The organism is Flavobacterium sp. S87F.05.LMB.W.Kidney.N, from assembly GCF_004366435.1.
Classification (GTDB): domain Bacteria; phylum Bacteroidota; class Bacteroidia; order Flavobacteriales; family Flavobacteriaceae; genus Flavobacterium.
Genome location: NZ_SODX01000004.1, coordinates 1 through 115343, shown reverse-complemented (window position 1 = coordinate 115343; position 115343 = coordinate 1). Strand labels below are relative to the sequence as shown.

The 115343-nt window shown below is 31.8% G+C and carries 106 protein-coding genes and 2 tRNA genes (1 of these 108 running past the window's edge); 56 read left to right on the top strand and 52 right to left on the bottom strand.

Annotation, left to right across the window (positions count from 1 at the left end; all coding sequences use genetic code 11):
* Positions 1–1211: the 3' portion of a hypothetical protein gene (locus EDB96_RS13060; RefSeq protein WP_134141262.1), read on the top strand. It extends 1 nt beyond the left edge of the window; only the last 1211 of its 1212 coding nucleotides appear in the window; only part of the start codon is in view: it crosses the left edge, with 2 bases visible at positions 1–2; it ends in the stop codon at positions 1209–1211.
* Positions 1212–1228: 17 nt separating this feature from the next.
* Here the strand turns inward: EDB96_RS13060 and EDB96_RS13055 are convergent, their stop codons facing one another.
* The 8 genes from EDB96_RS13055 to EDB96_RS13025 form a co-directional block, all read right to left on the bottom strand.
* The gene (locus EDB96_RS13055; RefSeq protein WP_134141260.1) at positions 1229–1624 is read right to left on the bottom strand and encodes a VOC family protein; all 396 of its coding nucleotides are present in this window, start codon (positions 1622–1624) and stop codon (positions 1229–1231) included.
* A gap of 202 nt (positions 1625–1826) precedes the next feature.
* Positions 1827–2225, bottom strand: a complete 399-nt coding sequence (locus EDB96_RS13050; RefSeq protein WP_208326195.1) for a bifunctional (p)ppGpp synthetase/guanosine-3',5'-bis(diphosphate) 3'-pyrophosphohydrolase — start codon at positions 2223–2225, stop codon at positions 1827–1829.
* Positions 2226–2248: 23 nt separating this feature from the next.
* Positions 2249–2398, bottom strand: coding sequence for a hypothetical protein (locus tag EDB96_RS21150; protein WP_208326194.1), 150 nt, complete (start codon positions 2396–2398; stop codon positions 2249–2251).
* A 108-nt stretch (positions 2399–2506) separates the two neighbouring features.
* Positions 2507–3706 carry a PQQ-binding-like beta-propeller repeat protein gene (locus EDB96_RS13045; protein ID WP_134141259.1) on the bottom strand — a complete coding sequence of 400 codons (1200 nt, stop codon included), beginning with the start codon at positions 3704–3706 and terminating at the stop codon, positions 2507–2509.
* Between the two features lie 191 nt (positions 3707–3897).
* Positions 3898–4359 carry a MarR family winged helix-turn-helix transcriptional regulator gene (locus tag EDB96_RS13040; protein WP_134141258.1) on the bottom strand — a complete coding sequence of 154 codons (462 nt, stop codon included), beginning with the start codon at positions 4357–4359 and terminating at the stop codon, positions 3898–3900.
* Positions 4360–4467: 108 nt separating this feature from the next.
* Positions 4468–4827, bottom strand: a complete 360-nt coding sequence (locus EDB96_RS13035) for a VOC family protein (protein ID WP_134141256.1) — start codon at positions 4825–4827, stop codon at positions 4468–4470.
* Positions 4828–5191: 364 nt separating this feature from the next.
* Positions 5192–5746 (bottom strand): hypothetical protein, encoded by a 555-nt coding sequence (locus EDB96_RS13030; RefSeq protein ID WP_134141254.1) that lies wholly within the window; start codon positions 5744–5746, stop codon positions 5192–5194.
* A 182-nt stretch (positions 5747–5928) separates the two neighbouring features.
* Positions 5929–6003 (bottom strand) — tRNA-Val (locus EDB96_RS13025).
* A 266-nt stretch (positions 6004–6269) separates the two neighbouring features.
* Between EDB96_RS13025 and EDB96_RS13020 the strand changes: the two genes are divergently transcribed.
* Positions 6270–8054 (top strand): ABC transporter ATP-binding protein, encoded by a 1785-nt coding sequence (locus EDB96_RS13020; RefSeq protein WP_134141253.1) that lies wholly within the window; start codon positions 6270–6272, stop codon positions 8052–8054.
* A 213-nt stretch (positions 8055–8267) separates the two neighbouring features.
* Here the strand turns inward: EDB96_RS13020 and EDB96_RS13015 are convergent, their stop codons facing one another.
* On the bottom strand, positions 8268–9437 hold the full coding sequence (locus EDB96_RS13015) for a proline dehydrogenase family protein (protein ID WP_134141252.1): 1170 nt from the start codon (positions 9435–9437) through the stop codon (positions 8268–8270).
* A 268-nt stretch (positions 9438–9705) separates the two neighbouring features.
* On the opposite strand from EDB96_RS13015, the gene aroB reads away from it, so the two are divergent.
* The 5 genes from aroB to recQ all read left to right on the top strand — a co-directional run bounded on the left by aroB (position 9706) and on the right by recQ (position 16233).
* Entirely contained in the window at positions 9706–10773 is a 1068-nt protein-coding gene (aroB, locus tag EDB96_RS13010; RefSeq protein WP_134141250.1) for a 3-dehydroquinate synthase, read from the top strand.
* A 307-nt stretch (positions 10774–11080) separates the two neighbouring features.
* A complete protein-coding gene (locus tag EDB96_RS13005; RefSeq protein WP_057117937.1) occupies positions 11081–12484 on the top strand; it encodes an arginine decarboxylase in 1404 nt (467 codons plus the stop codon).
* A gap of 99 nt (positions 12485–12583) precedes the next feature.
* Positions 12584–13552, top strand: coding sequence for a deoxyhypusine synthase family protein (locus EDB96_RS13000; protein WP_134141249.1), 969 nt, complete (start codon positions 12584–12586; stop codon positions 13550–13552).
* Between the two features lie 8 nt (positions 13553–13560).
* Entirely contained in the window at positions 13561–13971 is a 411-nt protein-coding gene (locus EDB96_RS12995) for a DNA primase (protein WP_134141247.1), read from the top strand.
* A gap of 147 nt (positions 13972–14118) precedes the next feature.
* Complete coding sequence (gene recQ, locus EDB96_RS12990) at positions 14119–16233, top strand: DNA helicase RecQ (RefSeq protein ID WP_134141246.1); 2115 nt, start codon at positions 14119–14121, stop codon at positions 16231–16233.
* Positions 16234–16281: 48 nt separating this feature from the next.
* On the opposite strand, the gene EDB96_RS12985 is transcribed toward recQ, so the two are convergent.
* The 4 genes from EDB96_RS12985 to EDB96_RS12970 all read right to left on the bottom strand — a co-directional run bounded on the left by EDB96_RS12985 (position 16282) and on the right by EDB96_RS12970 (position 21215).
* Positions 16282–16797: a DinB family protein gene (locus tag EDB96_RS12985; RefSeq protein ID WP_134141245.1), complete on the bottom strand. Its 516-nt coding sequence runs from the start codon at positions 16795–16797 to the stop codon at positions 16282–16284.
* Positions 16798–16825: 28 nt separating this feature from the next.
* Complete coding sequence (locus EDB96_RS12980; protein ID WP_134141243.1) at positions 16826–19411, bottom strand: phosphoenolpyruvate carboxylase; 2586 nt, start codon at positions 19409–19411, stop codon at positions 16826–16828.
* Positions 19412–19503: 92 nt separating this feature from the next.
* Positions 19504–19983, bottom strand: coding sequence for an Lrp/AsnC family transcriptional regulator (locus tag EDB96_RS12975; RefSeq protein ID WP_008468989.1), 480 nt, complete (start codon positions 19981–19983; stop codon positions 19504–19506).
* A gap of 77 nt (positions 19984–20060) precedes the next feature.
* On the bottom strand, positions 20061–21215 hold the full coding sequence (locus EDB96_RS12970; protein WP_134141241.1) for a M14 metallopeptidase family protein: 1155 nt from the start codon (positions 21213–21215) through the stop codon (positions 20061–20063).
* A 312-nt stretch (positions 21216–21527) separates the two neighbouring features.
* Here EDB96_RS12970 and EDB96_RS12965 point away from each other — a divergent pair, with 312 nt between their 5' ends.
* A complete protein-coding gene (locus EDB96_RS12965) occupies positions 21528–21974 on the top strand; it encodes a helix-turn-helix domain-containing protein (protein WP_134141240.1) in 447 nt (148 codons plus the stop codon).
* Positions 21975–22058: 84 nt separating this feature from the next.
* On the opposite strand, the gene EDB96_RS12960 is transcribed toward EDB96_RS12965, so the two are convergent.
* Positions 22059–22610 carry a 1-acyl-sn-glycerol-3-phosphate acyltransferase gene (locus tag EDB96_RS12960; protein ID WP_134141238.1) on the bottom strand — a complete coding sequence of 184 codons (552 nt, stop codon included), beginning with the start codon at positions 22608–22610 and terminating at the stop codon, positions 22059–22061.
* Positions 22611–22674: 64 nt separating this feature from the next.
* Between EDB96_RS12960 and EDB96_RS12955 the strand changes: the two genes are divergently transcribed.
* The 6 genes from EDB96_RS12955 to EDB96_RS12930 all read left to right on the top strand — a co-directional run bounded on the left by EDB96_RS12955 (position 22675) and on the right by EDB96_RS12930 (position 27404).
* Entirely contained in the window at positions 22675–23340 is a 666-nt protein-coding gene (locus EDB96_RS12955; protein ID WP_134141236.1) for a spermidine synthase, read from the top strand.
* Between the two features lie 4 nt (positions 23341–23344).
* Positions 23345–24022 (top strand): peptidoglycan DD-metalloendopeptidase family protein, encoded by a 678-nt coding sequence (locus EDB96_RS12950; RefSeq protein ID WP_134141233.1) that lies wholly within the window; start codon positions 23345–23347, stop codon positions 24020–24022.
* Between the two features lie 6 nt (positions 24023–24028).
* Positions 24029–24511: a hypothetical protein gene (locus tag EDB96_RS12945; RefSeq protein ID WP_134141231.1), complete on the top strand. Its 483-nt coding sequence runs from the start codon at positions 24029–24031 to the stop codon at positions 24509–24511.
* An 11-nt stretch (positions 24512–24522) separates the two neighbouring features.
* Positions 24523–25047, top strand: coding sequence for a hypothetical protein (locus tag EDB96_RS12940; protein ID WP_134141229.1), 525 nt, complete (start codon positions 24523–24525; stop codon positions 25045–25047).
* 48 nt (positions 25048–25095) lie between these two features.
* On the top strand, positions 25096–25566 hold the full coding sequence (locus EDB96_RS12935; RefSeq protein WP_134141227.1) for a nuclear transport factor 2 family protein: 471 nt from the start codon (positions 25096–25098) through the stop codon (positions 25564–25566).
* 95 nt (positions 25567–25661) lie between these two features.
* Positions 25662–27404 (top strand): APC family permease, encoded by a 1743-nt coding sequence (locus EDB96_RS12930; protein ID WP_057117923.1) that lies wholly within the window; start codon positions 25662–25664, stop codon positions 27402–27404.
* Positions 27405–27617: 213 nt separating this feature from the next.
* Here the strand turns inward: EDB96_RS12930 and EDB96_RS12925 are convergent, their stop codons facing one another.
* Positions 27618–29105: an aminotransferase class V-fold PLP-dependent enzyme gene (locus tag EDB96_RS12925; protein WP_134141225.1), complete on the bottom strand. Its 1488-nt coding sequence runs from the start codon at positions 29103–29105 to the stop codon at positions 27618–27620.
* Positions 29106–29287: 182 nt separating this feature from the next.
* On the opposite strand from EDB96_RS12925, the gene msrA reads away from it, so the two are divergent.
* Together msrA and EDB96_RS12915 are read left to right on the top strand one after the other, a co-directional pair.
* Positions 29288–29821 (top strand): peptide-methionine (S)-S-oxide reductase MsrA, encoded by a 534-nt coding sequence (msrA, locus tag EDB96_RS12920; RefSeq protein WP_134141224.1) that lies wholly within the window; start codon positions 29288–29290, stop codon positions 29819–29821.
* 97 nt (positions 29822–29918) lie between these two features.
* Entirely contained in the window at positions 29919–31487 is a 1569-nt protein-coding gene (locus EDB96_RS12915; RefSeq protein ID WP_134141222.1) for a protein adenylyltransferase SelO, read from the top strand.
* A 157-nt stretch (positions 31488–31644) separates the two neighbouring features.
* Here the strand turns inward: EDB96_RS12915 and EDB96_RS12910 are convergent, their stop codons facing one another.
* Positions 31645–32616, bottom strand: a complete 972-nt coding sequence (locus tag EDB96_RS12910; RefSeq protein WP_134141220.1) for a YpdA family putative bacillithiol disulfide reductase — start codon at positions 32614–32616, stop codon at positions 31645–31647.
* A 1-nt stretch (position 32617) separates the two neighbouring features.
* A complete protein-coding gene (locus EDB96_RS12905; protein WP_134141219.1) occupies positions 32618–33091 on the bottom strand; it encodes a CYTH domain-containing protein in 474 nt (157 codons plus the stop codon).
* Positions 33092–33276: 185 nt separating this feature from the next.
* Between EDB96_RS12905 and EDB96_RS12900 the strand changes: the two genes are divergently transcribed.
* On the top strand, positions 33277–34194 hold the full coding sequence (locus EDB96_RS12900; protein WP_134141217.1) for an OmpA family protein: 918 nt from the start codon (positions 33277–33279) through the stop codon (positions 34192–34194).
* A 19-nt stretch (positions 34195–34213) separates the two neighbouring features.
* Positions 34214–34759 carry a hypothetical protein gene (locus tag EDB96_RS12895; protein ID WP_134141216.1) on the top strand — a complete coding sequence of 182 codons (546 nt, stop codon included), beginning with the start codon at positions 34214–34216 and terminating at the stop codon, positions 34757–34759.
* Positions 34760–34922: 163 nt separating this feature from the next.
* Here the strand turns inward: EDB96_RS12895 and EDB96_RS12890 are convergent, their stop codons facing one another.
* The 8 genes from EDB96_RS12890 to menD form a co-directional block, all read right to left on the bottom strand.
* On the bottom strand, positions 34923–35969 hold the full coding sequence (locus tag EDB96_RS12890) for an o-succinylbenzoate synthase (protein WP_134141214.1): 1047 nt from the start codon (positions 35967–35969) through the stop codon (positions 34923–34925).
* A 17-nt stretch (positions 35970–35986) separates the two neighbouring features.
* On the bottom strand, positions 35987–37225 hold the full coding sequence (locus tag EDB96_RS12885) for a tetratricopeptide repeat protein (RefSeq protein WP_134141212.1): 1239 nt from the start codon (positions 37223–37225) through the stop codon (positions 35987–35989).
* A gap of 158 nt (positions 37226–37383) precedes the next feature.
* Positions 37384–38061, bottom strand: coding sequence for a metal-dependent hydrolase (locus tag EDB96_RS12880; RefSeq protein ID WP_057117913.1), 678 nt, complete (start codon positions 38059–38061; stop codon positions 37384–37386).
* A gap of 29 nt (positions 38062–38090) precedes the next feature.
* A complete protein-coding gene (gene menA / locus EDB96_RS12875; RefSeq protein ID WP_134141211.1) occupies positions 38091–39053 on the bottom strand; it encodes a 1,4-dihydroxy-2-naphthoate octaprenyltransferase in 963 nt (320 codons plus the stop codon).
* An 89-nt stretch (positions 39054–39142) separates the two neighbouring features.
* The gene (locus tag EDB96_RS12870) at positions 39143–39976 is read right to left on the bottom strand and encodes a 1,4-dihydroxy-2-naphthoyl-CoA synthase (RefSeq protein ID WP_053473251.1); all 834 of its coding nucleotides are present in this window, start codon (positions 39974–39976) and stop codon (positions 39143–39145) included.
* An 806-nt stretch (positions 39977–40782) separates the two neighbouring features.
* Entirely contained in the window at positions 40783–41634 is an 852-nt protein-coding gene (locus tag EDB96_RS12865; protein WP_134141210.1) for a S1 RNA-binding domain-containing protein, read from the bottom strand.
* Between the two features lie 146 nt (positions 41635–41780).
* Positions 41781–42122: a DUF2853 family protein gene (locus EDB96_RS12860; protein WP_057117909.1), complete on the bottom strand. Its 342-nt coding sequence runs from the start codon at positions 42120–42122 to the stop codon at positions 41781–41783.
* Between the two features lie 92 nt (positions 42123–42214).
* Positions 42215–43876 carry a 2-succinyl-5-enolpyruvyl-6-hydroxy-3-cyclohexene-1-carboxylic-acid synthase gene (menD, locus tag EDB96_RS12855; protein WP_134141208.1) on the bottom strand — a complete coding sequence of 554 codons (1662 nt, stop codon included), beginning with the start codon at positions 43874–43876 and terminating at the stop codon, positions 42215–42217.
* A gap of 176 nt (positions 43877–44052) precedes the next feature.
* Here menD and EDB96_RS12850 point away from each other — a divergent pair, with 176 nt between their 5' ends.
* Positions 44053–45228, top strand: a complete 1176-nt coding sequence (locus tag EDB96_RS12850) for a thioredoxin family protein (RefSeq protein WP_134141207.1) — start codon at positions 44053–44055, stop codon at positions 45226–45228.
* A 15-nt stretch (positions 45229–45243) separates the two neighbouring features.
* Positions 45244–45741, top strand: a complete 498-nt coding sequence (locus tag EDB96_RS12845) for a GNAT family N-acetyltransferase (RefSeq protein WP_057117906.1) — start codon at positions 45244–45246, stop codon at positions 45739–45741.
* A gap of 149 nt (positions 45742–45890) precedes the next feature.
* On the opposite strand, the gene EDB96_RS12840 is transcribed toward EDB96_RS12845, so the two are convergent.
* Positions 45891–46469, bottom strand: a complete 579-nt coding sequence (locus EDB96_RS12840; RefSeq protein ID WP_134141206.1) for a glutathione peroxidase — start codon at positions 46467–46469, stop codon at positions 45891–45893.
* A gap of 791 nt (positions 46470–47260) precedes the next feature.
* On the opposite strand from EDB96_RS12840, the gene EDB96_RS12835 reads away from it, so the two are divergent.
* The 4 genes from EDB96_RS12835 (at position 47261) to EDB96_RS12820 (ending at position 49791) form a co-directional block, all read left to right on the top strand.
* Complete coding sequence (locus tag EDB96_RS12835; protein ID WP_057117904.1) at positions 47261–47791, top strand: RNA polymerase sigma factor; 531 nt, start codon at positions 47261–47263, stop codon at positions 47789–47791.
* Positions 47791–48579 (top strand): anti-sigma factor domain-containing protein, encoded by a 789-nt coding sequence (locus EDB96_RS12830; protein WP_134141204.1) that lies wholly within the window; start codon positions 47791–47793, stop codon positions 48577–48579. The genes EDB96_RS12835 and EDB96_RS12830 overlap by 1 nt, the downstream gene beginning before the upstream one ends.
* Before the next feature lie 91 nt (positions 48580–48670).
* Positions 48671–49057, top strand: coding sequence for a DoxX family protein (locus tag EDB96_RS12825; protein WP_057117902.1), 387 nt, complete (start codon positions 48671–48673; stop codon positions 49055–49057).
* 2 nt (positions 49058–49059) lie between these two features.
* Positions 49060–49791, top strand: coding sequence for a DUF3667 domain-containing protein (locus EDB96_RS12820; protein ID WP_057117901.1), 732 nt, complete (start codon positions 49060–49062; stop codon positions 49789–49791).
* 62 nt (positions 49792–49853) lie between these two features.
* Here EDB96_RS12820 and ccsA read toward each other — a convergent pair whose 3' ends face one another.
* Entirely contained in the window at positions 49854–53069 is a 3216-nt protein-coding gene (gene ccsA, locus EDB96_RS12815) for a cytochrome c biogenesis protein CcsA (protein ID WP_134141203.1), read from the bottom strand.
* Positions 53070–53393: 324 nt separating this feature from the next.
* Between ccsA and EDB96_RS12810 the strand changes: the two genes are divergently transcribed.
* The 14 genes from EDB96_RS12810 (at position 53394) to EDB96_RS12745 (ending at position 68947) form a co-directional block, all read left to right on the top strand.
* Positions 53394–54155 carry a Rossmann-like and DUF2520 domain-containing protein gene (locus EDB96_RS12810; protein ID WP_134141202.1) on the top strand — a complete coding sequence of 254 codons (762 nt, stop codon included), beginning with the start codon at positions 53394–53396 and terminating at the stop codon, positions 54153–54155.
* Positions 54139–54666 (top strand): KdsC family phosphatase, encoded by a 528-nt coding sequence (locus EDB96_RS12805; protein WP_134141200.1) that lies wholly within the window; start codon positions 54139–54141, stop codon positions 54664–54666. Before EDB96_RS12810 ends, EDB96_RS12805 begins: the two co-directional genes overlap by 17 nt.
* Positions 54667–54780: 114 nt before the next feature.
* Entirely contained in the window at positions 54781–55707 is a 927-nt protein-coding gene (locus tag EDB96_RS12800; protein WP_082586818.1) for a geranylgeranylglycerol-phosphate geranylgeranyltransferase, read from the top strand.
* Positions 55700–56284 (top strand): Maf-like protein, encoded by a 585-nt coding sequence (locus EDB96_RS12795; RefSeq protein WP_134141199.1) that lies wholly within the window; start codon positions 55700–55702, stop codon positions 56282–56284. Before EDB96_RS12800 ends, EDB96_RS12795 begins: the two co-directional genes overlap by 8 nt.
* A gap of 10 nt (positions 56285–56294) precedes the next feature.
* A complete protein-coding gene (locus tag EDB96_RS12790) occupies positions 56295–56825 on the top strand; it encodes a mechanosensitive ion channel domain-containing protein (RefSeq protein WP_057117896.1) in 531 nt (176 codons plus the stop codon).
* A gap of 102 nt (positions 56826–56927) precedes the next feature.
* The gene (locus EDB96_RS12785) at positions 56928–58028 is read left to right on the top strand and encodes an AI-2E family transporter (RefSeq protein ID WP_057117895.1); all 1101 of its coding nucleotides are present in this window, start codon (positions 56928–56930) and stop codon (positions 58026–58028) included.
* A gap of 293 nt (positions 58029–58321) precedes the next feature.
* Entirely contained in the window at positions 58322–59935 is a 1614-nt protein-coding gene (locus tag EDB96_RS12780) for a hypothetical protein (RefSeq protein WP_317126470.1), read from the top strand.
* Positions 59936–60120: 185 nt separating this feature from the next.
* Complete coding sequence (locus EDB96_RS12775; protein WP_057117893.1) at positions 60121–60639, top strand: hypothetical protein; 519 nt, start codon at positions 60121–60123, stop codon at positions 60637–60639.
* A 298-nt stretch (positions 60640–60937) separates the two neighbouring features.
* A complete protein-coding gene (locus EDB96_RS12770) occupies positions 60938–62464 on the top strand; it encodes a hypothetical protein (RefSeq protein ID WP_243839341.1) in 1527 nt (508 codons plus the stop codon).
* A 182-nt stretch (positions 62465–62646) separates the two neighbouring features.
* The gene (locus tag EDB96_RS12765; RefSeq protein ID WP_134141198.1) at positions 62647–65178 is read left to right on the top strand and encodes a PIG-L family deacetylase; all 2532 of its coding nucleotides are present in this window, start codon (positions 62647–62649) and stop codon (positions 65176–65178) included.
* A 113-nt stretch (positions 65179–65291) separates the two neighbouring features.
* Complete coding sequence (locus tag EDB96_RS12760) at positions 65292–67010, top strand: sodium:solute symporter (RefSeq protein WP_134141197.1); 1719 nt, start codon at positions 65292–65294, stop codon at positions 67008–67010.
* Positions 67011–67027: 17 nt separating this feature from the next.
* Complete coding sequence (locus tag EDB96_RS12755; protein ID WP_134141195.1) at positions 67028–67456, top strand: hypothetical protein; 429 nt, start codon at positions 67028–67030, stop codon at positions 67454–67456.
* A gap of 221 nt (positions 67457–67677) precedes the next feature.
* Entirely contained in the window at positions 67678–68280 is a 603-nt protein-coding gene (locus EDB96_RS12750; RefSeq protein WP_134141194.1) for a hypothetical protein, read from the top strand.
* A gap of 40 nt (positions 68281–68320) precedes the next feature.
* A complete protein-coding gene (locus tag EDB96_RS12745; protein ID WP_057117888.1) occupies positions 68321–68947 on the top strand; it encodes an MCP four helix bundle domain-containing protein in 627 nt (208 codons plus the stop codon).
* Between the two features lie 266 nt (positions 68948–69213).
* On the opposite strand, the gene EDB96_RS12740 is transcribed toward EDB96_RS12745, so the two are convergent.
* From EDB96_RS12740 to EDB96_RS12720, 5 genes are all read right to left on the bottom strand, one after another.
* A complete protein-coding gene (locus EDB96_RS12740; RefSeq protein WP_134141193.1) occupies positions 69214–70056 on the bottom strand; it encodes a DUF2911 domain-containing protein in 843 nt (280 codons plus the stop codon).
* 70 nt (positions 70057–70126) lie between these two features.
* Positions 70127–70789 (bottom strand): HAD family hydrolase, encoded by a 663-nt coding sequence (locus tag EDB96_RS12735; RefSeq protein WP_134141192.1) that lies wholly within the window; start codon positions 70787–70789, stop codon positions 70127–70129.
* A gap of 74 nt (positions 70790–70863) precedes the next feature.
* On the bottom strand, positions 70864–71577 hold the full coding sequence (locus EDB96_RS12730) for a ThiF family adenylyltransferase (RefSeq protein ID WP_057117885.1): 714 nt from the start codon (positions 71575–71577) through the stop codon (positions 70864–70866).
* Positions 71578–71770: 193 nt separating this feature from the next.
* Complete coding sequence (locus EDB96_RS12725; protein ID WP_134141190.1) at positions 71771–72415, bottom strand: TatD family hydrolase; 645 nt, start codon at positions 72413–72415, stop codon at positions 71771–71773.
* On the bottom strand, positions 72415–73014 hold the full coding sequence (locus tag EDB96_RS12720; RefSeq protein WP_134141189.1) for a DUF1684 domain-containing protein: 600 nt from the start codon (positions 73012–73014) through the stop codon (positions 72415–72417). Before EDB96_RS12720 ends, EDB96_RS12725 begins: the two co-directional genes overlap by 1 nt.
* A gap of 99 nt (positions 73015–73113) precedes the next feature.
* Here EDB96_RS12720 and EDB96_RS12715 point away from each other — a divergent pair, with 99 nt between their 5' ends.
* From EDB96_RS12715 to EDB96_RS12675, 9 genes are all read left to right on the top strand, one after another.
* Positions 73114–74334, top strand: a complete 1221-nt coding sequence (locus EDB96_RS12715) for an MDR family MFS transporter (protein WP_057117882.1) — start codon at positions 73114–73116, stop codon at positions 74332–74334.
* Positions 74335–74496: 162 nt separating this feature from the next.
* A complete protein-coding gene (locus tag EDB96_RS12710) occupies positions 74497–74865 on the top strand; it encodes a BlaI/MecI/CopY family transcriptional regulator (protein ID WP_057119772.1) in 369 nt (122 codons plus the stop codon).
* A gap of 8 nt (positions 74866–74873) precedes the next feature.
* Entirely contained in the window at positions 74874–76535 is a 1662-nt protein-coding gene (locus tag EDB96_RS12705; RefSeq protein WP_134141187.1) for a M56 family metallopeptidase, read from the top strand.
* Positions 76536–76556: 21 nt separating this feature from the next.
* The gene (locus tag EDB96_RS12700) at positions 76557–76925 is read left to right on the top strand and encodes a BlaI/MecI/CopY family transcriptional regulator (protein ID WP_057117880.1); all 369 of its coding nucleotides are present in this window, start codon (positions 76557–76559) and stop codon (positions 76923–76925) included.
* A 10-nt stretch (positions 76926–76935) separates the two neighbouring features.
* Entirely contained in the window at positions 76936–78777 is a 1842-nt protein-coding gene (locus EDB96_RS12695; RefSeq protein WP_134141186.1) for a M56 family metallopeptidase, read from the top strand.
* 73 nt (positions 78778–78850) lie between these two features.
* The gene (locus EDB96_RS21265; RefSeq protein WP_134141185.1) at positions 78851–79294 is read left to right on the top strand and encodes a serine hydrolase domain-containing protein; all 444 of its coding nucleotides are present in this window, start codon (positions 78851–78853) and stop codon (positions 79292–79294) included.
* 26 nt (positions 79295–79320) lie between these two features.
* Complete coding sequence (locus EDB96_RS12685; RefSeq protein WP_134141183.1) at positions 79321–80283, top strand: serine hydrolase; 963 nt, start codon at positions 79321–79323, stop codon at positions 80281–80283.
* Between the two features lie 79 nt (positions 80284–80362).
* A complete protein-coding gene (locus tag EDB96_RS12680) occupies positions 80363–80506 on the top strand; it encodes a hypothetical protein (protein WP_057117877.1) in 144 nt (47 codons plus the stop codon).
* Between the two features lie 54 nt (positions 80507–80560).
* Positions 80561–81406, top strand: a complete 846-nt coding sequence (locus EDB96_RS12675; RefSeq protein WP_134141182.1) for an EamA family transporter — start codon at positions 80561–80563, stop codon at positions 81404–81406.
* 86 nt (positions 81407–81492) lie between these two features.
* Here the strand turns inward: EDB96_RS12675 and EDB96_RS12670 are convergent, their stop codons facing one another.
* Positions 81493–82047, bottom strand: coding sequence for a fasciclin domain-containing protein (locus EDB96_RS12670; protein ID WP_134141181.1), 555 nt, complete (start codon positions 82045–82047; stop codon positions 81493–81495).
* A gap of 209 nt (positions 82048–82256) precedes the next feature.
* On the opposite strand from EDB96_RS12670, the gene EDB96_RS12665 reads away from it, so the two are divergent.
* The gene (locus EDB96_RS12665) at positions 82257–82784 is read left to right on the top strand and encodes an ExbD/TolR family protein (RefSeq protein WP_057117874.1); all 528 of its coding nucleotides are present in this window, start codon (positions 82257–82259) and stop codon (positions 82782–82784) included.
* Positions 82785–82826: 42 nt separating this feature from the next.
* Here the strand turns inward: EDB96_RS12665 and EDB96_RS12660 are convergent, their stop codons facing one another.
* From EDB96_RS12660 to EDB96_RS12645, 4 genes are all read right to left on the bottom strand, one after another.
* Entirely contained in the window at positions 82827–83951 is a 1125-nt protein-coding gene (locus EDB96_RS12660) for a gliding motility-associated C-terminal domain-containing protein (RefSeq protein ID WP_166669307.1), read from the bottom strand.
* 113 nt (positions 83952–84064) lie between these two features.
* A complete protein-coding gene (locus tag EDB96_RS12655) occupies positions 84065–87475 on the bottom strand; it encodes a tail fiber domain-containing protein (protein ID WP_134141178.1) in 3411 nt (1136 codons plus the stop codon).
* A gap of 723 nt (positions 87476–88198) precedes the next feature.
* A complete protein-coding gene (gene rpsA, locus EDB96_RS12650) occupies positions 88199–89977 on the bottom strand; it encodes a 30S ribosomal protein S1 (protein ID WP_057117869.1) in 1779 nt (592 codons plus the stop codon).
* Positions 89978–90394: 417 nt separating this feature from the next.
* Positions 90395–90940: an NAD(P)H-dependent oxidoreductase gene (locus EDB96_RS12645; RefSeq protein WP_134141177.1), complete on the bottom strand. Its 546-nt coding sequence runs from the start codon at positions 90938–90940 to the stop codon at positions 90395–90397.
* A gap of 97 nt (positions 90941–91037) precedes the next feature.
* Between EDB96_RS12645 and EDB96_RS12640 the strand changes: the two genes are divergently transcribed.
* Positions 91038–91412 (top strand): winged helix-turn-helix transcriptional regulator, encoded by a 375-nt coding sequence (locus EDB96_RS12640; protein WP_057117865.1) that lies wholly within the window; start codon positions 91038–91040, stop codon positions 91410–91412.
* Between the two features lie 59 nt (positions 91413–91471).
* Positions 91472–91981: a hypothetical protein gene (locus EDB96_RS12635; RefSeq protein ID WP_134141175.1), complete on the top strand. Its 510-nt coding sequence runs from the start codon at positions 91472–91474 to the stop codon at positions 91979–91981.
* A 24-nt stretch (positions 91982–92005) separates the two neighbouring features.
* Here the strand turns inward: EDB96_RS12635 and EDB96_RS12630 are convergent, their stop codons facing one another.
* The 7 genes from EDB96_RS12630 to lon form a co-directional block, all read right to left on the bottom strand.
* Positions 92006–92731, bottom strand: coding sequence for a hypothetical protein (locus tag EDB96_RS12630; RefSeq protein ID WP_134141174.1), 726 nt, complete (start codon positions 92729–92731; stop codon positions 92006–92008).
* Between the two features lie 97 nt (positions 92732–92828).
* Positions 92829–94205, bottom strand: coding sequence for a nucleoside permease (locus EDB96_RS12625; RefSeq protein WP_134141173.1), 1377 nt, complete (start codon positions 94203–94205; stop codon positions 92829–92831).
* Between the two features lie 68 nt (positions 94206–94273).
* Positions 94274–94966, bottom strand: a complete 693-nt coding sequence (gene cmk / locus EDB96_RS12620; RefSeq protein WP_057117861.1) for a (d)CMP kinase — start codon at positions 94964–94966, stop codon at positions 94274–94276.
* 38 nt (positions 94967–95004) lie between these two features.
* Positions 95005–95610: a murein L,D-transpeptidase catalytic domain-containing protein gene (locus tag EDB96_RS12615; RefSeq protein ID WP_134141171.1), complete on the bottom strand. Its 606-nt coding sequence runs from the start codon at positions 95608–95610 to the stop codon at positions 95005–95007.
* A gap of 91 nt (positions 95611–95701) precedes the next feature.
* Positions 95702–96304 (bottom strand): murein L,D-transpeptidase catalytic domain-containing protein, encoded by a 603-nt coding sequence (locus EDB96_RS12610; protein WP_134141170.1) that lies wholly within the window; start codon positions 96302–96304, stop codon positions 95702–95704.
* 4 nt (positions 96305–96308) lie between these two features.
* The gene (gene porQ, locus EDB96_RS12605) at positions 96309–97328 is read right to left on the bottom strand and encodes a type IX secretion system protein PorQ (protein WP_134141168.1); all 1020 of its coding nucleotides are present in this window, start codon (positions 97326–97328) and stop codon (positions 96309–96311) included.
* Positions 97329–97605: 277 nt separating this feature from the next.
* On the bottom strand, positions 97606–100059 hold the full coding sequence (gene lon, locus EDB96_RS12600) for an endopeptidase La (RefSeq protein WP_134141167.1): 2454 nt from the start codon (positions 100057–100059) through the stop codon (positions 97606–97608).
* A gap of 264 nt (positions 100060–100323) precedes the next feature.
* Here lon and EDB96_RS12595 point away from each other — a divergent pair, with 264 nt between their 5' ends.
* The 4 genes from EDB96_RS12595 to EDB96_RS12580 are packed head-to-tail and all read left to right on the top strand — an operon-like array spanning position 100324 to position 103218.
* Positions 100324–100878 carry an RNA polymerase sigma factor gene (locus tag EDB96_RS12595; protein WP_134141166.1) on the top strand — a complete coding sequence of 185 codons (555 nt, stop codon included), beginning with the start codon at positions 100324–100326 and terminating at the stop codon, positions 100876–100878.
* Positions 100879–100891: 13 nt separating this feature from the next.
* Entirely contained in the window at positions 100892–101425 is a 534-nt protein-coding gene (locus EDB96_RS12590; RefSeq protein WP_134141165.1) for an anti-sigma factor, read from the top strand.
* A complete protein-coding gene (locus EDB96_RS12585; protein ID WP_134141163.1) occupies positions 101409–102467 on the top strand; it encodes a hypothetical protein in 1059 nt (352 codons plus the stop codon). The genes EDB96_RS12590 and EDB96_RS12585 overlap by 17 nt, the downstream gene beginning before the upstream one ends.
* Before the next feature lie 19 nt (positions 102468–102486).
* Positions 102487–103218, top strand: a complete 732-nt coding sequence (locus tag EDB96_RS12580) for a head GIN domain-containing protein (RefSeq protein ID WP_134141162.1) — start codon at positions 102487–102489, stop codon at positions 103216–103218.
* Positions 103219–103304: 86 nt separating this feature from the next.
* Here the strand turns inward: EDB96_RS12580 and EDB96_RS12575 are convergent, their stop codons facing one another.
* The 6 genes from EDB96_RS12575 to EDB96_RS12550 all read right to left on the bottom strand — a co-directional run bounded on the left by EDB96_RS12575 (position 103305) and on the right by EDB96_RS12550 (position 112956).
* On the bottom strand, positions 103305–104630 hold the full coding sequence (locus tag EDB96_RS12575; protein WP_134141161.1) for an MFS transporter: 1326 nt from the start codon (positions 104628–104630) through the stop codon (positions 103305–103307).
* Positions 104631–104791: 161 nt separating this feature from the next.
* Complete coding sequence (locus EDB96_RS12570) at positions 104792–105601, bottom strand: M48 family metallopeptidase (protein WP_134141160.1); 810 nt, start codon at positions 105599–105601, stop codon at positions 104792–104794.
* Between the two features lie 84 nt (positions 105602–105685).
* On the bottom strand, positions 105686–108085 hold the full coding sequence (locus tag EDB96_RS12565; RefSeq protein ID WP_134141158.1) for a glycoside hydrolase family 31 protein: 2400 nt from the start codon (positions 108083–108085) through the stop codon (positions 105686–105688).
* A 205-nt stretch (positions 108086–108290) separates the two neighbouring features.
* A complete protein-coding gene (gene glgB, locus EDB96_RS12560; RefSeq protein WP_134141157.1) occupies positions 108291–110195 on the bottom strand; it encodes a 1,4-alpha-glucan branching protein GlgB in 1905 nt (634 codons plus the stop codon).
* Between the two features lie 63 nt (positions 110196–110258).
* Positions 110259–111539, bottom strand: coding sequence for a glucose-1-phosphate adenylyltransferase (locus EDB96_RS12555; protein WP_134141156.1), 1281 nt, complete (start codon positions 111537–111539; stop codon positions 110259–110261).
* On the bottom strand, positions 111529–112956 hold the full coding sequence (locus tag EDB96_RS12550) for a glycogen synthase (RefSeq protein ID WP_134141155.1): 1428 nt from the start codon (positions 112954–112956) through the stop codon (positions 111529–111531). Before EDB96_RS12550 ends, EDB96_RS12555 begins: the two co-directional genes overlap by 11 nt.
* A 114-nt stretch (positions 112957–113070) precedes the next feature.
* On the opposite strand from EDB96_RS12550, the gene EDB96_RS12545 reads away from it, so the two are divergent.
* Together EDB96_RS12545 and EDB96_RS12540 are read left to right on the top strand one after the other, a co-directional pair.
* A complete protein-coding gene (locus EDB96_RS12545) occupies positions 113071–113937 on the top strand; it encodes an alpha/beta hydrolase (RefSeq protein WP_134141153.1) in 867 nt (288 codons plus the stop codon).
* Between the two features lie 48 nt (positions 113938–113985).
* Positions 113986–114636, top strand: coding sequence for an endonuclease III domain-containing protein (locus EDB96_RS12540; protein ID WP_134141152.1), 651 nt, complete (start codon positions 113986–113988; stop codon positions 114634–114636).
* Here EDB96_RS12540 and EDB96_RS12535 read toward each other — a convergent pair whose 3' ends face one another.
* Together EDB96_RS12535 and EDB96_RS12530 are read right to left on the bottom strand one after the other, a co-directional pair.
* The gene (locus tag EDB96_RS12535) at positions 114637–115071 is read right to left on the bottom strand and encodes a nuclear transport factor 2 family protein (RefSeq protein ID WP_134141151.1); all 435 of its coding nucleotides are present in this window, start codon (positions 115069–115071) and stop codon (positions 114637–114639) included. It lies immediately after the preceding gene.
* A gap of 182 nt (positions 115072–115253) precedes the next feature.
* Positions 115254–115339 (bottom strand) — tRNA-Leu (locus tag EDB96_RS12530).
* Positions 115340–115343: the final 4 nt, after the last annotated feature.

Here is a 115343-nt window from a genome sequence, read left to right as displayed (position 1 = left end):
TGAAAATAATAAAAAGCAGTTTTTTCAGTCCAAGGAAATGTGAGTATGGTAATTTTGAAATAATACCTGATGCCGGTTGGGAATTTTCGCAGACATTCATTGATTATGAATCTAAACTCTTAATAGTATCTCTAAGCATTAAAGACGAAACCAAATGGGAAAATCATGGTTATAATGGTACTATTATTCCAACTAAGCAGTATAAAGTCGACTTAGAAACCTTGCATATTTTAGAATTTGAAGATTGGAAGCATTATTTCAATTACAATAAAATTGAAATAATAAGTGAAGATGGAAAATACAAATTGATCACGCAAAGAGTTTTTAAACCTGAAAACAATAATGATTCAATCATTGAAGAGTTATATGACAATATTTCTGGCAATCTAATAAGTTCAAGCCGTTCGATCGCTTTTAATGAAGATAAAAATGAAAATTTATTAGAAAGTAAATACCGTTCTGAGAGAGAATTAGAAGATCGAATAAGAATATATAATGCTAAACCAAATTTAGCTGAATTCTATAAGATTCAGATTAATCAGTTAAAAGATCAGGATGTTATAATTTACTACTATGATGCTTTTGACACATTCAAACTTACTTTTGTAAATGATGAATTTGTTTTGTCTAAAGGAGACATATTTCCTTCAAAACAAGAAGATTGGCAGTCATTACAATATGATGAAATCGCTGTTTATTATAATATAGATGAATTTTGGAACGATTTTATTAAAGAGGAAAAATGGTATTTAAAATATAATATACATTACGGTTTTGACCATAAAATATTGGTTTTGGCAAAACATATAACAGAGTATTTGAATGAATTACGCAGGGAACAAAAATCTTCATTTAAAGAATATGAAAAAATTAATGAGTGGCAGGGAAGCGTTTGGAGTGATGAGTATAAAAAGAAAGAAGTAAAACAATGGTGTGCCAATTGTTCTGAGCCAGTGAGTTATTATGGACGTTATCCAAAATATATTTGTCAAGAATGTGCTTCTAAAGACGCACACGACAAAGACGGAAATATACTTGAGTTTTCTAACCTCGGAATCTCAGGCGGTTTTAAAGCAACTACAAAAAATAAGGATGGAAAAGTTATCAAAGAAAATGATACCGAACAATTTTGTGATTGTATAATTGATGGTAAATTGTTTTTTGCACAAGAAGCAAGATTTGGAGGAATTGTAATCCAGATCAAAGAGTAGCTATAGTTTCTAAAAAACTACATTCCAGGCCAATACAGAAAATTAAATTTATGTCCGTCAGGATCAGCAAAACCGAAAGTATAGCCAGCTTCAAAATTTTCTGGTTCAGAAAAAATAGTTCCGCCAATTTCTTTCACTTTTGCGTACCAAAGGTCTACTTCTTCCCTGCTTGCTGCAGATAAAGAAAATATAATTTCATTATCGTTTTTTGTATTGGTAAGTTTTCCTTTTACAGCATTTTCAAGCCTTTTTTCAATAAAAAAGTTGATTATAAAATTATTGTCGCCGAAAGCAAAACTAACTAATTCGTCAGTTTCTTTTCCGTTTTGTTTGAACCCTAAATCGGTATAAAATTGAATTGTTTTTTGCAAATCATACGAAACTAGGTTTGCCCAGATCATTTTCGTTTTCATAATTAATTTTCATTAGATTGAATTATACAATTATACTAAGTTAATCAATTTCTAATTAGTTTTTTATCTTAACTCATATAGATATTATTAGACTTTATCATTTATAGAAGTAGAACAAAATTATAGAGACCGTTTTGAAATAATTTATAAAAAACAACCTCCAAAGGGAATTCTTTGGAGGTTGTTTTTTGTTGACTGAAAATTAATTGGAGGTACTCAGAAAACGATAATACTCTTTAATTTTAATTTTTAATCGTCTTGCTAAATATTCATTTCCATCTTTCAGTTCATTATGAATAATTTCAGCTTCTTCAATATATTTTAGCTTTTTTTCGTCATTCCAATAATATGGAGGCTCATACAAATTTGATATTCTGTCGGCCATTTTAACCGCCCAAACTTCTATAGGCTGCTGTTTAATTCGGTTAAGACTATCCAACATTTTTTCCAATGAATCAGTTATTTGATCATTTTTGGTTAAAGCCAGAACTCCAGATGCAACTTGGCTTCCAAATAAATCATTAACTTTTTCATAATCAAACGTCGTATCTTCTATTGTGTCATGGAGCATTGCACATTTAACAGCCAAATCAGAATTCATATTTTCTGTCGATCGAATGGCGTTTAAAACTTCAAAAACAACACTTCCAATATGGTTAACTCGACTCTTTCGCCCTCGCTTACACCACCATATTTTTGTCCGTCATGTAGTTTTGAAACCAATTGCCAAACATTCTGAATTTCGTCTATTGACCAGTCTTTTTGTTGTCCCATATTCTATAATGAATTTTTAGATTTTATGTAATTTATTGCTTTTTTTGAATATCTGCAACAATTTTACTTTAAGCTTTTTCACTTTATAGAATTTAAGACAGCTTTTTATTATCGAATGATTTTGAGATATGCGGTGTAGATATTATCCAGAAGAGAAGTTCTCATATAATATACATTTTCGTCTTTTTCTCTCAAATCAAATTGAATTAAACCAGCATCACAATAATAATACAACAGGTTGTCATCATTTGGAAATTCAATGTTTGAAACAGGCAGAGTAGTTAATTTAGTTTCGAATGCTATTTCACCATTTGTTAAGTCTAATTCGAAAAGTTTTGCTTTTTTGGTGTAACCCCAAATATTCTCATTTTCTTTGATAATGTATTCAATATTATCATCTTTAAAATCAGTTTTCCATAGCTGAGTTCCAGTTTTTGAATCAACAGCATAAAGAGAAGAAGCATTGGTTCCTTGTGCTCCAAAATAAAGTGTATTGTTATTGCAAAGTATGCGTTCCTTAATATTGTATTGATTTTCAGCTAATTTAAACTGCCAAACAACATCTAATTTGTCAGGACTTAGAGCGAAAAGAACATCTTTATCATTTGCAATAAATATATTTTGACCATCTGTTACAGGCTTTCCGCTCATAGTTCCCTCAAAGTTTTTCTGGCTGAGAACTTTTCCTGTATTTGCATCAAAACTATAAACATTTGAACCGCTTTGGGTAAAAATTTTGTTATCAAAAAAAAGTACTGGAATTTCGTTGGTTGCAGAATCCAGCTTATAGTTCCATACTAAACTCCCGTCTTTTATATCAAGAGCATATAAATTACTGCCTTGATTTTGGTTTTGGGCGGTTATATAAAGTTTTCCGTTATGTATAACTGGAGTCTGGTCTTTTAAAACAATCTGATCTGTAATATTACCTAATCTTGATTTCCAAAAAATAGCGCCTGTTTCGTTATCTATTGCGAAAATTTCACCATTAATAAACGGAACATAAACAACTCCATCAGCTATTGTTACTTTATTGGCACACATTTCTGCGTGCGAATCCGCAGCTTTTACAGTCCAGCCAATTGTTTCAGTTTCTAAGTCATATGAAAAAAGAGAACCATCGTAATCGTAAATTAAGATTGATGCTTCGTCTAATGCAACTTTTTTAAGTGGTTTCATGGCTTTATTCGTCACAATTTCACTTTCGCTTAAACCTTTATTAGAATAATTAGTTTTGTTGGCAGGAGCTTGCCCAAATATATTTATCGCAGTAAAGACAAATAAAAGAGTTATTAATTTTTTTTTCATTTTAAGATTTGGGTTTGATGAATCGATTTCTTTTTAGCAATAAAGCTGCTAAACAAAACAATCTCTGCCAAATGTAATAAAAAAAATATTATAGGATTTTGATGATGTAGCTTCCATATCTCAATAATAAAAAGAAAAAATCAAAGCATAAAAAAAACTCCAAAATCTAATGACTTTGGAGAATTAATATTTTATTCATTCTTATTTTTATCAATAAGTTTTGCCATATTAGAATTGAATGTTGATAGATTTTCGTCTAACGAAGCAAAGAAATCAAGGTCGGCATTTTCCACTTCAACAAGTCCCTTTTGTAAGACGGTCTCTCCTATTTCCGTTAGTCGAATTGTTTTTGCTCTTGTATCAGTTTCATGTTCTTGCCTTGTAATAAAACCTTTTTCTTCCAACGTTCGCAATACTTTTGATACCATCATTCTATCAGCATTACTTTGGTTCGCAATGTCTACTTGTGTTACAGAATTGCTTTTTTTTGAAAGCCAGCCTAAAGCCGCCAACAAAACAAATTGTGTCTGAGTTAAGTCTAATGGATCTAAAACTTTTTTTAGTTTCCTCTGCCAGAGCATGGTTAATTGTCCCAGCAAATAACCAGGGCTATCTTTTGGACTTTTAAAATGAAAATTAATTTCTTTAGCCATAATGATATTGAAGCGTTTTTGTCGATATTAAATCGTCTTTATTAATTCCAAAGATAATCATAAGCTTGGATAATGAAAATTGGTTCTAAAAAAGTAAATAACTTACTTTTATTTTGTTTCCAAGAAAGTAAGTTTATAACCATCGAGATCTTTGACGTGAAAAGCTCTTCCAAAAGGTGTATCTATAATTGGGCCACAGTTTGTAACTCCATTTTCTATGAATTGCTCTTTCAATTCATCTACATTTTTGTCAACGGCAAACCAAAGAGCGACTCCAATTCCTAATTCTCTATCTTCAAGAGGTTCAAGAGGCGTACGAATTGCAAAACTTGCCTGCCCTTCATTATACTTAAAAATACAGGCTTGGGGATTGGTGTTTCCAATTTCAAATCCTAATTTTTTCTCATAGAAGTCTTTTGATGCTTCTAGATTTTTTACTTGTAGCGATGCAAATGTTAGTTCTCTCATATTTCTTAAAATTAAATTGTTGTCGCAAATATAATATACATGACAACAATACGCAAATATTTTTAGCTATTTCTTTTTAATAGCGAAAAATTATAGATTATTGTTTTCTAGAATTCTATCTCATTTATTAATAAATAATGCTTAATTTAATCTGTAGTTCAAGGTTGGATCTTAGGCTATGATTGAAATATGATAGGATTTCTACCTGTTTAGGACTTGTATTTTTCTTTTAAAAATATAGGCATAAAAAAAAACTCCTTAATTTCTTATGGAGTTTTTTTTTGTGGGCTGTCAGGGTTTGCAATCGAACACTTAATCCCTATTTTAACTTTTTTTGAAAATATAAAATGAAGCGTTCATTCGCTTATGAGTGGCTGTTAGTGGCTGATTTTAGTGTTCTTTTTTTTCTATAGTATTTATTTTTTGAGAAGTATAAAGTATAAATTGACTCTTTAGAAATGGCATCTTTCATTAGTGAATTTACTGAAACTGAATTTTTCAAACATGCTCCGTTTGATGTTGAAATGACTTCAGTATCATTTTTATGAGATTCATATATTTGATTAATCTTGGGATAATTTCTTTCCATTAAACCAATAAACGCAAAATATCTAACAACTGGATTTTCATCATTCGTTAAGTAAATCAAATCATCATTTGAAGCAACAGTCATCAAATTAAGGTAACTTGGTGTTTGAAAAACGAAATCAGCCAAAATACAAGTTTCGTATTTACTAATATATGAAACTTCTTTTTCAACTTCTGAATCGAGTTTATGACCACAGGATATTAAAATAAATAGTGTAAAGAATATTAAATATTTTTTCATCGCTTGTTTTTTTATCTGTAAATAGTATGGAATTACTACTAAATTTATATATGCCCAAACTTTATATCGCGTATTTGCTTCATTCTGCATGTGTATCCGCTATGTAATTAAGCACAAGTTTTTACAATAGTACAACAAAATCATAATACTGCGATTGGTTTTTAATAAATTGAGATTTATTTTGAGACAATAAAAAATTAAAATAAGTAATTTGAGAAGTGTATTAAAAAAAGCAACGCCATTGGAATTCAATGGCGTTGTTTGTCTTTGTGTGGGCGATGAGGGGTTCGAACCCCCGACCCCCTCGGTGTAAACGAGGTGCTCTGAACCAGCTGAGCTAATCGCCCTATTTTACTAGGCTGCTATCGTTTGTGATTGCGAGTGCAAATATACAGCTAGATTTTGTATTTGCAAGCATAATTAGAAAAAAAATGAAATTATTTCTCATCTTTTTCTTTAGCAATCTATTTTTCAGCTCCTTAAAAAACAAAGAAATTTTTCTATTTTCTTATAATTAAGTTAAAAAACGAAATCTGGATCTGTAATTCTTAATATTGCTTTGTATTCATTTGCTATAGTCATACATTTGCATACCTAAAAATAGTATATTCTAATGGCACGATTTAAAGAAAATGATTTACCTAAATCAAAAATAACTGCTACTTCACTTACCAAAGCAAAAACAATATTTACATACGCAGGAAATCACAAATGGAAATTTTTCATCGGATTGATTTTTCTGCTTTTAACAGGAGCTACTGCCCTAGCCTTTCCTAAATTAATGGGAATGCTGGTAGACTGCGTAAAAAATAAGGACAATGACGAAGCAAACAATATTGCTTTAGGCTTAATTGCAATCTTGTTTTTACAATCATTTTTCTCATTCTTTAGATTATCATTATTTGTCAATTTTACTGAAAATACATTAGCAAACCTGCGTTTGGCTTTATATACAAATTTGGTAAAACTGCCCATGACTTTCTTTTCTCAAAAAAGAGTTGGAGAATTAAACAGCCGTATCAGCGCCGATATTACTCAGATTCAAGATACTTTAACTACGACTATAGCAGAATTTTTACGTCAGTTTATATTGATTATTGGAGGTGTAATTTTACTGGCAACCGAAAGTTTAAAATTAACCTTATTAATGCTGTCAGTTGTTCCATTAGTTGCAATTGCTGCAGTAGTTTTTGGAAGGTTTATTAGAAAATATTCTAAAAAAGTACAAGATCAGGTTGCTGAAAGTCAGGTAATTGTTGAAGAAACAATGCAGGGAATCAGCATTGTGAAGGCTTTTGCAAACGAATGGTATGAAATTGCACGATATAAAGGTAAAATCAGTGATGTTATAAAATTGGCCATTAAAGGTGGTAAATACCGCGGTTATTTTGCTTCATTTATAATATTTTGCTTATTTGGTGCTATCGTAGCTGTAGTTTGGTTTGGCGTTCGTTTGAGTATAGCGGGAGAAATGAGCGTAGGACAATTAATATCATTTGTTTTATATTCTACTTTTGTGGGAGCTTCATTTGGTGGAATCGCTGAATTATATGCACAGATTCAAAAAGCAATTGGCGCAACGGAAAGAGTTTTCGAATTATTAGACGAAAATCCAGAAAAAATCAATTCTGATTCTAACAAAAACAAAGAAAAAATAAAGGGAGATGTAACATTCAACAACGTAGCTTTTAGTTACCCGACACGTCAGGAAATCCAAGTGTTGAAAAATGTAAATTTTAAAGCTGAATTTGGTCAGAAAATTGCAATTGTAGGGCCAAGCGGTGCTGGGAAATCGACTATTTCTTCGCTTCTTTTACGATTTTATGATATTACTTCTGGGGAAATTACTGTTGATGGAAAAAACATCTATGATTATGATTTGGAAGATCTTCGTGGTAATATGAGTATTGTTCCGCAAGATGTTATTCTTTTTGGAGGAACAATTAGAGAGAATATTGCTTACGGAAAACCAGACGCTACAGATGAAGAAATTATTCAAGCTGCGAAACAAGCAAATGCATTCAATTTTGTAGAAGGTTTCCCAGAAAAATTTGAAACATTAGTTGGAGAACGCGGTGTTAAATTATCCGGCGGACAACGTCAGCGTATTGCAATTGCGAGAGCACTGCTTAAAAACCCGAGTATTTTAATATTAGACGAAGCTACGTCATCTCTAGACAGCGAAAGCGAAAAACTAGTTCAGGAAGCTTTAGAAGTTTTAATGGAAGGAAGAACAAGTATTATTATTGCACATCGCCTTTCGACTATTAGAAACGCAGATAAAATTCTAGTTTTAGATAACGGAAAAATTTCCGAAGAAGGAACTCACCAAGAATTGATAAACTTAGAAAACGGAATATATAAGAACTTAAGTAATTTACAGTTTAGTAATTCTTAAGTAAAATTTCAATTTTTTAAAATTCCAAATTCCAATACAAAAAAGTCCATTGCAAAGCAAATGGACTTTTTTGTTAAAATCTAAAATCATACATCTCCAGCAAACCCGACAGGTTTTTAAAACCTGTCGGGTTTAATACGAATTAAAAAGGTTCCAATTTTAGTTGGAACCTTTTTAATATGTAAACTGTAAACCGAGACTGAAAACTGAAAATTATTTCCCTTTTCTACGTTTACGTTCTGCTTTAATCATAGATAATTCACGGCTCGTTTGCCCAGCAACAGAAGTATTTTCTTCTGCACGACGAATTAAGTATGGCATAACATCTTTCACGGGACCAAAAGGCAGATATTTTGCTACATTATAACCGTTTTCAGCTAAGTTGTAGCTAATGTTATCGCTCATTCCGTATAATTGTCCAAACCAGATTCTATTATCATTTTTTGCAATTCCTTTTTGAGCCATCATTTCCATTAACTTGTATGAACTCAATTCATTATGTGTTCCTGCAAAAATAGCCATAGTATCCAGATGATCTAACATGTAATTTACAGCAGCATCATAATTATCATCTGTAGCTTGTTTAGAAACGCAAATTGGCGAAACATACCCTTTTTCTTCAGCACGTTTGTTTTCTTTTTCCATGTAAGCGCCGCGAACTAATTTCATTCCAATATAGAAACCTTCAACCTTAGCAATATCATGAAGTTTTTTCAAGTAATCCAAACGATCCCAACGGTACATTTGTAAAGTGTTAAATACAATAGCTTTTTCTTTATTGTATTTACGCATCATATCTGTAACTAAATCATCTGCAGCATCCTGCATCCAGCTTTCTTCGCCATCAATCAATAGCGCGACATCTTTTTTATGAGCTTCACTGCAAACTTGGTCAAAACGAGAAACTACTCTGTTCCACTCCTCTTGTTCTGTTGGAGTTAAAGTTTGTTTTTCGCCTAATTTCTCATACAATTCAAAACGTCCTAAACCAGTTGGTTTAAATACTGCAAACGGAATCGCTAAACGTTCTTTTGCAAATTCAATAGTTTTTAAGGTCATTTCCAAAGCTGCATCAAACTGCTCTTCTTCTTCTTTTCCTTCAACTGAATAATCTAGTACAGAAGAAACACCTTTGGTAAACATTTTATCAACTACAGTTAAGCAGTCATTTTCGTTTACACCACCACAAAAATGATCAAAAACAGTTGCACGAATCAGTCCTTCAACAGGAAGATGTGCTTTGATTGCAAAATTGGTAACAGCTGTTCCTATACGTACCAAAGGCTCGCTGTCAATCATTTTAAAAAGAAAATAAGCCCTATCAAGTTCGGTATCACTTTTAAGTGAAAAAGCAACTTGAGTGTTATCGAATATTTTTTCCATTAAGTTTAGTTTTTGTGCAAAGATATAGAGTGTTTTGAATATTATTTACTAAATGCAATCATATTTTTTCAAATTGTTAATGAGATCATTATAATAGGATGAAATAGAAAGTAAAATTTTAATGTGGCGTGCTGCTTTCTATCAAAAAGAAAATATATGTCTCTCTCCATTAATTAGAATGATTCGTTTTAAAACAAATTAGCAGTAAAGTTTGAATATTATTTCCTTAAAAATGCCTTATTTTGCGGTTTCAATTAACTAAAGAATTATGCAATCTATTCAAGCCAATAATTATTTCGTGCATTTTAACCAAAATGCGTACGAAGCTTTAAATAAACATTTACGAGAAAATAAATACTCTAATATATTTATAATTGTTGATGATCAAACCAATGAACATTGTCTGCATAAATTTATTCCACTTCTTGAAACAGATTTAACAATCGAAATAATCGAATTTGAAGCGGGTGAAGCCAATAAAAATATAGAAACTTGTATTGAAATCTGGAATATTTTAACCGAACTTGGAGGTGATAGAAAATCACTTGTAATTAATCTAGGAGGTGGTGTTGTAACAGATTTAGGCGGCTTTGTTGCGTCTACTTTCAAAAGAGGTTTAGATTTTATAAATATCCCTACTACTTTATTATCTATGGTTGATGCTTCTGTTGGAGGAAAAACAGGTGTTGACTTAGGAAATCTTAAAAACCAAATCGGTGTAATTAATGTACCGCAGATGGTTTTAATAGATACACAATATCTTGAAACTTTACCGCAAAGTGAAATGCGTTCTGGTTTGGCTGAAATGCTTAAACACGGCTTGATTTTCGATGCACCTTATTGGAGACAGTTCTCAGACTTAAAATCTATTATTTTTGATGATTTGGACGAATTAATTTATCGTTCAGTAGAAATCAAAAATGAAATCGTAATTCAGGATCCGACAGAGAAAAACATTCGTAAAGCCTTAAATTTTGGACATACTTTAGGACACGCAATAGAAAGCTATTTTCTAGAAAGTGATACTAAAACTACTTTACTTCATGGAGAAGCTATAGCTGTTGGAATGATCTTGGAAAGTTATATCTCACTGCATAAAAATTTAATTTCAAAAGAAGAATACAGAGAAATCAAAACGGTAATTAAAGGCATTTATGATGATGTAATTTTTGAAGAAAATGACATTGATCCGATCTTAGAATTACTGATTCATGACAAAAAAAATGAATACGGCGCAATTCAATTTGCATTGATTGAAGGAATAGGAAAAATAAAAATTAACCAATCCGTTGAAAATAAATTAATTCTAGACGCGTTTCAAGATTATAAATCTTAAACTTTTTTTAATCAAAAGCATTGCGTTAGGTATATATTATTTTTTACATTTGCCACGATGAAAACAAACAGTAAACAAAGACAATTCAGTTCTTATAGAAACCGTCTCAACAGTTCTTTACTTAGAATGTTGAACCGTTTTTATAATAGTAAAAGCCCGCTTTGTTTTGATGTTTTCCAATGTTCAAAAGCCGAGCACGAAAAACTGCCTATTATATTTGCCAATATTAGAGTTTGAATTTAAGATTTAGTTCTAAAAACATCTAAATTAAAAACAAAATTTCACTCTCTAAAATATTGACATATAAATGAATACAAAATATTCTGATCTAATAAATCAAACATACTATTTTCCACAAGAGGAATTTAAACTAAACAAAGACAACCTTTTATTTCACAATATCGATTTGATGAAATTGGTTGAACAATACGGCACGCCATTAAAGTTTACTTACCTGCCTCAGATTTCTGAAAACATCAATAAGGCAAAAGCCTGGTTCAGAAAATCAATGGAAAAAAATAAGTACGAAGCAAAATATTACTATTGTTATTGCACGAAAAGCTCTCATTTTGAATATATTATGAATGAAGCTTTTAAGAATAACATTCACATTGAAACATCATCAGCATTTGATGTTAATATTGTTGAAAATTTATTAGAAAACGGAAAAATCAACAAAAGTACTTATGTAATTTGTAATGGTTTTAAGAGAGACGAATATATTTCTAACATTGCTAGATTAATTAATAACGGACATAAAAATACTATTCCGATTATTGATAATTATGAGGAATTAGATTTGCTTCAGGCAGAAATTAAAGGGAAATTCAAAATTGGAATTCGTATTGCTGCTGAGGAAGAACCTAAGTTCGAGTTTTATACTTCAAGACTAGGAATTGGTTACAAAAACATAGTTTCTTTTTATAAAAAACAAATTCAGGAGAATGATAAATTAGAGCTTAAAATGCTTCACTTTTTTATCAATACTGGAATTAACGATACATCATATTATTGGAATGAGCTTGTAAAATGTATTAAAGTATACATTGCTCTTAAAAAGGAATGCCCTACTCTAGATGGATTAAACATCGGCGGTGGTTTCCCAATTAAGAATTCGCTTGCTTTTGAATATGATTATCAATATATGATTGATGAAATTATCAATCAAATTAAAATTGCTTGTGATGAAGCTGAAGTTGATGTTCCAAATATTTTTACGGAATTTGGATCATTTACTGTAGGCGAAAGCGGTGGTGCAATCTATCAGATTTTGTATCAAAAACAACAAAATGATAGAGAAAAATGGAATATGATCGACTCATCTTTCATTACCACTTTACCAGATACTTGGGCTATAAACAAACGTTTTATCATGCTGGCGGTAAATCGCTGGAATGATACTTACGAGCGGGTTCTGTTAGGGGGTCTGACTTGTGATAGTGACGACTATTACAATTCTGAGCAAAACATGAACGCAATTTATCTTCCTAAGTACAATAAAGAAAAACCATTATATATTGGTTTCTTTAATACTGGCGCTTATCAAGAAACAATTGGAGGATATGGTGGTCTTCACCACTGTTTGATTCCGCAGCCGAAACATATTTTGATAGATCGTGATGAAAACGGTATTCTGGCAACAGAAGTTTTTTCAGAACAACAGACTTCAGACGATGTATTGAAGATTTTAGGCTACAAAAAAAAGTTATAAAAAACGTCAAATTAAGTAAGATTAGTATTTAGAAAATTCTTAATTTGCATTAACATCCAAAAAGGTTAAACTTTTTAATTCAAAAAAAAACAAAAAAAAATGAAAGGACCAATCAGTCAGTTTATTGAAAAACATTATTTGCATTTTAATTCTGCTTCATTAGTAGATGCTGCAAAAGCATACGAGCAGCAATTAGCAGATGGTGCAAAGATGCTTGTGAGTATGGCTGGCGCAATGAGTACAGCAGAAATTGGTAAAATTTTTGCAGAAGTAATCAGACAAGACAAAGTACATATCATTTCATGTACCGGTGCAAATCTAGAAGAAGATATCATGAATTTAGTTGCTCATTCTCATTATGAAAGAGTACCAAATTACCGTGATCTTACACCAGAAGACGAATGGGCTTTGCTAGAAAGAGGATTAAATCGTGTTACAGACACTTGTATTCCTGAGCATGAAGCTTTCCGTCGTTTACAAAAACACATTTACAAAATTTGGAAAGATGCAGATGATAAAGGAGAACGTTATTTTCCGCATGAATTCATGTATAAAATGTTGTTATCTGGCGTTTTAGAAGAATATTACGAAATTGATTTAAAAGATAGCTGGATGTATGCAGCTGCAGAGAAAAACTTACCTATTATCGTACCAGGATGGGAAGATAGTACTATGGGTAACATCTTTGCTTCATACGTAATTAAAGGAGATTTGAAAGCATCTACCATAAAATCTGGAATCGAATACATGACTTTCTTAGCAGATTGGTATTCTAAAAACAGCTCTAACGGAATCGGATTCTTCCAAATTGGTGGTGGTATTGCTGGTGACTTTCCTATCTGTGTGGTGCCAATGCTTTACCAAGATATGGAAATGCATGATGTTCCATTCTGGAGCTATTTCTGCCAGATTTCAGATTCAACAACTAGTTATGGTTCTTATTCTGGAGCGGTTCCAAATGAAAAAATCACTTGGGGTAAGTTAGATATCAAAACCCCTAAATTTATTATTGAATCGGATGCTACAATTGTTGCTCCGTTAATTTTCGCATATTTATTAGATTTATAAAATAATTTATGAAAAGAGTTATAGTAGACTACGCTAAACTTACCAATGAAATTTTAAACCTTTTGGTTGAGAAATTTCCTGATGGTTATGATGATTCGGATGTAATCCGTTTTAGAAATGCTAAAAACGAATTGGTTGAAGCTGTAGAAGTTCGTACAGAAGATACCATTTATTTAGTAAAAATTAGTACTAAACTTGCTGATAGAATTGAAAACTACGATGAAGATGATGATATTGATGTTGATGTAGATACAATCGTTCCAGTTAAAGGAATGGATCTTGATGATGATATTGACGATGACGATGAAGATGATAATCAAGACAAACCTGATGTAGACGGCGGGGACGACGACGATGAAGATGATGATGACAAAGCAGATACTGATTATGACGAAGAGGATGAAGAAGATGAAGATTAATTCATTTCTTTAAAATAAATAAGAGGAACTCTATATGAGTTCCTTTTTTTTATAAGTACAATTAACACGATTAGACGAAATTTATATTTTTGATTTTTGTAAGATTATTTTTATTTTTAATCTTTTATTTAAAAGATTATACGCCCTATGACTTCAGAAATATTACATACTGCATTAAAAGAGAATTTTGGTTTTGAAAAATTCAGACCCAATCAAGAAACTATTATAAATACCATTTTATCTGGACAAGATGCTTTGGCCATTATGCCTACAGGAGGTGGTAAATCAATATGTTTTCAGCTTCCTGCCTTAATTTTACCAGGAATTACAATTGTAATTTCTCCTCTAATTGCATTGATGAAAGATCAGGTTGATAGTTTGAAAACAAACGGAATTTCAGCTTGTTACATAAACAGTTCACAATCTGCACAAGAACAGCAATATTACATAGACAATTTAAAATCGAATACTTTTAAGTTAGTTTATATAGCTCCCGAAAGTCTCTCCTATTTAGAGGTTGCTTTCAATGAACTCACTATTAGCTTAATAGCTATAGATGAAGCACATTGTATTTCGTCTTGGGGGCATGATTTTAGACCAGCTTATACAAATTTAGGATATTTAAAAAGCCGCTTCCCTTCTACTCCAGTTTTAGCACTGACTGCTACAGCAGATAAAGCAACTCGTACGGATATTACAAAGCAGTTAAATTTAGTAAAACCAAAAACTTTTATAGCTTCTTTTGATCGTAAAAATTTGAGTTTAGAGGTTCGTCCAGCATTAGATCGTGTGAAACAAATTATCGATTTCATTGAAAATAAACCCAACGAATCTGGAATTATCTATTGCTTAAGCCGCAAGACCACCGAAGAATTAGCAGAAAAATTAAAGAAAAGCGGTATTACGGCAAAAGCATATCATGCTGGTTTGGATAATGAAACAAGAGCCAAAACACAAGATCAGTTTATAAACGACGATTGTCAAGTAGTGTGTGCGACTATTGCATTCGGGATGGGAATTGATAAATCAAATGTTCGATGGGTAATTCATTATAATCTTCCAAAAAATATTGAAGGTTATTATCAGGAAATTGGGCGTGCGGGCCGTGATGGTCTTCCGGCAGAAACTGTTTTATTCGAAAGTTATGCAGATGTAATTCAACTTCAAAAATTTGCTTCAGACGGACTTAACGCTGATATTCAGTTGGCTAAATTAGATCGTATGAAACAATATGCTGATGCTGTAAGCTGTCGCAGAAAAATTCTCCTTTCTTATTTTGGTGAATTGGTAACTGAAAATTGTGGCAATTGTGATATCTGTAAAAATCCGCCAACTTTCTTTGATGGAACCGTTTTAGCGCAAAAAGCTTTATCTGCAATTACCCGTTTAAAGGAATCTGAGCCTTTGGCAGTGATTGTAGATTTTTTACGAGGCTCGAGAAACGCGTATATCTACGAAAAAAATTATCAAACGCTAAAAACGTACGGAATTGGCGATGACATTTCTTGGTACGACTGGAATCAGTATTTAATTCAGCTTATTAATTTAGGATATTGCGAAATTGCTTTTCATCAGCACAATAAAATACTCCTTACTCCTTTTGCAAAGAAAGTTTTGTTTGAAGGCGAAAAAGTAAAATTGACAACTGTTGTTAAAAAAGTTATCGATAAATCTGAAATTAAAGAAACAAAAACGAAGGTTGCTAAAAATTCTCTTTTTGAAACACTTCGAAAATTACGCTATGAAATTGCAAAGGAAGAAGAAGTTCCTGCATATGTAATTTTTAGTGATGCTTCTTTAAGACAAATGGAAATTTTAAGACCAATGACAGACGAAGATTTTCTTGCTGTTGAAGGCGTCGGTAAAGCTAAACTTGAAAAGTATGGTTCAGAATTTATTAAGGCAATCATTGAGTTTTACAAGAATAAATCTGTTGTCAAAAAAGATAAAAAAGAAAGCACTTATGCCAAAACATTAGAACTATTTCAAAAAGGACTTTCTGTAGAAGAAATTGCCGGGCAACGAAATTTAGGTGAAACTACGATAATTTCGCATTTAGCTAAATTATATGTTGATGGAAATGATTTAGATTTGAGTCAATTCGTTTCAGAAGACGAAATCTTAAAAATTGAAAAAGCTCAGATTGAATTAGAAAAGCCTGAGGCATTGAGACCTTACTACGAATATTTTGAAGAAAAAATGTCTTATGATAAAATTCGTTTTGGATTGGCTTTTTTAGAAAGGAAGAATCAAATCGTATAAATAAAAAATCCTGTGAAATATTTCACAGGATTTTTTATTTTGGAAGGTTTACAAATATCTTTCTTCAAAAACTTTTTGATGATGTTTTTGATGTCCAATCATTACAAAACCTAAAGCACGAACTGAAATTTGATTGTCAGAAGCTATCCCAATTCTTTTAAGCTGTTCTTCAGATAAGCTTTTGTAAAACAATAAAGTTGAATGCCTTAGGGCTGAAAATTCTGTTAACAAATCTTGTATGCTTCGACTATTTGAATTGGTGTTATTTGCATAATCATCTTCTTCAAAACTAGGAAGAGGTGTTTTATCATTTCTTGAAAATCGCAATGCACGATAAGCAAAAATACGCTCAGTATCCATAACATGCTGAATAATATCTTTAATAGTCCATTTGCCTGGAGCATAACGATAATCAAATTTATCCATCGGAATATTTTGAACAAACCTGATAAATTCGTGAAGAGAAATTTCTAACTCTTCTATCAATATTCCATCGCCGGCTTGTTTAATATAAGTACCAAAATGTCCTGCATACTCATTTTCTAATATATCGCTTACTTTCATTTTTTAAAATTATATTAGAAACTCAGTTTTAAGCTGAGTTTCTACTTGCATTAGTGTTCCCGAAAAGAGATCTAGTTACAACTTTTTCGTAAACTTTAATCAACTCTTCATTTGGCGACTCTTCTTTATTTAACTCATTGATTCTAAGCAAAGCATACTGTTGGATTGTTAATAATGGCAATACAATACGCTCTCTTATTTGAATCGAAGCTATACCGTCAGGATAATTTTCCATTAACGTTTTATGATCAGCAATTTTCAATAAAAGTCTTTTTGTTTCTGAGAATTCATCATAGATAATCTGCCAGAATTCACCAAACTCAGGATCTTTTCTCATATAGGCTGTTAATGGTAAAAATGATTTTGCCAATGACATCATACTGTTTTCAAGTAAAGTTTTGAAAAATAATGAATTATGATACAAATCACTCACTTTATCCCACTGCCCACTCTCTTCAAAATGTTTTAAAGCTGAACCTACTCCAAAAAATCCAGGAACGTTTTGTTTCAATTGACTCCAAGATCCAACAAATGGAATTGCTCTTAGATCAGCAAAATCTAACGATTCTGATTTACTTCTTTTAGATGGGCGGCTTCCAATATTAGTTTTAGAATAGTATTTCAACGTACTCATTTTTTCCAAATAAGGAATAAACTTTGGATGATTCTTAAAACTTAAATATTTATCATAACCTAAATTAGCTAACTGGGTCAAAATTTCAGTTTCATCTGCTGTAAGTTCATTTTTTCCTTTACTGAAAACCTGATTCGTAACGCCGGCACTTAATAAATTCTCAATATTATAACGGCAAGAATCAAGAGTTCCGAAATTAGAGCTAATTGTCTGACCTTGAACTGTAATTTGAATTTCGTTATTTTCAATTTTTGGTCCTAAAGAAGCGTAAAACTTATGTGTCTTTCCACCACCACGCGCTGGAGGTCCGCCACGTCCATCAAAGAAAATAGCTTTAATACCGTATTTTCTAGAAATTTCAGTCAAGGCAATTTTAGCTTGATAAATACTCCAGTTTGCCATTAAATAGCCGCCATCTTTCGTTCCGTCAGAGAAACCAAGCATTATGGTTTGTTTATTTCCTCTAGATTTTAAATGTTTAGAGTATTCAGCATTTGTATATAACTGCTCCATTATTGAATGTGCGTTTTGCAAATCATCAACAGATTCAAAAAGCGGAATAATATCAACCGTAGGATTTTCCCAATTGTTCAAACGAATCATTGCGAAAGTTTCCATCACATTCAATGCGCTTTCATTATTACTAATAATGTAACGATTAGCACCTTCTTCACCATTATTAGCTTGAATAGTTTTAATGGCCTGAACAGATTCTAAAGTAGATCTTGTAATTTCATCTTCAAAATCACTTGGATTTAAATTTCCTTTGATCTTAGATAAAACATCAATTTTTTGCTCTTCTGTTAATTCAAAATAATTATTTGGAAAAATAGTAGAACCAGAATTCAAGTAATAATTCACAACATCTTTAAATACTGCGTTATGAATTTTACTATTTTGACGAATATCTAAAGTTGCAAAATGGAAGCCAAACAAATTGATTTTAACTAAAAACGCTTCTAATTCATCTAAATATAATGACTGATGTTTTTCAATAATTATAGTTCTAATAGTATTTAACTGCGTCAATAATTCTTCTAAAGTGATAAAAATTTCACCTTTAGAATAAAAAACAGAACGATAAAGCTTATGTTCAAGTTCTGCGACTAAAGTGTCTACACCAGAGAAAGTTAACTTACGTTTTAAATTTCTCATTTCAACATAATAACACTTTAAAATTGAAGTACGTAAACGATCTGCAACTTTAAGCGTAATCTCTGTAGTTACAAAAGGATTTCCGTCACGGTCACCTCCTGGCCAGAAACCAAGTTTTATTAATTGGTTATGAATTGGCTCGCCTTCTTTAATATTTTTTTGTAGATAATGTACAATTTCACCAGCTGTGGCATAAAACACATTTTCTAAATACCATATCAAACTTACCGCTTCATCATACGGATTTGGTTTTTCGTTTTGAATAAATGGTGTTTTTCCTAATTGAGCTAATAATTGTTTGATCTGTAATAAGTCGTTTTGACGAATTGCTTCTGTCAAATCGTTTATAATTCCTAAAACTGGTCCAGGATAAAATTGAGTTGGATGCGCTGTTAAAACAGTACGAACATTAAAGCTTTCTAAAAATTCAATTAGTTCGTCATCTTTTTCCTTTGCATCTGATTTTTCTTTAATATCACGCAAAGATCCGCGTCCCTCCATATTGTTAACCTCAGGAAAAGCTGCATCTTCAATAGCATCAAATAATACAATTTGACGCTCTATGTATTGGATAAATCGAAACATTAAATCGATTTTCTCAGTTTCTGAAGCGTTGTTAAGAAATTTACTAGAGAAAAAATCAAAAATTTCTTTTGGTGTTTCCTGTTTTTTAAAACCCGTTTCGCAAGTCTCTGTAAATAAAGGAAGTAAAACTCCCGTATTATCTATAGAATCAAATGGTAATGTTATAAAAACACTATTATAGATGTGGTATTTTGAGAGAACGTCTTGATTAAAACGTTCAATTTTTGGCAACGTATACATAATCGTGTTATAGTTGGTTGGTTAATTAGTCATAAAAAAACCCCAAGAATAAACTTGAGGTTATATTTTAATATAGCATTCAAGAAAAGTTCTTACATATTTTTGAAAATAGTATGCATCAAACGCTTCTTATCGTTTATACTTTCCTCTAGTGAAATCATTGTTTCTGTTCTGTAAACACCGTCAATATCGTCAATCATAAAGATAACTTCTTTCGCGTGTTTAGTATCTTTTGCTCTAATTTTGCAAAAAATATTAAATTTTCCAGTTGTTACAGAAGCTACAGTAACGAATGGAATTTGATTAATTCGCTCTAATACAAATTTTGTTTGAGAGGTATTATTCAGAAATACACCTACATAAGCAATAAATGAATACCCTAATTTATCGTAATCTAAGGCTAAAGAAGAACCCATTATTATACCTGCGTCTTCCATCTTTTTTACTCTAACATGTACTGTTCCAGCAGATATCAATAATTTTTTTGCAATGTCAGTAAACGGAACTCTCGTATTGTCTATTAACATATCTAAAATCTGGTGATCTACTTCATCTAAACGAAATTTACTCATAATTGTTTAATTAATATTACTAATTGCTATTACAAAGTATAAAATTATATATAAAAAACAACAAATTCACATAAAAATTAACTTTTTATTAATCCGTTAACAAATTTAACATTTTTATTTAAATAAAAATTTGCTTCCTGACCCGTTTTTGGAAAATTTGTGAAATCATCCGAATATTCCTGCCCTTTTGCATCGTATTCATAATGTCCAAAATAATTTTCCAATTCACCTACTTCAACTATGTAAGAGTTAAAATGAATCTTATTTTCGATTAATTCTTCTTTGTATTGTGCGACAAAATTCGTAATAATTTCGATACCATCATAATTTATTTTGACATTTTTATACATAAAATCATAAAAAACCACATTATTTTGTGAAATATTCAAATATTCACCAAATCGATTATCAACTAAATCGTTTTCGGAAATTAATTTAAAGCTCAAAATTAACGAGAAAAATATGTATTTACGAGTAATTTCCCTCTCATAATCGCCTGGGTAATGCCCTGCCTCAAATAAGATAGTAGGAACTCCTAAAAATTGAAAAGTGTCTCCAATACAATTAATATTAAAGGAATCATCAAAGCGACCTACCTGCCCTGGTATATATTTTTGAAGCTCTTTATTGATTCCTGCAATGATATTTATTGCTTTTAATCTATTTTCATTAACTTCTCTCTCTTCATTATAGGATGGTGCTAAAAAAGAAACGGTAGCCGGCTTTCCTGTTGTTCCAGCTCCAAAAATAGTTCGCTGATCATGAAGGTTAAAACAATAATGAGGTTTAAAGCTTTCGAAAACTTCTCTCAGAACATTGCTTTCTGGCTGTGTTAGATTTTGCGAATCACGATTAAGGTCAATATCATTAGCATTTGCACGTGTATACAATCTCGCACCATCTGGATTCAAAACAGGAATACAGTAAAAAGTAAAAGTATTGAGCATTCTCTTTGCAAAATCTGTTTCATCATTCAGCAGATTAATGAAGTCAAATAAAGCTTTTGTTGTGGTGCTTTCGTTTCCGTGCATTTGCGACCATAAATAAACACGGGTTGGTCCAGTACCAATTTGATAACTATATATAGGTTCTCCTAAAACAGATTTTCCAATAATTTGTACTTGATTGTTTGTATTTAGTTTATCCAAAAGTGGTTTAATATGATCTAAAGTCAAATATCTTCCAGATATAGATTCTTCTTTGTATTGGGTAAAAAGTGCTTCTAAATTCATTGTGTTTTGATTAGTTTACAAAAGTAAACATCTTTATTTTTACAATTGTAAACTATTAAAAAGAAAGAAAATTTATAAATGTAAACATATTTCAGAGTTATTTAATCCACACTTGTAGACAATTGGCTTACAAATGTCACAACTTTAAATAATTAAACCTAAATAACTGTTTATTAATTAAATAACAAGCTTTATATAATGTAATAAGTTAAGATATTTCATGACTTATATAATATTTACAACTTTAAAATTGTGATAGTTATTCTTTTTGTTTACATTTGTAAATATGCAAATTTAAAATAATAATTTACAATGGTAAACATAGATGATTTCGTAAAAAGGCTTGAGATTGTATTAGATTATTATGGTTTAAATGCCTCTGCATTTGCAGATAAGATTGGTGTACAAAGATCTAGCATGTCGCATCTTTTGTCTGGCAGAAACAAACCAAGTTTAGATTTTGTGATGAAAATTTTAGAAGTTTTTCCAGATGTAGATTTATATTGGATTTTGATAGGAAGAGGAAATTTTCCAAAAAATGATGACGTAGTAATTTCTGAAACTAAAACTCCCTCACCTATTTCAAATGAAAATTCTAGTCAAGATTTGTTCTCAGAAATAAAATTTAGTAAAAATGAGAAAACAGAAACAAAAGTTTTACCAGAATCAAAAATGCCAAATTTTAACTCGGAAGATAATGAAATTGAAAAAATTGTCTTTTTCTATAAAAACGGAACTTTTAAAACCTATTCGCCGTAATTCAAAAATTATCGCATATTTGAACATTCGTACAAATAATTTTCATTTACGCGATTCTCACGCGTTTGTAAAAATTAGTTGAATTTAGAATTGAACGCCATTTTCGGGAATTTTACCCAAAACACCTTTGTAATGTCTTTTCAAAATTTCAAAATCAGCTTCGTAATTTCCAGTTGGAAAAAACGGTTTTCCAAAACTCACTTCTTTTTTACCCCAGTTAAAAGCCACTGGAACAATTGGCACATTAGCTTTAAGCGCAATATAATAAAAACCGGTTTTAATTTCGTTTACTCCTTTTCGTGTTCCTTCTGGTGCAACTGCCAAACGAAAAACGTCTTTTCTGTCAAAAATTGCAGCAATAGAATCTACTTTATTTAATCCGCCGGTGCGGTCTAAGGGTTCTCCTCCAACATTTTTAAAATAATATCCAAACGGAAATTTAAATAATTCCTTCTTTCCTACCCAATTCATCTGTAGTCCAGATATACCACGAGTAAAAATTCCTATATAAAAATCATGATTGCTGGTATGCGGCATTACCATTAATACACATTTTTTCACTTCGGCATTTTCCATTCCCACTATTTTCCAGCCCATTAGCCTAAAAAATATGAATTTGTACAAGAGTTTTTTCATTAAAGATCTAATATTTGGTGCAAAATAAAAGATTTAATACTAAATTTGAGTAAAAGCATTCAAAATGATTCGAAAATTTTTTAGTTACTTAATTCCCATAAAAATTTATAAAAAGAAATCTGCCAGAAGTAAAATTATTGAAGTTACCTGGGCAAATGGAGAGTTAGTACTAGATTCTGAAAACACTAATTATTCTTATGGAAGCCTGCAGCGTATATTGCGATATGGACTTCGAAATATTGGTTATGATACGATTCTAAAAATGGATCACATTTTACTATTAGGAGTTGCCGGCGGAAGCGTAGTAAAAACATTAGTAGACGAAATTGAATATAAAGACAAAATTACTGGAGTTGAAATAGATCCAGATATGATTCAAGTTGCAAATGAGTATTTTAACCTGAATCAAATTAAACAATTGGAACTCGTAATTGATGATGCTTTTGAGTTTGTTTTAAAAACCAAAGACAAATACGATCTTATAATTATAGACATTTTTGAAGATACTCACATGCCGAACTTTTTGTTTGAGAAGTTTTTTGTAGATAGAATTTGTACTCTTTTAAAAGATGACGGCTATGTTTTGTTTAATACCATGATTCTTGACGAAGCACACAATGTTCGAAACAGAAAATATATCTCAGAAGTAAATCCAAAATTGTTTATGACCAAGATGCTGCCTCGCATTGAAGTGCACAATGAATTAATAATTATAAAAAAAGTTGCTTAATTTTATGAAACCCCTTGCCTCCATTTTAAACGCCTTACCACCTACTAAAGTAATTGATGAATCAATCAAGATTTCAGAATATACGCCATTGAATTTGTCGGTTTTCAATAAAGAATTAGTCGAAGCAAAACTTGATACATCAGAAGATTTTGAAAAATACATTTTAAATTATCTACGAGAAAATAACGCTAAAGTTGCATTTGGAGGTTATATTGAGGGACGTTTTTTATACCAGCGAAGCTCAATTTTTTTGAATGATTCTAAACCAGAACGCAATATACATATTGGCCTAGATTTGTGGGCAGAAGCAGGAACCGTTGTTCTTGCAGCTCTAAACGGTAAAGTTCATAGTTTTAAAAACAATATTGGCTTGGGTGATTACGGGCCTACTATAATATTAGAACATGAAGTAGAAAATCAAAAATTTTATACTTTATACGGACAATTGTCGTTAGAAAGTATAGAAAACTTAAATATCGGAGACTATTTTAAAAAGGGTGAAAAGATTGCCACTTTAGGAAATGCCTCAGTAAATGGTGATTATGCGCCGCATGTCCATTTTCAAATCATTCATAATATTGAAGATTACTGGGGAGATTATCCAGGTGTCTGCAACACAAAAGACCTTAACTTTTATATAGAAAATTGTCCCGATCCTAACTTATTATTAAAAATTACTTAAATAGTTATGAAGAAAGCAGGATTGATTATATGTTTGTTATTATTAATTGGATGTAAATCTAAAACAGGAACAGTAAGCAGAGATACAGAAGATTTAAAAATTAAAAAAGTTTCTGGAGCAGAAGTAAACACCACTCAGCAGCAAAAAGCCTATGATTTAGGAAAAAGAGTTTTAGAAACTTGTAACACTTCAAAATTTAAACCTTTTAATGAAACTGAAGTAACTAAATCGGTTATGGAAAATACAACGGAAGATCGTTTAACCAAAACCTGCCAAAGATTTAGACAATATTACGGAAGCTTTATTGATTTAAAATTAGACGGAGTTTACAAAACCAAAGATGAAGTCATTTACCGTTACCATGCTTTGTACAGCAAAAAAGTGGCAAATAAAGAATTACGAGTATTTGTAAACGACGAAAATCTTGTTTCAGCTATAAAATCAATGGATTGGGATGAAAAATTTGATGCCAAATTAACCAATCAATAAACATATAAATTATGAATTTTAAATTACCGGTTCTCTTATTATTATTTGTTTCAACTTTTGCCGCAGCACAGCAAAGTATAAGTGTAAAAGGCTCTGCTCCTTTTCCTGCAACCCAAGAATACACTTTTATATGTGAAAAATATGCTTACACCGGGCAAGTAAATATTCAAATAGCAAAAACAGATAAAGGCGGTGTTTTAAAAATCACAGTTGCAACAGCAAACGACAAAGCTAGAATTGCCGGTGGACTTTATGTAGATTTAGCCAATGCCGATGTTATTGCCTGTACAGACAAAAATGTAAAAGAATCTACAGACGGTAAGACAACTTCTTATTATTACTTTACGCCTGCTGAATGGCTTAAGCTTAAAAAGAATGATATTTATGCAGTTAGGTTTATAATTGCTGGCGGTCCAACAACTTTTGGCAATCAAACTGGTTATTTTACAGCTTATAATAAAATGAACTACTTTTCGACAGCATTCGATAAATCCAAAAAAACATTTGATACAGCAAAAGAAATTAGTGTTCTATAATGATTTTTTAATCTAATAAATCTTATATTTAACATTAAATATTTTCTTATGAACGCAAACGAAGCCTTAATTACAAAATTCTATACCGCTTTTGCAAATGCAGATGCCAAAACCATGAGCGAATGTTACCATCCGAAGGTACATTTTATTGATCCGGCATTTGGTTTATTAAAAGAAGATCAGGTTTCAAAAATGTGGGAAATGTTACTTTTAAAAAGTAAAGGAAATTTAAAAATTGAATTTTCGAACGTTAAAGCTGACGATGCAACAGGTTCTGCCAATTGGACTGCTACATACAATTTTAGTAAAACAAACAGAAAGGTTATTAATAAAATTTATGCCGAATTTATCTTTCAAGACGGCTTAATCATTAAACATACTGATAATTTTGATGTCTGGAAATGGTCCAAACAAGCTTTTGGCCCAACTGGATATTTATTAGGATGGACAGGATTTTTTCAGAAAAAAGTTCAAAAACAGGCTCTATTATCATTACAAAAATTTCAAGAAGCAAAATAGTTTTCCTAATTTAGAATTCAACACCAGTCTTCTTGCCTGATTATAATTTATTGTTACTCATTGTTTTTTACTAAAAGTGTTAATCTTAAATACTGATGAAAGAAATCGTACACAAAAAATTAAATCAATTACAGGCAACTGCAATCTGCGGTAACGATATTAGTTCTTCTTGTCTTTATGTATCTGCTTTAACCATTTTATATGCAGGTCAATACGCTTGGATTTCACTTTTAATCGTTGGCGTTGTATTATTTCTTTTCAGAAAAATTTACGGAGAAGTTGTTGGGGCGATTCCATTAAATGGAGGTGCTTACAATGTTCTGCTAAATACTTCTACCAAAAGACTAGCATCTTTGGCTGCAACTTTAACCGTTTTGTCTTATATGGCAACGGCTGTAATTTCAGCTTCAGAAGGAATGCATTACTTACACGGAATCTTTGAAGGCTTAAATGTTACGATTGCTACCGTTGTCGTTTTAATTTTATTTACCGGATTAGCTATTTTAGGAATCGGAGAATCTGCATTTGTGGCAGTTATCATTTTTCTTACCCATATTGGAACTTTAACTCTATTAGTTCTTGCATCGATTTGGTTTGTTCTCACAAACGGATTAGAAACTTTTCATATCAATTGGCAAACTCCTATTGCTTATGAAAATATTAAAACTGCGCTATTTCTAGGTTTTTCGGCAGCCATGCTTGGAATTTCAGGTTTCGAAAGTTCTGCCAATTTTGTTGAAGAACAAGAACATGGTGTTTTTCCAAAAACACTCAGAAATATGTGGGCAATCGTTAGTTTCTTCAATCCCGTTATTGCGATATTATTAATAAGTGTTATTCCGTTAACAGAAGTCGGCGAAAACAAAGAGTCTCTTTTAGCACATTTAGGACAGACAACAGGCGGATCATGGCTGGCTTGGCTTATTTCTATCGATGCAGTTATGGTGCTCTGCGGAGCCGTCTTAACTTCTTTCGTTGGAGTTTCTGGACTTTTAAACCGAATGACATTAGATAGAATTCTTCCCAATTATTTCTTGAAACAAAATAGCAGAGGATCACATTACAGAATTGTAATTAGCTTTTTAATTCTTTGTATTTCAGTACTTTTTGCAACTAGCGGACATCTAGAATCTCTGGCCGGAGTTTATACTTTTTCGTTCTTGGCGGTAATGGCTTTATTCGGAATTGGTAATTTACTTTTAAAATACAAACGAAGAAAACTTCCTAGACCAGAACGTGCCCGAGGCATCGCAGTACTTGCCGCCGTAACTTTTGTTATTGCTGCTTTTCTAGGAAATATGCGCCTCAATATCAATTCGTTTTATACATTTCTGCAATATATGATTCCTTCATTGATCTTTGTAGGAATCATGCTCAATCGCGTTATTTTAATTCGTTTACTAATCGAGGCTTTAGAATATTTTTATCAGCCGCTGCGTAGAATGGTTATTGTGAGTAACCGCTATCTGCAAAATTTGAGCACACAAATCAATTCGCAGGAATTTGTGTTTTTCACCAAAGGCGATGACATCACGATTCTCAATAAAGTTTTGCAATATGTGGAAGACAATGAAACAACCAAAAAACTGAAGATCGTCCACGTTAAAAATGGCTCTACAAACAATGAAGCTTTAAAAAAAGATCTAGAAGTTTTAGACCGCGCTTACGACGGACTTGATATTGAATATCTGGAAATAGAAGGAGTTTTCGGTCCAGAAATAATTGATGAACTTTCTCAAAAATGGAAAATTCCCAAAAATTTCATGTTTATTGGCTCACCTGGAAATAAATTTTCATATCGCGTTTCAGATCTTGGCGGTGTAAGGCTGATTATGTAATTATATACAGAAGCAGAAATTTTCGTTTTTTTCAAGATCTGAAGTCCCGCTATCCGTTACAATCTTTTGTACTGGTCCCGAATCCTCGGGCAGTACAAAAGGATTTCCACTTCTATCGGGGCTAAATCACAAATATCATTTTCATAAGAAACAAGAAACCCGACGAATTTTAAAAATTTGTCGGGTTTACTTTTATATAAACTTTTTTAAACTTTATGATTTGAACCAGCTTGCTACCAATTCATCTTCAAAAGAAGTTGCATTTTTATGAATAAACTCATTTCTGTTTTTATCATAAGAATAATCCAAAGCCCAAGTTTTATGGTTTGCGGCCATTTCTTTTATACTTTGGCATACATAAGCAATTTCCTCATCTGTTGTCGTTGGGTGAATAGACATTCTAATCCATCCTGGCTTTTTGATCAAATCACCAATTGTAATTTCGTTTACCAATTTATTAGAAGTTTCTTGGTCAACGTGAAGTAAATAGTGACCGTACGTTCCAGCACAACTGCAACCTCCTCTAGTTTGAATTCCAAAACGATCATTCAGAAGTTTAACTCCTAAATTAAAATGAAGATCATCAATAAAAAATGAAATGACACCAAGACGTTCTTTATGTTGTCCTGCTAAGATTTTAATATTTGAAACTGGTTCCAATTCACTAAAAACATAATCAACAATTTCGTGTTCACGCTGCATAATGTTTTCAATTCCCATTTGTTCTTTTAACTCAATGGCAAGAGCAGTTTTTATAACTTGAAGAAAACCAGGTGTTCCGCCATCTTCACGATCTTCGATATTATCAATATATTGATGTTCGCCCCAAGGATTCGTCCAGCTTACCGTTCCTCCTCCAGGGCAATCTGGAATCATGTTTTTGTATAATTTTTTGTTGAAAATTAAAACACCAGAAGTTCCAGGTCCGCCCAAAAATTTATGAGGAGACATAAATACAGCGTCCAAATAAGCTTCTGGATCAGCTGGATGCATATCAACTTCAACATACGGTCCTGAACAAGCAAAATCAACAAAGCATACACCATTATATTGGTGCATTAATTTTGCAGCTTCATGAAAAGGAGTTCTTAATCCCGTAACATTTGAGCATGCTGTAATTGAAGCAATTTTTATGGTTCTATCATTATATTTTTGCAATAAAACTTCTAGATTTTCTAAATTGAAAAGTCCTTTTTCGCAAGAAGGAATAATTTCCACATCAGCAATAGTTTCCAGCCAAGAAGTTTGATTAGAATGATGTTCCATATGCGAAATAAAAACAATAGGTTTCTTTTCTTCTGGAATATTCGTGAAACTTTTCAAATTTTCTGGAATTTTCAAACCTAAAATACGCTGGAATTTATTGATAACTCCTGTCATTCCAGTTCCATCTGTGATTAAAACATCATCATTACTTGCATTCGCATGACGTTTAATAATATGTCTTGCATGATGATACGCTTTTGTCATGGCAGTACCAGAGACAGTAGTTTCTGTATGTGTATTGGCCACAAATGGTCCAAACTCATTTAAAAGTTTTTCTTCGATAGGGCGATACAATCTTCCGCTGGCAGTCCAGTCAGTATAAATGATTGATTTTCTGCCATAAGGTGACGTAAATTCTTGATTTATTCCGACAATATTTTGTCTAAATTCCTGAAAATAAGTTTCTAGAGTGATGGTACTATTTTTGCTATTCATTAGTTGTGCCTTGTGTTTGACTGCAAATATATCGCTTTTTTATAATATTGCGAATTTATCAATAGTAAACTTCAAACATTACATTCCTGTCGGGTATCTTTAGTTAAAAGATCTTTTTTTTAATAAATTATCATAATATCCTATCGAATTAATAGGCATTAAACTAATAGAAAGTATTATTTATGGGAAATTTATCAGTAGCTACCTTTGGTGGCGGTTGTTTTTGGTGTGTCGAAGCTGTAATTCAGCGTTTAAAAGGTGTTGAATCAATAAAATCTGGTTATTCAGATGGCTTTATTAAAAATCCAGCGTATCGCGAAGTTTGTACTGGCAGAACTGGACATGCAGAAGTTATTCAAGTTACCTTTAATCCTGACATAATTTCATATCATGACTTAATTTTCATTTTTATGACAAGTCATGATCCAACAACTTTGAATCGTCAAGGTGGCGACAGCGGAACGCAATACCGCTCGATCATTTTATATCATAATGATGAGCAGAAAGAAATAGCAGAAAAAGTATTCGAAGAAGTACAGCCTGTTTATGCTGATCCGATTGTTACCCAATTGAAACCTTTTGAAGTTTTTTACGAAGCTGAGGATTATCATCAAAATTATTACAATGAAAATCAAGAGGCTGGATATTGCCAAGTGGTTATTGATCCAAAAATTCAAAAACTTAAAAAAATGTACGCCGATAAATTAATTGGCTAATTTTAAGTTAAGCCACAGATTATATTTTTTGAAATATTTTTAATTAAAACAATCTTTTGAAATCGTTAATCTGTGGCAATAAAAGAAAAGAAATAAAATGAAAAATCTCAAAATAAATAATCGATTTACAGCCGAACTGCCAGCAGATCCAGATTTGACAAACGAAATTCGTCAAGTAAAGAATACGCTCTTTTCATATGTAAATCCGACAAAACCCTCACATCCAGAATTAATTCATGCATCTGAAGAAGTTGCTGAATTAGTTGGAATTTCTAAGGAAGAAATCCAATCAGAAGAATTTTTAAATACTTTCTCTGGCAAAGATATTCTTCCTGGCACCCAACCGTATGCGATGTGTTATGCCGGACATCAATTTGGAAATTGGGCAGGACAATTGGGAGACGGACGTGCGATTAATTTAACTGAAATTGAAAACAATAATCAATTTTACACACTTCAGTTAAAAGGTGCTGGAAAAACGCCGTATTCTAGAACCGCAGATGGTTTAGCCGTTTTACGTTCGTCTATAAGAGAATATTTATGCGCCGAAGCGATGCATTATTTAGGAGTTCCCACTACTCGATCACTTTCTCTGATTCTTTCAGGCGATCAGGTTTTGAGAGATATTTTGTACAATGGAAATCCTGCTTACGAAAAAGGTGCTGTTGTCTGCCGTGTGGCGCCGTCATTTATTCGTTTTGGAAGTTTTGAAATGCTGACTGCTAGAAATGAGCTCAAAAATCTAAAAGAATTTGTAGAATTCACAATCAAACATTATTTTCCAGAAATTACTGGCGAGCCTAAAGAACAATATTTACAATTCTTTAAAAAAGTGGCAGATACGACTCGAGAAATGATTCTGCACTGGCAGCGTGTCGGATTTGTTCATGGTGTAATGAATACGGATAACATGTCTATTCATGGAATTACGATTGATTATGGACCTTATGGATGGTTGGAAAACTACGATCCAAATTGGACTCCAAATACTACAGACAGTCAAAATAGAAGATATCGTTTCGGAAATCAGCCTCAAGTTTCCCAGTGGAATTTATACCAATTAGCAAATGCTCTTTATCCTTTAATTAATGAAGCAGAGCCTTTAGAAAAAATCTTAGATTCATTTATTAATGATTACGAAGAGGATTATAAAAATATGTTTTTAAGTAAATTAGGACTTTTTACTTCAAGTGAAACTGATGATAAAATTATTCAAGGAATTGAAGAAATTTTACAATTATCAGAAACTGATATGACTATCTTTTTCAGAAACCTAAGCCAGATCAAAAAGAGTGATGCTGTAGAACAGGCATTTGAAAAAATTGAATATGCATTCTATTTACCAGAAGAAATAAAAGGTGAAATTCTAGATGCATGGCAAAAATGGCTTTCTGTTTATCTCAGAAGATTAAATCTAGAAACACTTTCTGACGAAGAACGTACTGCGAAAATGAATTTCATAAATCCAAAATATGTACTGCGAAATTATATGGCACAACTGGCCATTGATGAAGCAGACAAAGGCGATTATTCTTTAGTTGATGAATTATTTCAGCTATTAAAAAATCCGTATGACGAGCAGCCAGAATCTGAAAAATGGTTTGCAAAACGTCCAGATTGGGCAAGATCAAAAGTAGGCTGTTCGATGCTTTCTTGCAGCTCTTAATTTATTTATTCTAATGTCACATTGAGCGAAGTCGAAATGTATCATACAAAGTTCTCGACTTCGCTCGAATTGACAGATTTAATAGATTGTCACATAGAGTGAAATCTATTCTATAGAAATAATTTGTGTTAATTAGTGAAATTCGTGGCAAACTTTTTTATTTCGAAGTTATATAATCCAAAATCATTGTAGCATGTACTCTTGAGTTTTCTATAAACCATTTATGCGTCTGCATTCCACCGCAGACAACGCCTGCAAGAAATAATCCTTCAACATTAGTTTCCATCGTTTCAGGATTATATACAGGAATTTTTAATTCATCGTTTGAAAGATGAATTCCCATTCTTTCCAGAAAGCTTAAATCTGGTTTATATCCCGTTAAAGCCAGAACAAAGTCGTTTTCAATTGTAACTCTGCCATTTGGTGTTTCAATTTCAACTTCGTTTTCTCTGATTTCTGTAATATTAGATTCAAAATAAGCTTTGATACTTCCTTCTGCAATACGATTTTCGATATCCGGCTTCACCCAATATTTTACTCGATTATTAATTTCGTTTTTACGAATAACCATTGTCACATCAGCACCTTTTCGCCAGCATTCCAAAGCTGCGTCAACTGACGAATTATTGGCTCCAACGACCAAAACTTTCCTAAAAGCGTATTCGTGCGCTTCTTTATAATAATGACGAACTTTCGGCAGATTTTCTCCAGGAATATTCATCTCAATCGGAATGTCATAAAAACCTGTAGCGATCACCACATTTTTAGCTTCGTAATTTTGTTTATCGGTATCAATTTTAAAAATCCCGCTGCTTTCTTTTCGAACTTCATTTACTTTTTCAAATAAATTAATATTGAATTTAAAATAACGATGAATGTTTCTGTAATATTCTAAAGCTTCCTGACGCCCAGGTTTTGGCGCTAAGCAATTAAAAGGAATGTCACCAATTTCTAATCTTTCTGCAGTAGAAAAAAAAGTCATGTAAAGCGGATAATTGAAAATACTATTTACAATTGCACCTTTTTCTATAATTAAATATTTTAATTTTTTCTTTTCGGCTTCTATTGCGCAGGCAAGACCAATTGGCCCTCCGCCTACTATAACAAGGTCGTATATGGATTCTGTCATTTTATTTTTCCCAGTCTTTATAAGGATTTTTACTCAAATAAGCATTATAATATCTTTCATCATTTGTGACTTCTTCGCCAAGCCAATCTGGTTTTTCAAAAGCTTCAGTTTCAGAATTTAGTTCAATTTCTGCCATAATCAATCCTTCATTTTCACCATAAAACTCATCTACTTCATACACATGTATTCCAGATTTTATTTCGTACCTGGTCTTTTCGATTTTACCTTTCTCACATAATTTTAAAAGTTCTATCGCTTCATCCAGCGGAATTTCATTCTCCCATTCAAACCGAGACATACCGCTGCTATGACTTATACCTTTTATGGTTATAAAGCCTTTATTTCCTTTAACTCTTACCCTAACAGTTCTTTCCGGGACAGAACTCAAGTAACCTTGTGCAATTTTATTTTGAGTAAAAGCTTGTTTCTTGAAGTCGTCAGATTTTACAAGAAATTTTCTTTCTATTTCGACCATTTTAAATGTGCATTATTTTTTATGCAAGTTACTCATTTTAATCAAGCTCTTAAAAGTTTAAAAAGGTAAAAACGTATTAAACTACTTTTTAAAGCACAAATTTAAAACATTAAAATAACTGATTATTAACGTGTTATGTGTTATTTTTTTTCGTTAAATTTGATAGAATCTAAACTTTATCATCTATGTCTAAAAAAGCACTTTATCTATTAGGCATTGCAATAACCATCATTTTAGGTACTTTTTTATATCTTAAATTTTGCTGCAATTGCTCTGAGAAAACAATAACGGATGATACTCCTAAAACAGTTTCAACACCTGTCGTGGAGCCTAATTTTGTTCCGTTTGTATTGAATGGTTCTGGAATTGAATATCATACGAATGATAATCTCAAGTTCCTCAAAAACAGCGCAGCATTAATAATGCCTGTTGGTGATTCTGTCTTAACTGGTATAGCTAAATTAAAGACATTCTTAGTTTCAAATCCAAAACAGAAAATAACGATAACGGGTTACGCTACATCTGATGAAACAAATTCTACTTCTTTTGAAAATCTAGGTCTCGCAAGGGCAAATGAGGTCAAAAATTATTTTGTTACTGAAGGGTTGTCTGAAAAGCAATTTATTACTAAAGGAGAAATTATAGAAAAATGGAAAATGAGTGCAGACACACTTCTAGGACCTGCTGATTATTCATTTGAAACCATTGATTCTACTGCAGCTGCAACGCCAAATGATGAATGGAGCGTTTTGAAAGATAAAATAAATGCAGATCCGTTGATTCTTCATTTTAGTACGAATCAATCGCGCCAAACTTTAAGCAGTCTTGAGAAACAAAAAGTTGCTGATATTATTAAATATACTGAGCACGTTAAAGATGCTGTTATTCTAGCAGTTGGCCATTCTGATAATGTTGGAAACCGTGATGCTAATATTGCTCTTGGACAAAAAAGAGCAGAATTCTCTAAAAATTATCTTTCTAAAAATGGCATTGACCAAACTAGGATCGAAACTCAGTCTAAAGGACCTGATGAACCAATTGGCGATAATAATACTTCAGAAGGAAAGGCATCAAACAGAAGAACAGTAATTACAATTAAATAACTAATCAAAACATACGATCATGAATATACCTTGTATCTTAATACCTGTGCTAGTGGGATTAATCTGTGGAATTTTAGGTTACTTACTAGGAAAAATGAACTCGAAAAATGATGATTCGCTGGCATTATCACTTCAAGCAGATTTGGATGCCTGTAAAGCGAACACTAAAAATTTAAATGCCCGAATTTCAACACTAGAAGCAGATCTGGCTGCTAAATCTAAAATAACTACACAGTCGTTTACAGCGGCGGCTCCCTCTTCAATTGCTTTTGACAGTGCTGGAGCAGCAAATTACCTTGGCAAGAAAATAAAAGAAAACGACTTAAAAATTGTAGAAGGAATTGGTCCTAAAATTGAGGCTTTATTAAACAATGCGGGAATAAATTCTTGGTATGATCTTGCTGAAGCATCAACAGAAAAATTACAATCTATTTTAGATGCCGGTGGAGAAAATTATGCCATACACAATCCGAGTACTTGGCCAAAGCAGGCGTTATTGGCTTACCAAGGAAAATGGCAGGAATTAAAAGACTGGCAGCAAAATCTTTTAGGCGGGAAAGAGTGAAATTAGGCTCAAAGGTTCAGAGTTACAAAGATGCAAAGGTTTATTTCTTTGTGTCTTTTAACTTTTTTCTATAAAGAAAGAATGAAATTAGGTTCAGAGTTGCAAAGGTACGTGCAAAGGTTTTATCCTCTGTACCTTTGCAACTTTGTCCCTTTGAACCTTTCTAAAAATTTTCTATAAAAGAAGATTCCCATTCTTTGGTTGTATTGTACCACAACTTGCCATTTTTAACTTCAAGCGGACAATCTATATTATTAATATATAATGCTCCAGTTCCTAAACCTTGCGGCATTTTAGAATTTTGCAAAAATGTCCATTGTGCAATTGCATTAAGCCCAATATTGCTTTCTAAAGCCGAAGTAATCCACCAGCCTATATTATATTTCTCTGCTAATGAAATCCATTCTTGTGTACCTCTAAAACCACCAATAAAACTTGGTTTTAAAATAATATATTGCGGTTTGATTTCTTGCAGTAATTTTTCTTTTTCTTCGAATGAAAATATACCAATAAGTTCTTCATCTAAAGCTATTGGAAAAGGCGTTTCTTTGCACAACTTAGCCATTTCTGCAGTATTGCCTTTTTTAATTGGCTGTTCAATACTATGAAGCTGAAATTGTTTTAATTTATTTAATTTATCTAAAGCTTCTATTGAAGAAAAAGCTCCATTGGCATCAACGCGAATTTCAATTTCTTCTGGAGAAAAATGACTTCTTATAAATTGCAATAATTCTAATTCTTTTTGAAAATCTATCGCTCCTATTTTAAGTTTAATGCAATTAAAACCATCGGCTAATTTCTCTTCGATCTGTTGTTTCATGAAAGAAGATTCCCCCATCCATACTAAACCGTTTATTGTAATAGAACTTTTGTTTCGGGTGAAATCTGATGGAAACAAAACAAATGGATTTTCACTTTTTAAGGATTGGAAAGCCATTTCTATTCCGAATTGGATAGATGGAAATTCTAGTAATTCTTCCCAAAGTTTATTTTCTCCTAAATGAATATTTTCGCAGGCCCATCGAAGTTTTTCTTCATAATCATCACGATCATCAGCGCTTAAACCTCGAAGAATTCCACACTCACCTATTCCAATTTTTCCATTTTCTTCTAGAACAATAAACCAGGTTTCCTTTTCGGTCATAATACCTCTTGAGGTTCCGGAAGGTCTTTTAAAATCTAATAAATATTTATGGTAAGAAGCTTTCAAATGAATTGTTTTAAATCTTAATTGTACAATTTAAGCACTTTTTCAAAATCTTTAGAAGGCAAGCCGGCTTTTTCAAAAGCATCAAAATCCAGCTTAGTTTTGGCAACCCAGCTTAAACTATCTGTAACATTTTGAGTTTGGTATTTCTTATAAATAGCTTTTGCCTCACTGTAATCATTAGTGATTAAATAAGTATGTGCTAAATTTAATTTTACCATTAGTTCTGTATCATCCAGCTTTTCACCTTCTTGCAGTGCTTTTAAAGCTTTTGCATATTGTTTGGTCAAAATATAGCAGTAACCTAAAGAACTGTAATCTAATGCAGTTGCTTTTCCTTCGCTAATTATTGTGTTTAGTTTCGGAATTGCCTCGTTATATTTTTGTAGTTTTATTAATGAAGATGCTTGTGTTCTTAAATCGTTAAAGACATTTTTAGAAATATCTGCATCTTTATAACAGGCATTTCCAAAATCTTTGTACACTTTTGTTTTTTCAACCGCTAATAATTTTTGAAACTCATCATAGCGATATTGTTTCATGATTTTGTTCAAGATACAAACACAAAAATCATCTGAATTAGCCATTTTTTGTGCCATTGTAGAAGTTTTGCACAAACTAATAATTTCATTTTTATTGTCTTGATTCCAGCCTCGGTTTAATTTAGTGTCAACCCAAGGCACAACTTCTAGAACTACTTTTTGACTTAACAGCCAATTTTTACTTTCGAAACCAAACCAAATTGTGCCTGTATTTTGTTTTAAACAAGAAGATTTGTCTAATGAAAGTCTTTTGGCATCTTTGCTAACTGGTTCAGCTTGAGAATAACAAGCTTTGTCTATTTTACCATCGGCAACATATTTTTTTGCATTTTCATTTGATGTAAAAATAGAATAAGTACATTCATCATCTCCTGAAATTTTCGACATCAAAAAAACTGCTCCTGCAGAACCCTGGCTTACTCCTGTTGGATCTGGAATCGCTTTTAGCAATGAAACTAAGCTATTGGCCATTTCTTGATTTTTATCTAAAAGTGTAATTCTGTAAACGATTTCCGTAGTTCCAACTGGTAAATCTTCTGTTGCAATAGAAATTCTATCGCGCGCAGGAACCATAATTTCTTTTGTAGTTGCTCGCTCTTTATCCCAATAGCCTTCTTTCTGAGCGAAAGAATTAAAGGAAACTATAATAAAAAGCGATAGAATTATTTTTTTGAAAGTTGTATTTCGTGATGATGCTTTAATTGCCACAGATTTCACAGATTAAAATGATTTTTACTTTTAAAAAACTTCACAATATAAATAACATAGATTATGCCAAATAACTTTCTTATGGAAATGAGTGACTTAGCCCTGAGGGTAGAACTATTTTTGAGGGTGCCAATAATTACCGGAACCCTCAAAACTTTAATGTATAATTATAATTCTATTGATTCACCAATTTGTAAAAGCATTAAATCTTTGCCTTTATCAAAAAACTTGCGAATAGATTCTTCGTGATTGATTTCGATATAACCAAAAGTATCAAAATGATAACCTAAAATTTTATCGCATTCTAAAAAGTCTGAAGCAATAATCGCATCTTCTACATCCATTGTAAAATTGTTCCCGATTGGAAGAATTGCTAAATCTAATTTTGTACGAAGTGGGATTAATTTCATATCATACGTCAATGCAGTGTCTCCAGCAATGTAGATGTTTTTATGTTCGCCTTCGATAACGAATCCTCCAGGATTTCCTCCGTAAGAACCGTCAGGAAAACTGCTGGAGTGAATAGCGTTTACATATTTCACTTTTCCAAAATCGAATTTCCAGCTTCCGCCGTGATTCATCGGGTGCGAATTGAAACCTTTTTTTGCATAATAGCTTGTAATTTCAGCATTTGAAACAATTACTGCATTTGTGTTTTTTGCAATAGCTTCTACGTCTAAAACGTGGTCGCCGTGTGCATGTGTCAGCAAGATATAATCTGCTTTAAGCGTTTTGATATCAATTGCTGCTGCCTGCGGATTTCCTGTTATAAATGGATCCACAATAATATGTTTTCCTCCCACTTCTATTCCTAAAGAAGCGTGTCCGTAAAATGTAATTTTCATTTTTGTTAAGTTTAAAGTTTAACGTAGTTCTATCTTCCTCCTAAAAATAAGTTTACAATAATGTCTGAAATCAACGAAATCATACAAACTGTGAGCAAAATAGAAAGCAAGAATGTGCTTAATGCAAGTTTTTTCAATTCTGGATCTAATAATTTAGGATCTTGATTTTTATAAACTGTAATTAAATGTTTAGTTAATGGAATATATGCCAATAAAAATAAATATTGATCAAAATTATAGCCGCTCAAAATAGCAAAAACAACTACTGCAAGCATTGCTGTAATAATCAAAGTATAGTGATAAACCTTTGCTTTCGCAGGACCCATTTGCACTACAATTGTATTTTTACCCACTTTCTTGTCTGATTCTTGATCACGCATATTATTAAGGTTTAAAACCCCAACGCTCAATAATCCAATTGCAACAGCAGGAAGAATTAAAAGCGGATCAACTTCTTTTGCATATAAAAAGTTTACGCCTAAAGTACTTACCAATCCGAAGAAGATAAATACAAATAGATCTCCAAATCCTCTATAACCGTAAGCAGAATTACCTACTGTATAACGAATCGCAGAAATAATTGCCGCTATTCCCAATAACAGAAAAAAGATAGAATAACCGAAATTATCACTTCCAAAAGCAAAATAAATCAAGATTATTGCTGATAATAAAGTCAGTAAAGATGTAATTATAATGGCTTTTTTCATGGCCTGAGGTGTAATAACGCCACTCTGAATAGCACGCATCGGTCCTATTCTATCTGCATTATCAGTGCCTTTTACCCCATCACCATAATCATTTGCAAAATTGGATAAAACCTGTAATCCTAATGTTGTCAAAAGAGCAAAACCAAAAATTTTCCAACTAAATACTTCTGTTGGTGTATTAATAGTTTCTGTTGGATTTGATAAAGCATAAATACTTCCAACTATAATTCCAGAAACTGATAAAGGTAATGTGCGCAGTCTTGCGGCTTCAATCCAATGTTTCATTTATTCTTTTAGTTTTATTTTGTTTCAAGTTTGAAGTTTCAAGTTATCCACAGAACGTGTAACATGAAACTTGAAACTATTTATTAATTTTATGGTAACCACTTATTTTCACCAAAATTTGGTTTTCTTTTTTCTAAGAAAGCATTTCTTCCTTCTTTAGCTTCTTCGGTCATGTAAGCTAAACGAGTTGCTTCTCCGGCAAAAACTTGTTGTCCAACCATTCCGTCATCTGTTAAGTTCATTGCAAATTTCAGCATTTTAATAGAAGTTGGCGATTTTTGAAGAATTTCCTGAGCCCATTCGTATGCAGTAGCTTCAAGTTCGTCATGCGGAATTACGGCATTAACCATTCCCATTTCAAAAGCTTCCTGAGCAGAATAATTTCTACCTAAAAAGAAAATTTCACGAGCTTTTTTCTGACCGACCATTTTAGCCAAATATGCTGATCCGTAACCGCCATCAAAGCTCGTTACGTCTGCGTCTGTTTGTTTAAAAATCGCATGCTCTTTACTCGCAAGAGTCATATCGCATACTACGTGCAAACTATGTCCGCCGCCCACAGCCCAGCCTGGAACAACTGCTATAACAACTTTTGGCATAAAACGAATTAAACGCTGTACTTCAAGAATATTTAAACGATGCTGACCGTCTTCGCCAACATATCCTTGGTGTCCGCGCGCGTTTTGGTCACCTCCGCTGCAGAAAGAATAAACTCCGTCTTTTGTCGATGGTCCTTCAGCAGAAAGTAAAACTACTCCAATCGAAGTGTCTTCTTGTGCATCATAAAAAGCCTGGTATAATTCTGAAGTAGTTTTTGGACGGAATGCATTTCTAACATTTGGTCTGTTAAAAGCAATTCTCGCTACTCCATTACATTTTTTATAGGTTATATCTTCAAATTCTCTGGCTGTAATCCAATCCATTTTGATTTATTTTATTTAAACAATTATAGGGTAAAAATAAGGCATTTTTACATTTTTACCTACTCAATTCTGTTTAAGTCTGTAATGAAAATTACTCTTAATGTTAACAATTGTCTTAAGGTTCCAAAAAATAACATTTTTTAACATTAGTTTAGAAAAATAATAATTAATTTTACACCCTAGAAATCAATGAGATACATTTTCTTTCATTGATTTCAGATTGATTTTCTTTCACTGATTTATTAACCTAAAAAATGATTTTTTTGAGAAAATTTAAAAAATTTGTCGCTCATTTTTTTACGGTTTTTATTAACAGACCTCAAATTAATGAGCAAATGATTTATGTGTTTGTCGAAACTTCAAAAAGAAAAAAGTAACACCTAAGGTTAAATGTTAGAATTGTATCTATAATTAGTATATGAATGATAACGAAAAAGAAGAAAAAAGTACTAATTCACACTTTCTAAAAGTTATTTATAAACCAATGGATCAAGCCGTGAAATTCTTTTTTTGCTTTTAAGATATGTGCATTGATTGTTTAAAAGACATACCATCAATGGGGTAATTTCTAAAATACGTAAAGCTATTATTCTGAGATGGATTCGAATTATTTTATTTCTGTTTTTTTTTAATTACAATTTTTTTTAAAACTAGAATAAAAAGCGAAAGGCTGCTTGTAATGAGCAGCCTTTCGTGTTATAATAACTTTACTTTCGTAAATTTCAAAAATAAAAAAATCCAAATTCCAACTAATAGATAGATTGGAATTTGGATTTTTAGAATATTGTTTTTTTTTTAAATAAACTTTAATTTATTAAATAAATCCCGTCTTCTTTAATTTCGATTAATTTCTCTTTGTACAAAGAGCCAATGGCTTTTTTGAATGATTTTTTACTCATTTTCAAAACCGTTTTGATATCTTCTGGATGAGAATTATCATTTAAACGGAGGAAACCTCTGCTGGCTCTTAATTCGCTTAAAACCTTCTCTGCATTTGGTTCAATACTCTCAACTCCTTGCACATGGAGCGCCACATCGATTTTATTATCAGGACGAATATTTTTAATATAACCACGCATTCTATCGCCGGTTCTTATCGAGTCGTCGTATACTTCATCTTTATACAAAAGACCTTTGTGCTGTTCGTTAATGATTACATTAATTCCCATATCGGTAATATGAGAAACAATTAAATCCACTTCTTCTCCTTTTTCAACCGTTAATTGGTCATTATTCAAGAATTGATTGGTTTTACTAGACGCAACCAAACGATTGGTTTGTTTGTCCATGTATAAATAAACCAAATAACGTTTTCCTTTTTCCATTGGACGGGCTTGTTCTTTAAACGGAACAAGAATATCTTTTTCCATTCCCCAATCCATAAAAGCACCTACATTATTGATATAATTCACTCTTAAAAGTGCAAATTCATTCAACAAAATATAAGGAACTAGAGTTGTTGCGACAGGTCGCTGTTCGTGATCTAAATAAACGAAAACGATTAATTCTTCCCCAATTTCAAATTCTTTGGGAACATATTTATTTGGAAGTAAAACATCGTGAATTCCTTCTGGATCATTTTCAGGATCTCCTAAAAACAACCCAACTTTGGTATCACGTAATATAGTTAGTGTATTGTATTTTCCTATTTCAAGCATTTTTTTAACGTTCTAAGTTGATTTGCAACTAAGTTTATGAGCTGCAAAGGTACGAAGTTTGAAAATGGTAAATTGAAAAATGTTTTGGATTAATATTAAAAAGAAAAAGCGCCATAGTTATGACGCTTTATTTTATCTCCAGAAGACTATTTATAAACACTTTCTTTTTTAAAGTGTACCGTTAATAGATAATAAACAACCACTCTGTATTTGTGTTTGTTAGACTTACCATATTTTTCTAATACAGCATGAATTGCTTCCATTAATTCTGGTCCGTCTTTTAACCCTAATTTTTTAATTAAAAAGTTATTTTTTACGGTATCCAATTCAGATTGCTGGCTTCCTGCTACTGTAGATGCATCATCATTATAAATAGATGGTCCGCAGCCAATAGTTACTTTTGTTAGTAAATCCATGTTGGGAGTTACTCCGCATTTGTCTTTTAAATCTGAAGCATACTTCACAATTAGTTCTTCTCTCTTGCTCATAATATTTTATATTGGTTATTATTTCTAAAACCAAAACTAAAAATTATAATGTAAGAAAACTAATTTTTAACAAATATTAACTTACAAATAAATTAAATAAGCTTTTTAAAATATTGTTTTAAAATAATATCATTTTCTGTTGTCGGCGTAAAAATCTCGAGAATTCCAGGCGCATCATTTGCATTGTAGAGTATTTCTAAACTGCTATTTAATGATTGTAAATCATTCGCTGTAAAATAGTTGCAGTTATACATTTTAGCTAAATGTTCTGCTGTTAAACCATGAGAAGTTTCAAAATAGGTATTAAAAACAGGTTTTTCCTCGTGTCCTGGCAAAATTCTAAAAATTCCTCCTCCTCCATTGTTTACCAATATTATCTTGAAATTTTTCGGAATATAAGAGTTCCATAACGCATTGCTGTCGTATAAGAAACTGATATCACCTGTAACAAATACTGTCTGTTTATCATTTCCAACTGAAGCTCCAACTGCAGTTGACGTACTTCCGTCAATTCCACTGGTTCCTCGATTGCAGAAGACTTCTATAGACTCTTCAATATCAATTAATTGCGCATAACGAATTGCCGAACTATTACTAATTTGAAGAATACTATTTTTAGGAAGCGTTTCAATAACTTTCTCGAAAACTTTAAAGTCTGAAAAACCAATTTGATTAAGATATTCTTGTCTTTTAATTAGTCGGGTTTTATAAATATCTTGAATATCTTTAAAGTAATCACTTTCTACAAAAGATGTTTTTGAGAGTAAGTCTTTAAAAAAATCATTTGGCTGCATTTCAAAATGTTTGGTCAATGCTCCAAATGTATCGTATGCACGCAAGGTATCGATGTGCCAGTGATGTTCTGGTTTGTATTTTCTTAAAAAACCTTTGATTCTTTTGGAAACTACCATTCCGCCAAAAGTTACTAAAACTTCTGGGTTAAATTCTTTAAAATCAGAATCATCAAAAGGTGTAATTAAAGTATCAATGCTATTAATAAAACTTGGATGATGAAGATTCGAAGTCGTTTCTGTAAGTACAACGATTGAAGTATCTGAAGCTAAGTTTTCTATTATTTCTTGATCAATAACATTCGCTTCATTTACTCCGACTAAGATTAATTTTCGTTTCGCATTATTCCAAACAGAAACAAATTCATCACTATTTTCTATAGTTTTTGGAGCAATGTCAGACTGCAGATTTGTAATTTTTGGCTGCACTAAAAGTTCTTCAGTAGTTTCATATAAAGGTTCTTCAAAAGGCGCATTGATGTGTACTGGCCCTTTTTGCTGAATTGCCGTTTCTACTGCAAGATTGATTTTTAAATCATTTTCTTCTGACGCATCTTCGGTCAAATTGGCATTATAAACAGAATGATTTAGAAACACATTTTCCTGACGAATAGTTTGTCCGTCGCCAATATCAATTTTACTCTGAGGACGATCTGCAGAAATTACGATTAACGAAATCTGGCTGTAAAATGCTTCCGCAAAAGCCGGATAATAGTTTAATAAAGCCGATCCAGATGTACAAACCACTGCTGTAGGCTGTTTGGTTTGCTGTGCAATTCCTAAAGCAAAAAAAGCAGCACAGCGCTCGTCTGCAATACTATAACATTTAAAATTAGGGTTTTGAGCAAATCCAATGGTTAATGGCGCATTTCTAGATCCTGGAGAAATAATAATATTAATGATGCCTTTGGCAGATAAAATTTCGATAATGCTTTGTGCAAGCGCTATTTTGGGGTAAATCATTCTGATCGCGTATTACTTTTTTTAAAGAAAATCTTTGATTTGACTTTCTTAATCTTGCTTACAAAGTTACAAACTTCGCACTTGATTTAAATTATAATTAGGAATATATTAAGTCTCTTTCTCGAAAAAGGAAATATATTTGTAAAATCGAATTATAAATAAAAGCCAGACCTGCTATGCGTTTTCTGTATGTACTTTTTTTAGCTGTAACTTTTCAAACTGTAATTTCTCAAAATAAATTTGTTCCTGTTGATACACCTTATCAAACAGCGCTGGAAAATGCTAAAAAAGAAGGAAAACCTCTTTTTGTAATGTTGTATGCTGACTGGTGTCCGCATTGTAATTTAATGAAAAGTGAAGTTTTAAGCGATCCAGCAGTTATGGATTTTTTGAATAAAAATTTTGTTTGTACGTATAAAAACATCGAAAAAGAGGAAGGAATTGCACTAAAAAACAAATTCAACACAAAATCACTTCCTACTTTTTTATTTTTGGATGCTAATGAAACATTGATTTATGCTTTAAAAGGCGAAATGAAAAAAGCTGAATTTTTAAATGAACTGCATTACGCTTTAAATCCGAAAATGCAATTGCCTTATTTTGAAAAGGAATTTATGGCAGATCCGAGTAATTCAGATAAATATTTCACTTATTTAAATACTTTAAAAAAAGGAAAAGACAGAACAGAACTATCTCCAGCAACACATAAGTATTTAAATACACAGTCTGATGCGCAATTAATTAGTGAATTGAATTGGAGAGTTATTGCAAACGGCGTAACAGATATTAAATCGAGGGAATTTCAATATGTTTTAAAACATCAAAAAGAATTTGCTGCTGTAGCTTCTCAAAATAGAGTTGACCGTAAAATTGAAAGTATTGTAAACGAATTGCTTCGCCCGCTGGTTGACAATTTAGATACTGTAAACTATTATAAACAAAGAGAAGTTGCTAAATCTATCCGTCTTCAAAAAACAGATTCTTTGGTTTTTAAATATGATTTATCTTTAGCTGAAAGAACAGAAAAATGGGATTTCTATAAAAAAGTTACTCTTGAAGACACACAAAAATTGGCCTGGAATGATGCTAGTTTTTTAAAAGATATTGGAAATACTTATTTAAAGCATATTAACGATACTGAAAGTTTGAAAAAAGCCATTTTCTGGGTAAATCATTCTTTAGAATTAAATGATTCGTACGATGGTAATTTATTAGAAGCCAGACTTTATAATAAAATAAAAGATAAAAAAAAGGCTTTAGAATATGCTAAAGAAGCCAAAGCCATTGCAAAAGAAATGGGCTGGAATTCTAAAGATGTAGATGTTTTACTAGCAGAATTAAACGCAAAATAATCGCAAAAATTAAATATGAATATTGTTTTAAGACCAGCAACATCAAATGATTTACAAAAGATTTTAGAAATCGTAAATCATTCGATTTTACATACAACGGCTAATTACAGCTATGAAATTCAAACTCTAGAAGTTCAAAAAAAGTGGTTTGAAGATAAAACAGCCAAAAATCTACCGGTTGTTGTAGCCGATCTAGATGGCGAGGTCGTTGGTTTTGGAAGTTACGGACAGTTTCGCGAAAAAATCGGATATCAATTTACGGTTGAACATTCTGTTTATGTAGTCGATCATGTAATTGGAAAAGGAATTGGATCTAAACTGTTGGCAGAATTAATTCGCTTGGCAAAAGAACAAGGTTATCACGTAATGATTGGCGCAATTGATGCTGACAATGCAGGTAGTATCGCTTTTCACGAAAGATTTGGTTTCGTAGCAACGGGTACAATTCGCGAAGTGGGCTACAAGTTTGATCATTGGCTCGATTTGGTTTTCATGCAGTTGATTTTAAAATAACTATATTTTTGTCAGACTGAGCAAAGTCGAAGTTAAGCAAAGTGATTCAGCAAAACAGGACTTCGACTTTGCTCAGTCTGACAAACAAAAAAAAATCCGTAAATCTCAAAATTTCAGATTTACGGATTTTTTTTTCATTACTTTACTTATTAACTTTTTATCCAATTAATAACTTCTGGATCTGTTGGTAAAGTTCTTGGTTTAATTACTTTTACCAATTCTCCTTTTTCATTAATTAAGTATTTTTGGAAATTCCACTCTACTTCAGAATCTTGTAAGCCATTTTTAGATTTCTGAGTCAGGAATTTGTAAATATCAGCCATATCATTTCCTTTTACTGAAATTTTGTTCATCATCGGGAAAGTTACGCCATAATTCTGCTGGCAGAAAGATTCAATTTCCTTCGCTGTTCCAGGTTCCTGCGAAGCGAAGTTATTTGCTGGAAAACCTACAATTACAAAACCTTTGTCTTTATATTCTTTGTAAATTGCCTCTAAATCTTTGTATTGAGGAGTCAAACCGCATTTTGATGCTGTATTGACAATCATGATTTTTTTACCTTTTAAAGATGCAAAGTCAAAAGTATCTCCTGATAAATCTTCAACTTTAAATTGATAAATGTTCTCTTTTGCCATAATTTCTGTTTTAGGTTTATGGCTCGTTTGAGCCTGAACTTGCGATGCTATCATAAATAATGCACTGCAAACTAAAATTGCTATATTTTTCATCGTATAATTTTTTATAAAATTAGCTAAAATCCGCTTTACTAAAACTCTTTTCTTTCTTTAAATTTTATTAATCAAAAGTTAAATAAAAAAATGAAGCCTAACGTTAATCAGACGTTAGGCTTCCCCCCATACAAACAAATCAAACCATGAATTAATTATTATGCAATCTTTTTATAAATAAAATAATCTATATGTTATCGAATTATAGTTGATGACTCGGTTATAGTGAAAATCTTCTTAACCCCCAATGTCAAAACGAACTTTTCAAAATATTTTCAAATGGCTTGTATTGATGTAACTTTTAAATGGTGTAATTCACTCTAACAATTAAAAAAATCTTCGGTTTGGAAGTCCGAGTGCATCAACTATACTATATTTAGTTTTCAACTTTTCAAAATTTAAAGAACAAATTCATAACGTTTCTCATTTAGAGCTTTTAATCAACATCTCTTTTCTAAAATCAACTTTATTAAAAACAGTCAATGCTAAAACAGTTGTCAATCCTACGATTAATATTTTAATTGCATTTCTCTTATTCATAATATCAGTTTTTAGAATCGCTTTTCATTTTTAATATATTCTTTTTCCTACTTCTAAATTTATTTACGAAATTGGATTGTTTTTGGTTTTAAAAAAAAGTAAAAAAATCATATTTTTTTTTAAACCCCTTTATTTTCCTAGGGTTTAGACTACAAAAAAAATAAAAAAAAATCCGAAAAAAATAAATTATCTTTATAACTGGTTACCACCAGCTGTCTAACTTTTTATGTTTAAACTTAAAATCCAAATCTATGAGTCAAGAAGAATTGTTAGTTTTAATTTACAAAAAGGACGAAAAAGCTTTTACACATTTATATGATATGTATTCTAAAAGCTTATTTTCTGTCATTCATGTCTTAATCAAAAATCGAGAAGAAGCAGAAGATGTTTTACAAGACGTCTTTGTAAAAATCTGGAAAAACATCGATTCTTATAATGAAAGTAAAGGACGATTTTACACTTGGATTCTTAATATCGCTCGAAACACTTCGATTGATAAACTTCGTTCTAAAAACTTTAATAACAGCCAAAAAAACCTTTCCTCTGATAATTTCGTAAATCTGTTAGATGACAGTAATAAATTAGCTAATAAACTTGATGCAATTGGAATTCAGGAATTCGTAAAGAAACTTAAACCAAAATGTATTGAAATCATCAATTTGTTATTCTTTAAAGGATATACCCAGCAAGAAGCTTCGGAAGAATTAGCCATTCCACTGGGCACGATCAAGACACAAAACAGAAACTGTATTAACGATTTACGTAATTATTTAAAAATATAATGGAAGCACAAGAATATATAGAATCAGGAATTCTAGAGTTATATGTATATGGCTTACTAAGCGAAAAAGAAAACCTAGAAATAGCTGAACTGGCAAAAAACAATCCTGAAGTTGATCAGGAAATTATTTCGATCGAAAAGGCTATAATTGCTTTATCTTCGAGCTTCTCTCCTTTCCATTCTGTGGAGAATTTTGAGAAAATAAAAGCCCGTCTGGAACTTAAACATGGCAAAGTAGTCGATATGAAACCAGCTTCAAACTGGTCTCAATATGTGGGCTGGGCCGCGGCAGTATTATTATTGCTTGGTTTAGGCTATCAAACTTTAGAATTAACAAAAACTAAGGAAGCAATTTCAAATGTTGGAAATGAAAAAAATAAAATCCAAAGAGAGTATGCTTATTTAGATCAGCAAAATAAACAAACAGAGAAAAACCTGAGTATTGTTAGAGATATCAAAAATACTGGTGTAACTCTTGGCGGTCAGGCTGTTTCTCCTACATCTTTTGCAAAAGTGTATTGGAATAAACAAACTAAAACAACTTATATTGATGCCGCTGGTCTGCCAACGCCTCCAAAAGGAATGGTTTATCAAGTTTGGTCTTTAAAATTAAGTCCAGTTCTTACGCCTACAAGTATTGGTTTACTGGATAATTTCGAAGGAAATAGACAAAAAATCTTTGCTGTAAGCCAGACCGATTCGGCAGAAGCGTTCGGTATCACGCTGGAACCTGCAGGAGGAAGTTTAACTCCAACAATGGAACAATTGTATACTTTAGGAAAAGTTTAAAAACTTAAATATTTATAAATGCAAAGCGTATATTAAGTACTTTTAATATGCGCTTTTTTATTTTTACAAAATAAACTCTATCAAAAGATCTATGAATGGAACTTTACTTTTAAGAATTGCAACTGCAATCATTTTATTAACTCATTCTGTTTTCGGAATGTTTAATAACGGAATAAATGATTTCGGAAATTTATTTTTAAATCAAATTGGCTTTGCTCCTTTTGGTGTTTTTCTGGCTTGGTCAATTAAATTGTCGCATATTGCAGCGGCTATATTACTGCTTTTAAACAAATATGTAAAACCTGCAGGATTCATAACTATTTTTATTTTGCTTATGGGAATTATTCTGGTTCATTTTCAGGATGGATGGTTTGTCGTTGGCGGTGGAAGAAATGGTATAGAATATAATTTTTTATTAATTTGTGTTTTATTAGCGATTATGTTCCCAAATGGATTTAAATTAAATTATAAAGATTAGTTATGATGAAAATAACTTGTAAAAACTGTCAGCAAGTTTATACTGGTAATTACTGCAATAATTGCGGCCAAAGCACAGAAACACACAAAATTAACGGTCATTTTTTATGGCACGACATACAGCATGGCTTATTCCATTTTGATCAGGGAATTCTCTTTTCTTTAAAGGAACTATTTACAAGGCCTGGAGATACTGTTCGCGAATTTATTGAAGGAAAACGCGTCAGACATTTCAAACCTTTATCTTTGGTTGTTCTGTTAGCAACTTTTTATGGTTTTTTATTCCATTATTTTAATATTCATTATTTAGCAAATGATTCAAATGATGCATTAGATTATGAAAATCTAAATGAATGGATTACAACACATTTCTCTTGGGTAACAATTGCTACAATACCGTTATATACAATTGGTACTTATATTGTTTTTAGAAATCAGGGATATAACTTTTTTGAATTTTTTGTTCTCAATACTTTTAAAGCTTCACAGCGGCTTTTTGTCCAGATTTTGACATTTCCAATATTATTTTATTTCAACAGTACGCATAATTTACAGCAGTTTTCGTTTGTAACCTATCTAATAGGTATTATATTAATATTTTGGACCAACATTCAATTTTTCAATAAAATATCAAAAACACGAGCATTCTTTTTATCGATACTTAGTCATATCATATTTTTAATCTGCTTTACAATTGTTTTTGCAGTAATACTTTTAATTACAGGTAACTTTTAAAAAACAAAAAGGTTCAACATTAAGTTGAACCTTTTTTTGAATTAATAATTCCTTTGAATTATTTATTTCTTTACTTTTTTACTTTTATAGTACTTTCTATATTTTGGATAGGTAACAGCTCCAATAACACTAATGGAAATCAAAGTGTAATAAACCCAATTTAATGAATGCGCTTCTCCGCTTGCGTAAGAATGCAAACCAACCAAATGGAAATTTACTCCATAATAAGTAAACAGAATTGAAACAAATGCAAACATACTCATTAAGTTGAAGAACCATTTTCCTCTTAAAGCAGGAACAAAACGAGCGTGAATTACAAATGCATAAATCATAATCGAGATTAAAGCCCAAGTTTCTTTTGGATCCCATCCCCAGTAACGTCCCCAGCTTTCGTTTGCCCATTGTCCGCCTAAGAAGTTTCCAATAGTAAGCATGATCAAACCAATAGTTAAAGCCATTTCGTTGATATATGTAATCTCTTTTAAATTAAGTTCCATTTTGGCTTTATTTTTCTCAGTTGTAAAGAAAATCAAGAGCAATGCAACAAAGCCTAAAATAAATCCTAATGCAGTTGGACCATAACTACCAACAATAACTGCCACGTGAATCATTAACCAATACGAGTTAAGAACTGGCTGTAAGTTTGCAATTTCAGGGTCAATCCAGTTCATGTAAGCCGCCATTAAAATCATAGCAGTAACAAATGCAGATGACGCCACTGTTAATTTTGATTTTCTGTCAAAAGCCAATCCGAAGAACATTGTAGACCAAGCTACATAAACGATTGATTCGTAAGCATTACTCCAAGGCGCGTGACCAGAAATATACCAGCGTGCAATTAATCCTAATGTATGAATTGCAAATAACAATCCGACTAAAACATGGAAACCATCTATTGTAATACGAAGCCATTTTTTCTCAAAGAAAATGTTCACGATAATAAAAATGAACATAAAGCTTGCTACTGTAATATACCAATACGGTAATTTTTGAAAAACGTCGTATTTATTATAAGCTATCTCAGCATCGATTTTGTCTTCACTTGGTCGTACTTTGCTACCAAATTTCTTTTGAAAACCATTAATGCTTTCAACTAAATTGTCTGCTGTGTCAAAGTTTTTAGCAATTGAACCGTTGTTTAGGGCACTAAAATATAAAGGCAGAATTTGGTTAACGTAAGTTGAATCCATTCCTTTAAAGCCATTATTATTGCGTTCTAAATAAGAAACCCATTTATGATTTGGATCGTTTGGAACCGGGAATATTCTCAAAATGCTTCCGCTTAAAGCAGATTCCATTAAGTTTACTTTTTTATCTGTCTCAACAAAATCTTTCTCAAAATTATTTGGATTTGCAGCTTTGTAAGCCTCATCCAAATAAGGAGATAATTTATAATTTCCCTGCTCATCAAAGAATTTCACAAACGGAGCGTATTGATCTTTCGAATCAATTCCGATAATTTTACGAATACTATCATTTCCAGATTTAATATAAATCAAAGGAATCTGAATCCAAACCTGAGCATATTGCGTCATCGATAAGAAAACCTGATCAGAATTCATTCCATTGTAAGTATCCTTATGGCTTACTTTTCGAAGTAACTCAGACGAAAACGTATTAATAGGCTTCATTCTTCCGCCGGCATCTTGGATAATCAATCGTCCAAATTTTGCTGCGTGCGATTCTGGTGCTTTATAAATAGTTAATAATGAATCTAATTGTTTTTGACTTGGCGGCGCTGTAACATGATTAGCATGATCATTAGGATCTGCGGTATGCGCGTGATCGTGATCATGAGAATGAACATGTGGAGTCTGCTGTGCAAAACCACTTAAGCTTATCATTAAAACTAAAATAGTAATTAGCTTTTCTTTTTTCTTTTTAACCGCTTCTAGTTTACGTTTCAAATCACCAAAACGAGAATGTTTTGTAAACATAATTGCCATAAGTCCTATATAAAGTAAAAAATAACCCAAATAAGTAATGTTAGTTCCCCAAAAATCATGGTTTACAGATAAAACAGTTCCTTTTTCATCTGGATCAAATGAAGACTGGAAGAAACGATATCCTTTATGATCTAAAACGTGATTCATAAAAATATCATAATCAAAAGTTTCTGTAGAATCCTGGACAGTAACTTTACTTTTATATGAAGAATAACTTTTTTCGGTACCAGGATATTTTTCTGCTATAAAATCGTTCAATTTTATTTTAAAAGGTAAAATGTATGCTTTACTTCCATAAAATAAAGAATATTCAATATTACCAATTTTAACCGTTTTAGCCTCTCCAATCTGGCCTTTAGAGCCCATCAGCATTACTTCTTTTTCTTGTCCTTCAGCTTTAACTTTTACGACCAAAGCGTCTGTATGAGATTTAGCTTTAAAATCATTATTTGATTCATATTCAACCTTACCTTTCATAGCTGGATCTGGAAAAACAATACGAATATCGCCTATACTATATAAAGAACGCATCATAAGAGGCTGTACGTTATCTTTTGTGACAGTACCTTTAAATTTGTCTGCCATTCGCATAAATTCTCCTTCAAAAGGAGTTTGAATCGTATATTTTTCTCCAGTTGTATTAATATTTATCGCACCGTCAGTTTGTTTATTTAAAGCAAATAAAACATTGTGAATATTTTGAACCTCACCTTCTTTAAGATAATGTTCTTCACGTCCGCCGGCACCAGCTTCTACTAATTTAAGATATAAAGTTCCGTTTGGATCTGGTTTAACCACTTCCTTCGCTCCCATTATATAATTAGAGTATGTAACTTCAAAAGGTGTTTCATCAAATTTTCCAGAAACACTGAAATCATTATTAGTAACAGGAGATAATAACAGATTTTTTTCAAAAACCCTTCTTTTCATCTCCCCTTTATATTCACCATCCACAAAAATGGTTAAGAAAGTTTTATCGGAGTAAATTTGATTTTCTGCAGCGCCTTCGCGAATAGGCATCATTCCTTCATAACTAATGTAACGGGTAATAAAAGCTCCTAAAATGATGAAAATAAAAGAAATATGCAGTAAGAATGTTGCCCACTTTTCTTTTTTAAGCAGTTGATAACGTTTAATGTTTCCGAAGAAATTGATCACAAAAACAAGCATTATCGCCTCAAACCACCAAGTATTGTAAATAAGTATTCTGGCTGTATCGGTATTGTATTTACTTTCGATAAAAGTTCCAACACCCATTGCAATTGCGAATGTTAAAAAAAGAACGGCCATTAATCGTGTAGAAAACAAAAAAGAGAATATTTTTTTATCCATTTTTAAGGAATTACATTGTATAAAAGTGGCACAAAAGTACTTAAAAATGTTGATTTGAGGTATGTGATATTTGTTAATAAAAACCAAATATATAGCAAGAAATTTGATCAAATTCTCAAAAAAGTAAACTTATTTTTACAAAAACAAACATTTACAATATAGCTGTCTTGATTATTTTCTTATAAATTAAAATAGATTATCATACTTTAATCTTGGCAATTAGAATAATGTCTGAAAATAAAAATCATATTAGTACCCTGCAATCTGTCGCAAAAGTTTTCATTACAAATTATCTTTATAAAAAATAATACTAATTTTGCTCTTATGATTCAGATAACAATAATCGGTTCCGGCAACGTCGCACAGCATTTAATAAAAGCTTTTGATACAAGCAAAACTGTAGAAATTAAACAGGTTTTTTCAAGAAACAAGGAAGCTGTGGCTCATTTGGTTGATTATGAAAAAATTATTTCTGACTACAGTGAATTACAGACTGCTGATCTACATATAATTGCAGTTTCAGACAATGCAATTACCGAAGTTTCAGAACAACTTCCATTTAATAATCAGTTTGTAGTTCATACTTCTGGAACATCACCAATAGATGTTTTAGATGAAAAAAATCGCAGGGGCGTTTTTTATCCGCTCCAGACTTTTTCTAAAAATAAAAATATAGATTTTTCTATAATTCCTTTTTGCTTAGAGGCTGAAAATACTGCTGATTTTAAACTTTTAGAATCTGTAGCTAAAAGTGTTTCTACAGCCGTTTATTCGATAAATTCAGAGCAGCGAAAAGCACTTCATGTCGCTGCAGTTTTTGTGAATAATTTTACCAATCATCTTTATCAAATTGGACAAGAAATTTGTGAAGAAAATCAAGTTCCTTTTTCAATACTAAGACCTTTAATTCAAGAGACGGCGGATAAAATTAACACGCTTGATCCAACTGAGGCGCAGACAGGTCCTGCAAAACGTGAAGATTCCAAAACAATCAATGCACATTTGGATTTTTTACAAAATGAAAACAAAAAAAAAATCTATAAAATCCTAACACAATCTATACAAGATAATGGCAAAAAGTTATAAAGAAATAATGAATGACATCACAACGTTTGTTTTTGATGTAGACGGCGTACTTACAGACAGTTCTGTTTTTGTAACCAATGAAGGCGAAATGTTAAGAACAATGAATATTCGTGATGGTTATGCTTTAAAAGCAGCAATCGAAAGCGGTTTCAAAGTATGCGTTATTTCTGGCGGAAGCAATGAAGGTGTCCGCATTCGTCTTCGTAATCTGGGTGTTAACGACATTCATTTAGGAACTCCAAATAAAGTAAAAACTTTTAAAGAATACACCGAAACTTATAATATTAAGCCTGAAAATGTGTTGTATATGGGAGATGATATTCCTGATTTTCATGTAATGAAATTAGTTGGACTTCCAGCCTGCCCACAAGATGCAAGTCCAGAAATTAAAAATATCTGTCGTTACATTTCACACGTAAAAGGCGGAAGAGGCGCTGCAAGAGACGTCATCGAACAAGTTATGAAGGTGCAAGGGAAATGGATGGAGTATTTTGATGGAAAACACGATTAATTAATTGTGAATTATCAATTATAAATTGTTAATGAACGTAACATTTATATTTTTACAAGCCATAAACATAAAAATCTTAGAACCTTAGCAACTTAGCCACTCAGAACCTCAAAAATGAAATACCTAAAACTTATTCGTTATAAAAACTTATTAATGCTTGCTTTTATGCAGCTTCTTTTTCGTTATGCATTTTTAAAACAGCAGGATATTCCGTTAGCATTGTCAGACTGGCAATATGGATTATTGGTTTTGAGTACTGTTTTGCTAGCCGCAGCGGGTTATGTCATTAATAACATTTATGATGTTGCAACCGATAGTATTAATAAACCTAACGACGTGGTTGTTGGTAAAGGAATAACAGAAACGGCGGCTTATAATATTTATATTGGTTTAAATATTTCTGGAGTTGCCATTGGTTTTATTCTGTCGAATATTATTCTGAGACCAACTTTTGCTTCGCTTTTTATCTTGATTGCTTCTTTATTATATTTTTACGCAACAACCTTAAAGCAAATTATGATTTTGGGCAATTTTGTTGTTGCATTGCTTCTTGCTGTGAGCGTTTTAATTATTGGAGTTTTTGATCTTTTTCCAGCAACAACTGCTGAAAATCAAGCGCAGATGGCAAGTCTTTTTTCAATTCTAATAGATTATGCCTTATTTGCTTTTATGATTAATTTTATTCGTGAAATAGTTAAAGATATTGAAGATGTAAATGGAGATTACAATCAAGGAATGAATACATTACCCATTGCTATTGGAATTAATAGAGCTGCCAAAATTGCTTTAGGCTTTGCCGTTATTGCGTTTATATTATCTGCGCTTTACAGCAATATTTATTTTATGGAGAACAAGCTTTATATTGCTGTCCTTTATTCGTTTGTTACAGTTTTAGCCCCATTATTATATTTCATAGTCAAAATATTTACTGCAAAATCTCAAAAAGATTTTCATCATTTAAGTACTATTTTAAAACTTGTTTTATTCTTCGGAATTTTATCAATCTTGGTTATCGCCTTAAATATCAAATACAATGCTTAAAGAAAAACTACAAAAATATAAAATCATTTTAGCTTCTGGTTCGCCAAGAAGACAGCAGTTTTTTAAGGATTTAGATCTTGATTTTGAAATTCGATTAAAAGATATTGAAGAGATTTATCCGCCAGAATTAAAAGCAGTAGAAATAACCGATTATCTGGCCGAACTAAAAGCTAAAGCTTTTGAAGGCGAGTTACAAGAAAATGAAATTTTAGTAACGAGTGATACAATTGTATGGCATCAAAATAAAGCATTGGGAAAACCAAAAAATGCGGAAGAAGCTTTTGAAATGATCAAATCAATGTCTAACGCTACTCATGAAGTAATTACTTCTGTATGCTTTAAAACTGCTGACTCTTCTACTCTATTGCATGATAATACAAAAGTTACTTTCAATGATTTATCTGATGAAGCAATTTTGTACTACATAGAAAATTATAAACCTTACGACAAAGCTGGCGCTTATGGCATTCAGGAATGGTTTGGTTTTATGGCAGTTGCAAAAGTTGAAGGCTCTTACACCAATGTTATGGGGCTTCCGACAGCAAAAGTTTACGAATTTTTAAGTACATTAGTGTAAAAATTTATTTATGTTTTCTTTTAAAGAGTATAGCCGCGAAATCTTAGCTACCATAATTCTCATTCTTATATTGATTGTTCTTAGAATGGTTATTGCAAAATTGATAAGACGTTTTGCCTCTACTAGTCATTTGTTTGAACATCGAACCAATTTAGTAATCAAGTACATTAATATTTTAATGAATATATTGGTTACAACCAGTTTAATTGTGGTTTGGGGCGTTGAAACGCAAGATATTTTCATTACTATTTCTTCGATTGCAACTGTAATTGGAGTTGCTATGTTTGCGCAATGGTCGATTTTGAGCAATATTACTTCTGGAATGATTTTATTCTTTTCTTTTCCTTTTAGAATTGGGGACACGATAAAAATACATGATAAAGATTTTCCTATCGAAGCGGAAATTGAAGACATCAATACCTTCCATGTGAGCTTAAAAACAAAAGAAGGCGAGAAAATTATTTTTCCAAACAATTTATTACTGCAAAAAGGAATCTCTATTATTCCCGCCAAATATGAAGAAAGAGAGTTTTTTGATTAAATGTTAATGGGAATTCTATAACGCCGCGAAGAAAAGCTAGAACAGAAAAGAGCAAATAAAGTGTAATATTTGTTTTATAAAACCAGCTTAAATCTTCAAATAATGACTCGGCCCATAACTTTACCTTTTTATGCAAAGCTTTGCTTTATACTTGTTACTTTAATTTGTTTTGCTTTTATTTTTTGTACTGGAAAAGATATTCTGACTCCAGTTTTAATGGCATTTTTATTTGCTGTTCTACTACTTCCCATTTTTACCTTTTTAAATACAAAATTTAAATTCCCAAGGCATTTAGCCGCAATAGTTTGTCTTTTAATTTTTCTATCTTTCATTGTCGGTATTTTGGTTTTCATTTCCTATCAGGTTACTTATATGGCGAATGATTTTGATACCATAAAGAAAAATGCAAATACTTTTATCATTGAAATTCATAAATTTATTAGAGAAAATTTTCAAGTAAGCATTGGAGAACAAAAAAAATATCTGGATACAGTAACAAAAGATTCAGTTAAAAACGGCCAGGCTACAATAGTATCTTCTATAATATCTATAAGCGATGTTCTTTTGGATAGTACGATTATCGTAATTTATACGTTTTTGTTTTTAATATATAAAGAGCATTTTAAATTGTTTTTAGCTAAATTAATAAGCCAAGAAAATCATCCGGTTTTAAAAGACATTCTTTCGCAGATAAAAGTTTCTGTAAACAATTATATTGTTAGTTTAATTATTGAAATGATTGTTGTTTCCATATTAACCAGTTTAGGATTGTGGATTATTGGCATTAAATATTTTATATTGTTAGGACTTATAACTGGAATTTTAAACCTAATTCCTTATATCGGAATTTTAATTGCCGGAATCATTACCGTATTAGCATCATTAACTGGATCTGCAGATACTTCTGTTATTCTTGGAATTCTGATAGTAAATATAATTGTTCAACTTATTGATAATAATCTGCTTGTGCCATTAATTATTAATTCTAAAGTTGAAATCAATGCGTTTGTTTCTATTATGGGAATTATTGTTGGCGGCGCTGCAGCAGGAATAGCCGGAATGTTCTTAGCCATTCCGCTTTTAGCCATTCTAAAAATTATATTTGATAGAATTGAATCACTTTCACCTTGGGGATATCTCATGGGCAATCACGTACCTAGGAAATTTAAATGGAGAATAAGAAGGACTTCTGTTGAGCATTAAAAAACTTATTTTTTAAACCTATTATTTATTCCTATATTCATAAACAATAAAATTATTAGAAGTAAAATTACCGAATGTCTTTAAACAATAAAATAGTATTTTTTATTCTGTTATGCTTTTGCTTGCAAGGTGTATATGGACAAGTAGATCAAACTAAAAAAGAGCCAAAACCTCAAAAAGACAGTACTGAAATCTATAACAAAATCCGAAATTATTCTAAAAGAAATAAGTTTACGCAAACTATGCATAAACTATTTTTTAGATCGAGGAAACCAAAGAAAAAAGAAGAACTTTTGGTAAAAATAGACTCTACAAATTATGAAGGCAAAATTATTCGAAATATAAATATTATTACATTAGATCCGTTTGGTCATTCTGTTGCAGATACCACACAAGTACCCAAAAACTGGGGAGAACGAACAGGAAACAAGCTTCATTTAAAAACAAAAAAAATAGCGATTTATAATTTATTGTTATTCAAACGAAATACACCTTATAATACCTATAAAGTTTTAGAATCTGAGCGTTTGATTCGTTCCCAGCGTTATGTGACCGCCGTTCGAATCTCCAATCAATCTGTCGGAAAAGCATCTGATTCTGTAGATGTTACAATTAGAGTTTTAGATTCCTGGAGTACAATTCCGAGATTTTCTATTTCGAGCAATCAAGTTTCGATTGGTTTTAAAGAAAAAGATTTTTTTGGCTCTGGACAGCAGCTGGAATACCGTTTTACGAATCGATTTGATGATGGACGAAATGCTAATGAAGCAACCTATACCGTTCCGAATATCAAAAACACTTATATCAGTACCATTCTTCACTACAAAATGGACTTAGATAATAACTATATCAAAAGCATTGATGTAGAACGTGATTTCTATTCTCCTTTAACCAAATGGGCGGGCGGAGTTTATGTTGATGAATATTACCGACGAGATACGCTTCAAGCTCCAGATCTTTCTTATGCCTATCAGCCGATGAAATATACATCACAGGATGTTTGGGCTGGACGAGCTTTTAAAATGTTTAAAGACGATCATGATGCAATAACAAATCTTATTACAACTGCGAGATTTTTAAATGTCAATTACAGCGAATCGCCAACAGAAGTTTATGATCCAGATCATTTTTATTCAAGTGAAAAACTGATTCTAAGCGGTATCGGATTGAATACTCGAAAGTTTATCAAAGACAGTTATATCTTTAGAAATGGACAAACGGAAGACGTTCCTATAGGCAGAATATATGGAGTAACATTTGGCTATCAATACAAAAACACATTTTGGAGGCCTTATGTCGGCGCACAATTTTCATTTGGAAATTACTATCGATTAGGATTTCTAAGTATGAATTTTGAGGCTGGAACTTTCTTTCATCAATCTAAAACCTACCGTACTGCTTTTTTATTTGAATCGAATTATTTTACAAAGTTGTACAGTATTGGGAACTGGAAATTAAGACAATTCGTAAATCCAAAATTTGTTTTTGGCATAAACCGTGACAATGTGATTGGTGACGAACTTAATATAAATGAACAAAATGGTTTAGCAGGATTTAATACTGCATTGTATGGGACTAGTAAAGCTGTTTTATCACTCCAAACCCAAACCTATTCTCCGCATGCATTATGGGGGTTTCGTTTAAATCCATTTTTTAATTACTCCATTGCCGTTTTAGGAAGTCCAGAAGTCGCAATGACTAAAAGCAAACCGTATTCTAAACTCACCCTAGGATTGTTGGTTAGTAATGACTATTTGGTTTTTAGTTCATTTCAGCTTTCAATTTCATATTATCCAAGTATTCCGCTTCAGGGCGATAATGTTTTCAAAACAAATACTTTTGAAACTACAGATTATGGACTTCAAAGCTTCGAACTTGCAAAACCAAGAGTTGTTGATTATAAATAATTTTATTTTTTTTCTAAATTTTCAAAAAAGCGTAAAGCAATTTATAATCAATAATTTAGCATAAAAATTTTATAAAAACGACTCGTCGAAATGCATTTTTATCCGATAAAATACATTTGCTTTATTTTTTTGGCACAGTATATGAATATCTTTGAACAAGATTAACATTTAAAAAAATAAACAAAATGAAAACGATAAAATTAGCAATCGCCGGATTATTTCTAATGGTTGCAAATGCCACGCAAGCCCAAGTATCGATAAACGTTAACATAGGAAATCCTCCAGCTTGGGGTCCTGCAGGATATAGCGAAATGGAATATTACTATCTTCCAGATATTGAAGCTTACTATGATGTTCGTGCTGCCCAATTTATATATTTTGGAGGAGGAAGATGGGTTAGAACAACTTACCTGCCAAGACAATATAGAAACTATGATTTATATGGTGGTTATAAAGTAGTTTTAACCGATTATCATGGTAGAACTCCTTATACTTATTTTGATCGTCATAGAGTAAAATATTATAAAGGATATCATGGTGCTCCACAAAGACCATACAAACCAAGACCAGTTTATGGTTACAATGATCGTCGTCATGACCACAGAGATTACAAACATTATGACAAACACGATAAGCATCATGATAAACATGATAGACATGATGATCGTCACGACGACCATGATCACGGACGTGGAAGAAGATAATAATAAATCACTAGTTTTCAATACAAGAGAGTATCAAATAATATGATACTCTCTTTTTTTTGCGAATTTAACTTTGAACTTTTGTTAAATCTTTGTAATTTACATATAAATCACTGAAAAACAGTTAGTTTTAAAAAATTAACCATTGTTTAATGAGATTCTGACTTATATTTGCACCGAATTTTAAAAATCCAAAAAAGAAATTTATGAAAAAGAATGTTTATTTGCTTTCATTTTTAACAATGTCACTATTAATAGGCTGTGACAATAATGATGATAACAAAAACGATAACAATCGTTGAATAACATTACTATTACTTCAGATCAAAATGCTTTAAGTCAAAGGCTTGATTATACCAATTCTGGAGTAATTTCTATTGAAAACGGTTCTTTAACAGGAAAATCTGCTGACAACACTATTACAACTTTCCCTTTAGTTCAAATTGCTGAAGTAAAACCGCCAGTTGATGCTAACGGAAAAACATTACAAGCAAGCCACGTTACAGTAAACGGAAACTATGCTTATGTTTCTTATATCACAAGAGGCGATGTATATTCTGGAGCAATCGATGTAATTGATGTTTCAGATCCATATAAACCAAAATTAGTTACATCAGCTTTAATTCCAAATACTGATATTACATCTCTTACCTACTCTAATGGAAACTTAATTATTGGAGCAGCAAAAGATGTAGATAAAGACCCTTTGCTTGCAAACAATCCTGCAATAGTTTTTAATATGCCTTTAAGCTCTGGATTACTTACTGATAAAGTAACGACTAATTATTTAGAAAGCAGAGTTACAACAGATGTAGCAGCTAATTCTTCTAATTATTTTGCTGTAACTGGAGATAACGGAAGCTTGTTTAAAATGAGTACTTCTACTAAAGCAATTACTGGTAAAACTGCAATGTCAGATCTACGTTCTATTGCATTAAGTTCTGATAAAGTCGTGACTTTGAGTGGAAATAAAGGAGTTAACATCTATAATCAATCGACACTTGCTTTGCAAAAAAGCTTTACAACTTCTACAGATATAAGCGGTGCAAAAAGAACAATGGATATTGATGGAACAAAACTTTTGGTTTCTGAAGGTCCAAATGGTCTTGGCGTTTACGACATCAACAGCGGTTCTAAGTTACAAACAATTGGAATTACTACTGCTGGTGAAGATAATGTTACAAATGCTGTTTCTGTAAACGACGGATATGCATTTCTTGCAAATGGTGCTTTAGGCCTTAATGTTTATCAATCAGGAACTCAATTAAGTTTATTAGGTTCTGTAGGAATTGCAGGTTCTTCAAACTACGTAAAATCAAGCGGAAACTATATTTACGTTGCCAGCGGAACAGGCGGTTTGAAAATCATTAAGATGGAAAAACCAAACACTACATTTGCCAGTTGTTCTTCATACGGAATTTATAATCAAGGCAGAGATTTGATTTTAAACTCCAATGAAATTAAATCTTACCAAGGTGCAACAGCTATTAATTCGGCAATTGTAAATTCTGGTGCAGTTTTAACACATTGCGGCGCTATAACTGTTTTAAGTAACTTAACTTTAAATACCAATGGTACTTTTAATATGAGAGGAAGTTTGTCTCAAGGTAAATATCTACAGTCAACAGAGCTTATCATAAATAATAATGCAGTATTACAAATTGAAGGTTCGGTTGTAATTTGGGGAGATTTAAGATTAAACAGCGGTGCTAAAATTAATTTCATCGGAAACGATTCTTCTATTACAATCTACGGGAAAGTTACAAAAGGAAGTAATGTTACAATTACAGGAACTTACAAAGACACAGAAAACAAGTTGAAATAAACAATAGTTAAATTTCAAAACCTAAATATTTTGAAAGCTGCCAGAACTAATCTGGCAGCTTTTTTTATTTTAACTGCTTTAATTAAGGTACAATTATTGTGCGTTAACAATTCATTTAAATAATCTTCCATAAAATAATTAGTATTTTTGGGACAATTTCAGAAAACAACTAACTCATTACCATGCGAAAAATACAGATCCAAATCTTTCTTTTATTTTTTATAGGTTTTCAAACTTCATTTGCACAACAGCCACAAAAACCAAATTCGGTTGAAATTTACAATCAAATCAAAAAATTGAACTTTTTAGGCTCTGTATTATATGTAGCTGCACATCCTGATGACGAAAATACTCGAATGATTTCGTATTTGGCAAATGAGATGAATGCCAGAACTGGTTACTTATCGTTAACCCGCGGTGATGGAGGACAAAACTTAATTGGACCACAATTACGTGAATTATTAGGTGTTATAAGAACGCAAGAACTAATTGAAGCCAGAAAAATTGATGGCGGAGAACAGTTTTTCTCCCGTGCAAATGACTTTGGTTTTTCTAAAAATCCAGATGAGACTCTAGATATTTGGGACAAAGACAAAGTCTTAGCAGATGTGGTTTGGACAATCAGAAAATTTCAGCCGGATATTATTATTAATAGATTCGATCACCGTTCGCCAGGAACAACGCACGGTCATCATACATCCTCAGCAATGTTGAGTGTTGAAAGTTTTAAATTAACCAATGATCCAAAAGTTTACCCAGAACAATTGCAATATGTAACGCCGTGGCAGGTTAAAAGACAATTTTTTAATCCGTCTTGGTGGTTTTACGGAAGTCAGGAAAAATTTGATGCTGCTAATAAATCTAAATTTACTAAATTAGAAACTGGGGTTTATTATACTGGAATTGGGAAATCCAACCAAGAAATTGCAGCTTTAAGCAGAAGCCGCCACCAATCTCAAGGTTTTGGAAGCACAGGAGTTCGTGGCGAAGAAACCGAATATTTAGAACTTATTAACGGCGAAAACCCAAAAGACAGAGATAATTTATTTGACGGAATTGACACAACTTGGAATCGAGTTAAAAACGGAAAACCAGTTGGTGACTTAATTACTTCAATTATTTCGAAATATGATTTTAGTAATCCATCTGCAAGTATTCCAGATTTAGTAAAGGCTTATTCTATGATCGAGGGTTTGGAAGATACACATTGGAAAACTATTAAATCTGCTGCTATAAAAAATATTATTGCATCATGCTCAGGATTATATCTTGAAGCGGTTTCAAATGAGCAGGAAGCAACTCCAGGAAGCACAATTAGATTGAGTCTTGAAGCTATTAACAGATGCAGTGTTGATATGCAATTGGCAAGTGTAACAACATTGCCGGACAATAAAACTACAGTTCAAAACAGCGTTTTGAAGAATAATAACGATCAGAGAATCAATCTTCAATTACAACTTCCAAACAATATTGAGTATACACAGCCTTATTGGCTAAAAGAAAAAGCAACAGTTGGAATGTACACAGTTTCTAATCAGGAAAATATTGGTATTCCAGACATCATCAGAAATGTAAAAGTTGTTTTTAATGTAAAAATAAACGGTGTAGAAATTCCGTTCGATCGAACTGTCGTTTACAAATATAATGACGGTGTAAAAGGTGAAATGTATAATTTTCTTGATATTGTACCAGAAGTTACAACCTCAATTTTAGAAAAAGTTTTGATTTTTAGAGATACTAAAAGCAAAATGATTCCTGTAAAAGTCCGCGCAGGAAAAGACGATGTAAAAGGAAATTTACAATTAGAATTGCCAAAAAGCTGGAATGTTTCTCCAAAAGAAATTCCGTTTGTTTTGGACAAAAAAGGAAACGAGCAAATATTTTATTTTGAAGTAACTCCTCCTGTTAACCCAGAAGAAGTTGTGGCAAAAAGCATTGCAGTTGTAGACAACAAACGTTTTGATAAAGATCAAACGATTATAGATTTTAGCCATATTACGAAACAAATGGTTTTAAAACCAGCAGAATCTAAATGCATTCGAATAGATTTGAAAACTTCTGGAGATGCAATTGCTTACATTATGGGAGCAGGCGACGAAGTTCCTGAAAGTTTAACTCAAATGGGATACAAAGTTTCTATTTTAAAACCAGAAGAAATTACGCCAGAAAAATTAGATTCCTTTAGTACTGTTATTACAGGAATTCGCGCCTACAATACAGTAAGTGCTTTGGCTAACAAACAAAATATACTTTTTAATTTTGTTAAAGGCGGTAAAAACATGATTGTTCAGTACAATACTAACGGAAAATTGGTGACCGATAAAATCGCACCTTATCCGTTAAAATTATCTAATGACCGTGTGACCGAAGAAAATGCAAAAATTACTTTTCTAGCTCCAAATCACCCAGTTTTGAATACGCCAAATAAAATTTCTTCAAAAGATTTTGAAGGCTGGACACAAGAACAAGGTTTGTATTATCCAAATGAATATGATCCTGCCTTTACTCCTATTATTTCGTCACATGATAAAGGAGAATCTGCTAAAGATGGAGCTTTATTAGTAGCTCCGTACGGAAAAGGATATTATATTTACACAGGTTTGAGTTTCTTTAGGGAATTACCAGAAGGTGTTTCTGGAGCGTATCGATTATTATCGAATATTATTTCTCTAAAACAGCCAATTGAAGCTCCTAAACAAGACATAAAGCAATAATTATGGAAGCGAAAAAACAAAAAAAATGGAAAAAAAGCTACACCTATGTTTTGGTCGCTAATGCAATTTATATTGCTATTTTTTTCTTAATCATGCAATTATACTCATAACCTATGCAGCTATTTGACTGGATCGTACTTATTGTAACCTTATTATTTATTGTTGGATATGGTTCGTGGAAAACCAAAGGCAGTAAAAATGTTGAGGATTTTATTTTAGGAAATAATGAAACGCCTTGGTATACTGTTGGACTTTCTGTTATGGCAACCCAGGCCAGCGCCATTACTTTTTTATCTACCCCTGGACAAGCTTATCATGACGGAATGGGCTTTGTGCAATTCTATTTTGGTCTGCCAATTGCCATGATTGTGATTTGTGTAACGTTTATTCCGCTATATCATAAAACCAAAGTTTATACCGCTTACGAATTTTTAGAAAGAAGATTTGACGTAAAAACTCGTTCTCTTGCCGCTATTTTATTCTTGGTTCAAAGAGGTTTAGGAACTGGTTTAACAATTTATGCACCGGCAATTATTTTGTCAGCGCTTTTAGGATGGAATTTAACCATAATGAACATTATAATTGGAGTTTTGGTTATTATCTATACTTTTTCTGGTGGAACAAAAGCCGTAAACGTGACACAGAAACAACAGATGTTTGTAATCATGTCTGGAATGTTTATCACTTTTTTCCTGATTCTGCATTATCTTCCAAACGATATGACTTTTAACAGTGCGCTACATATTGCAGGAGCAAATGACAAAATGAATATTGTTAATTTCTCCTTTGATCCCGAAGAAAAATATACTTTTTGGAGCGGTATTACCGGCGGTTTCTTTTTAGCACTCGCCTATTTTGGAACAGACCAATCACAGGTTGGACGCTATCTATCAGGAAAATCGGTACGTGAAAGCCAGATGGGATTAATCATGAACGGACTTTTAAAAGTTCCGATGCAATTTTTTATTCTTCTAACAGGAGTAATGGTTTTTGTATTTTTTCAATTCAATCCAGTACCATTAAATTTTAATCCGAATAATAAAATTGCTATTGAAAAATCTGCATATAAAGGAGAATATCAGGCTTTAGAAAAAAAACTAGAAAAACTTTCTGAAGATAAAAAGGTAATCAACTTATTGTATATCGATCAGTTGAATCAAGATTATGATAATCCGATTTTGCGCAAAGAATTAGTTGCTTTATCTAATAAAGAAAAAGATCTTCGCGATAAAGCCAAAGAAATTATTTCAAGAGCCGACAGCAATTCTGAAACCAACGATAAGGATTATGTGTTCTTTCACTTTATCCTTCATTATTTACCAAAAGGACTTATAGGATTGTTATTGGCCGTTATTCTTTCAGCGGCAATGTCATCGACGGCTTCTGGACTAACTGCATTGGCTTCTACAACCGCAATTGATATTTATAAGCGAAACGTCAGTGAGAAATCAGAAAAGCATTATCTGAATGCTACAAAGTTTTTTACACTTTTCTGGGGAGTTGTTGCCATACTTTTTGCCTGCGTTGGAACTTTGTTTGAAAATTTAATTCAGCTCGTAAATATTATCGGATCTATATTTTACGGAACGGTTTTAGGTATATTCTTAGTTGGTTTCTATTTACGAAAAGTTCAAGCAAAACCAATGTTTATCAGTGCGATTATCAGCCAGCTTACGATTTTTGTAATTTATTATTTTATGATTTACAGTCAGGAAAAACTAGGTTATTTATGGCTTAACTTTATTGGAGCAATTTTGACAATTGTATTAGCGTTCTTATTGCAGTTTTTATTTTTTAAAGGGAAAATAGATTCAGAAATATTAGAAAGTTAATTTTAAATTTATTTTTTATGACAAAGCGTGAATTTTTATTTCATTTAAATGGAGCTAGTTTTGTTGCTTTTAAATTTGCTGAAAAGTTTGTCAAAAATAAATTAGTAACTGATTTTAAGTATAATTTAATGCTTACAGTTGCAAGTAACATTGATGGCTCAAATAAATTCGACATATTTCCTGAAGATAATAACATAATAAAGTTAGATTTAACTGATAATGAGGTTGTAGATATATTATATAGAAATAACAAAATTCCAGTTTGGATCGACATTAGTGTTTTAAAATCTAGTAGAAAAACCACAACTTTTAATTTATTATGTTCAGGCAAATACACTGATGACAAGAATGAATACTATTATAACGATAATGGCTCTGGTCCATTTGGAGTTAAAGGTCCTAACTTTCCAATAAATTATAAAGAAGGAAAAAAATTTAGATTGTAAAAATTAATAAATCTGCCTACAAATAATCCTACTGCCCTAGCCCTGATGGAATTGGCATCCTTTTGTGCCGGGGTTCGGCACAAAAGATATAGCGGACAGCAGGAAACAGCTTCAAAAAATATACTTCAATATTAAAAAATTGTAAGTAAAAGTGCTATTTTAGTTCTTCCAAATAATCTTAAAAGATTAACCAAAAACAACCATAAACCAAAGAACTATAAATGAAAATTTCTGACGATTTAGAAAAACTGCTCCCATTCGGTTACCTTTTCCTAATTTTAATGGGAATCCTAAAAGACAGTATTTATTATTATCAATTTGGAATCAATATTTTAAGATACTCCACAATTATGGATGTGTTAATTAGTCCAATTGCTGAGTTTACTTCAAATCCAATTATTCTAGCTACGATTATTCTAATGTTTATAGCACATTTTTATCTGCCTGCATATTTAGCTAAGAATAAAGACAAAGCATTTATAAAAAAAACTTTTGAGTTAAAATCGACAGATGAACTATCTGCAGAAGAAACTAAAAGCTATTACAACGGTATTGCTATAAAATCTCTTGCAATAATCTTATTGTCATTCTTTTTAGGTTACGGACTTGCAGGTGGTTATTTTGGCAAAGAAAAGCTGAAAAACAACAAGTTAGAATATAGTTATCAATTGGATTTTAATGAAGGTGAATCTAAAAATGTATCTTTAATTGGTAATAACAGTTTGTACTATTTTTATTTTGTCAAAGGAGATAAAACTATAAAAATTACACCTTTGGCATCAATAAAAAACATACAACTGATTCAAAACAAAATGATTAATTAAAAAAGTCTTCTTTTTTAATTTCTCCAAAAAAACATCATTTATGAAAGATCTAAAAAAATACAGCAATAAAATGAAGGCTGCTTTTATTCTATTAGTAGTGATGTTAATCATTTTATTAGGAAACTTTAATACTCTTCGAAACTCTAAAAACGTAAATGATAATATCAATGCGATTTATAAAGATCGACTGGTTGTTGCACATTATATTTTTCAATATTCTAAAGAACTTCACTTTATAAAAGCTGAAGCTGAAAAGCTAAATTTAAACGACACTATAAAGAAGAGAGAAATCAATCACACTTTAGACATTATTCATAACATAGATGATTTGTATGCTAAAACGGTTTTGACCAATAAAGAAAAACAGCATTTTGATATGTTTTTGCAGTCTTGCAAAGAAATAAACAAACAAGTAGAAAATAAAAATTGGAACGAAATTGCCAATTCTAGTGCAAAAGCACTAAAAACATTAGAATCATTATCGCAGATTCAAATTGAAGAAGGAAAAGCCAAACTGGCTGCTGCTAATGCGATGTACAGTAAAAACAATAGTCTTGGCCAGCTTCAAATTGCGCTTCTAATTATTCTGGGCGGAATTACCTTTTATCTTTTGATCAAGAAAATAAAGAAAACCATTAAAATTCCTGAACCACCGAGTTTGAATTGAAATTTTAGTTTGTTTTGTTTTAAGTTTCAGGTTTAAAGTTTCAGGTTTCAAGTTTCAAGTTTACCGATCAGTTTGTCATTCCGAGGAACGAGGAATCTCACTAGTAAGTCGACAACAGTTTGTACCCCCCCGAGTAAGATTCCTCGTTCCTCGGAATAACTAGAGAATCAAAATATTTTTCATCAAAGCCAAAAAAAAATTCCAAAACCCTAAAGCTTTGGAATTTGGAATTTTATATTTGAGAGATTTATAATTTGCAAAAATTATTATCTGCTCCACTCAGCGATACTGTCTTTATTCAATTTTACGTAATCGGCATTATTTGCTGCTTCTGCAGATGCCAATGACGCTTTTGCAGTTTCAATTGCTCCTTTTTTATCTCCTTGTTTTGCTTGAATCTGTGATTTTAGTCTCGTTACATAGTATGGTTTGTCTGTACTCATATCAAGAGCTTTGTCTACGTAAGTTCTTGCAGTTTCAATGTTTCCATTTGATTGAAATAAATATTGAGATGCTGCATAATAATCATTCCAAGTTGGACCTGCTAAAGTTTTTTCAATACTTGCCACAGCAGTTTTAGCGGTTGGAACTTCAAATTTTAAAGCAACATGAGAGTTTTCCCAAGACATTTCTAAATAACCAAAATTTGGATCTAAACCATTAATTCCAATTGTAAATGTCTCAACTGGTGTTGGTAATGCATCTTCTTTTACAGTAGTTTTTAAAGCAACATAAGCATCACTCCAGTTTTCTGGTAATCCCCAGTTATCTGTAGAAAGATAAAAAATAACGTCCCAGCTTTCAATTCTTGGAACTGTATAAACTGCATATTTCCCTTTCTTTAAAGTTTTTCCATCAATTACCACATCGTCACTGAAGTTGATGATCGTATTTTCATTAGCTCCAGTTCTCCATAGTTTCCCAAACGGAACTAAATTCCCGAAAACCGCTCTTCCTCTTGCTCCTGGTCTTGAATAAGTAACTTCAACATCAGTTAAACCAACAGTTTGTTTGATATATCCTTTTGGACTTGCTTGTGGAGTTTTTACTTGTGCTTCTGATGCTAATGGTGCTAAGATCAGGGCTAATGCAATAAGTAGTTTTTTCATTCTTATGATTTTTTTGTTTTGTTCAAATTTACAAATTCAATAAGGGAACAAATGTTAAATTTTATATAATTCAAGACTTTAACTGTGATATTTTTTCGGCATTTAATTCGTTAAAATGATCTATAACTAAATCTGCTTCTTTTAAATCCTGCAGGTTAGAATGCTCACTTTTATATCCCACACAAAATATTCCAGCTGCTTTCGCCGCTTTTACTCCGTTTGTGCTGTCTTCAATTATAATACAATCTTCTTTTGGTGCAATAGAAAGAGAAGCAGCGTGAAGAAATATCGCCGGATTTGGCTTTGACTGCGGAAAATCTTCACCATTCACAATATGCGTAAAATACTGATGCAGATTGAACCTCGTAAAAACACGATCGATGGTTACTTTTGATGCAGAAGAAGCTAAAATTAATTGTATTCCGTTATTGTACAAATCTTTAATTAAATCTTCAACACCATCCAAAAGATAGAGATCTTCTTTAGTATCAAATGCGTCATTAAAAATATTACGTTTTCTCTGAATCAAATCTTCCACTTCCTGCTCTACAGATGGGAAATAACTCTTCAAAGTTTGAAATGTATTTCTAGTAGAGAATCCTGTAAAAGAAGTGTACATCTCTTCAGGTACTTCTATATTTAATTCCGAAAATTGTAAATAATAGGCATAACGGTGAACAGGCTCTGTATCTACAATTACGCCATCCATGTCGAAAATTACTGTTTTAATCATTTTTTTTAAGATTCTGAGGTTCTAAGGGGCTAAGGTTCTAAGTTTTTTTTACTAAAAACTGCGACTGTGACTGATTACTTTTTCAGAAGATGTCTAATTACCGTTTCAGCAGCGTGCAAACCAAATAATCCTGGCATATAACTGTTTGTTCCGTAAAATGACTTTTTAAAGTTTTTTCCGTCGGTTAATTTTAAACTTTTTTCGTCTTGAATTTCAGAAGAGAAAACCACTTTTAATTTATTGATTTTTGCTTCTTTCAAACGCTTACGAATTGTTTTAGAAAAGTAGCAGTTTATTGTTTTAGAAATATCGGTTACTTTTACTTTAGAAGCCAGCATTTTACCGCCAGCACCCATACTGCTTATTATTTTTACTCTTTTTCTCTTCGCAGCAATAATCAAATTCAATTTTGGAGTAATACTGTCAATACAATCTAAAACATAATCAAATTCTGGAGAAACAATTTCAAAAGCACGCTCTGGAGAAAGAAATTCCTGTACACGCGTCAAATTTAATTCTGGGTTTATATCCATCAATCGATCCCCTACAATTTTAATTTTTGGCTGACCAACTGTAGAATGTAACGCTGGTAACTGACGATTTATATTGGTAATATCCACAACATCTCCATCTACAATTGTCATATTTCCTACTCCCGCTCTTGCTAGAAACTCAGCTGCAAAAGATCCAACTCCTCCTAATCCAACTACTAATACATTTGAATTCTGTAAATTACTTAATCCTTCTTTTGTAAATAAAAGCTCAGCTCTTTCTGTCCACTCTGCCATATACTCTATTATTGTTTTTTTTATTTTTGTTTATTTATTTTGTTTTAAGTTTCAGGTTTCAAATATGTCATGAGGAGCGAAGTCGAAGCCCGATTTCTTATTGTTATAACTTAAACTTTACTCAGTGTGAAAAATCACATTCAACTTTTCACATTCAACTTCTCACATTTAATTTTTCACATTTCTCTATTCCTTATCCAAAAACACTTTTATAATTACTTGAAATAATACTTTGTAATTCATTTAAATTTAAACTTTTATACTCTGAAGCCAATTCATAAACCATTTGAATCGATTCTTCCATTGTATCGGTTTCTAAAAAGAATCGGTCGTTTGGAACATTTTGAAAAACAGTTTTTAAATCTGTATTTCTCAATAAATACTTTCCAAAAGAAAGATAAAATCCTGCAGCAATCAATTGTTCGGCAACTTGTTTATTTTTAGAAAATCCGTGAATAATCATCGGAACTGTAATTTTTAATCTTTTCTTAATTTCAATTACTTCTTGAAAAGCTGCGACACAATGTATTACAACTGGTTTTTTGAATTTTTCTGCTAATGCTAATTGTTGTTCAAAAACTGAAATTTGTAAATCCAGCGGAATATCAATTCTTTTATCTAAACCGCACTCTCCTATTGCCAGACAATTTTCGGTTTGCAATTTTTCTTCTATAATTTTCAAATCGGCATCAATGCGATTTTCTTCAATATACCACGGATGAATTCCCATCGAATAAAATGCAATTGAAGCATCAAACTCTTTCGGATATTGGTTAACCAATTCTAAAACATCTGCCTGATTGGTAAATTGATGGGTATGAAAATTAAAATATTCCATTAATGAAAGGTTTTAACACCCGCTTTAATTTCAATTTTCAAATCATTTTCCTGCGGAACCAGTGGACAAGAATACTCGTAGTTATAAGCACAATACGGATTATAAGCTTTATTGAAATCGACTGCGATTGTATTCCCTTTCGGAATTTCAAGATCTATGTAACGGCCGCCGATATAACTCTGTTTTCCAGAAGTTAAATCTGAAAAAGGTAAAAACAAATGATTTTTGTATTTCTCCTGTACTATAAGTTCTAAATTTTGGTAAACGTTCAATTTGAAATCTTTACCTTTTATTTTAAAATATAAAGTACCGTATTTAATATATTTTGAAGTATATTTTCCCGACTCTTTCATTTCAAAAACTTTTCCTCCTTTAGCTTTTACTAGAGTAGCATTTACAAAAAAAGTCTCGTTTACCGGATAAAATTCTAAGCTTTTAAAAGTTTTTAAATCTTTAGTCATTAACGGACTAGTCTTAGGATCAGCAAATTCTGAGTTCAATTTCTTTTGAAATTTTTCTACTTCACTTTTACTAAACTTTTTTTGGCCATAGCCAAAAGTAAAAACCAACAATAAAACTAGGGCGTTTAATGTTTTCATCTTAGAAATTTTCTGCAAAAATAGTTCAAAAGTAACAAAACAACAACCACTTAACGCGACAAAGTTTCCTAACTTTGTGACGATAATCTATCAAACAAAATGCTTAAAACCGCTTTTACCCATTACATCAACAATTTTAGAGGATTTACAAGAGAAATTTGGATTCTTGCCATCATCACATTTATCAATCGTGCCGGAACAATGGTACTTCCTTTTTTGTCCAAATATTTAAAAGAAGATCTTCATTTCAGTTATAATCAAGTCGGATGGATTATGGTTGCGTTTGGCTTTGGTTCTATGCTGGGTTCGTGGCTTGGAGGTAAACTTTCAGATAAAATAGGCTTCTATAAAATCATGATATTCAGTTTATTTACAAGCGGTGTTTCTTTATTCTTTGTTCAATATATCACTACTTTTTGGGCTCTTTGCGTTGCCATGTTTTTATTAATGACAATTGCTGACATGTTCAGGCCGGCGATGTTTGTTTCTTTGGGAGCTTATGCCAAACCAGAAAATAGAACACGTGCCCTAACGCTTGTGCGTCTTGCTGTAAATTTAGGTTTTGCTGCAGGACCTGCACTTGGAGGTCTAATTATTATGGGAATGGGCTATTCTGGTCTTTTCTGGGTTGACGGCGCTTCTTGCATTATTTCGATTTCGATTTTTGCTTTATTAGTAAAAGAAAAGAAAAAAGTAGTTCACGATGATAAGACTGAAAGCGCTGTTGAAACTAAATCTGTTTTTCATGATAAAATTTTCTGGGTTTTCTTATTTGTGAGTTTTATCACTGCAATGATATTCTTTCAGCTTTTTACCACTTTACCTTTATATCATAATGAAAAATTTGGCTTAAGCGAATTTCAAACTGGATTATTAATGACACTCAACGGACTTTTGATTTTCTCTTTAGAAATGCCTACGGTTGGATTTTTAGAACGAAAAGCTTTTCCTAAAATCAGAATTATCATTGTTGGTTCTTTTATAATGGCTCTGAGTTTCTTTATACTTCTTATCAATTTCTGGGCAGGCATATTAGTAGTCAGTATGGTCTGTATTTCTATTGGAGAAGTTTTAACTTTTCCTTTTTCGAATGCCTTTGCTTTGAGCAGAGCACCACGCGGACAAGAAGGTCGCTACATGGCTCTATATACTATGAGTTTTAGTCTTGCTCATATTATTAGTTCAAAAGTCGGGTTTGAGATTATCACAAGATTAGGATACCAAATCAACTGGCTATTTATGGCTTGTATTGGCGTAATCGCAACTGGATGTTGTATCTGGATTAAAAATGCTCTTGTTACAGAAAAAGTAACACAATAAACTTTTAACTTATTAATCCATTTAAATTCAATTAATTACCATTAAATTTGAATCATATTTCTGTGCTCAAAACCGAATTCAACTTAATTTTTAGTTAAATAACTATTTTTATAGTTGTGTAACTAAAAAAATAGTTGTAGGTTTGAATTAAAATTAGAGATGATGCAGAAGTTAACAAACAAAGAAGAAGAAATTATGATGATTTTATGGAAGCTGAAAAAAGCTTTTGTAAAAGAAATCCAAGCAGAAATTACTGAAGACCAGCCGCACTACAATACGTTATCTACTATTGTACGCAATTTGGAAGAGAAAGGATATGTTGGGCACAATGCCTTTGGAAATACGCATCAATACTTTCCTATTGTTGCAATTGAAGATTACAGAAAAGGATTTATGAAAACGGCAATTGATAATTACTTTAATAGTTCCTATAAAAGCATGGTTTCCTTTTTTGCTAAAGAAGAAAAAATTTCAGCCGATGAATTGCGAGAAATTTTATCAATGATTGAAAATAAAAACGAAGAAAAATAATCTTGCTTATGGAAGCACTTCTTATTTATATCGCAAAATCAAGCAGTTTAATACTTTTTTTCTATTGCGTTTATTATTTTTTGCTGCGCAAAGAAACATTCTTTAACAGCAACAGATGGTTTTTATTGTCTGGTTTAATAATTGGAGCGATTTTGCCATTATTAAGTTATACAAAAGTTATATGGATTGAGGCTGCTCCATCTTTAGGTACTACCATTCAATCATCATTAATTGAAATTCCCGAAAGAGAAGCTTCTAATTTTAATTGGAGTTATATTATCATGTCTTTATATGGAATTGGCTTTTTAGTTTTTATAATAAAATTTGCAATTGATTTTTATAGTCTCAATTCTATTATCAAAGGAAAAAAAATACAACAGCAAGCTGATTTTAAATTCATTGATGTTAATGAAAATATAGCGCCTTTCTCCTATTTTGAATATATTGTATACAACTCATCACTGTACACCACTTCTGAATTGGAGAATATCATCGAGCATGAAAAAGTACACAGCGACCAAAATCATACTGTAGATGTATTAATTTCTAGATTATTCAGTATTATTTTTTGGTTTAATCCAATTGTCTGGCTTTATAAGAAAGCGATCACGCAAAACCTTGAATTTATTGCTGACAGCGAGGCTGCTAAAAAATTACAAGACAAAAAATCTTACCAATACACGCTTTTAAAAATAACAACACACGAAAATTGTGTTGCAATCACCAATCATTTTTATCAATCATTAATCAAAAAACGAATTGTCATGTTAAACAAAAATCAATCAAAAAAGAAGAATTCCTGGAAGTATTACACAGTAATTCCAGCTCTTGCGGCATTTGTTTTATTATTTCAAATTGAAGTAATTGCAAAAGAAAAACCTCAGGCAAAAAAAGAAATTTCGGAAACAACCAAGTCTGTAGACGTGTATAAAATTAAAAGAAACTCTACAGATGCGGAATTAAAAGAAATTAAGGCGAAATTAAAATCAATTCATAATATTGATTTTGAAGTTTCAGAAATAAAAAGAGATTCTAAAAACAATCTAACTTCAATAAAAGTAAATGTTACAAGAGGCGAACAGCAAGCTCAATCAATTCAAATAGGAGATCAAATTATAAAAGATTTTGGAGTACTTGTTATAACAGACAAAGATGGAAACAAAACAATTGGTATTCAAACTTTTGATGATCCAAAAGATTCCAAAACTGCTAAAGAACCTAAAGTTGGAGTTAGCAAAAGTATAAGCACCATAACTTCTGATAACTCAGATGATTCTAAAACAAATTCAGTAATTACAATTAACAAAAACCAAAATACTAAATCAGATAACAATGTTAACACTTATTCTTTTACTAGTACAAAAACTAATACTGATACTAACACAAATATTAACGGTGTTGTAACTATAAATAATGACAAAAATGTTGTCACTAAAGTAATTACTAACGGGGGCTCAACAATTGCTATTTCAAATTCTGCTAAAAGTGCTACTAAACTAGATGGCCAACTCGTGATTGTTGATGGAGAAGAAATGCCAAGTAATTTTGATATTGATTCTATAAAAGCTAAAGATATCGAATCTGTAAGCATTTATAAAGGATCACAAGCTGTAGCTAAATACGGTAATCGCGCTGCAAATGGGGTTATTGAAATTGAAACTAAAAAATAAAAAACTTTTATAAAAAAGAAAATGCAAAAACTAACCAATAAAGAAGAAGAAATCATGCATATTTTATGGAAGCTGAAAAAGGCTTTTGTAAAAGAAATTCAAGCAGAGATTTTAGAAGATCAGCCGCATTACAATACTTTGTCTACTATTGTTCGTAATCTGGAAGAGAAAGGTTATGTTGCGCACAATGCTTTTGGAAACACGCATCAGTATTATCCTATCGTAAGTATCGAAGATTACCGAAAAGGTTTTATGAGTACTGCTATCGACAATTATTTTAATAGTTCGTACAAAAGCATGGTTTCATTTTTTGCTAAGGAAGAAAAAATTTCTGCAGCCGAATTACGAGAAATATTAGATATGATCGAAAATCCAAAAGAAGGAAAATAATCAAAATACTATGGAAGCACTTTTCATTTTTATCCTGAAATCAAGCGGATTGTTGGCAATGTTTTACTTTGCTTACATCTTTTTACTTCGCAAAGAAACTTTTTTCAATAGCAGCCGCTGGTTTTTAATAGCGGGATTAATTACTTCTGTAATTCTGCCTTTTGTAGTTTATACCAAAGTTATCTGGATCGAAAAACCAGCTGTGCAAATTATCAACAAAAGAGTGGTTGAGAATTTTTCTACTGCTAATACTTATAGCGCTAGTACTGCTTCTTACGAACCCCAATACAGCCCTGCAGCGTTGGTTGAAGAAGAGCCGATTGAAATTAATTGGGATTTAGTCTTAATAGCAATCTATAGTTTAGGATTAGCTGCTTTCTTGTTCAAATTTGGGTTTGATATTTATAGTTTGAACGCAGTTTTAAAAGGGAAAAAAATACAGCAGCAGGAAGATTTTAAATTTATTGACATAAATGAAAACATAGCTCCTTTCTCCTATTTCGATTATATTGTGTATAACTCATCACTATACACTCCAATAGAATTAGAAAGTATTTTGGAACACGAAAAAGTGCACAGCGACCAGAATCATACGATTGATGTTTTGATATCTAGAATCTTCTGTATCTTATTTTGGTTTAATCCAATTGTGTGGCTTTATAAAAAAGCTATTTTACAAAATCTTGAATTCATAGCCGACAGAGAGGCCTCTAAAAAAATCAACGACAAAAAAGCGTATCAATACACGCTTTTAAAAATCACAACGCATGAAACCTGCGTTGCAATCACCAATCATTTTTATCAATCATTAATCAAAAAACGAATTGTCATGTTAAACAAAAATCAATCAAGCAAAAAGAATTACTGGAAATATTATGCTGTAATTCCCGCTCTTGGAGCTTTTGTCCTTTTATTTCAAATAGAAACAATCGCACAGGAAAAGAAACAAAACGGATTGCCTACTATTTCAAAAGACACTATTAAATCAAGCGATGAAACTTTTAAAATCACAAAAAACACAACTGATCAGGAATTAAAAGATTTGCCAGGGAAATTAAAAGCAAATCATAATATTGATATTGAAATTTCAGACGTTAAAAGAAATACCAAAAAGGAATTAACTGCTATTCAAATTAAAGTAAAATCAGAATCGGGCAAGAAACAAACTATTGTAATCGACGGTGATGAAGCTATAAAAGACTGTGAATTTGCAATTGGAACTGACGAAGATGGCACAAAATCTATAGTTATTAATACAGACGAAAACTTCTCTGTTCCTGTTATGATGAGAAATGAAAAAGTTATCGTTCGTCACTACGGAGATTCAGACATTACACCTCCTACACCACCAACACCGCCAGTTTTTCCTTCAGGACCAATGCCAGCTGCACCTGCATTAGATATGTCTAAAATGCCAAAACCTCCAGTTGCTCCAAAAAACATGAACGATAAAGTTGCTGTAAGTAAGTTTGAAAAACAAATGGAAGCTTTTGAAAAACAAATGGAAGTTATTGAGCCTCAATTGGAAGCGTATGAAAAACAAGTTGAAGCATTAATGTCTCAAAGAGAAGCGATTTACGAAAAAGAAATGGCTAAGTATGAGATAGCAATGGAAAAGTTCCACGCAAACATGGAAAAATTTAATTACGACTTTAAGTTTAAATTTGAAAATGATGCAGAATATGGCAACACAAAACAATATGAGCAAGACATGAAACAGTTGGAGCTTGATATGAAACAGCATGAAAAAGACATGAAACAACATGCGAAAGATATGAAGCAGCATGAAAAAAACATGAAACAGCACGAAAAAGATATGAAAGCTATGGAAAAAGAAAATAAAAAAGCTTAATATACTTTGTTCATTTAGAAAAAACCAGTGCTAAAACACTGGTTTTTCTATTTCTAATATTAAATATTGCAAAATGAAAAAAAATCTTCTAACTCTTTTCTTGCTTTTTAGTCTTTCTATTATTGCTCAGCAAAATTTAGCCGATAAAGCCATTTTTAAAGCTATGGATAAGACAGCATCAATATTATTAGAAAAATCAAAAACTAATTCAATCTCAATTGGTGTTGTCAATAATGGAAAAACTTTTACCAGACATTATGGAGAAATTGATAAAAACAAAGAAAACAAAGCTGATAATAACACTGTTTTTGAAATTGCATCGATCACTAAATTATTTACCGGTTTACTTACAGCTCAAGCTGTATTAGAGGGAAAACTAAATCTCAACGACGACATTAGAAAATATCTAACTGGGATTTATCCAAATTTAGAATATAACGGTACTCCAATTACGATTAAAGATTTAGTTTCTTTTAGAACTGGTTTTAACAAGATCTTCCAGATACTGATGAATTAAGAAAAAATCGAAGCGACAGCAGTTACTTGGCTTTTAAAAAGCTGGACGAATCTTACAGTCGTGAAAAGTTCTTTGAAGATCTTAAAACCATTAAATTAGACACCTTGCCAGGAACTAAATTTAAATACAGTAACGGAAGTCTAAATTTGACAGCTCATATTTTAGAAAACGTCTATCACAAAGATTATGAAACACTTCTCAAAGAGAATATATTTTCAAAATTGGACATGAAATCAACTGGAATTAATTTAGATTCAGACATAGTTATTGCAAATGGTTACAATCTAAAAGGAGTATTAATGCCGAGAATTTCAGATAATCTTTGGGGCGCTGCTGGAAGGTTAAAAACTACTTTAGGTGACTTAACTAAATTTATTGCTTACGAACTAAATACAAAAAATAAAATTGTTCAGGAATCGCAGCGAAATCTCTTAAACAGTATCACAACTTGGAACGGCTATTTTTGGGATTATATTCAGGTAGATGAAAATGGTCAAAACTGCTGGAAACACGGTGGTGCATTTGGTACTCAAAACATGTTGATTGTTTATCCAGAAAGGAAACTTGGATTATCGATCATTGTAAATATAAGCGATGAAAATACAGCAAATGCATTAGGAGAAGCCATCATACGATTGTCAAATGATTTACTTAGTGCATACAAAAAACAAACTGGTATTTATGGATATAAAATAATTAATAACAATGTTGTTTTTAGTTATGAACATGATAAAAATTTAAACTCAAATCTTATTAAAAGTATATCGATTGCAGGTTCATTCAATAATTGGAACCCCAATGATAAAAACTATCAATTGATTCAAAAAAGCAAAAACACCTTTGAATTATCGATTCCAAAAGCTAATTTTGAGAAAGACAAGACACATTTTTTTAAATTTGTAATTAATAAATCTGGCTGGATTGAAGCTCCTCAAAATGTAATAAACAGAGAAGCAGATGGCGATAAAAACTTAATTCTTAAAATTTAAAAATTACATAATTCGCACCTTAAAGACTTTGCTTTAAACCCAAAGTCTTTTTTTTATATCTTTGAAGAAACAATCTACTATGTATAAATTCTTAGCTAAACTAAATAAAATACTATTGCCGAGTTTTACCAAACAAGGTTTGGATATTTCAAAAGCTAAAAAATGGCAAATGGCTATTATTGGTTATCGTGCATACGTAACTAAACGTGCACTAGATAATTAACTATTAGATCTTCGCTTATTACACAGAAAAAAATCTTTTTCTGTATTATCATCTATGAAAAATAAAGAAATAAACCTCCCTCCTGTTCCGGCAGTATTACTAGCAATTATTAGTGTACAGTGCGGTGCAGCAATTGCAAAAACACTTTTTCCTGCAATTGGAGCTGCGGGAACTGCATCGATACGTATTGGTGTTTCAGCATTAATTTTATTATTAGCTTACCGTCCCAACTTAAAAGCAATTACGGCAGATCAATGGAAAATTGTGATTCCTTATGGTTTATCATTAGGTGCCATGAATTTAATTTTTTATTTTGCTATTGAAAGAATTCCAATCGGATTAGCTGTTACCTTAGAATTTGTTGGACCGCTCCTGCTTGCTATAGCTGGATCAAAACGCTTAGTAGATTATTGCTGGGTTTTGCTTGCTGCAATAGGCATTTTACTAATTGCGCCTTGGACAAATGATCGTCTAGATCCTTTAGGTATTTTATGCGCGCTTTTGGCTGGAGCATTTTGGACTGCTTATATTGTATTAGGAGGAAAAATTTCAAAAATAATGAACGGCGGACAAGCCGTTTCTACAGGGATGCTATTTGCTGCAATTTTAATTTTACCATTCGGTTTTATAGAAAACGGATTAGCAAATCTAACTCCAAAACTCTTCGGAATGGGAGTTGCGCTTGCACTTTTATCTAGTGCTATTCCTTTTACTTTAGAAATGAAAGCCTTAGGTCAGCTTCCGCCGCGTACATTTAGTATTTTAATGAGTTTAGAACCTGCAGCAGCTTCTATTTGCGCTTTTATTTTTCTTCAGGAAAGTTTAAGTTTTTATGAAATTTTAGCAGTTGTTTGTGTTGTAATCGCATCTGCAGGAAGCACCTTGACTGCTAAAAAGTAATTTAAAAAATCTCAAAAATTAAAATTCCAAATCCCAATTTAAAACTTGGAATTTGGAATTTAGGATTTTGAAATTTAATTTATGTATTAATTTTTTGGAAGTAATACAGCATCTACAACATGAATTACACCATTTGATTGATTCACATCTGCAATTGTTACTTTAGCTTTATTTCCGTTTTCATCTGTAATATATAAATCTTTACCTTTCATCCAAGCAGTAAGAGTTCCACCGCTAACAGTTTTAATAGCTGCTTTTCCTTTTCCATCTTTAATTGCTTTTGCAATATCTGCCGAATTCCATTTCCCAGAAGCAACATGATAGGTCAAGATAGTTTGTAGTTTCTTTTTGTTTTCTGGTTTCAATAAAGTTTCAACAGTTCCTTTTGGTAATTTATTAAAAGCTTCGTTTGTTGGAGCAAAAACAGTAAATGGACCTTTGCCTTGTAAAGTCTCAACTAAATCAGCAGCTTTTACTGCTGCTACCAATGTCGTATGATCTTTTGAATTAACGGCATTTTCAATAATATTTTTATTTGGGTACATTGCTGCTCCACCTACCATTACTGTTTTTTGAGCAAAAGATGTAAATCCGAATGCTAAAGCAAAAACTGCTGAAGCTAAAAATTTTCTAGTTTTCATAATTATTTTTTTAAGTTATAATGACATTTACGGGGATATATTTCTTTTGGTTTTATGAAAAATGAAAATAATTTAAAATAATATTAGAATATTCTCAAAACACATTGTAAAACAGCTTATTAATGATAAAAAAAATATTTTACTTTTTTATTATTTACAGAATAACGAATCCTTTTTATTATTAAATTTAGATTCAAAACCTCTTTATTATGAAAAATCTACCTCAAAAAGTAAGAAGTAAAAAACTAAGTTCTAGAGTTGATTTAACTGCAATGGTCAGCGTTTCTTTTTTGCTGATTATATTTTTTATGGTAGTAGGGGAATTATCAAAGCCTAAAATTATTGATTTGAGTCTACCTGATAATGGAGATATTGTCTGCAGACCAATTGCTTGTGTGGACACTAATAGAATTTATACAATACTTTTAGATGATAAAGATAGAATTGTAACTTATTCAGGTTTACTACAAGATTCTTCAGTCAATCCAAAAGAAATTATTTATGGTCGAGATGGAATTCGAAAAGAATTATTCGGTAAAAAAAGAGCAATTCTCGAATACTCCACATCAATGGGTAAACCAAAAAATGGTCCAATTGTAATTATCAAACCAAGCAAAAAGTCTAATTTTAAAAATTTAGTTGATATTCTCGACGAAATGGCTATCGTTAAGATTGATACTTATGCAATTGTTCCTGAATTTACGCCAGAAGAAACCAAATTATTAGCATCAAATTAATAATTAAAAATTAAATTTCCAGCATGAAAAAGTCTGCCAAAATTAGTTAGACGAAGTAAGATATATATATCCTGCTTTTTCTTTCCAAATACCATTCGTAACCTCATAGCTTAGTGTATAAAAGTAAGTTCCATCTGGTAATATACTGGATTTTTTTACTGTAGCCCTGCCTTCAGAATATCCGTAGAAAAAATTATTATCTATTCCGTATCCGGTTGTTTCAAATACTTTTATTCCCCAGCGATTATAAATTTGAAGTCTATTGTTTGGAAAATTAGTGATTCCGTCAATTTGAAGAAAATCATTTTTTCCATCTTCATTTGCAGAAATAGCATTGTGAATGACAATTTCATCAGAGGAATTAGACAGAATTCGTCCAAGTGTAAAAATCCCATCATTATCAATAGTTGCTGTTACTGTTTTACCACTTTCATCGACAGCCGATGTATAATAGACCCATTTATTTGCAGTTTCATCCCATCTTACAATGGCTAATGTTGTTCCAGGATTACCATTAATAATTTCGTTGGGCGTTGTGGCTTCATTCCAGGACAAAGTAATTGCAATATCTACAGGATTCTGGTTGCTTTCAAAACTCCAATATTCAGGTAAATCAATAATTTGAATCAAAGGATCTTTCTGATTATGTGGGTGTAAAGCATTTGAATCTTTTAGATAATATCTGCTCCTAAAAAAATTGGTCGTTGCGTTACTCTGACTGATCGCCGAAGGCCTAAAAAAACCGCCGTCGCCTATAGGAAATTCAAATTGATTGTTTTTATTTCTTTCAACAAAACCAGCAACATAACTGTTATTACTTGTATTTTGATGCGTTGCATTTTCTTCAAATAAAAAATTTCCGGGCTGAGTCACATTATCTACAATTCCATAATAGAAATCAGAACTGCCAAATACAGTAATATCTCCAGATAATAAAAAGGCAGGCTGAGTAAAATTATTTTCAAATCTGGCATTATACAATTCACTAACTGATACTCCAGAAATGGTTTGAGCCGCAGCACTACCTTTAAAATATGTTAATCCTGTAGTCAAATTTGGAGAAAAAGTTACCAGCCCGTCATTATTAAAATTAGCATAAACATAGAAAGTTCCGTCATTAACAAAATCTCCTGTCGTTTTATTATCAAAAGATTCTATAGTAGACAAAATGGTATTTGAGCTGACTGTTAAACCACCAATATTTGAATTTGCGCGCTTATTTTACTAACATAGCATATTGATAGTACAAATAAATATATCATTATTTTACTCATAACTTCTTACTTTAATTTACTAACTACTACTTCTAAACGTTGTAAGCGTGTTTCAAGATCTGCTATTTTTTTATCTTGTTGCTCAATTATTACTTGTTGCTCTTGTAAAGCTTTCACAAGCGGAACAACAAATTCTGAGTAACGAAGGCTGTAAAAATCTTTTTCGCTGGCTGGTTTAACAATTCCACTAAATTGATATCCAACAGAATTAGCTGCTGATTCTACTTCTTGAGCAATAAAACCGGACTGCAAATCGGTTGTTCCTGTTTTAAGATGATAAGTAACGGGGCGAAGTTTATTTATGAAATTTAAACCAAACGAACTTGTTTGTATCTCTTTTTTCAAACGTAAATCTGAAGGATTTGACCATGCTACCTGTCCTCCAATACTGGTCATAGCATCATTTCCTATCTGCACTGTATTATTTCCTCTACCTAAAGCTGCATAACCAATTACGACCTCATTATCAGCAGAATTGTTAAGTGCTCTTATCTGTGTACCAACATAAACACAATTATTAGCCCCATTTAAAATATCTGTTCCTGAAGCACCGAAATATCTACCACTTTCAAATCCTATTGCAACATTTCCAGAACCAGAAACATTTTCGTATAAAGCGGTAGCTCCAATAGCCGTATTGTTGTTCCCTCCTAAATTTTGGCTTAATGCAAAATCTCCCATTGCAGTATTTGAGTTTCCAGTACGATTAAAATTACCAGCATTATTTCCTACCGCCGTATTATTGTTTCCTATTGCATTATTTTGTAAAGCTCTAGAACCAACTGCAACATTTGCCTGACCTGTAGTAGTCGCGAACAAAGCTTCTATACCCGTGGCTATATTATTACTTCCGGATATATTTGAGTAAAGTGCATTAAGTCCTGAAGCTATATTATTATTTCCGGTATTATTATTATTAAGAGTAAAATCTCCAATTGCAGTATTATTGATTCCAGTTGTGTTTGAAGTAAGTGCCCTAACCCCAATCGCTTGATTTCTGTTTCCAGTGGTGTTTGCATTTAGTGCATAATCTCCTATTGCAATATTATTGTAATCAGTATTATTTGCAAGAGAATTATATCCGATAGCAATATTATAATTTCCAAAAAGATTATTTGCTAATGCATTGGAACCTACAGCTATATTATAATTTCCACCTATATTTAAATTTAAACTTAAGCTTCCTATTGCTACATTAGAAGTTCCTGCAGAAAGCGGATTTGCCCCAACTCCGAAAGAAGTATTATTTGTACTTAAAAGACCACTTTGAATGTTATTTCTTTTAAAGACTAAATCAACATTATCTGTTGTACCTAAAAAATTTGTGCCGGCAACTGTTTGCGCATTTCCTCTAATATCCCATTTTTGTTTTAATTCTGTTGCTAAATTTTCAATTGCTCCCTGCACATTTGTAGAAGGAACAGCAATTGTTGTTGACGATGCCGGAATAGCCGTACTAGGTGTTAATAAAGCAGTTTCAACAGGAGAATTAATAATATACGGAGTTGCTATTTCTCCATTACCAGTAACTGTAACATTTGTTCCAGCGGTTACCACAGATTTTAGGCCTGTTAAATCAAAAGGACTTACTGTTCCGTCTTCACTACTGTAACTTAATGTACTAGTCGCTGGATCATAAGACAATGAAGTTAAGGTTTCCTGGATATTTTCCTGTAAACCTTCTTCATTTAAATAATTAGCGATTATATTTCCAGTTAGTACTACTGGTGTTATTTTAGTGGTTGTTTCTCTTATGTCTACTGGTGTTCCTCCAGTTTCATTAGCATATTGTGCAATAATATTACCAGTTGTGACAACAGGAGTAATAGTTGTAACGGTTTCTGAATTTGTAACTAAAGCAGCCAGATCTATTACCGATGGAACTCCATTTTCTGGATTATAAGTGAGTGTCTGAGCCGTTGCATCGTATACTAAACTTGTCTGTGTTTCGGCGCCTTGGACGAGATTTAATAAATTAACTACCGTTGGTGTTCCATTTTCTGCGTTGTATGTTAATGTGTTTGCAGCAGCATCATAAACCAAACTCGTTAATGTTTCATTATTTTTGATTATGGTTGCCAGTTCTGTTACAACGGCAGGATTATTTAAAATTGTTGAAGCATTATTTGTAACATCGCCAACTACGTCAATCACAGTTACTGTATTATCTTCACTGGTATAGGTATGTTTGCCATCTGGAGCATTAACCAGAGTAGTAATTGTTTCTGAACCTTTTACAAGATCTGACAGATTTATTACCGCTGGAACTCCATTTTCCGGATTATAAGTCAGCGTCTGGGCCGTTGCATCGTATACTAAACTTGTCTGTGTTTCGGCGCCTTGGACTAGATTTAATAAATTAACTACCGTTGGTGTTCCATTTTCTGCATTGTATGTTAATGTATTTGCACCAGCATCATAAATCAGACTTGTTAATGTTTCATTATTTTTTATGATCGTTGCCAATTCCGTTACAACAGCAGGATTGTTTAAAATTGTAGAAGCATTATTTGTAACATCGCCAACAACGTCAATCACAGTTGCTGTATTATCTTCACTGGTATAGGTATGTTTGCCATCTGGAGCATTAACCAGAGTAGTAATTGTTTCTGAACCTTTTACAAGATCTGACAGATTTATTACCGCTGGAACTCCATTTTCCGGATTATAAGTCAGCGTCTGGGCCGTTGCATCGTATACTAAACTTGTCTGTGTTTCGGCACCTTGGACTAGATTTAATAAATTAACTACCGTTGGTGTTCCATTTTCTGCGTTGTATGTTAATGTATTTGCACCAGCATCATAAACCAGACTTGTTAATGTTTCATTATTTTTGATGATGTTGGTTAATTCCGTTATAACCGCAGGATTATTTAAAATTGTTGAAGCATTATTTGTAACATCGCCAACAACGTCAATTACAGTTACTGTATTATTTTCACTGGTATAAGTATGTTTACCATCTGGAGCATTAACTAGAGTAGTAATTGTTTCATTATTTTTCACAATATCTTGAAAATTGATTATCTGCTGATTTCCACTTTGATCAACATAATAAAATGTATTCGAAACAGGATTAAATACTACTGTTCCTTCTGGAACTGTTGTTTCAGAAGAGACTACGATTCTGTTCCACTTATTATTGTACCAATAATAATAACCTGGAGTAACATTTAGCGGCGCTGTACCAGCCGTTGCTTCATTAAAAACTAAAAGACTTGAAGGTAATGATCCTGTATTAAGTATAGGATTCATACTCGTTGTACTTTGCAATTGAACTCTTGTAATCAAGACACCTCTATTGGCTGCAACAACATCTAATTGAGAAGAATTATTCGGTAAAGGAGTTCCGATTCCAACTTGAGCATTACACAAACCTCCCAGAACAAAAAGTAGAAGTAAAATTTTAATTTTCATAAACTTTGATTTAAATTAATAAAATAAAATAGTAGGAATTTTATAGTATCATCAATCAAAATATTAATTACATGTTCGAAAAAGAAAGATGTAGAAAAAGCAGAAATTTAAAAATAAGAGTAATTGTGGTTTTCAAAGTATAATGAAGGCGTAAAAAAATAAATTTTCCAAAAATTGTAATTATTTTATTGACGACAGGATTAAGTTGATCTTATTTCTGTGAAATTTAAATAATAATTACCACAGTATTAAGACAGAAAAAACATAAATAGATTATAGAAAATATATTAAGCTAGAATGCTAAGAATATAATTAAGAGTATTTTTTTTTCATCATTTTGAAATTTATAAATTAAATTAAATTAATCGCTATTTAAAATCTAATTGATTGAAAATTACATTTAAATAAGTGACTACTAAAGTATTTATGACTGTCTCCTTAAATATCAAGAGGAAAAACAACTTATTTAAAAAAAAGCTTTTTAAATAATTAAATCATATAAAATATATGAAAGGTCAATAAACAGTTATTTGCAAATACAAAATTATAAAAAACTGTTTTACAGCACTATAAACTTACAAAAAAAATATTATATTTAAATAAAATTTTATTTTTTGAGAAAAAAACAACGCGAATAAGACTATAAATTAACACAAATAAAAAACTATAATAATAAAAAAAGTCCCACAAATGTGGGACTTTCTATTTAGAGGAAACTAAGAATTATTTTTTCTCAGTTTTTTCCATTTTAGCTTTTAAAGCAGCTAATACATCATTGTTATCTCCTAAAGTTGCAGCTGGTGCATTAGTAGTAGAGTTAGATGAAGTATTTTCAGTTGCAGCTTTCACATTTTTCTCTTCTTCTTCACGGAAGATAGCAGTGTGAGAAGCAACTACTCTTTTGAATTCTTTGTTAAATTCGATTACTTTGAAATCAGCAGTATCACCTTTTTTCAATTTCTTTCCGTCTTCTTTTTCAAGGTGACGAGTAGGAATGAAAGCAACGATATCATCTCCGAATTCTACAGTAGCTCCTTTGTCAACGATTTCAGAAATTTCACCATTGTGGATAGTTCCTACAGCGAAAGAATCTTCGTATTGATCCCAAGGATTAGCAGTAGTTTGTTTGTGACCTAAAGATAATTTACGTCCTTCAACATCTAATTCTAATACAACTACATCAAGTTTTTCACCAACATTTACAAATTCAGATGGGTGTTTGATTTTCTTAGTCCAAGAAAGGTCAGAAATGTAGATTAATCCATCAATTCCTTCTTCTAATTCTACGAAAATACCAAAGTTTGTAAAGTTTCTAACGATACCTGTATGTTTAGAACCTACTGGGTATTTAGAAGTGATATCAGTCCATGGATCTTGAGTTAATTGTTTGATACCTAATGACATTTTACGATCATCTCTATCTAAAGTTAAGATAACAGCTTCAACAACATCTCCAACTTTTACGAAATCTTGAGCAGAACGTAAATGAGTTGACCATGACATTTCAGAAACGTGGATTAAACCTTCAACACCTTCAGCAACTTCGATGAAAGCACCGTAATCAGCGATTACAACTACTTTACCTTTAACTTTATCGCCAACAGTTAAGTTAGCATCTAAAGCGTCCCATGGGTGAGCGTTTAATTGTTTCAATCCTAATTGAATTCTTGTTTTCTCATCATCGAAATCAAGGATTACAACGTTTAATTTTTGGTCTAATTCAAGAACTTCACTTGGGTGGTTGATTCTACTCCAAGAAAGGTCAGTAATGTGAATTAATCCGTCAACACCACCTAAGTCAATGAACACACCATAAGAAGTGATGTTTTTAACAACACCTTCTAATACTTGTCCTTTTTGTAATTGACCGATGATTTCTTTTTTCTGTACTTCAATGTCAGCCTCGATAAGAGCTTTATGAGATACAACAACGTTTTTGAATTCGTGGTTGATTTTTACCACTTTGAATTCCATCATTTTGTTTACATATACATCGTAGTCTCTAATTGGCTTAACGTCAATTTGAGATCCTGGTAAGAACGCCTCGATACCGAATACGTCAACAATCATACCTCCTTTAGTTCTACATTTAACAAAACCGTTAACGATTTCTCCAGTTTCATTAGCTGCAATAACTCTATCCCAAGATTTGATAGTACGTGCTTTTCTGTGAGATAATACTAATTGACCTGTTTTATCCTCACGGATGTCAATTAATACTTCTACTTTGTCACCTACTTTTAAATTTGGGTTGTAACGAAATTCGTTTAAAGAAATAACACCTTCAGATTTAGCATTGATATCAACGATAACGTCTCTATCTGTAATTCTAACAACAACTCCTTCAACTACTTCTTCTTGATCTGTAGCGATGAAAGTTTTTGATACTAGTTCTTCAAACTCTTGTAAGTTTTTCTCATCTACTGCATCAATTCCTTCTTGGAAGTTATGCCAGTTAAAATTTGCTAAAAACTCTTCTTGTGATTTTGTTTGTTCAGACATGCTGATAAAAAAATTTGTATTCTGTTTTTCTCGAGTTTCTCTATGCGATAGAAAATACAGAAGTTGTTTTACATAAATGGTTGATTCCTAATGGAAACTCTTCTCTGCCAAAAGGTTTGCAAAATTACTACAAATATTTGGACTTACAAAATAAATCCAATTGATTATTAAGCAATTATTCAGGAGCAGAAAATTTCCGGTTTTTTCAAGACGTGATGTCCCGCTTTCGCTCTTATCTTTTCCTTGCTAAAGAAGCAAGAAAAAGGATAACCGCTCAATCGGGGCTATATTAGTTCTTTTCATATTTTAAGAACTTTTGTAAGGAGAAATTAAATCGAATGCGTATTATTTAAACTGGCTTCCAATTAGCTCAGCCTGAAAATACTTTAAAAAAAAACGTTGTACTGATGATGCAGCTCAAAAAAGCTTTTCAACATAATTTAGCAAACGATACGCATACATCTTTGCTCTTTCTTTGACTTCATCTTTTGTAAAACCATCAACTGAGGATGTTCCGTGAAAAAAAATCGGATCTAAAAAAGTCATTTGAGCAAAATAGGCTGTCTGCTCGATATTTTTAAAAAATTCAGCAATTCTAAAATTATGTTTTCCAAAAGTTCTGTACTCCTGCTCCAACGAACCAACTGTCACACTCACTAAAACTTTTTTGCCTTTGAGCTTATCTCCTTTTGAACCATAAGCAAATTGATGTTCGAAAACCACATCAAACCAATGTTTTAAAATCGCCGGCATATTATACCAATATAAAGGATATTGAAAAATTATAACTTCATGACGAAGTAGAGCTTCTTGCTCTTCTTTTATATCAATCTTAAAATCAGGATATAATTCAGCCAGATTTCTAATTTCTATTTCTGGATTCGTTATCTGAATTTCTTCGATAATTGCCTTATTTGCGACTGATTCTTTTATTTGTGGATGCCCTAAAATTATTAATGCCATTTTTAATTATTTATACTATCATTTTTATAGTTACAAAATTATTTATAGTTTTACAATCCCACAATAACTATCCAATTGGATAGGTCAAACAAGCAGTATGAAAAAGATAGAATGCGAACCTGATTTAATTAAACTCGACGGAAAAACTTATCCGTGCACTGTCAGTCTAGTAATGGATTTAATGGGCGGAAAATGGAAAGCGGTAATTCTGTATCATTTAAAAGACAATCCAAAAAGATACAATGAACTCCGAAAAGAAATGCCTACAGTGACAGAAAGGACATTAAGCTTACAACTCAAACAGTTGGAAGAAGATGGGTTAATTTTTAGAAATGTAGATGGAAAAAAGCCTCCAATAAAGGTAACCTACGGTTTAACGGACTTTGGAAAATCTTTTAAAACTGTTTTAGAATCAATTACCCAATTGGGAAATACAATTGCTTCTGAAAGAGGAGAATTTATTGTAGCTTAAACTATTCTCAATTAAACCTTCCTAAATATTTATAGGGCACTTTACTTTCCTACAAAATCATGACATTAGACGAAATAAAACTTAAAATAGAAACTTTTCACAAAAATGGGCAAGTAATCAATGCCGTTTATTGGCTTTTAAAAAAGTATAATCTTAAAAATTCAAATCTTAAAGGATTTGAATTTAGAGAAAAAGCCAAACCAGATTTTATTCTAATGACTACCGAAGGAGATTTTGGAGAATGTCAAATTATCAGAATTCCAGAAAACACATTCGAATTTCCATTAGATCTAATGCTGATTCTCATTGTACACGAAATCGTTCATGTAAAACAAAAAACAGTAAAACCTTATGTTTTAGATAAAAACGAACGAGAATGGCAGGCATATTACGAAATGAACTTTCATAATTTATTTCCGCAAGTTCCAGAAATTTCCAATTTTCATAAAAAATTCTTCGCTCAAAAGGGCTTAGAATATTACAAACGAATGGGTGTAGGCTCTGAACTTCAAAAGAAATACGCCGAACAAAAAAAGCAAGTCGACGATCTGATTATCTCACTACAGTAAGATTTTATGACTAGAGCTATTTTCTCATTCTACAATAAAATAGCACAAAAGCGCAAAGATTAGAATACACAATAATCCTCCTATAATTTCGACCTTCAAGCGCTGCTTCTTATCAATTGTAAAAGTTTCTGGATTTATATAATGATCGGTATAAATGATAGGATCAATGGTAATATCTGGTCGGTAGTGCTTTATTCCTAATAAAAAACTCCGAATCAATTCTGCTCGATTAGCATACAGCATCACAAAAAAATGCCTTCCTAGAAAAGCATCATTATGAGCTATTACTTTTCCATCTATCATGACAGGCCAATAAAACTGATCATAAAAAGATTTCGAAGGTCTAACTGATGTAACATCATATTTTTGAGGTTCAAAATAATGCTTGAGTTTTTCTCTTTTTACAAAGCTGTTCCAAGGTATTTCTTTTACAATTCTTCCATTAAATTTATTTAAATAACGAATTCCTTTTTCATCAATTATTGTAGTTGTGAACATTTTATTTTTTGAGTAAATAAGCAATATTGCGATTCCTAACAATATAATTGAAAATACCAAAGACAAAACTATAGTTCCTGCTTCATCTAGTCTAGTTTCATTAAGAGAACTTGTCAGTAAAAAAATCAATCCTGTTAGAAAAAACAGTGTCAAAAACACCCAAAAAGACCCCAAGATAAGATTTAGAAACCGCATGGGTTTTGAGCTAATAGATCTAAAAGGAGGTAATGATTCTTGTGGTGAATTTTGCATAGAAACAAGAGATGAATATCAAATATAAGCATAAATTAAAAAAGAAAAGCCCATTTTCTGTTTGAAAAATGGGCTTTAAAATATGTTGTAAAGTCAATTAATGACTCAAATTCTCAATTTCTTTTGGATCGTGTTTATGTTTAAATAAAACAGCAAAAGCAATTGCAATTACCAAAGCATAAATAGCAAAGGATAACCAGATTGTATGCCAGTCTTTCATTAAAACCGGATTTGTAAAAGCTCCGTCTGTAGAAATAGAATTTCCTTGGCTTTTTACAAATTCTACCATTTTTTCATTAGCTGGATCTGTTTGTAAAAATCCCGCTAATTCTGTTGTGGTAGTAAACGATTTTGTAAAGAAACGATCGATCGCCCAGCCAGAAGTTAAACTTCCTAAAACAGCTCCTACTCCATTGGTCATCATCATAAATAATCCTTGTGCAGACGAACGAATTTTAGAATCTGTATTACTTTCTACGAATAAAGAACCTGAAATATTAAAGAAATCAAACGCCATTCCGTAAACGATACAAGAAAGAATAATCATCCATAAACCATTTACTGGATCTCCAAAAGCAAACAATCCAAAACGTAAAACCCATGCAAGCATACTAATAAGCATAACTTGTTTGATTCCGAAACGTCTTAAGAAAAATGGAATTGCCAAAATAAATAGTGTCTCAGAAACTTGAGAAATCGACATAATAATTGTAGAATACTGAATTACAAATGAATCTGCATATTTTGGGAAATGTTTAAATTCATCTAAAAATACATCCCCATAAGCATTTGTCAATTGAAGTGCCCCTCCTAAAAACATAGAAAAGACAAAAAATAAAGCCATTTTGTAGTTTCCAAATAATTTAAAAGATTCTAAACCAAAAGTTTCAATCCAAGTTGCATTTTCTTTAATTAAACGCTGTGGTTCACATTTTGGAAGTGTAAAAGCGTAGATCCCTAAAATTAAAGCTCCAATTCCAGCAATATAAAATTGATATTCTGTTGCTTTACTTCCGCTCAAATTGGTAATCCACATCGCTACAATAAAACCAATTGTTCCCCAAACTCGAATAGGCGGAAAATCTTTTACAATATTTTTATTGTTTAATTTAAGTGATGTATAAGAAATAGAATTACTTAAAGCGATTGTGGGCATATAACAGCACATTGCTAAAAGCATAACTGCAATAAAAGTATCTGGAGTACTTACCTGTGCAATTGCAAATAAAACAACAGCGTAAAGAATATGCAGAACACCGTATAATTTTTCTGCATTTACCCACCTGTCAGCAATAATACCCGTAAGTGTAGGCATAAAAAGAGATGCAATTCCCATGGTTCCAAAAACAAGTCCGAATTGAGTTCCTTCCCAGTTTTTTGTGCCAAACCAATAATTTCCAATTGTTATAAGCCAGGCTCCCCAAACAAAAAATTGAAGAAAGCTCATTAAAATCAATCTGTTTTTAATCCCCATATATTTAAAATTGTCTTTAGTAAAAATGAAGCGGTAAAACTACCATTAAAAATAATATCTGCAAAAAATTATGGTGTTTTAACAACATCATTTACCAATTCTAAAACGGCTGCAAATTGTTCTTCTTTATTTAAGTAAGAATTATCTATTTCTATTGCATCTTCAGCAATAACTAAAGGCGAATCTTCTCGGTGTGTATCCATATGATCTCTTTCGACAACATTTTTAAGAACTTCTTCATAAGAAACATTATCTCCTTTTTGCTGTAATTCGTCAAAACGTCTTTGAGCGCGGGTTTCAGCACTTGCAGTCATAAATATTTTAAGTTCGGCATCTGGAAAAACAACTGTCCCAATGTCTCTACCATCCATTACAATTGCTTTATTTTTTCCCATTTCCTGTTGTTGTTCTACTAATTTAGCACGAACTTCAGAAACGGTGGCAACTTTACTAACGAAATTAGAAACTTCAATAGTTCTAATTTGCTTTTCAACATTTTCACCATTCAAAAACATTTCAGCAAAACCTAAATCTGCATTAAATTTAAATTCCAATTGAATATTAGGCAAAGCGTTAATCAAGGCGTCTTTATCAAAAAAGTCAGCTCCAATAATATTCTGCTGCATAGCAAAAAAAGCAACTGCACGATACATAGCGCCTGTATCTACATATACATATTCAAGTTCTTTTGCCAATTGTTTTGCTAAGGTACTTTTACCTGTTGATGAAAATCCATCGATAGCGATAGTAATTTTTTTCAATTTTCTATTTTTAAATTTTTATTCTATTAAAAGCTGAATTAGTAGTAAATACTCATCAAAATATCCGATTCAGAACTATCAATTATCTTGGATATTCTCTCAAAATACTTTTTATTCACCATTGGACAGCCATAACTATTGCAAATGTAGCCATCTTTCTCTTTATATGGAACATCATAATAGTAATGAAAAACAATATCTCTTTTAAAAGCATTACTATTAGTGGTATCTAGTCCATACAACCTATAGGCTTTTCCAAACTTCCCTACATATTTATTTCCTATGGAATACCTTCCTAACGAGGTACTTAATGAATTGGGAACGTTACTAAATCTAAGTTTTCCTTTTACTCCAGTTTCAGAACCAGAACCATGAGCGACCAATCCTTTATCGATAACTTTATTTGTTTTTAAATCATAAACAAAAAAACGATTTTTACCAGAAGGGATTTTCATATCAATAAAAAAGGCAACATTTTTATTATATCGAGAACTTGTATCTATAAGCTTTTTAACTTTAAGGACTTCACATTCTATTCTTTTGGCATCCGCAGCAGATAAATCCTCATTTCTTTTGTTCGATATTAAGTAGAAAGATACAAAAGCTAAAAAAATAAAAACGCAAATTAGAATTATTTTCTTCATAATAAATCTGCAAAAAAAAACTTTCTATTATCGAAAATCAAAGCGATTTCGACAATAAAAAGCTATATTTTAAATTAGTTAAAAGTTCTAATTAATAGTAAATATCCATTAAAATATTTGACTTAGAACCATCAATTATTTTTTCTATTCTTTTAAAGAATTGCTCGTTAACCATTGGACATCCGTGGCTGTTGCTAATGTAATAATCTTGCTCTTCTAAAGGAACTGCAGAATAAGAATGAAGTACAATTGCTCTTTTTAAAGCATTGTTATTGCTTTCTTCTAAACCGGCCAAGCGATATGCTTTTCCAAAAATGCCACGGTAGGTTTTACCCACTGCATATCTTCCTAATGCGGTACAATTAGAATTTGGCATATTACTAAACTTAAGCATTCCTTTTATTCCTGTTTCAGATCCAGAACCGTGAGCTACTAAACCTTGGTCTATAATTACGTTTTTTTCTAAATCATAAACAAAAAAGCGGTTTTTCCCAGAAGGAACTTTCATGTCGATTAAAAAAGCAATTTTTTGATTGTATTTATGATCAATGTTAATCATATTTTTTAAATCAATAATTCTGCTGTTAATTCTTTCCATTTCTATAGTAGAAATAGCATCATCTTCTTTAAAAGAGAGTTTCGAACCCGTTAAAAACCCTACAGTTACGAACAAAAACAAATAAAATATTTTCATATAACTACTGAAAATTTAAAATTAGACCAAAAAGACTTGTGTTAGCTGCCAATGTATATCTAGAATACGAATAATTAAATTTTAACTTGTTTATTTTTAAACCAAAACCTAAGGAAACTCCTGAAAAATTGCGTTGTTCATCTACTCTCAACTCCTCTCCTCTTCTGAAATTATATCCTAAACGTAAATTAAATGCTCTTTTCGGAAAAAGCTCTACACCAAATGTTATGTGCCTTAAAGCATTATTAAAAAACGAAACTTTTTCCTCACTTGTTGATCCGTCAATGTTGGTTTCTCCCCTGTTAGGATTTGAAAAAGAAATATTCCACTGCTGTAAATTCTCTAAAGTAAGATGCCAGCGAATGGGCACGTGTTCTAATTCTTGTGAAACTCCTGCAACGATTTCAAAAGGCAGATTTTCTTTTATTCCTGAATATGTGGTAAACTGCGTTCCCAGGTTGCGAAATACCAAGGCAAAATTCAGATCATTTTTTTCGTCTAAATATAAAAGCCCCAAATCAATCGCACCACCTATAGAATTATAACTTTCCAGAGAAGAAGTTATTAGTTTCGCATTTGTACCAACATAAAAATTAGTGTAAGGTACGTTGTACGAATATCCCACGGTAAGCGCTCCTTCACTTCCTGTAAAATTTGATGTTGCCTGACCATTCTCATCATAACCTTCAAATGATCCGTAGTTTACATAACTCACGCCAGCATAAAAAGTCTGCAAATGCCTGTCATAAGTATAAGCATATGAAGCAGTGCCGTAAGAGGCTTCTCCATAATAACTTCCGTAATTCATTGCTAGGTGATTGTCCATATCAGCGTTTATAAGTGCAGGATTAGACATGGCTTGATTAACATCTTCATCATATATGGTAATAATATCTCCTCCTAACGCTGCCTGCCTTGGTGAAGTAGTTAAGTTTAAAAACTGATAAGTGTAACGCCCTCCAACTTGTCCGAACGAAGCCGAGCAAATCAATAATATCAGAAATAAAACGATCTGTTTTAACATGTTTTTGGAACGTTCCTATATGGGAATAACGTAAATACAAAGATAAAATTATATAACTTAAAAAATAATTTTTATAAGTATCTGTTTTTCAATAATTATAGCATAATTTCAACTTCAAACGGTTGAAAAAATTATAAAAAAAACACAGATTCCAATTAAAAAGAATTTCAAAATTCAATTAAAAGAACTTTCATTGAATTGAATAAAAAAAATCCAAATTCCAATCTTTAAGTAAAGTTGGAATTTGGATTTTAATATATTGAAATTTAATTGACTTTTATTTTAAGGTCTTAGCATTTTTCACATTTTGATCTGTCAAAGCTAAAGATAATACTTCACTCATTTCTTTTACATAATGAAAAGTAAGTCCTTCTAAATATTCTGCTTTTATTTCGTCAATATCACTTTTATTTTCGTGACACAGAATAATCTCTTTAATACCCGCTCTTTTTGCAGCTAAGATTTTTTCTTTAATTCCGCCAACAGGCAAAACTTTCCCTCGTAAAGTAATTTCTCCTGTCATGGCAAGGCTTTTCTTTACCTTCTTTTGCGTTAATAAAGAGACCAAAGAAGTTAACATTGCAATACCAGCACTAGGTCCGTCTTTTGGTGTCGCTCCTTCTGGAACGTGTAAGTGAATATTGTATTTTTGAAACAACTCGCTTGCTAAACCAAGTTTCTTTGCATTTGCCTTAATATATTCTAAAGCAATAGTTGCAGATTCTTTCATTACATTTCCTAAATTTCCTGTAATGGTCAAAGCCCCTTTTCCTTCAGAAATCAATGATTCTATAAATAAAATATCACCGCCTACACTTGTCCAAGCTAAACCTGTAACTACTCCTGCAACGTCATTATTTTCATATTTATCACGCTCTAATCTAGGTACTCCTAAAATAGAAATAATATCTTCGTCAGTAACTTTTTTGTTGTACTCCTCTTCCATTGCTACAGATTTTGCAGCATTTCTAATAACTTGGGCAATCTTAGTTTCTAAATTACGAACACCAGATTCTCTTGTATATCCTTCAACAATTTTTTCTAATTGTTTTTTACCGATAGTTAAATCTTTTGCCGTTAAACCGTGTGCTTCTAATTGCTTTGGAAAAAGATGTCTTTTTGCTATTTCTACTTTTTCTTCAATAGTATAACCAGACATTTTTATAACTTCCATCCTGTCACGCAATGCTGGCTGAATCGCTGCCATATTGTTTGATGTCGCGATGAACATTACTTTCGATAAATCATAACCCATTTCTAGGAAATTATCATAAAAAGCACTGTTTTGCTCGGGATCAAGTACTTCTAATAAAGCAGAAGAAGGATCGCCGCTGTTGCCGCTTGATAATTTATCAATTTCATCCAGAATAAAAACAGGATTAGAGGTTCCAGCTTTTTTCAAGCTTTGAATAATTCTTCCCGGCATTGCACCAATATAGGTTTTTCTGTGTCCGCGAATCTCTGCTTCATCACGCAAACCGCCTAATGAAATACGCACATATTCTCGTCCTAAAGCTTCTGCAACCGAACGACCAATTGAAGTTTTACCAACTCCTGGAGGCCCTGTTAAACATATAATTGGAGATTTCATGTCATTTCGCAATTTTAAAACTGCCAAATGTTCAATCATTCTTTTCTTAACTTCTTCCAATCCAAAATGATCTTTATCTAAAACTTTTTGGGCAAATTTCAGATCAAATTTATCCTTAGAATATTCGCCCCAAGGCAGTTCTAGAAATAATTCTAGATAATTTCTTTGGATTCCAAAATCTGGAGACTGCGGATTCATGCGACGCATTTTTGACAATTCTTTTTCGAAATGTTTCTGCGTTTTTTCGTCCCACTTTTTGGTTTTCGCTTTCAGCCCCATTTCATCCATTTCTTCTTCCTGCGAAACGCCTCCCAATTCTTCTTGAATGGTTTTCATTTGCTGGTGAAGGAAATATTCTCTTTGCTGCTGATCTAAATCAAAACGAACTTTTGACTGAATGTCATTCTTCAATTCTAATTTTTGAAGTTCAACATTCATATAACGTAATGTTTCTAAAGCACGTTCTTTCAATCCATTTATCGATAAAAGACCTTGTTTTTCTTTTACAGATAAGTTCATATTAGAAGAAACAAAATTGATTAAAAACGACTGGCTTTCAATGTTTTTAATAGCAAAAGTAGCTTCAGAAGGAATATTTGGACTTTCCTTTATAATTTGAATTGCTAATTCTTTTACAGAATCTAAAATGGCTGTAAACTCAGAATCATTTTCTTCAGGACGTTCTTCAGCAACTTCTTTTATTGTTGCTGTCATGTACGGTTCTTCTAAAACAACTTCGTCAATTTCGAAACGTTTTTTACCTTGAAGAATAACGGTTACGTTTCCGTCAGGCATTTTTAAAACACGTAAAATACGCGCTACAGTTCCTATTTTGTGAATATCGTCTTTTGACGGATCCTCGTCTTCTTCATTAATTTGAGATACAACTCCAATGATTTTTCCGCCCGCATTGGCATCATTAATCAATTTAATAGATTTATCTCTTCCCGCAGAAATCGGAATTACAACTCCTGGAAACAAAACTGTATTTCGTAAAGGTAAAATTGGCAGAGAAACAGGCAGTTCCTCATTGTTCATTTCCTCTTCGTCCTCTGGAGTTAATAATGGAATTAATTCTGCTTCTGAATCGAATTCCTGAAGTGACAGATTGTCAATAGTAAGTATTTTATGATTTGACATAATAATATATAAGTCGTTTTGTCATTAAAAGTTTAAAACTATCTGTAAATCGTTCCTTAAATAGTATTGTTTTTGATAAGGGCTTAGTTTACAAGACAGGCCATAAAAATAGACAATCATTATGCCAAATGCAAAATAAGTCAGTCTTAAAATCAGATTTTGATTTATAACTTTCTGCTGATTGAAAAAAAATAAAATTAATTTTATCAAAAGTGTAACAAACCAAAAAAAGTACAGTCCCTATTAAAAACCAAAAGCCACGACTTGAGTCAAAACAACCAAAATATCGAGGAATTAATTGCGCTTTGTAAAAGCAATAATCAGAAAGCGCAGTTTGAAATTTACAACCGCTATTGCAAGGCGATGTATAATGTTGCTTACCGCATTGTAAAAGACGAACATTTTGCACAAGACGTCATGCAGGAAGGTTTTTTAAAGGCTTTTACAAAAATTAACGACTACAAACAAGAAGTGGCTTTTGGTGCGTGGTTAAAAAGAATAATCATTAATTATAGTATCGATTTTTATAAAAAAAATAATGCTTTTCAAGTAGAAGATATAAGCAAACAATTATACAAAGTCGAAGAAAATGATGGAATAATTTCTGAAAATATTGACTTAGAAAATCTTAAAGTAAAACAGGTTCTAAATACTATCCTGCAGCTAAAGGATAATTACAGAATGGTTTTAACATTGTTTTACATTGAAGGCTACGATCAGGAGGAAATCTGCGAAATTTTGAATATTACCTATGCAAACTGCAGAACGACCTTGAGCAGAGCCAAAGATAGTCTAAGGAAAAAATTGGAAGAAATATAAAATGAATTGGAATATGAAAAATGAAAAAGACAGTTTAGACAAATTATTCAGCAGATTGGAAAACCAATGGGATGTTCAGGAACTAAACTCCGATCATCAAGTTGATTTTATGCAAAAATTAAATAAAAAAGAACCGAAGAAAAAATACTGGTTTATAACAGCTATTGCCGCTTCGATTGTATTAATGCTCGGAATTTCTATTTTTTATAAAAATGAAAAACCAAAAGAATTCAAATTTGCCTCCAAAGAAACTAAACGAACCGATTCTATTTTCAATATTCTGATCGATAATGAACTGGTTAAATTAAAAGAAAAGAGTTCGCCAGAAAATGAGCAGATTATAAATGATGCATTAAAACAAATGAAAACCTTTGATGCTGATTATCAAAAAATCATTAACGAACTGCAAAAAAATGGCGAAAACAAACAGATTATTTATGCAATGATTAGTAATCTCCAAACCAGAATTTCTTTTTTGCAAACCGTTTTAAAAAGAATTGAAGACAACGAAAAATTTAAAAACACCTCTAATGAAAAAACACTATAACGTATTAATCTTATTTATTTTGATTCCTTTTTTAGGATTTTCAAATGATGACACTTTTATTACTAAACAAAAAAACATTAAAAAAACATACATCGTCAATTCAAACGCTGGAATTGATATTGATAATAAATACGGAAATATTACCGTCTCAACATGGAATGAAGACAAAATAGATCTTGATATCACGATCAAAGTGAATGGACCAAATGAAAACTGGGTTAACGAACGTTTAAACAGTATTGATGTAGAAATTTCTGCTCTTAAAAGTTTGGTTTCAGCTATAACTAATCTTGGAAATTCTTCTCTTAAAAGTAAAGGAAGCAATAATAGTTTTGAGATCAATTACGTAATTAAAATTCCTAAAAATGGTTCTCTCAAATTGGTAAACAAATATGGTAATATTTCTGCTTTGAGCTTAGAAGCAAATACTGATATTAATTGTAAATACGGCAAAGTTACCTTAGGTAAGCTAAATGGATCCAATAATCAAATTGAAATTGCATACTGTCAAAATTCAAGTATAGATTATATCAAAACAGGATCTATTAACGCCAGATATTCTGGTCTAAAAATTAATGATTCTGGTAATTTAAATCTAAATGCAAATTATACCGATGTTAATCTTAACGAGGCTCAAAATATAAAATACCAATGCAATTATGGTACATTTAAGTTCCAAAAAATCAATTCGTTAAATGGTTCAGGAAATTATTTAACGCTTATTATTGGAGAGGTTTCAAGCAACTTTAGTTTTGATACAAACTACAGCAAAATCAATATTGGAACTCTGAATGAAAAAGCTGGAAATGTAAACATAAATTCTGGATACACAGATATTGCTATTGGCTACGCACCTAATTATGCATTTGATTTTGATGTTTCTGCCCGATATTCAAACATCAAACATGATAATTCTTTAGATATTTCAGTTTCAGAAACAAAAAGCAACAGCAAAAGAATAAGCGGTTTCTACAGAAAAAAAGGACAAAATAAGATTAATATTAATTCAAACTATGGGAACATTTCATTAATAAAAAATTAATCATCTAAAAATCAAAACAATGAAAAAATCAATTTTACTTTTACTTTTAGCAGTTTTTCTAGTGAACGGCAGTGCTAAAGCACAATGGTCTAATAATAAAGTAAATGGAAACGGTAAGATCGTGACCCAAACAAGAACAACTGGCGATTATGACGGAATCAAAATTGCGGGCTCTTTTGATGTTGATTTAGTTGCCGGAAAAGAAGGGAAAATTACAATTAAAGGAGAAGAAAATCTACTCGCCGTAATTAAGGTTGAAGTTGAAGAAAATGAGTTAAAAATTTATGTTGAAAAAGGAACTCAAATTCGCACAAGTATAGGGAAGAAAATTGAAGTTATAGTTCCTTTTGAGAAAATTTCTGCTGTTACTTTATCTGGTTCAGGAGATATTAGAACAAAAAATAAAATTACAAGCGATAACTTATCTACCAAATTATCAGGATCTGGAAATTTTAATTTAGAAATTGACGCAAAAAATCTTGATTTAGCCTTAAGCGGTTCTGGTGACGTGGTTTTAAAAGGCAGAGCTGATTCTTTTACCAGCAAAATATCTGGCTCGGGAAATGTAAATGCCTCTAATTTAAAATCTAAAAATGTAGAAGCTAATGTTTCTGGATCTGGAAACAGCACTGTAAACTGCGAATCAAGCCTAACTGGAAAAGTTTCAGGTTCAGGAAATATTAAATATTTAGGAAATCCTGAGAAAAGAGATGTAAAAGTTTCGGGTTCAGGAAGTATTTCAAAAGGTTAATTATTAAAAAATATCACGAATTACAAAAACTATCATCAATCAATAATTACTGCAATTCGTGATATAATATTATTAAAGACGTTTCATTAATTTGAAACGTCTTTTTTATGTACTCTTCTTAAAAGAAATATGGCTGTAACGAAAAAGATTGCTAAAATTACAATCGCCGCACGCGGACTTCCTGTAATTTGATCTATAATTCCGTAAACACACATTCCTATTACAATTCCGATCTTCTCAGCAACATCATAAAAGCTAAAAAACGAAGCGGTATCTTCTGTTTCTGGTAATAATTTGGAATACGTTGATCGGGACAGCGCTTGGATTCCTCCCATTACAAAACCTGCAACTGTTGCCATAACATAAAAATGTATTGGTAATATTATAAAAAAGGCAAGCGCACAAAATACGGCCCAAATGATATTAATCACAATTAAAGTTGGAATATTTCCAAACTTGGCAGAAGCTCTTGAAGTTAAAACAGCACCAACAACGGCTACCAACTGAATTATTAAAATACAAATGATAAGTCCAATAGTGCTTTCTTCTTTAGATGACCATTGAATTTCCTGCGCTCCAAAATAAGTAGCTACAAGCATAACAGTTTGTACAGCCATACTCGAAACAAAGAAACCTCCTAAATAACGTTTTAAAGGAATGTTTTCCTGTAATAATGCCCAAACTTTCTTTAATTCTTTAAATCCGTTAAACACTACAGATCTAGTTAATTTTTGCCCTGTATCTTTACTTCCTTTTGGCAAATAATAATAGGTATATTGACTGAATAAAATCCACCAAACTCCTACCATTATAAACGAATAGCGCATTGCTTTCATTGCAGCTTCTCCATCTGTACCGGTAATTCCGAATAACTTTGGTTTCATAATCATCGCTAAATTAACAATCAGCAAAATGACACTTCCTACGTATCCTAATGAATATCCTTTGGCGCTAATTCTGTCCTGCTGTTCTTCAAAAGCAATATCTGGAAGATAAGAATTATAAAAAACTAAACTTCCCCAGTATCCTAATAATCCTAGGAAATAAAATAATAATCCAATGTAAATATTGTCCAGATCAAACCAATACAATCCCATACAAGATAATGCTCCTAAATAGCAGAAAAACTTCATAAAGGATTTTTTATTTCCCACATAATCTGCAATCCCAGATAGTAATGGGGAAATAAACGAAACAACCAAAAATGCTGCAGCAGTAATAAAACTTATTAAAGCTGAGTTCTTTAAATGAAGTCCAAAAACATCTATGTAATGATCTCTGTCACTAAATAATGCTTCGTAAAAAATTGGAAATACTGCAGATGCAATAGTCAATGTATAAACCGAATTGGCCCAATCATAAAATGCCCAGGCGTTTAACAGCTTCTTATCTCCTTTTTGTAGGTTTTTCATATATATGGTTTTGATAACAGCCTACGAATTTATCCAATTTTTATTATAATCAAATATTAATTATTCAATTCGTGCATTATTAAATTATCAACTGTACTAAAAACAAAAAAGCTATTCAAAAAATGAATAGCTTTTAAAATTATATCCTTAAGAATATAAACTTATTTTATAGTTCCAACTTTAAGCGCAATAGCTTTAGCTTCTGGAATTAAAGATTTTATATTTGCAATCCTTGTAGCATCAGAAGGGTGCGTACTCATAAATTCTGGTGTTCCAGCTCCTCCAGATTTTGAAGACATTCTAGTCCAGAATGCAATAGCATCATCTGGGTTATAACCTGCAATTGCCATAAGAGTCAGACCAATTTTATCGGCTTCGCTCTCGTTACTTCTGCTAAATGGCAACATAACTCCCACTTCAGAACCAAGTCCGTAAGCCTGCGAAAATATTTGTCTTGTAGACTCAGATTTACCACTTGTGGCTGCATCTAATGCTACGCCTCCAATTTGCTGTAACTGTGCCGCAGACATTCTTTGTGCTCCGTGATTAGCAAGTGCATGTGAAACTTCGTGTCCCATTACTGTTGCTAAACCAGCTTCATTTTGAGTTATGGGTAAAATACCAGAATAAACAACGATTTTTCCACCTGGCATGCACCATGCGTTAACCTCTTTGTTGTCTACTAATTTGTATTCCCAACGGTAGTCTTTTAAATACTGAGATTGTCCCAAATACGTTAAATATTTTTCTGCTGCAAGCTTAATTTTATAGCCGACAGTTTCAACAAGTTTTGCATCTGCAGTTCCAGTGATCACTTTATTTTCAGATAAAAACTGACTATATTGCTGAAATGAAGATGGAAATAACTCACTATTAGAAACAAAATTCAAATTTTGCTTACCTGTGATTGGATTTGTTGCACAAGCCATTGCAAGTGCACCAAAAATTCCTAAAAAGAAATATTTTTTCATAATTCTAGCTAATTTTCTTCCAAAAATACAATTAAAAAAAATATTTTATTTTATACAATTAAGTGAAAAAATATCAGAATTTAACTATTCACCTACGATGTGTAATTCATTAAACTCTTTTTCAACAATTAAGAAATTATTTTGTTCGAAATTAATTTTATCAAATTCAATTTTTTCATTGTCTATTTCTATTTCAGAAACTTTAAACGGCAAACCGATTAAATTAATTTTGTATTTGTTATAAGGAGTATCGTATTTACCTTCTTTATGAAGCTGAATAATTAGTTCTTTTTCTTTTCCTATAGATCTAAAAGATAAAAAGCTGTAACGTCCCTTTTTATAATCGTAACCATCTTGTGCATCTTCATATACAACAGATTTTTCTTTTCCGTTTTTAAAGTAAACATCAAGCGTCAATTCATCAAATTCTAATTCTCCCACATACTGCTGTACTGGATATTTTGGGATAATGGCTCCTGCTTTTACAAAAACTGGAATTTCATCAAATTTAGTGTCAATCCAGATCTCTCTTCCTCCAATGAAAAGTTCATTTGTCCAGTAGTTATACCACTCACCTCTTGGAATATACATACGACGACCTACAGCATTAGGTTCAAGGATTGGACAGACTAAAATTTGATTTCCAAAGATAAATTCATCATTACGATAATGTGTTTGTGTATCGTCTTGATCGTAGTAAACCAAAGGTTTCAGCATTGGAAGTCCTTCTTCAATATACTGCCAGAACATGGTGTATAAATAAGGTAATAATTGATAACGAAGACTTACAAATTTTCTGGTAATATTAATCACTTCTTCATCAAAAGCCCAAGGCTCCTGATTTCCATGATCTCCAGAAGAGTGCGTTCTGCAAAACGGATGAAAAACGCCTAGCTGAATCCATCGCGCATATAATTCGCCCGTTGGCTGTTCTGCAAATCCTCCAATATCTGACCCTGTGAATCCCATTCCTGAAATTGACATTCTTTGCACTTGAATGTTAGCAATCCATAGATGTTCCCAAGTTGCCACGTTATCTCCTGTCCAAGAAGAAGTATAGCGCTGAGCACCAGAATATGCAGATCTTGTAATAACAAAAGGACGTTTTGGATATGTAAATCGTTTCACTCCATGATAGGTTGCCCTTGCCATCTGCGTTCCATAAATATTATGGGCCTTTCTATGGCTGCACGGATTTCCATCATAAAAATGACGAACATCCATTGGAAAAGTCTTATTTGGAACCTCCATCACTGCAGGTTCATTCATATCATTCCAAACTCCTTTCACTCCTATTTCTGAAACTAATTCTTTAAATAATCCAGCCCACCATTCTCTAACTGCGGGATTAGTGTAATCTGGAAAATTACATTCACCAGGCCAAACTTTTCCTTTCATATATGGTCCATCGGCTCTTTTACAGAAATAATCTTTTTCTAAAGCTTCTTGATACACCCAATAATCTTTATCGATTTTGATTCCGGGATCTATTATAACAACCGTTTTAAAACCATCTTCTGCTAATTCAGCAACCATTTTTTTCGGATCTGGAAAATAGTTTTTATTCCAAGTAAAACAGCGAAATCCTTCCATATAATCAATATCTAGATAAATGGCATCACAAGGAATTTGAAGTTCCCTAAATTTTGAAGTAATTTCTTTTACCTTACTTTCGGGATAATAACTCCATTTACATTGATGATATCCCAAAACCCATAAAGGAGGTAATTCTGGCTTACCGGTCAGGTCGGTATAAGTTGTCACAACATCCTGCATTTGCGGACCATAAAAGAAATAATAATTCATTTCTCCACCCTCGGCCCAGAAACTCGTAACGTTTCTTCTTTCTTGACAAAAATCAAAAAAAGTTCTAAAAGTATTGTCAAAGAAAATACCATAAGATTGTTTGTTATGAAGTCCTATATAAAATGGAACTACCTTATATAAAGGCTCTTGATCTTTTTGATAAGCATATTGGTCTGTGGCAAAATTTTCGACTCTTTTGCCTTTAAGGTTCATTTGAGTTGCCTTATCGCCAAGGCCATAATAACATTCGCCATCTTTAGAAAACTTACTCATTTTTACGATATTTCCACCGTATTCGTAGCTTTCTTCCCAATGAAAACCAAGTTCATCTTCAAGAATCAAAAAGTCATTTAGGTCGTAAATAGCTAGACGAAGATCAGCTTTCTGAATTTTACATTTTACTTTGCTGGTTCTAATCTGAAAGAAAGTTTCTTCCTCCGTAAGTTCCAAGAAATTGTAACCATGAAGTTGTGTTTTATCAATCGCATATGAAAAGTCATTACTAAAATAACCTTTTGTAGTGAAGCGAAATCGAATCAAACTGTCTCTAAGAATAGTGACTTTTAAAATAACTTTATTATCCGTATTGAAAAAAATCGAATCTCCTTCCTGCTCGTACGAAACAATTTTTGATGGATATAAATCGCCTTTGTATTCTAATGATGTGTTTGTAATCATATCGCTAATGAATTAATTATAAAACGCTAATCTCTATTTCAAACATACAAAAAAAGTTAGTAAAGCCCTATGAATAAAAGGTTTATTCACGAAAACGTTTTTTCTGATCGAGAATTAAATTACTGCTCAAAAAATCGAAAAATCGATAATTTAAGAACAATAAAATGACAAAACAGCACTTATGGAAATGAATGTCAGATTTTTTTTAAACGAAAGAATACACGGTTACACTTAAAGGTGGTAAAATTAATTCAACTGAAAAATCCCTTCCATCATAAGATATTGAATCAATTTTTAATGTTTTTCCATTTCCAACACCGCCACCGCCATAAATCAATGCATCGCTATTAAAAATTTCTTGTAATTTACCTTTCTTCGGAATTCCTATTCTGTAATTTTCTCTTATTACTTCTGTAAAATTACAGACTACAATTACATTTTCATCTGGATTATTCCCTTTTCGGATATACGATAGAACCGCATTTTGATGATCGGAATAATTAATCCATTCAAAACCATCTCCTGTAAATTGCTTTTCATACAATGCAGGATGTGATTTATAAAGCTGATTTAAATCTGTAATTAATCTTTTTATTCCAGAATGAAAATCATACTGCAGCAAATGCCAGTCTAAACTTTGTTCAAAATTCCATTCGCTTGTCTGGCCAAATTCAGCTCCCATAAACAATAATTTAGTTCCTGGATGAGTGAACATATAACCGTACAATAATCTCAAATTGGCAAATCGCTGCCATTCATCGCCCGACATTTTATAATTAAGCGATTTTTTCCCATACACTACTTCGTCATGAGAAAAAGGAAGCATGAAATTTTCGGTAAACGCATAGGTCATCGAGAAAGTCAGATCATTTTGATGATATTTTCGATAAACAGTTTCTTTTTGAAAATATTTTAAGGTATCATGCATCCAGCCCATCATCCACTTCATTCCAAAACCCAATCCGCCTGTAAATGTTGGCCTTGAAACCATCGGAAACGAAGTACTTTCTTCTGCAATGGTCTGTACTCCATGAAAATTAGCATAGATTACTTCGTTAAATTCTTTAAGAAAGCTTATGCTGTCTAAATTTTCTCTTCCTCCAAAAGTATTAGCTTCCCACTCGCCTTCTTTTCTAGAATAATCAAGATATAACATAGATGCTACAGCATCAACTCTTAATCCGTCAACATGATAATTCTGAAGCCAAAAAACAGCGTTACTGATTAAAAAGGCGCGGACTTCATTTCTTCCATAATTAAAAACCAGACTTTTCCAATCAGGATGATATCCCTTTCTTCTATCTGGATGTTCATATAAATGCGATCCGTCAAAATAACCTAAACCGTGCGCATCATCTGGAAAATGCGATGGAACCCAGTCTAAAATTACACCAATTCCTTCCTGATGCAATCTATCAACTAAAACCATAAAATCCTGAGGCTTCCCGAAACGTGAAGTTGGCGCAAAATATCCCGTTAGCTGATAACCCCACGAAGGGTCATAAGGATACTCCATTATCGGCATAAATTCTACATGCGTAAAACCGGTTTCTTTTACATATTTAACTAAATCATCTGCAAGTTCTAAATAACTTAAAAAACGATTATGCTCTGCTCTTTTCCAAGAACCTAAATGAACTTCGTAAACTGAGTACGGTTTGTCTAAAGCATTAAATTGCTGCCTATTCTGCATCCAGTTTTTATCTTTCCAGCTATAATCTAAATCCCAGACTACAGATGCAGTATGAGGTGGTTTTTCGCAATACAAAGCAAAAGGATCTGCTTTTTCGGTTACAATTCCTCCAATATTCGATTGGATTTTATATTTATAAAGGGCTCCTTTTGAAATATCAGGAATAAATCCTTCCCAAATTCCAGAGGAATCCCAGCGAACATTTAAATTATGTTCGCCTTGAGTCCAATAATTAAAATCACCTACAACTGAAACAGAATGTGCTGTAGGTGCCCAAACGGCAAAGTAAACACCTTTAACTCCATTAACTTCAATTAAATGCGCTCCTAATTTTTCATATAATTTGAAGTGTTTACCAGCTTTGAATAAATCAATATCAAAATCTGTAAATAGAGAATGTGTGATTACTTTAGTCATATTTGTTTTTTAAGGTAACGATTGAAATTGCAATTTTGAGTTTAATTATTGGAATTCTAAATTTTATTCAATTCTAAAGTTGTCAGATAACGTAACCCCTTTTTTAATCACAACAATTCCGTCTTTTATACTGTATAATTCATTAGTAAAATTATCCAAATGTTTTCCGCCGTTAATGTGAACATTATTTCCTATTCGTACATTTTTATCGACTAACGCATTTTTAATAAAACAATTTTCACCAATACCTACATGAATTTTATTAATACCGCTTTCATAATTTAGTTCATCCAGATCTTGATAGAAATCGTTACCCATTACATAACAGTTCTCTAAAACGGTGCCTTCTCCAATTCTGGAACGGATACCAATAACAGAACTTTTTATTTCTTTGGCATTAATAATACAGCCTTCAGAAATTAAAGATTGGTTAATAATAGAATTTCTAAATTTTGAAGGCGGCAATAATCTTGGTCTGGTAAAAATTTTATTCTCATTGTCGAATAAATTGAACTCTGGTATATCTGCTGTTAAACCAATATTGGCTTCAAAAAACGATTCAATATTTCCAATATCTGTCCAATAGCCTTCGTATTGATAACTTAATATTTTATGTTTTCCAACGGCCTGCGGAATAATCTCTTTACCAAAATCTTTAGTTTCCTGATCCCCCATTAACTCCACTAACAATGATTTATTGAAAATATAAATCCCCATTGAAGCTAAGTATTTTTTACCTTTTTCCTGCATATGTTCACTCACTTCAGATTCCCATTCCGGTAACAATGAAGCGTGTGGTTTTTCTATAAAAGCATGAATATTGTTTTCATGATCGGTTTTAAGAATTCCAAATTCTGGTGCATCTTTAGCATTTACTGGTAAAGTGGCAATAGAAATTTCAGCATCGGCTGCAATATGTGCTTCAAGCATTTCATTAAAATCCATTTGATATAACTGGTCACCAGAAAGTATCAAAGCATGATCGAAATCGTGTTTTAAAAAATGTGACATACACTGTCTCACAGCATCTGCAGTTCCCTGAAACCAAGTTGGATTATCTGGAGTTTGTTCTGCCGCCAAAATATCTACAAAAGATTGACTGAAAATACTAAAATTAAAAGTGTTTTTAATATGTGCATTTAAAGATGCGGAGTTAAACTGTGTCAAAACAAATATTTTAAAAATATCAGAATTGATACAATTAGAAATTGGAATATCCACCAAACGATATTTTCCTCCAATCGGAACGGCTGGTTTTGATCTCGTTTCTGTTAATGGAAACAAACGTGATCCTTGTCCTCCTCCTAAAATAATAGCAACTACATTTTTCTTTTTAAATTTCATTTTTCTCAATTATTAGGTTGTATATCTCGATATAATCTTGGCAAACACTTTCCCAGGAATGGTCAGCTTCCATTCCTCTTTTTAAAACTTTATTGAAACTTATTTTATCATCGTATAATTTAACAGCTCGATTTATGGAATAACAAATATCTCCAACCGAAGCCTGATCATGGCAGATTCCATTGCCTTCATCACCAAAATCAATAACCGTATCTCTTAATCCTCCCGTTCTCCTAACAATCGGAATTGTTCCGTAGCGCATGGCATACATTTGGTTTAAACCGCAAGGCTCAACTCTCGAAGGCATTAAAATATAATCTGAACCTGCATAAATCAGATGAGCTAATTCTTCATTATAACCAATAAAAACATTGTAATTTCCTTTATAATCATTACGCAATTGTGTTAACTGCGATTCAATTTCTGAATTTCCTGAACCTAGAATTAGGATATTGATATTTTCAAAATTTTCAGATAATGCTAATGCAGAAGCCTGAGGCAATAAATCGCCTCCTTTTTCTTCAAACAAACGTCCTATAAAACTAAATAAAGGTTTTGACGGATCAAGCTCGAATTGTTCACACAATTTTTCCTTATTTTTTTGTTTGCCAATTTCAAAATTCTCTATCGAATAATTCTCCGCAATCATTTTATCTTTTAAAGGATTCCAGACTTCAATATCAATTCCGTTTAAAATTCCTTTTGATTTATTTCTAACAGAATTAAATAAATTTTCTAAACCGTTTGCTGCGTAATTAATTTCATTTAAATAACTCGGAGAAACTGTAGTAACAGCCTGAGCGCATTTTACTGCAACAGCTAGTGAGTTTATTGAATTGTTCCACTCTAAAAATCCAACGTGCTTCAAATCAAATTCTGGCAGATAGTGCAGTTTATCAAAACCAAACCATCCTTGATACAAACCATTATGAATGGTTATGACTGCTTTTAGATCTTTTAATTTTTCATATTTATAAGCAAATTGAGTTAAAAATGGAATTAACCCAGTATGGTGATCATGGCAGTTAATTACATCTGGAACTTCATTTCGAGCAATTATCCAATCTAAGGTCGCAATCTGAAAAGATAAAAACCGCTCTATATCGTCCTCATAACCATATACATTTGGACGATCGAATAATTCATTTATTTCTATAAGATATAGCTCATAACCTAATACATCTGTGCTTTCTTTAAGAACGCTAAAAGGAAAATTAAAACTTCCGAGTTTAACAGATCCCCAATGAACGCATTCGAATTGATTTTCTTTTTTAAATTTTGTGTCATAAGCAGGAACAACAACTCGTACATTATGGCCAGCATTAGTTTGATATTTAGGAAGCGCTCCAACCACATCGGCCAAACCACCAACTTTTGCCATTGGATAACATTCTGCACTAATATGAAATATTTCCATTTAGAAATTAATTTGCAATTATTATTTAAGAACAATCAGTAATATGTTACTTTTATGTTTTCTAAATTTAGCAAAAAATAAGCAAAGTTCCGCTTCCAAAAAAGTTTTATTGAAATGGCAAAAAAGGCAATCAATCCCACTAAATCATTAAAAATTCCTCAGATAATTATAATATCTGCCAAAATTTGCGCTTTTATTTCTAAAAAATTAGTTACAAAATTTGCTGCAAGAATATTTACAACACCAGTAAAACATAAAGTTCCAAAACGAGAATTTGAAATGGATCGTAAAAGCATTCAAAAAACAATTAATGTTCCTGCAATCGATAAGAGCGTTGTGACTTATGAATATGGCAAAAGTGAGCATAAAATATTATTAGTTCATGGCTGGTCTGGCCGCGGAACACAGTTATTCAAAATCGCAGATGAGCTTTTACAAAATGGCTATTCAACTATTAGTTTTGATGCTCCAGCACATGGAAAATCAGAAGGCAAAACCACAATAATGTCTGAATTTATAGCTTCTATTCTTGAAATTGAAAAGCAATTTGGTCCTTTTGAAATTGCAATTGGACATTCACTTGGCGGAATGTCTGTCTTAAATGCGATTAAAGACGGTCTAAAAGTAAATAAAGCTGTAATAATTGGAAGCGGCAATATTGTACAGGATATTTTAGATGAGTTTATTTTTAAATTAGGATTGAAAAAAGAAATTGGTGATAATTTAAGAGATTTATTTGAAGAAAAATATAAAGTCAAAATGGATGACTTTTCAGCATATCGAGCAGCTCAGAAAATAAAAATTCCAGTTTTAGTAATACATGATAATGATGATCCCGAAGTTCCGGTTAAAGCAGGAATTCACATTCATCAAAATCTTGAACAAGGAACCCTTTACCTAACAGACGGACTTGGTCACAGAAAAATATTAGGCAATCATAATGTGATTAAAAAAACTTTAGAATTCATTAAAATAAATTAACTTTATATAAGTAACTACTTCAATATCAATTTTTAAAAAATATCACGAATGGATTTATTTGGAGAAACATTAAATTGGGAAACTGAATTAAAACCCATTTTAAAGAAATATAAGAATAAGAAACATCCTTTAGAATACAAAAATACTTACCAGCTTTTAGTAATGGTTGTTTTATCTGCGCAAGATTCCGATGCTAATATCAATAATGTTGCTCCAGCTTTATTCGAAAAATTTCCAACATTAAATAGTTTATCAAAAACTGATTTAGAAACTTTCATACCTTATATAAGTAAAGTTCGAAACCACGGAACAAAAGCAAATTGGCTTTTGGAAATTGCGAAAACAATTAAAAACGATAAAGATATTCCATTAACAATGTCAGGCTTAACCGCTTTAAAAGGTGTTGGAAGAAAATCGGCCAATGTTATTTTAAGAGAAACTCACCAACCAGCAGAAGGCATTATTGCTGATTTACACGTAATCCGAGTTGCGCCCAGAATTGGAATTGTAAAAGAATCTAAAGACGGAAATAAAATAGAAAAAGATCTGATGAACGTTTTACCAAAAAATATCTGGTCAGAAATTGGAATGGCAATTTCATTTTTAGGAAGAGAAATATGCAGGCCAAAACCAAAATGCGAAGAATGTTTACTAACAGATATTTGTTTATATTATAATACTCAAGTACTTCATAATTAACTATTTTCTTCTGGTATCAATCAAATAAATGATTTTCCAAATATCTTTTTCTTTAAATAAAGTAAAAGTATTTACACCTCTGTGGCTTAATTTATCATTGATATAAAACTCATAAGGAGCCCAGACATGAGCCATGGTACCGTCAATTTGGATATTATAATTTAAAATTTTCTCTTGAAATTTCATATTCAAAGGAATAGAAGCGATAGATTTGTAAAATTCCTTAGTGCTTTCATCAGATAATTTATTTCCTTTTGAAGAACTTTCACTAATCGATTGTAGAATCATTTTATCTGCACAAACCGATTTTATCTTCATTGAATCTCTTTGATGAAAACCCTCAAAGAATACATCGATACTCTTTTGAACTTCTTGCTTTTGTGCATTTGAATAGATACAGAGAAAAAGAAAAAATAGAATAAAATAAGTCTTCATATAAAATAGATTAAATTAAACCTTTTATCGTGTAAAATGATGTTTTAAATATCTAACAAACATATTATTCCTCTTCAATAAAAAAGTAAAAATATAAAAAATATTCAGTTTGACTGAATTTATAATTTCGCTTTAAAGCAAAAAAAAAAACTTCAATTAGCAAAGCCAATTAAAGTTTTTAGTACTCAGAGCGGGACTTGAACCCGCACGAACATTGCTGTTCACTGGATTTTAAGTCCAGCGTGTCTACCAATTTCACCATCCGAGCATTA

Coding starts and splice junctions, on each gene's coding strand:
- menD (WP_134141208.1), bottom strand. CDS start 43,876: ATGATTTACCCCAAAATAGCGCTTGCACAAAGCATTATCGAAATTTTA.
- EDB96_RS12695 (WP_134141186.1), top strand. CDS start 76,936: ATGGAAGCACTTTTCATTTTTATCCTGAAATCAAGCGGATTGTTGGCA.
- menA (WP_134141211.1), bottom strand. CDS start 39,053: ATGAAACATTGGATTGAAGCCGCAAGACTGCGCACATTACCTTTATCA.
- EDB96_RS12740 (WP_134141193.1), bottom strand. CDS start 70,056: ATGAAAAAACTACTTATTGCATTAGCCCTGATCTTAGCACCATTAGCA.
- EDB96_RS12640 (WP_057117865.1), top strand. CDS start 91,038: ATGAAAAAGATAGAATGCGAACCTGATTTAATTAAACTCGACGGAAAA.
- EDB96_RS12810 (WP_134141202.1), top strand. CDS start 53,394: ATGATTCAGATAACAATAATCGGTTCCGGCAACGTCGCACAGCATTTA.
- EDB96_RS12955 (WP_134141236.1), top strand. CDS start 22,675: ATGATTCGAAAATTTTTTAGTTACTTAATTCCCATAAAAATTTATAAA.
- recQ (WP_134141246.1), top strand. CDS start 14,119: ATGACTTCAGAAATATTACATACTGCATTAAAAGAGAATTTTGGTTTT.
- EDB96_RS12710 (WP_057119772.1), top strand. CDS start 74,497: ATGCAGAAGTTAACAAACAAAGAAGAAGAAATTATGATGATTTTATGG.
- EDB96_RS12575 (WP_134141161.1), bottom strand. CDS start 104,630: ATGAAAAACCTACAAAAAGGAGATAAGAAGCTGTTAAACGCCTGGGCA.
- EDB96_RS12830 (WP_134141204.1), top strand. CDS start 47,791: ATGGAAGCACAAGAATATATAGAATCAGGAATTCTAGAGTTATATGTA.
- EDB96_RS12860 (WP_057117909.1), bottom strand. CDS start 42,122: ATGAGCAAGAGAGAAGAACTAATTGTGAAGTATGCTTCAGATTTAAAA.
- EDB96_RS12970 (WP_134141241.1), bottom strand. CDS start 21,215: ATGAATTTAGAAGCACTTTTTACCCAATACAAAGAAGAATCTATATCT.
- EDB96_RS12905 (WP_134141219.1), bottom strand. CDS start 33,091: ATGGTCGAAATAGAAAGAAAATTTCTTGTAAAATCTGACGACTTCAAG.
- EDB96_RS12705 (WP_134141187.1), top strand. CDS start 74,874: ATGGAAGCACTTCTTATTTATATCGCAAAATCAAGCAGTTTAATACTT.
- EDB96_RS12950 (WP_134141233.1), top strand. CDS start 23,345: ATGAAACCCCTTGCCTCCATTTTAAACGCCTTACCACCTACTAAAGTA.
- EDB96_RS12880 (WP_057117913.1), bottom strand. CDS start 38,061: ATGAAAATTACATTTTACGGACACGCTTCTTTAGGAATAGAAGTGGGA.
- EDB96_RS12935 (WP_134141227.1), top strand. CDS start 25,096: ATGAACGCAAACGAAGCCTTAATTACAAAATTCTATACCGCTTTTGCA.
- EDB96_RS12965 (WP_134141240.1), top strand. CDS start 21,528: ATGGTAAACATAGATGATTTCGTAAAAAGGCTTGAGATTGTATTAGAT.
- EDB96_RS12785 (WP_057117895.1), top strand. CDS start 56,928: ATGACTCGGCCCATAACTTTACCTTTTTATGCAAAGCTTTGCTTTATA.
- EDB96_RS12615 (WP_134141171.1), bottom strand. CDS start 95,610: ATGAAGAAAATAATTCTAATTTGCGTTTTTATTTTTTTAGCTTTTGTA.
- EDB96_RS12980 (WP_134141243.1), bottom strand. CDS start 19,411: ATGTATACGTTGCCAAAAATTGAACGTTTTAATCAAGACGTTCTCTCA.
- EDB96_RS12680 (WP_057117877.1), top strand. CDS start 80,363: ATGTATAAATTCTTAGCTAAACTAAATAAAATACTATTGCCGAGTTTT.
- glgB (WP_134141157.1), bottom strand. CDS start 110,195: ATGACTAAAGTAATCACACATTCTCTATTTACAGATTTTGATATTGAT.
- EDB96_RS12585 (WP_134141163.1), top strand. CDS start 101,409: ATGAAAAAACACTATAACGTATTAATCTTATTTATTTTGATTCCTTTT.
- EDB96_RS13005 (WP_057117937.1), top strand. CDS start 11,081: ATGAATACAAAATATTCTGATCTAATAAATCAAACATACTATTTTCCA.
- EDB96_RS12915 (WP_134141222.1), top strand. CDS start 29,919: ATGAAAAATCTCAAAATAAATAATCGATTTACAGCCGAACTGCCAGCA.
- EDB96_RS13040 (WP_134141258.1), bottom strand. CDS start 4,359: ATGGCTAAAGAAATTAATTTTCATTTTAAAAGTCCAAAAGATAGCCCT.
- EDB96_RS12995 (WP_134141247.1), top strand. CDS start 13,561: ATGAAAAGAGTTATAGTAGACTACGCTAAACTTACCAATGAAATTTTA.
- EDB96_RS12715 (WP_057117882.1), top strand. CDS start 73,114: ATGCTTAAAACCGCTTTTACCCATTACATCAACAATTTTAGAGGATTT.
- EDB96_RS12960 (WP_134141238.1), bottom strand. CDS start 22,610: ATGAAAAAACTCTTGTACAAATTCATATTTTTTAGGCTAATGGGCTGG.
- EDB96_RS12725 (WP_134141190.1), bottom strand. CDS start 72,415: ATGGAATATTTTAATTTTCATACCCATCAATTTACCAATCAGGCAGAT.
- msrA (WP_134141224.1), top strand. CDS start 29,288: ATGGGAAATTTATCAGTAGCTACCTTTGGTGGCGGTTGTTTTTGGTGT.
- EDB96_RS12930 (WP_057117923.1), top strand. CDS start 25,662: ATGAAAGAAATCGTACACAAAAAATTAAATCAATTACAGGCAACTGCA.
- EDB96_RS12820 (WP_057117901.1), top strand. CDS start 49,060: ATGATGAAAATAACTTGTAAAAACTGTCAGCAAGTTTATACTGGTAAT.
- EDB96_RS12940 (WP_134141229.1), top strand. CDS start 24,523: ATGAATTTTAAATTACCGGTTCTCTTATTATTATTTGTTTCAACTTTT.
- EDB96_RS12835 (WP_057117904.1), top strand. CDS start 47,261: ATGAGTCAAGAAGAATTGTTAGTTTTAATTTACAAAAAGGACGAAAAA.
- EDB96_RS12570 (WP_134141160.1), bottom strand. CDS start 105,601: ATGAAAAAATATTTCTTTTTAGGAATTTTTGGTGCACTTGCAATGGCT.
- EDB96_RS13050 (WP_208326195.1), bottom strand. CDS start 2,225: ATGAATTCTGATTTGGCTGTTAAATGTGCAATGCTCCATGACACAATA.
- EDB96_RS12765 (WP_134141198.1), top strand. CDS start 62,647: ATGCGAAAAATACAGATCCAAATCTTTCTTTTATTTTTTATAGGTTTT.
- EDB96_RS12545 (WP_134141153.1), top strand. CDS start 113,071: ATGGCAAAAAAGGCAATCAATCCCACTAAATCATTAAAAATTCCTCAG.
- EDB96_RS12655 (WP_134141178.1), bottom strand. CDS start 87,475: ATGAAAATTAAAATTTTACTTCTACTTTTTGTTCTGGGAGGTTTGTGT.
- EDB96_RS12630 (WP_134141174.1), bottom strand. CDS start 92,731: ATGCAAAATTCACCACAAGAATCATTACCTCCTTTTAGATCTATTAGC.
- lon (WP_134141167.1), bottom strand. CDS start 100,059: ATGTCAAATCATAAAATACTTACTATTGACAATCTGTCACTTCAGGAA.
- EDB96_RS12750 (WP_134141194.1), top strand. CDS start 67,678: ATGAAAATTTCTGACGATTTAGAAAAACTGCTCCCATTCGGTTACCTT.
- EDB96_RS13055 (WP_134141260.1), bottom strand. CDS start 1,624: ATGAAAACGAAAATGATCTGGGCAAACCTAGTTTCGTATGATTTGCAA.
- EDB96_RS12825 (WP_057117902.1), top strand. CDS start 48,671: ATGAATGGAACTTTACTTTTAAGAATTGCAACTGCAATCATTTTATTA.
- EDB96_RS12540 (WP_134141152.1), top strand. CDS start 113,986: ATGGATTTATTTGGAGAAACATTAAATTGGGAAACTGAATTAAAACCC.
- EDB96_RS21265 (WP_134141185.1), top strand. CDS start 78,851: ATGAAAAAAAATCTTCTAACTCTTTTCTTGCTTTTTAGTCTTTCTATT.
- ccsA (WP_134141203.1), bottom strand. CDS start 53,069: ATGGATAAAAAAATATTCTCTTTTTTGTTTTCTACACGATTAATGGCC.
- EDB96_RS12975 (WP_008468989.1), bottom strand. CDS start 19,983: ATGAGTAAATTTCGTTTAGATGAAGTAGATCACCAGATTTTAGATATG.
- porQ (WP_134141168.1), bottom strand. CDS start 97,328: ATGTTAAAACAGATCGTTTTATTTCTGATATTATTGATTTGCTCGGCT.
- EDB96_RS12840 (WP_134141206.1), bottom strand. CDS start 46,469: ATGAAAAATATAGCAATTTTAGTTTGCAGTGCATTATTTATGATAGCA.
- EDB96_RS12580 (WP_134141162.1), top strand. CDS start 102,487: ATGAAAAAATCAATTTTACTTTTACTTTTAGCAGTTTTTCTAGTGAAC.
- EDB96_RS13015 (WP_134141252.1), bottom strand. CDS start 9,437: ATGGAAAAAATATTCGATAACACTCAAGTTGCTTTTTCACTTAAAAGT.
- aroB (WP_134141250.1), top strand. CDS start 9,706: ATGCAATCTATTCAAGCCAATAATTATTTCGTGCATTTTAACCAAAAT.
- EDB96_RS12845 (WP_057117906.1), top strand. CDS start 45,244: ATGAATATTGTTTTAAGACCAGCAACATCAAATGATTTACAAAAGATT.
- EDB96_RS12550 (WP_134141155.1), bottom strand. CDS start 112,956: ATGGAAATATTTCATATTAGTGCAGAATGTTATCCAATGGCAAAAGTT.
- EDB96_RS12790 (WP_057117896.1), top strand. CDS start 56,295: ATGTTTTCTTTTAAAGAGTATAGCCGCGAAATCTTAGCTACCATAATT.
- EDB96_RS12645 (WP_134141177.1), bottom strand. CDS start 90,940: ATGGCATTAATAATTTTAGGGCATCCACAAATAAAAGAATCAGTCGCA.
- EDB96_RS12700 (WP_057117880.1), top strand. CDS start 76,557: ATGCAAAAACTAACCAATAAAGAAGAAGAAATCATGCATATTTTATGG.
- EDB96_RS12625 (WP_134141173.1), bottom strand. CDS start 94,205: ATGGGGATTAAAAACAGATTGATTTTAATGAGCTTTCTTCAATTTTTT.
- EDB96_RS12800 (WP_082586818.1), top strand. CDS start 54,781: ATGAAATACCTAAAACTTATTCGTTATAAAAACTTATTAATGCTTGCT.
- EDB96_RS12555 (WP_134141156.1), bottom strand. CDS start 111,539: ATGAAATTTAAAAAGAAAAATGTAGTTGCTATTATTTTAGGAGGAGGA.
- EDB96_RS12535 (WP_134141151.1), bottom strand. CDS start 115,071: ATGAAGACTTATTTTATTCTATTTTTTCTTTTTCTCTGTATCTATTCA.
- EDB96_RS12755 (WP_134141195.1), top strand. CDS start 67,028: ATGACAAAGCGTGAATTTTTATTTCATTTAAATGGAGCTAGTTTTGTT.
- EDB96_RS12925 (WP_134141225.1), bottom strand. CDS start 29,105: ATGAATAGCAAAAATAGTACCATCACTCTAGAAACTTATTTTCAGGAA.
- EDB96_RS12910 (WP_134141220.1), bottom strand. CDS start 32,616: ATGACAGAATCCATATACGACCTTGTTATAGTAGGCGGAGGGCCAATT.
- EDB96_RS13020 (WP_134141253.1), top strand. CDS start 6,270: ATGGCACGATTTAAAGAAAATGATTTACCTAAATCAAAAATAACTGCT.
- EDB96_RS12665 (WP_057117874.1), top strand. CDS start 82,257: ATGAAAAATCTACCTCAAAAAGTAAGAAGTAAAAAACTAAGTTCTAGA.
- EDB96_RS13035 (WP_134141256.1), bottom strand. CDS start 4,827: ATGAGAGAACTAACATTTGCATCGCTACAAGTAAAAAATCTAGAAGCA.
- EDB96_RS12735 (WP_134141192.1), bottom strand. CDS start 70,789: ATGATTAAAACAGTAATTTTCGACATGGATGGCGTAATTGTAGATACA.
- EDB96_RS12670 (WP_134141181.1), bottom strand. CDS start 82,047: ATGAAAACTAGAAAATTTTTAGCTTCAGCAGTTTTTGCTTTAGCATTC.
- EDB96_RS12805 (WP_134141200.1), top strand. CDS start 54,139: ATGGCAAAAAGTTATAAAGAAATAATGAATGACATCACAACGTTTGTT.
- EDB96_RS12850 (WP_134141207.1), top strand. CDS start 44,053: ATGCGTTTTCTGTATGTACTTTTTTTAGCTGTAACTTTTCAAACTGTA.
- EDB96_RS12775 (WP_057117893.1), top strand. CDS start 60,121: ATGAAAACGATAAAATTAGCAATCGCCGGATTATTTCTAATGGTTGCA.
- EDB96_RS12865 (WP_134141210.1), bottom strand. CDS start 41,634: ATGCTTGAAATAGGAAAATACAATACACTAACTATATTACGTGATACC.
- EDB96_RS12985 (WP_134141245.1), bottom strand. CDS start 16,797: ATGAAAGTAAGCGATATATTAGAAAATGAGTATGCAGGACATTTTGGT.
- EDB96_RS13030 (WP_134141254.1), bottom strand. CDS start 5,746: ATGCAGAATGAAGCAAATACGCGATATAAAGTTTGGGCATATATAAAT.
- EDB96_RS12610 (WP_134141170.1), bottom strand. CDS start 96,304: ATGAAAATATTTTATTTGTTTTTGTTCGTAACTGTAGGGTTTTTAACG.
- EDB96_RS12870 (WP_053473251.1), bottom strand. CDS start 39,976: ATGGATTGGATTACAGCCAGAGAATTTGAAGATATAACCTATAAAAAA.
- EDB96_RS12675 (WP_134141182.1), top strand. CDS start 80,561: ATGAAAAATAAAGAAATAAACCTCCCTCCTGTTCCGGCAGTATTACTA.
- EDB96_RS12795 (WP_134141199.1), top strand. CDS start 55,700: ATGCTTAAAGAAAAACTACAAAAATATAAAATCATTTTAGCTTCTGGT.
- EDB96_RS12745 (WP_057117888.1), top strand. CDS start 68,321: ATGAAAGATCTAAAAAAATACAGCAATAAAATGAAGGCTGCTTTTATT.
- EDB96_RS21150 (WP_208326194.1), bottom strand. CDS start 2,398: ATGGGACAACAAAAAGACTGGTCAATAGACGAAATTCAGAATGTTTGG.
- EDB96_RS12900 (WP_134141217.1), top strand. CDS start 33,277: ATGTCTAAAAAAGCACTTTATCTATTAGGCATTGCAATAACCATCATT.
- rpsA (WP_057117869.1), bottom strand. CDS start 89,977: ATGTCTGAACAAACAAAATCACAAGAAGAGTTTTTAGCAAATTTTAAC.
- EDB96_RS12895 (WP_134141216.1), top strand. CDS start 34,214: ATGAATATACCTTGTATCTTAATACCTGTGCTAGTGGGATTAATCTGT.
- EDB96_RS12565 (WP_134141158.1), bottom strand. CDS start 108,085: ATGATTACAAACACATCATTAGAATACAAAGGCGATTTATATCCATCA.
- EDB96_RS12720 (WP_134141189.1), bottom strand. CDS start 73,014: ATGAAAACATTAAACGCCCTAGTTTTATTGTTGGTTTTTACTTTTGGC.
- EDB96_RS12730 (WP_057117885.1), bottom strand. CDS start 71,577: ATGGCAGAGTGGACAGAAAGAGCTGAGCTTTTATTTACAAAAGAAGGA.
- EDB96_RS12635 (WP_134141175.1), top strand. CDS start 91,472: ATGACATTAGACGAAATAAAACTTAAAATAGAAACTTTTCACAAAAAT.
- EDB96_RS12945 (WP_134141231.1), top strand. CDS start 24,029: ATGAAGAAAGCAGGATTGATTATATGTTTGTTATTATTAATTGGATGT.
- EDB96_RS12760 (WP_134141197.1), top strand. CDS start 65,292: ATGCAGCTATTTGACTGGATCGTACTTATTGTAACCTTATTATTTATT.
- EDB96_RS13000 (WP_134141249.1), top strand. CDS start 12,584: ATGAAAGGACCAATCAGTCAGTTTATTGAAAAACATTATTTGCATTTT.
- EDB96_RS13045 (WP_134141259.1), bottom strand. CDS start 3,706: ATGAAAAAAAAATTAATAACTCTTTTATTTGTCTTTACTGCGATAAAT.
- EDB96_RS12590 (WP_134141165.1), top strand. CDS start 100,892: ATGAAAAATGAAAAAGACAGTTTAGACAAATTATTCAGCAGATTGGAA.